The organism is Oryzifoliimicrobium ureilyticum (genome assembly GCF_037199735.1).
GTDB lineage: Bacteria > Pseudomonadota > Alphaproteobacteria > Rhizobiales > Rhizobiaceae > Rhizobium > Rhizobium ureilyticus.
Genome location: NZ_JBBBVQ010000008.1, coordinates 1 through 115,343, shown reverse-complemented (window position 1 = coordinate 115,343; position 115,343 = coordinate 1). Strand labels below are relative to the sequence as shown.

Below are 115,343 nucleotides of genomic sequence, written 5' to 3'. Positions count from 1 at the left end.
AAATCGCTATAACTTCCCCCAAAATAGCATTCGATACGTCAATCCCACCGTAAGCTTTGGGCACAGTGATCGCCAACAGGCCCGATCGTGCCAGCTCATTCATCTCTTCGTAAGGCAGTACTCTTTCTCGATCCCGGCGAGCGGCGTCCTCGGCAAAGCGCGCCGAAAGCCTATGTGCCGTTTCAATGGCTTCGGACTCGTTTGTGATCCGGTAAGCGGTGCGTTCGGCCTTTGCCTGCAAACTTTGGCTTGTCATCTATGCTCTCCCAAGCTGCTATCAGGCTGCTGCGGACGCGCTGCTAGTGATTTTAGTAGATGGTACGGCTGCGCTTGGGGCTTCGCCTATGCGCCATTGGTATGGTGGCATCGTGCCATTGACGGCGTAATCACCAACAATCCGATCTTTGTAGATACGTGGATTGTGGGAGGTTAACGTCCTCGCATTTCGCCAATGCCGGTCAAGGGCAGAGCCGCTCTTTGCGGCGGACGCTCCCAAAGTATCGAAAAGGATCGTCGAGGCCTCGAGAATGAGATTGCTGACGACGCCGAGGGCCTGCGACGTTTCAATTTCCGCTATGGCGTTCGCATGCTCTTCGGCCCCGGCATCTGTTTTGAAATGCGCGTCGTAGGCACGCTCCAATGCTGCAGCAACCTGCAACACGATGGCAGATGCCGCATAAGCGTTCGACCGAATGCGCCCGACCACTTGTAAAACCTGCGGATCTTGGTTTGCCGTTGGACCTGCGCCGTTCGAAAAATGGCGTGTGCGCGCTGAAACGGCCTTTGCTGTTTCCTTGGCAATAGCACGGCCAATGCCTGCGAGCGTCGCCAAGTGAACGGTCTGGTAAAACGCGGCGCCATAACGATACCGATCATCATCGTTAATGATGTCGAGGGGATCTACTTTGGCGTTATTAAATGTCGTGGTCCCACTTGCGGTTAACTTCTGGCCGAACCCATCCCAATCGTCAATGACGTTGACGCCAGGGTCCCTACGGCTCACGACAACCGTGACGCCCTCACCATCGACACCCGTTGCACCAACGTCAATCCAATCCGCAAAGAGGGAACCTGTCGCGTAATATTTGGTGCCATTAAGGACATAGGATCCTTCTCTTCTGCCAACCCTGGTCGAGAAGGCTGCTTGGCTTGCAGGCCCTATCTCCGTCCAAGCATTTCCAACAAGTTGCCCATTGGTGACCCTTTCAACCCAGCGCAGGCGGAAAGGACCAGGTTGTGTGTTGGCAACATGCTCGACGAAGCCAAAATGCGCGCGCAATGCCTGGGTAACATTGGGATCCGCCGCAGAGAGTTCGACCAATAAATTGAAGAGTTCGGGCAAAGTCGCGCCGATACCGCCTTCACTTTTGGGGATGCGCAAGGCGCCGAAATTCGCCTTTGCTAGAGCTGCGATCTCGTCATGCGGCAAAATTCGGCCGAGTTCCCGGGAAACTGCACCCGTTTCAATCTCGGCAAAGATTGGTCTGAATCGCTTGGCCAATTCTTCATAACGTGCGCTTGGTCCTGCTCCCCACGCTTGATCGATCTGTGACATGTTCCACCTTTGTGTTGTTGGTTGCCAGCAGTTAGGCGACAGCGGTCCGGGTTTGGCCGTCATGTTGTTCCGCTTCGAGCCGTTTGACCGCCTCGATGTCGCGATAGCGCGCGGCTGGATGCTCTTCGGGAAGATACGCACCGGCGCCAAAAAGCTTTTCTCTTAGCGTGCCTTCACGGTACGCGGTTGGGTAAACGCCGCGTTTTTGAAGTTCCGGTACGATGTGGTTGACGATGTCCTCGAAGCTTCCTGGAGTGACAGCATAGGCAATGTTGAAACCATCGACGTCGGTGTCCGTAACCCATTCCTGCAATATGTCTGCAACGCGTTCCGGTGAGCCGACGAAGACGGGGCCGAGTCCACCAATGCCCCCAAACTTGGCAAGCTCGTCAATCGTCCAGGATTTGTCGCCGCCTGCTATATGTTCGACGAAAGAATGAATCGCGTTGGTTTCGACTTTTTGAATGACATCGGTCGGCGCATACTGACCAAAGTCGATACCGCTCCATCCAGACATGAAGACAAGCGATCCGTCATAGGAAACAAAGCTCTTATAATCTTCGAATTTGGCTTGCGCCTTCTCCTCGCTCTCGTCCGTGATGATGGTAATCAACGTGTAGATGAACACGTTCTTTGGATCGCGTCCCGCTTTCGCAATGCGTTCGCGGATATCAGTCACGTAGGATTTGAGAACCGATTTGGTGGGAGCTGCAACAAAGATGCATTCGGCGTGCTCTGCGGCGAACGCCTTTCCGGGTCCGGAGGCACCGGCCTGATAGAGCACGGGCGTACGTTGGGGTGATGGCTCGGTGAGCTGATAGCCAGGGACGTCGAAATACTTGCCTTTGTGCCCGATTTCGTGAACCTTCGAAGGATCGGTGAAGATGCGTCGTTCACGATCGCGTAGAACAGCGCCGTCCTCCCACGAGCCCTCGAGCAACTTGTAAAGGACCTCGACAAATTCGCCGGCAACCTCGTAACGATTGTCATGCCTCTTAAGTCCGGCTTGCCCGACATTCTTTGCGCCGCTTTCGAGATAAGAGGTCACGATGTTCCAGCCAACGCGGCCTTTTGAATGGTGATCGGCCGTGGCGAGCCTGCGTGCGAATGTGTAAGGATGCTCGAAGGATGTGGACGCCGTTATACCAATGCCAAGATGGGTGGTGGCCAGCGCTATCGGTGCCGCTAACTGGAGCGGATCATTGACGGGGATCTGAGCAGCCTGCTCGATCGCATGATAGTTAGATCCCTTGTAGACGTCGTAATATCCGATGACATCGGCGATGAAGATGCCATCAAAAACGCCCCGTTCAAGTGTTCGAGCAAGATCCTGCCAATACTCCAGATCCTTATAGCGCCACGAACGATCACTAGGATGAGCCCAAAGACCGGGAGACTGATGCCCGACGCAGTTCATGTCGAAGGCGTTAAAGCGGATCTGTCGTGTCATGGCTCACCTCTCGTTCGAGCCAGACGGTATTCACAACACTCCAAATAAGTAAGTTAATCCATCTTTTTAGTGTACTAATAAGTAGAATATTTTTCTCATCGGTAGTCTTGTCGTGACGTTTGCGGATTACGCATCTGACAGCGTGCCAGGCCCCTAAGCAGTATCGCTGCGATCATCGCGCTTGGCTTGGTGGCTTACCATTTGAGAGATTAAGCGATAAGTTGTGCACAGAGAAGTTGAAACGCTGACAATCTGCTCATTCGCAGTGCTGGTCCGTCGAATACGCCGGAGGGAAGGTTTCAGCTGCAGCAATTGTCTAATTTAACTGCTGTCACAAGATAATAGAGGAGCCGAACAGTTCGGTTGATAGTTTGGGCAATGTAACCTTCCTGTTGGCGATCAACGCCTCGATCGGCATTGCCTTCGCAGCCATGTTTGTCGGCTTGTCGATGAAATACGATCTTCCGATGGGGAGGTGGTGCGCTGCAGGCTTTATTTGCGCGGCGTTTTTTGTCGCCTTAGAGGCGATCGTGCCCGCGTCCTTTGCTCCTTTAAAGCTTTCTTTGATAACCTTCGCAGGGTTGCTTGCAGCACTCGGCTTGATTTCCGTTGGTGTTCAGCGGCGCTATCAGCCCGCGGCGCAGATCTGGCCGGTGGCGATTTTGTTCTTCATCCTCGTGTTATCGCACATTCTCTTCATTGCGTATTCTGTGCGCGATTCCCTAATCCATGCGTTTGGTTATCAGCTCCCGTATTTCGCTTTAGGTGCCGTTGGAGCGTTGTGTATCTTCAGATCAAACCGACGTCGTCCTGCAGATTGGTTTTTATTCGCCGTTCTCCTCGTTATGGCGCTCCAGTTTGTCGCTAAAGCGGTTCTTGCGCGCCGGCTTAACACGGGGGCTGATTTTGGATCTTACATCGTCAGTCAATACGCCCATTACTCACAGTCGATCGGTGCGGTTCTGGCAATTCTATTGGGACTTAGCCTGCTGATGGTGATGGCTGAAGATGTCATGAAGCAAGTGCGTGACTCTCTACAGAGGGACCATTTATCTGGTCTGTGGAATCGCGGCGCGTTTGTCGAACGTGCAAATCATATCCTTGAAAAACATGAAGCAGGTGCCGTCGTCGTTTTATGCGACCTCGACCATTTTAAAGTCATCAACGACACCTTTGGCCATGACGTGGGTGACGAGGTGATTTCAGCCTTCTCTCGTAGTTTGAAGGACGGTGGAGGGGAATTGTGCGGGCGGATCGGCGGAGAGGAGTTCGCAGTCCTGTTTGCCAATGGAAGCGTTGCTGAACTGAGGCAGTTCGTAGATAGGGTGGGATTTCTGTTCAGTAACGTTGAGTTTGGAATTGCTTCGTTAAAACCTACTGCAAGCTTTGGCATCGCTTTCGCAACGGAGAATGATCGTCTCGAAGACCTCCTCAAAAGGGCAGATGCTGCCCTTTACGATGCCAAACGTGCCGGTCGAAACACGTTTCGGTTCGCTCCGGCCCCGGATCTTGAAGGCCAGGTAGCGAAAATTGCTAACGGGGACGAGCTCTGATTTGCTGGAATCTACCTCGGACCAAAGGCACGACCGTTGTCACGCACGGCGATTGTATTCCGAGCCGATCATCAGTGGCTTTTTGTCGAGCCCTTTCTTCATGAGCACTCCGGTATCCGGACCGAACATCGTGTAAATTGGCATCAGACTGGCGCCTAACGCTGAACCGCGGGCGCCGAGGCCGCCGGCTGAAATCACAGGAGGAACCAGGCCGGCCGGCATCATCGCAGCAAAGCATTGTTTAACGCGCTCGACAGTATCCATGAGCAGTGGCTTGGGAAGCAGCCCGTCGATGATGACAGCTTCAATATCAACGACAGCAATGCCGCCAATCAGAGCCTGCGCCAAGGCATCGGCGCAATCATCCTGCCACTCACGAACCAGTGCTTGCGCAGAAGCAGGCATGGGATCGAGATCGCGCACTCTCGTGATCTCAAATCCGTTGAACCTTAGATGGTGCACAAGTGTAAAAATCGAGGCACGGTGCAACAGTACATCGAATTTTCCTGATGGTTTGGGGACGGAATTCAGCCTCGAATGCGTCACCGGGAACGGACCAAAAGCTGCCGTATTGCCATTGGGACCCGTTTGTAGCGTGCCATCAAGTACCAACCCGGCTCCCACGAATGTACTAAGTGATATATGCAGGAAGTCAGAATGCTTTTTGCCTGTGCCTTGAACAAGTTCGGCAATCGCCGCAGCGGAGGCGTCGTTTTCAATCATGACCGGTAGGTCGTGCTTGTTGGCAAAATAAGCTCTAAGATCAAACGTCCGCCATTCCATCTGGACCTCGGAGGGAAAACCTAGTTCCGCATCCCAACCCCCGATAAAGTAAGGTGCGGAAATCCCCAGGCCAATGAGCCTTTTGCGCTCTTCTTTGCTGAGCCTGTCACGAAATCGACCAATTGCCTCGTCGCCAAGCCGCCTGACACGAAGGGGATCCGGATGATCGTAATCGTATGTCTCGAATACAACTGTTTCACCCGCAAAATCAGTCAAGATGGCATCGAGTGCTCGCCGACCAACATGCACGCCGATCGAAAAGGCTCCATCATTGGCAAGGCGATACATTGCGGACGGCTGACCCTTTCCGCCAAACCTTTTGCCGTTTTCGACCAGATATCCGCCGTCAACAAGAGCGTCCACAATGCCTGCTACGGCGGGAGGCGTTAGGTGTGCATATCTTGCAATCTCCGCTTTAGATGCTTGGCCTGAGCGTCTGACTGCGTCGAGAACGACACGCTCATTATAGTAGCGCAACTGCATCGAATTGCTGCCCTTGCCGGCCATGTTTATCTGCCTCCAGACTGATAATCGGCTTACGCTTTTTGCGCTCCCATTGCCAATTGTCAAAGACCTATACGACGGCTCTTGACGATCTTCAAACGCAATTATAGTAATTTGCTTTAATTAAGCACCAAGGGGAGTTGGTGTTGTTCAGTTTGGCGAGGATCCAGTGAATTTTCCTAAGAAACGGATCGGCAGTCAGCCTCCAGAAAGCGGTGGTGGGCATAATGCTTGATGCAAACGCAAAATCCGCCTCCGCCACGGACGACGCCGCAGCGCTACCTGCCTGCCTTGTCGGTGTTACAAAGACATTTGGTGGCACGGTTGCTGTCTCGGACGTCAGCCTTGAACTACGGTCAGGTGAAGTTCTGGCTTTGCTGGGAGAGAACGGTGCGGGCAAGAGCACATGTGTGAAGCTGCTTGCCGGTGTTCATCGACCGGACAGCGGCTCTGTCTTGATCTCCGGCCAGGCACACAGATTTGGCTCTCCTCTGGAGGCACAGAAAGCTGGCATTGCCGTGATGCACCAGCATCCCGGGCTATTTCCTGACCTGTCGATCGCAGAAAACCTCTTCATCGGTCAGACAGGCACCGTATGGCATATTGACCATGAAAAAATGGAAGCTGATGCGCAGCGTTTGCTCAGCGTCGTCGGTCTCGATGTTGATGTGTCCAATCGGCTCGGTAAGCTTAGAACGTCCGAACAGCAGCTTGTTGAAGTCGCGCGGGCCCTATCATTGAATGCTCGCGTCCTGATTATGGACGAACCAACCGCAGCGCTATCGCAGCGCGAAGTCGAAAGGCTCTTTGCTGTGGTCGCCTCGCTGCGAAAGCGTGGCGTCGCCATGATGTTCGTCGGCCATCGCATGGACGAAATCTATCGTGTTTCCGACCGTATCGCAGTTCTGCGTGACGGTCGGCTCATTGGGACCGAGCTTGTTGCCGATCTATCCCGAGAGAAGGCCATTCAAATGATGGTTGGTCGCGCGCTGGACGGTCTTTACCCGCGTCATGCCTCCTCGCCAGGAAACGTTCTGCTGGATGTCAAGGAACTGTCCCGCCAAGGTGCCTTTGATGATGTTTCTTTTGAGCTTCGAGCACGGGAGATACTCGGCTTTGGTGGTTTGGTAGGGAGTGGGCGTACTGAAATTGCTCGGGTGCTGTTCGGGATTGATAGACCAACGGCAGGTTCGATTATCCTTAACGGGCGGCCTGCCAACTTTTCGTCTGCAAACGATGCGATGGAGCAGGGCATCGCATATGTTTCGGAAGATCGCATCGGTCAAAGCCTCGTTATGGACTTCTCAATCCTTAGTAACGCATCCCTGACAGTTCTCGAGGAGGCGACCAAAGGAAGAATGATGTCGCGGTCGAAAGAATTGAGGCTGGCTATGCCCTTCCTCGATCGACTGCGATTGCGCTTTAGCTCCTATGATCAGCCGGTCAGCTCCTTGTCAGGCGGAAACCAGCAGAAAGTTGTCTTATCAAAGTGGCTGGCCACGAAGCCGCGCATTCTCATTCTCGACGAGCCAACCCAGGGCATTGATGTCCAGGCCAAGGCGGACGTTCATGCAATGATGGCCGATCTGGCCAGTCAAGGTATGGCGATTATTTTGATTTCCTCTGAGCTCCCGGAACTTCTGGGAATGTCAGATCGGATGATTGTCTTGCGCGAGGGTCGCATATCCGGTCGTTTCACCCGGGATGAGGCAAGCCAAGAGAAGGTCATCGCCGCTGCGACAGATGCGATTGTGGAAAATATCGACCGCCAAGTCGTGGCAGTGCCGGCTTATTCCGAGGAGCAGCATACGTCTCCCGGCACGCAAAGCGGACGGGGAGGGCGCATCTTCGCGCGCCGAGAATTTGGATTGTTCGCGGCTATGCTTGCCGTGATCCTTCCGATTTCGTTCCTTAACATTCGCATGCTGAGCGGCTCCAATTTGTCCGCTCTTGCTATGGATGCGGGCCTGCTCATGATCGTCGCGATCGCCCAGATGTTGGTGTTGGTCACCCGTAACATAGATCTTTCCGTCGCAGCCGTAATCGGACTTGCTGCCTATGGTGCAGCATCGACACTTCATGTTCATCCCGGGATCGGGGTTTTGGGCGGCGTGTTGCTCGCGAGTGGGCTAGGCTTGTTTGCGGGGCTGGTCAACGGATTGATCGTCACCTACGGCCGGGTGCCGGCCATCGTCGTCACGCTCGGAACGATGTCAGTATTTCGTGGTCTCAACAGCATCTGGGCCGGCGGTACGCAGGTGAGCGCCGATCAGGTACCCCAAGCATGGTTGGACTTGACCAGCGCCAGCGTCTTCGGCGTTCCAGCTATCATTCTAATCGCGATACTAACCTTGCTGGCTGCTGGTTATGTTCTCCGCTATACTTCATTTGGACGCGAACTTTACGCCATCGGATCAAACCCTGACGGCGCGCGTTTGATTGGTATACCTACAAAATCTCGGATCCTGGCAGCATTTACCGCGGCAGGCTTGCTTGCCGGGTTTGATGGTGCGCTATGGGCCTCACGTTACGCAACGGTCGATGCACGCGTTGCCTATGGTTTTGAGTTGACGGTCATTGCTGCAGCCGTTGTTGGCGGCGTTGCGGTTCGCGGCGGATCCGGGACGGTTCTTGGTGTTGCAGCCGGCGCGTTACTTCTTCTCGTCATCAACAATGGATTAACTTTGGTCCGCGTCGATCCACTCTGGCTGCAGGGGGTCTATGGTCTGGTGATTCTCGCTGCGATCGCAATAGATGCCTACGTGGCGCGCCGAGCCTCGCGCACCGGAGCGCCTTCATGAGCGATCGCGTGGACAACAAAACGAGCATCGTGGCGCGTATCGGCAACTGGGACAACTTCCTCGCTGCAATCACGGTTGCTGTCCTTTTCTATGCGGTCCTCGAGGTGCCAAACTTTGCATCGGCGTTCAACATCTCGCAGGCCGTTGCAGGGATTTCCGAGCGGGCTCTGATCGTGCTGCCCATGGTGCTCCTGATTCTGGTGCGCGAGATCGACCTATCGGTCGGGAGTATCCTTGCCCTGACGAGCGTGATCTTCGGTTCAATGGTGCAGGCTCCGTTTCCCCTCTATGTCGCAATTCCTGCAACTCTGATCGCAGGCGCCATCTGCGGTGCGTTCAACGGCCTCCTCGTTTCAAAGCTGGGTTTTCCCTCTCTTGTTGTGACCCTTGGCACGATGGCTCTGTTCCGCGGCATCGGGTATATTTTGCTTGGAACCGGTTCGATCAATGACTTTCCCGATAGCTTTCTCGACTTTGGCATCGATAGCGTCGGACCAACTCCTATTCCTTGGACTATTGTACCGTTCCTCGTCCTTGCGCCGCTATTTACAATAGCCTTGCAAAAGATGCCTCTGGGTCGGCGGATCTACGCCATCGGCGGTAATCCTGAGGCTGCACGCTATTCGGGCATTCGCCTTGCTCGAACAGTTCTTTGTCTGTTCATCACTTCGGGAGTCATCTGCGCCGCAGGTGGGATGGTGTATGCCGCGCGCCTGGCCAATGCTCGCGCCAACAACGCGCTGGGGATCGAGCTTGATGTCATTACCATTGCGCTTCTTGGAGGCGTCAGTGTTTTCGGTGGTAAGGGCAGGTTGACGGGTGTTTTTTGGGCCCTCCTTCTCTTTGCCACCATCAGGAATGTACTCGGTCTGCTGCAAATTGGCGGTGATGCACAGGGCACAGTCATCGGCCTCCTGCTGATCGTATCGCTGCTCGCCAGCAATGCAGCAGAGCGCATCTTTGCCAGTGTGAAGGTTTATCAGTCGAAATCAAAAACACGCGAGTAGCATCCGGTGGCTCGCATGTTCTCTCAAGCCGGATCTTCGGAGGAGGAAACAAATGAAATTGAAACTCGTAAAGTCCATGGTTCTTGCAAGTACGCTGCTCTTGGTCGTCAGTTCGGCCAGCGCAGCTGATTGTTCCAAGGCACCGGTGACTGTGGGCTTTTTGCCCAAACTCGACACAGATCCATACTTCCAAGTTGCACAGACAGGCGCCGAAGAAGCAGCAGGCGAGCTCGGCGGAAAAGCCATCAAACAGGCGCCCTCGCAAGCAACGGCCGAAGCGCAGATCGACTTTATCAACAATCTGGTTTCGCAAAAGGTCGGCGTCATCGCGATTTCTGCCAATGATGCCAATGCAGTGGCACCGGCGCTTCGCCGCGCCGAAAAGCAAGGCGTTAAGGTTGTATCCTACGACTCCGATGTCGCTGCCAATGCTCGAACGCTCTTCCTCAATCAAGCGGCGGGCGACAGCCTGGCCGAGATGATGCTGGAATCAATGGGGCAGTTAATCAATTACGAGGGCGACTTCGCCATCCTCTCATCGACGCCAACAGCCACCAACCAAAATGCGTGGATCGACTTCATGAAGAAGAAGATGGCTGGCGATACGAAATATCAGAAAATGAAGCTGGTGCAGGTTGCTTACGGTCAGGAAAGCGAGCAGGTCAATCAGCAACAGGCTTTAGGGCTGGCACAAGCATTCCCCAATCTCAAGGGTATTATCATCCCAGCTGGGATAGGGCTGCCCGCAGCCGCCCGCGCCATGGAGCAGGCAGGCTTGCTTGGAAAGATCAAACTTACCGGTCTAGCGCCCGCAACCCTCATCAAGAAGTACATTCAAGACGGTTCGGTTCAGGACATCTGGTGGAACGTCAAAGATCTCGGCTACCTGACATATTATGCCGCGCAGGCCGTTGCCGAGTGTAAGGTAACCGGTAAAGAAGGTGAGACATTCGCAGCCGGTCGACTAGGAACCTACAAAGTCGGTGCAAAAGGTGAGGTCCTGCTGGGACCTGCCAAGATCGTCACGCCGGCAAACGTCGAAGAATTTAAATTCTGAGGTCGAGCGGGCAGCGTTGCAAACAGCGCTGCCCCTTTCGCCAATTTTGCAACGAGGTTCCATGATGAAGCCAGTTCTGCTCGCGGGTGAGATTTTTCACATTACCACTTTGGCTTCGACTGGCCTCGAAACTGGGGCCTCTTCACGTTATTCCAACGGAGCGACGCGGTACATTCAAGCATTGATGAATTCCCAGATCGATGTCGTTCAGATTGGGGGTGATCGCTGTGAACACGAATTTCCCACCACTATGGATGAGCTCGATCGCTATTCCGTTGTCGTAATCTCCGATGTTGGCGCACTATCGTTGCTCTACACGCCGGAAACAAGATTGGGAAAGCGCTCCGTTAATCGCCTCGAACTTATTCGTCGTTGGGTGGAGCAAGGCGGAGCCTTGATGATGGCGGGCGGATACACGGGCTTCCAGGGTATGTATGGAGCTGCCATGTTCCATGGCACCGCTATCGAGCGGGCCCTGCCGGTCGAAATCAGTGCTCTTCCGGATGGCCTCGAAGCGCCTGAAGGACTTGATCCCGTCATCGCCAGCAGCGACCACGCCATCTTATCAGGGATGACGGCACCAGTTCCCTTTATTCTAGGGCTCAACCGCGTCATTGCGCGGGTTCAGTCGGACACGAGAACCCTTATGTGCTGCAAACATGGAGGCAGCGATCTTCCGTTGCTTTCGGTGCGAGAGTACGGTTCTGGTCGCTCGCTGTCATGGACCACAGATATCGGGCCTCACTGGCTTTCGGCAGATTTCATGCAGTGGTCGGGATTTGATCGATTGATGGCGAACATGGTTCGGTGGCTTGCACGGGAAATCTAGCAAGCGACGGCATGTGCCCGTCATCGAGCCAACCCCTCGTGAACATAAGCGTTTTTCAGCCTTTAACGGTGTTTCATATTGATCAAAAATTTTCTTGAGAAAATTGATTCTGTGTTACCAGTTTGCCGAGTTGGAGGAACACTATGAGCCGGAATGTTATTCTCGTCGATCCTTTACCGCGCACGGTCGATCTGATCATGGAGCGGAGCGTGAAGGAGCGTCTTCACGCTCTTGGCGAGGTCGTGATTTGTGAAGATCGTCAGATGCCGGCTGAGCAAATCGATGAACTGTTGCCCGACACAGTCTTGATTTTCGGTCAGACCGACATGCCCAGGGAGCGACTTGACCGCGCGCAAAAACTGAAGGCCATCATCAACGTCGAATCCAACTTTATACCCAATATCGATTATCAGGCATGCGTGGAACGCGGCATCTGGGTCTTGGCGCCGGCATCTGCCTTTGCTGCACCCGTGGCCGAGGCATCGCTTGCGATGGCGATCGATCTTGCGCGCGGCATTACGCAGGCAGATCGAGAGTTTAGGCTGGGCATTGAGCAATACGGCCTCGCAGGCAATGAGACGACGTTTCGTTTCGCTGGAGCTTCAGTTGGGATCATCGGGTTTGGAGATTTGGGCCGGCAGCTCCGCGAGCTGATCCGGCCATTTCGCAATCATGTGCGCGTGTTCGATCCTTGGCTTCCAAGCGAAATCATCGAGCGGGCAGACTGCGCTCCTGCCATCCTTGATGAACTTCTTTCCGAAAGCCAGGTGATCTTCGTTTTCGCCAGCGTGACGAGCGAGAATGAAGGCTTCATTGGTGCGCGCGAATTTGCAATGATGAAGCCTGGCGCGGCCTTCCTGCTCATGAGCCGAGCGGCTGTTGTTGATTTCCCGGCAATGGTCGAAGCCGCTGCCTCTGGACGGATTCGGGTTGCAACGGATGTCTTTCCAGAAGAGCCGGTTGCGGCGGATGATCCGATCCGGTCTGTGCCTGGCATTCTTTTTTCCGCGCACCGGACTGGCGGGACGCGCGATGCACTTTACGCCTTGGGTTCTATGGCAGTGGCCGATGCGGAGCTCATCATGAAGGGACTGCCGCCACAGCTTTGTCGTCGAGCCGATCCGGCGACCGCGGCGCGCCTGAAGTCAAAGCCTGTCTCCGTCACCTGAAGAAATGACGGTGAAAGCTGCTGAGTATTAGAGGGCTTTTTACAGCCTGACCGCACGAATGCACCGGCGTCTATCGTCAGACGCCGTGTCGTCCATTGCCAGCGTCAACGCGTCACGTCCTATGTATCATCCTACGCGCCGCCTTGCCTGCGCGCCGCAGTGCTGCGCGCGCCTCTTCCAGTTCATTGGTATTCTGGAGAAATCCGTGAATAACGCCGGGCACGATGTCGAGATCATCTCTACGTCCAAGGTTTTGCAGCCGCTCGTGCAGCATAAGTGTATCCGAGTAAAGCGGATCTACACCTGCCGCCATGAGATAGAGCTGCGGCATCCGCAAAAGTGTGTCGTCGCTTGCAACAAGTGGACAGGCAAGTGGATCTCCACTGATGTCGCGGTCGCCGGCATACCATTGCCAATACCGTTCCATCTTTGCGATCGTAAGACCCGGGCCGTTGTCAAAACGAGCATAAGAAGCGCCTGTCAGATCGGCTGAAAAATTTCCATAAAACAGCAGTGCCCCGTTTGGAAGGGATTGGGCGTCGGTCTGCTCGTGGAGCATGCTCGCGAGCGCAAGGTTGGCGCCGGCAGAGTCTCCCGCTATTAGGAGAGGCTTCGCTGAAATTCCCTCGATACGGCCGTTAAGAAGCGCTCGCAGGCAGGCAACGACATCGCGCAGGCCAGAGGGGAACGGGTGTTCTGGAGCCAACCTGTAATCTGGCATTGCAACAGCCATACCGGCTTCAATGGCAAGGACGCGCGCGCACCGCTCATGTGTTTCAGGGCTGCAAAATGCGAAGCCGCCACCATGAACGAAGAGAATTGTGCCGGATCCTGCATTTTCGGGTGTGAGGATACGCATCCGGCACGGTGCCGAACCCAGTGTGGTATCAGCTGGGACCCAAACTTCGGCTTCCGACATCATAGCCGGCAGGTTCACGTTCCGCTTTTCGTTGAGACGAGCGGAAAGAGCGCGTCCTTCTGCCGGCGGCAGGAGAGTGGCATCTGGTAAAGGGCCAAACTCGGCCGCCATCTTTTCCATCAGAGCCCGCATAGGCGGCGAAAGCAAGCTGGGATCCGGCCGTTCTTCATTCACTGTTTGTGTCTCCTCGGTAATCGACATCCACTTGGCTTCGAGAAGTCAGAACTCTACACAGTGCCATTAGAAATGCAGCCGCTCACAGCATATCGATGATGCCGTGGTGTCGAAGTATCCTCAGGTCATAGCGCTTCCAACCCTGTATCATCTTAGGGCCATAGTTTGGACCAGGCACCACGCATGATTAGGCTGAAGGCTCAGGGGACAGCGTGCCACTCTTCATTGTCTTCTCCGATTGCCTCTGACGTGAAGCGCATATCCTTGGTTGTTCGGGGTTAACAGAGCCTGCAGGCATGACTCTCTCAAACCGCTGGGCCGGGATCACTTCGAAGTTCGCTTTCGCTTTCGTGCATAGCTCTTACTGCCACTTTGACATCCCGAGCCCGTTTGGAGGGACCGTGACTCCGTTGCACGCGACGCGACCGATGCAATGCAGCCTTGGATTTTTTTCTGGGTTTACAAAAAACATATTGTAGTAGACAAATGTCAATACAGAGGGACGACATATGACGGGTCTTGTTTGTCATATGTAGATTCTCTCTTGAGGAAGAGGAAAAGCCTGCTTTGTCGTGCACGGCGTTAAGTTGGCCTATTTGATGTGTTGGACTGAGCTGGAGGTCGACAGACAGACACGTCGAAAGGTTCTATTGACAAGCGCTACATGTGTCTGACAAATGTCAAAGCATGTTGATCGGTTTCGTTTAAGCAGTGTCATCGACACTTTTGCTTGAGCGAGGCTCTGAGGGAGGAGGATCGACTGTGAGTTTGCGATTGGATCGGCAAGCTGTTTTTTTAGCGGCCATCAATGGCGCGGTGCTTGTAGCGGGAGCCGTTCTGGTTGGGAGCGGCTTCCTCGATATCTATAATCTTCAGTCGATGGCCTCGCAGGTTCCTGAGCTTGGTCTTCTTGCGCTTGGCGTGATGTTGGCGATGATCTCCGGCAACGGCGGGATTGATCTCTCCGGAATTGCGCTTGCCAACCTTGCGGGCATCGTCGCCTTTGCTGCCGCGAGCGCTCTGGTGCCGGTTGCCGATAGCCCATTTCTATTTTCATGGGTTTTTGCAGGCCTAGCACTTGCCATCGGTTTTGCTGGCGGGCTGCTGAACGGCATGATCATTGCCTACGCCCGGCTAACGCCGCTGATCGCCACCTTAGGCACCCAGCTGGTTTTTACGGGCCTTGCCATTTCCCTTACCAATGGATCTGCCATCGGGATGGGTTTCATTGAACCACTCGACGATTTTGGCAACTCGCCAGTCCTTGGCGTGCCGCTTTGCTTTGCGCTTTTTCTGGCAATCGCCGCAATTCTTGCTTTCGTTCTTTTGTACACCCGTTTTGGCGTCCAGCTGATGCTGCTGGGCAGCAATGCAAAGGCCGCGCGCTATGGCGGAATTAACGAGAAGCGCATGCTGCTCGTCACCTACACGATTTGTGGAGTGCTTGCCTCAGTTGCCGGCATCATTATTGCCTCTCGAAACTCGTCGGTGAAATGGGATTATGGCAGTTCCTATGTGCTGATCGCCATTCTGATTGCGGTTTTGGGGGGGGTGAAGCCTGAGGGAGGGCATGGCAAAGTGATGTGCGTCTTGCTCGCATCCACCGCGTTGCAGATGCTCTCCAGTCTATTCAACTTTATGAATATTTCGAACTTTTTCAGAGACTTGGCCTGGGGTCTTCTTCTTCTACTGCTTTTGGCATCGGCACGCGTCAATTTTGGGGTCTGGTTGAAATCCGGACGATAGCTGCAGCCAAGCGTCCGACCAATAGGCGGGCGTGAAATATTCTACGGCCGAAATCGCCATGGGCGTTGCCGGTCGCCAGACGTCGAATTGCTCAATCTAATGGAGGAGACATATGAGCATGATATCGAAACTGATAGCCGGCACCATGTTGGCAGGACTTATAGCAGTGGGCGGAGCGGCGCGTGCCGAAGACAAGCCCACGATCGTGACGGTCGTGAAGGTGACCGGCGAGAACTGGTTTATCCGGATGAATGAAGGCGTTACAGCGTTCGGCAAAGACAATCCTGGTGTTGATGCCAGCCAAATCGGCCCGGCAAAAGCCGATGCTGCGCAACAAACGCGCATTATCGAGGACCTCGTTGCAAAGAAGGTCTCTGCTATTGCAGTCGTTCCGATGGACCCGTCGGCGCTGGAAGGTGTTCTGCGCCGTGCTGCTCAACGCGGCATCAAGGTGATCACGCATGAAGGCGACAGCCTGGTCAACACCAGCGTGGACATCGAAGCTTTTGATAACAAGGCGTTCGGCGCGCGCATCAATGAAAAGATGGCCGAATGCATGGGCAAGTCCGGAAAGTGGACGAGCTTTGTCGGCTCGCTCGGCAGCTTGACGCATAACCAGTGGGTCGATGCGGGCGCAGAGAACGCCAAGAAGTATCCCGGCATGGAATTGGTCGCCGCGAAGAATGAGTCATTCAACGACGCCAACCGCGCTTACGAAAAAGCCAAAGAAATCCTGCGTAAGTACCCGGATATAAAGGGCTTTCAGGGCTCATCCGCGATCGACGTGATCGGCATCGGCCGGGCCGTTGAAGAAGCTGGGCTGCAAGGTAAGACCTGCGTTTATGGCCTTGGTCTGCCCAAGGATACAGGACCTTACCTCGAATCCGGCGCCGTCAAGCAGATCTTCTTCTGGGATCCTAAAGATGCGGGTTACGTGATGAACAAGGTCGCCGACATGGTCCTCAAGGGTGAGGAGATGAGGGACGGCATGGATCTTGGAGTGCCTGGTTACAACAAGATGACCGTGAAGAAGGGCCCTGGCAAGGGGGTCGTCATTCAGGGGCAGGCCTGGGTAGATGTCGATAAGACGAACTACAAGAACTATCCGTTCTAAGAGAATGCTACGGCGCGGCGGCTGAATTTGCCGCCGCGCTTGTTCACTGTTGTTTTGATATGAAGTCGTTCAGGATGCCTCGATGAATGCCGTCGTCACGCCATCAGCACCGGCCGAAAAACCGCCTTTTTTGGAAATACGCCATGTGAGCAAGTCTTTTGGCGGCGTGCGTGCGCTCAAGGACGTCAGCCTGGTGATCGAAGCCGGTAAGATCTACCATCTCATGGGTGAGAATGGCTGCGGAAAGAGTACGCTGATCAAAATTCTGTCTGGTGCTCAGCCTGCCGACGAGGGCGAAATCCTGATCGACGGACAAGAGACGGGCACTGTTACAGGCAATCTCAAAGCCATCGGCGCTTTGGCCGCTGGCATTGAAACTGTCTATCAGGATCTCTCTCTCCTCCCGAATTTATCCGTTGCAGAAAATGTCGCATTTACAGAGCAGCTCGTTGCCTCGTCCGGCAAACTTGCGCGACGCCTTGACCTCAACATGCTGCATCAAACGGCGCGCCGGGCATTGGCAGAAGTGCGTCTACCGACCGACCGCAACTTCCTGACGCGACGGACAGACACATTGCCGCTCGCCACTCGGCAGCTCGTGGCGATTGCTCGTGCTATCGCTTCTGATGCGCGACTGGTGATCATGGATGAACCGACGACGTCGCTGACCAGGCAAGAGGTGGAAAATCTCATCAAGGTCGTCACACGCCTCCAAGAGCGTGGGGTGGCGGTTCTTTTCGTCACGCATAAATTGGATGAGTGCAAACAGATTGGCGGACGAGCCGTCATCATGCGCGACGGCATGAAAGTGACAGAACTCGACGTTGCCAGTCATAGCAAGGCTGAGTTCAGCCATTGGATGACCGGCCGCGAAATTAGCGAGACGCGCTATCGGACGGATCCTAAGCTCGGGGATGTCATGCTGACTGTTGAGGGCCTTACAAAAGCGCCGGCTTTCGTCGACGTTAATTTCTCTGTTCGGCGTGGCGAGATCGTCGGCATCACCGGGCTCCTTGACTCCGGTCGCAATGAACTTGCACTTTCTCTTGCGGGCGTGTCTGCCGCTTCCGCTGGCTCCCTCAGTCTGAACGGAGATCTCGTCGCACCGCAATCAGCGGCCGACGCTATCAGATACGGAATCGGCTATGTTCCGGAAGATCGATTGACCGAAGGCCTGTTCCTTGAAAAGACGATACAAGACAACATTACGCTTCCGATCCTCGATCAATTGAAGAACGCTTTCGGTCTTATCAGTGGCGGCAAAGCGCGGCGTGCGGCAGAAGACAGTGTCCGCGATCTGCAGATCGTGGCGCCGGATGTATCTGCTCCCGTATTGTCTTTATCTGGCGGCAACCAGCAGCGGGTGTTGATTGGCCGCTGGCTGACCATCAATCCACGGCTGCTGATCCTGCACGGACCGACGGTCGGCGTCGACGTCGGGTCCAAGGATACGATCTTTCGCATCATCCAGAAACTCGCGGACGACGGAATGTCGGTGATCATCATCAGCGATGATCTATTGGAGCTTCTTCAGAACTGCGATCGCATTTTGATTATGCGGCAGGGCCGGATCGTCTCCGACAGCAGCGCGACCTCTCTGACAGAGGACAGCATCTATCGCACCATGGCCGGATATACGAAGGATAGCCTGTAATGAGTGACGCAACCTTACCCGCCGCCAAAAGCGATCGGCAAGTGGGCATCTTCCGGCGCTTGTGGGATTTGCTCGGGGCACATCCGGAGCTCTTCACCTTGATGCTCGTGGTGATGACCTGTCTCGTCGTCATGATCGCCAATCCTGAATTTCTGCAAATGAGCAACCTTGTGGACATTCTGCGCGCCTCTGTGGTCCGCGGCTTGTTCGCGATGGGTGTGCTGGTCGTGCTCGCAGCGGGTGGGATCGACGTCTCGTTCACCGCGATCGCAGCTTTTGTAATGTATGTCTTGACGATGCTCGTCATCGATGTCGCACCTTCGATGCCTCTGGCGGTCATCTTTCTTCTCGCCGCCGGTGGCGGCGCGTTCCTCGGCGCGGTCAATGGTCTTCTTGTCCATAAACTCAAGGCGCCCTCGCTGATCGTGACGATCGGTACACAATATGTCTATCGCAGCTTCCTGCTGACCTTCGTCGGCACCGCACTCTTCATGAATATTCCCGCAGCGATGGACAATCTGGGTAAGGCCTCGATTTATACGCATATTTCGTCCAACGGTGTTGCGTCCGCCTTGCCCGCAACGGTACTGGTTCTTGCCGTCGCAGCGCTCATGACGTGGTTCATTCTCGAGCGGACTTTGATGGGGCGCGCAATCTTCGCGGTCGGCGGCAATCCACAGATCGCGGAGCGTCTCGGCATCAAGCTATTTACCGTTCGGATCTTTGTGTTCGCCTATGCCGGCCTTCTGGCGGGCGTCGCTGGCGTTGTCCACGTTGCCAGCAACAGGCTCGCCAATCCCTTCGATCTTGCCGGTATGGAGCTGGAAATCATTGCGGCCGTTGTTTTGGGTGGGGCGCGCATTACGGGTGGTTCCGGCTCTGTGATCGGCACGTTGTTGGGCGTTCTGCTGATCACGCTTGTCAGTAACGTTCTCATTTTTGTGGGTATCCCCAGCACATTGCAGCTCTTTATCGTCGGTCTGTTCATCTTGATTGCCGGTACGATCTTCACGCTGCGCAATCGCGGATAAAAAAGCATCGGGCCGGCAGTCGAAGAGGATTAGCCGCTGGCAGGATGGGTAGAGATCAAAACAAAAAGCGCGTCTGTCTTCGACCTCGGCGGGTAAAGACGCGTGCGAAAAAGGGAGGCTTTCGTGGCTCATGATGTTTCCGTCGTCGGACTTTATATTCTTGACGTGCTCGGACGACCGGTCGATGCAATACCGCAAGGTGGGAACGTGGAGTTCATCGACGAGATACGTCTCACAGTTGCTGGCACGGCCGGCGGAACCGTGGTCGATCTCGCGAAGCTTGGCCTTCAATGCCTGGCTGTTGGCGCGGTCGGTGACGACGAGAAGGCCGACTTTGTCGTCGCGACGCTTGAAAGATTTGGCGTCGATACCGCTCAGATGCAACGCCTTAAAGGGATACCGACCTCTGCAACAATCTTAAATATTCGTCGCAATGGTGATCGCCCCGCCCTTCATGCGCGCGGAGCATCCGATCACTTCGACGTTCCCGCGGACCGACTTGACGCTGTTCTTGCCTCACCGATCGTGCATCTCGGCGGTACCGGTCTTCTTGCGAAGCTCGATGGAGAGCCGAGCCGAAAGCTATTGGCTGCCGCCAAGGCGCGCGGCCGCACAACGACCTTTGATCTTCTTGGTGCGAATGACGGCACGCTTAGTCTCATCGAGCCATTGCTGCCCTATATCGACTATTTCATGCCTTCCATTGAGGAGGCCAAACATATTTCCGGTGCGGACGATGTTGAAGGTGCAGGGCGCTTCTTTCTGGATCGTGGAGTGGGACACTGTGTCTTTACGCTCGGCGGCGATGGCGTCTGTTTCATGGGGGCGGACGGCACGGTCATGCACGAGCGAGCCTTCCAGATTGACGTTGTCGACACGACAGGGTGCGGCGATGCCTTTGATGCCGGCTACATCACCGCGCTTCACCACAGGATGGATCTGAAGACGGCATTGAATTTTGCACAGGCAAGCGCCGCTCTTGTTGCGACTGGGCTTGGGTCGGATGCAGGTATTCGCTCTTTTGACGAGACGCTTGCGTTCATGAACAGTGCGCCGCGTAGAGCTTCATGAAAGCCAGCGTGAGCGATGGGCTTTGCCGTCTAACGCTTCATCAGTCTCCGCTTTCATGCGATTGATGAGAGCTGTCCGTTTGGCATGTTCTAATCTTGAAGAAGATGCTGTGCACAAACCATGTCTGTCACGAGATGAGTTGCATAGCCGCCCTTCAGGACGGCGCGGATAGCCTCGGTTTTATGCGCGCCGCCGGCCACGCAAAGGCGGCGCGGCAGTTTGCGAAGATCATCGAGTTCAATACCGATGACCCGACTGTCGAAGTCGCGGATGATCTGCTGGCCCGCACTGTCAAGAAAGCGGCAAATCAGCACCGCAGCAGCGCCTTGGGCGGCATATTCATCGATTTCGGCATTATCGGTCACCTCGGCAATACGCATCGTGCTGTCAGGTCCGAGAGCGCCGACACCGAACACGATAAGGTCCGCCTGGCTTATGCGTTCGAACTGACGACGCAAGACCGGTTCTGCCATCAGCGCGTCCCGCAGCTGAGCAGAGCTCAATACCGCTGGAGCAACCATATTAACGCTCACCGCCCCTAGATTGCGCGCCATGATGGCGGTGCAGAATTCTGCCGAAAATGCTTCGTTGCCGGTCGAAGATCCCGTAACCTGGACGACGCTCAGTCCGTCGAGCGGGCGGGGCAGGTTGAGCGCCTCGGCTACTGCGAGTACTGTTTGCCCCCAGGAAACGCAAATCGTATCGCCAGGCTTGGTCAGCCGCTCGATGAGGCGAGCGCCGCCTGCGCCAAGCGCCTTTAAAGTTGCCTTGGGCGTGTCGTCGTCGGTGGCTGGTAGCACCATAGCCTGCTCCAGGCCGTACTTCCCGGCAAGCTGCCGGGAAATGCCGGTGCGAGTCGCTACTTCCGAGTTCATCAGGATGCGAACAATGCCCCGCTTGCGGGCTTCCTGCAGGTAGTTGACGATCGTTGCGCGCGAAACACCGAGCAGCTTGGCAATCTCGTTCTGGGTCAGCTGGTCCTCGTAATAGAGCCACGTCGCCCAAACGACGGCATCATCGAACTCGGCAGGCGTGGGCTGTCCTATCGGCGCGAGGTTGTCCTGTCTCATGAAATGCTTCCGCTGAACCTTGGCGATTGACTGGCATGATTTTTGGTTCGAATCAACTGCGTCACTTAGGGTGTTGACTAATGTCATGACATAATGGCATTTGCCACTCAGTATTGTTTTCAGCCGACGCTACTGCGGGCGGGCAGGGAGAGGGGACGCCCAGGTCGTCCTTGAGGAGTGATGATGCAATCGAAATGGTCCCAGGCAGAGTTTGACGCGGTGGTCGAAGCTTACGTGAAGAGTGGCGTAAACCGAGACGTTGCAATTCGAACCTATACGACAAGGCTGCTGGGTTCCGTGCCGCAACTGGTGCTGCATGGCGGTGGCAACACATCAGTCAAGACGACGCTCAAGGACCATGACGGTTCTTCGGTTGAAGCGCTCTGCGTCAAGGGCAGTGGATGGGACATGGGAAAGATTGAGCCTGCCGGTCTTCCAGCCCTTCGCCTCGAACCACTAAGGGCGATGGTCGATTACGATAGCTTGAGCGACGACGATATGGTCATGCTTCAGCGGCGGCTCTTGCTCGATCCTGCCGCTCCCAATCCCTCCGTCGAGGCAATTTTGCATGCCATTCTGCCGTTCAAGCATGTCGACCATACTCATGCGAACGCAATTGTCGCTTTAACGAACCAGCCGCAGGGCGAAGCGATCATCCGCGAACTGTTTCCCGAAATGATCATCGTGCCATACGTGATGCCGGGCTTTGATCTTTCCAAAGCCTGCAAAGCCGCCTTTTCCAGAAGACCCAACGCCCCCGGCATGATCTTGCTGAAGCACGGCATATTTACATGGTCAGATGATCCGCGTGAAGCTTACGAGAACATGATCGCAGCAATTACGCGAGCCGAGCGGCGAATTGCCGAAGGTAATCCTTCGCCGTTCGGGCACTTTGTGCCAAAACCAGAGCCGCTGGCGTCGGTGGCAGAGATCGCCCCGATCCTGCGAGGTGCTCTTGCGCTGCCGGGCAAGGAAGAGGGTCGATTCCGCCGCCTGGTTCTTGAACACCGCACAAACGACCTGATCCTAGATTTTTGCGGTGCACCTGATGTTGCCGATCTCGTGCGACGGGGGAATGCGACACCTGAACATGTCATCCATATCAAGCGGTTTGGAATTGCACTTCCCGCTCCGCAGCAGAACAATCTCAAAGGCTGGAGCCTGGCAGTCCAAAAAGCGGTTGCCGATTATGTCGCCGATTACAAGTCTTACTTCGAGCGTAATAATCTACGCAACGGTGGAGGAAAGACGATGCTAGATCCGATGCCACGCGTCTTTTACGTCGAAGGTATCGGATTGTTTGCTGCCGGTCCAACCCAGAAGGCAGCGCGTGTCTGTGCCGATGTTGCCGAGGCAACCATCGACGTCATACGCGGTGCGGAGGGAATTGATCGTTTCGAGGCGCTTTCGGAGGACGACCTGTTCGATATTGAATATTGGTCATTGGAACAGGTGAAGCTTGCCAAACAGGTCGAGAAGCCGCTGACCCGTCAGATTGCCGCTGTGACAGGCGGTGCGGGCGGTCTTGGCCTTGCGATTGCCGAAGTCCTTCAGGCGCAGGGAGCCGAGGTCGTCTTGATTGATCTGGATGCCGAACGTGTTGCCATCGAAGCAAAGCGCCTTGGATGCCTTTCGATCGCGTGTGATCTGACGGCTGATGGAGCGGCCGGCGAGGCAATTGCCAAAGTCGTCGAAACCCATGGCGGGATAGACATTCTGGTTTCCAATGCCGGAGCGGCGTTCCAAGGCTCGCTTCTTGACGTCGATGACAAGACGTTCAAGGCGGCTTTCGATCTCAACTTCTGGAGCCACCACTACATTGCTCGTGCTGCTGTCACGGTCATGCGTCAACAGAACACAGGCGGCGCGATTATTTTCAATGTCAGCAAACAGGCCGTCAATCCGGGCGCAGATTTCGGACCCTACGGCACGTCGAAAGCCGCCTTGATGGCCCTCATGCGGCAATATGCTCTGGAGCATGCAACGGACGGAATTACCGTCAATGCGGTCAACCCGGACCGGATTCGAACGCGCCTTATGACAGACGCGATGGTAGAAGAGCGCGCACGCGCACGCGGTGTGACGCCGGATGTTTATATGCGCGGAAACCTGCTCGGGCGTGAAGTCACCGCCAATGATGTGGCCACTGCAGTCCTGCATCTCGCCACGGTGCGCGCTTCGACAGGATCGGTCATTACGGTCGATGGTGGCAACGTGGCCGCGATGATGCGGTAGTGTGACCTTCTTGCGCAGGCGACCTGTTGATGGTGTCTCTCAAGCGCCGGTATGCTGGACATCATTCAACAGCAATCAAAACTTGCGCTCCAGGCGGCGCACAGATTGAGCAGCCGTTGCAAGAAAGGCCGTTACCAAGGGAGTGTAATCGCAGGCGCGGCTCGCAAGAGCGATAGGGGCTTGAGGCGCCGGACCAGAGATAAATTTGAAAATGGCGCCTTCGTTCCTGATCGAGCTGACGGAGTGCGGCACAATTGATACCCCAAAACCTGCTGCCACGAGCGGAATGATCGAAGCAATCTGCGACGCCTCTTGCCCAAGGTGCGGGGTAAATCCTGCCTGGCGACACGCAGAGACGATGCTGTCGTAAAGTCCGGGGCCAATCTCGCGCGGAAACAGAATGAGAGTTTCACCTGCGATTGCAGTGAGCGGAACCCGCTTTTCTTTGCGCAGAGGATGATCCGCCGGCAGGACAATAACCATATCCTCGTCAAGGCAGGAGCGCACGGTCAGGCGCTCGTCGTCGTCTGCCGAAGGGCGGATGAACGCGACATCAAGCCTTCCCTCACGCAAATCCGATAGAAGCGCGGGCGTATTGCTCTGTTCGGGCGAAAGGACAACGCCCGGATGTGCGTTGCGATACGCGTGAATGATCTGCGGAACCGTAGGATGAAAATAGGTCGCGCCGGCAAAGCCTAGCCGAAGGCGCCCGGCCTGTCCCGCTGCGTGGCGACGGGTCTGTACAATACAATCGTCAAAGCGTGCGACGATGTCGATGGCAGCAGCACGAAATTCAAGACCGGCGGCCGTTAGTTCCACGCCCCGCGCTTGGCGCAGGAACAGTTTCGCTCCGATCGTTTCTTCGAGCTGACGGATCTGCATGCTCAGCGGGGGCTGGCGAATCCCTATGCGCTCCGCCGCCCGGGTAAAATGCAGCTCCTCCGCGACAATGAAAAAATACCGCAGGCGCCGAAGGTCAATGTCATCAAGGTTCATATATGGACATTCCCTTTTCCATATATTGGAAGATAGAGCGGAGGTGATCTATGTCTCAAGAGGAACAGCGAAAATACCAGTCGAAGGAGTAATGTGATGGGAACCACCGTAGCCGATCTACTTGCTGTCACCCTAGCTGACGCCGGGGTAGAACGAATCTGGGGCGTCACGGGAGACAGTCTGAACGGCCTCAACGACAGCCTGCGACGGCTCGGGCGCATTGATTGGATGCATGTGCGCCATGAAGAGACCGCCGCTTTCGCAGCCGGTGCCGAAGCCGCCTTGACCGGCAAGCTCGCGGTCTGCGCAGGAAGCTGTGGGCCCGGAAACCTCCACCTCATCAACGGCCTCTTCGACTGCAAGCGCAATCACGTTCCTGTTCTGGCAATCGCTGCGCATATTCCTTCTTCCGAAATTGGCCTGGGTTACTTTCAAGAGACGCATCCTCAGGAGCTGTTCCGAGAATGCGCCGATTTTGTCGAGCTTGTTTCGAATCCAGCACAGATGCCCGGCGTGCTCAGTCGAGCGCTGAACACTGCAATCGGTCGCAACGGGGTCGCCGTCTTGGTGATCCCGGGCGATGTCGCCCTTGCTGCAGCGCCTGTGGACAAAGTGCCTGCAACAGCGCTTCCTGCGACACCGCGCATAGTGCCACGCGAGGCTGAAATCGAGCGATTGGTCACCTTGCTGGATGAGGGGAAGTCAATCACCATTCTCGCCGGCAGCGGCTGTGCGGGCCACCACGATGCCGTTGTTACCCTCGCCAATCATTTGAAGGCGCCGGTCGTTCATGCGCTGCGCGGCAAGGAGCACGTCGAATGGGACAATCCATTCGACGTCGGAATGACGGGACTGATCGGCTTTTCTTCCGGTTATCATGCTATGGAGAATGCCGACACGATTCTGATGCTTGGGACGGATTTCCCTTATCGGGCGTTTTACCCTGCCAAGGCCCGCATTATTCAAATCGACCGAGATCCGAGCGCGTTGGGCCGGCGTGCCGCTTTGACACAAGGCATCGTGGGTGATGTTGGCGAAATGATTGCGGCTCTTCTTCCACGCTTGCAGCCTCGAAAGGAGAGAGGTTTTCTTGACGCAGCTTTGACCCATTATCGAAAGGCACGCGAGGGGTTAGACGAACTGGCTGTACCATCTGCGGCAGGGCGTGCCATTCATCCTCAATATCTCGCGCAACGCGTAAGCGAAATAGCCGCAGAGGATGCGATTTTTACCGCCGATGTCGGCACGCCGACGGTCTGGGCGGCACGATATCTCGCGATGAACGGCAAGCGCCGGTTGCTCGGTTCGTTTAATCACGGATCGATGGCAAATGCGATGCTTCAAGCGATTGGCGCGCAGGCAGCAGCCCCTGGACGCCAGGTCGTCTCGCTCTCCGGCGATGGCGGCTTCACGATGATGATGGGCGACTTCATCAGCCTCTCGCAATTGGGGCTTCCAGTAAAGATCGTGGTGTTCAACAACGGATCACTCGGTTTCGTGGCGATGGAAATGAAGGCAGGTGGCTATCTCGATACGGGTACGGATCTTCAAAACCCAAATTTTGCTGCCATGGCCAATGCCATGGGCGTAAAAGGGATACGCGTTGAGGATTCGAAGGATGTCGACGAAGCTTTGCAGACGGCTTTCGCACATCCTGGACCTGCTCTCGTTGACGTGGTGACGGCAAAGCAAGAGCTGGTCATGCCTCCCAAGATCCAGCTCGAGCAGGCCAAGGGCTTCAGCCTCTACATGCTGAAAGCCATCATTAATGGACGTGGCGACGAGGTGGTTGAACTGGCGCGAACAAACCTGCTGAGGTGATGGGAGAACAGTTTGATAACCGAAACTCAAACGCGTGACATCGCCTTCGTTCTGCGCTGCTCTGGCGCGGCAACGGTTGGTTACCTCGTGGCTCAAACCGCCGGACTGCCGCACCCTGTTTGGGCGGCGATGTCCGGCATCATTGTCAGTCAGGAGAAGCTGGGCGATACGAGGCAGGCGACAATCGGTCGGTTCATAGGCACATTGCTCGGTGTGTCCATCGCCGTGATGATTGGTACGTTGTTTGACAGGATCGGTACCGATGTTGCTGTCGATATTGCAGTCGCGGTCGCGCTTGCCGCGGTCGCCGCTCGGCGGTATCCGTGGATCAGGGTTTGCATGTGGACCTGCCCAATTGTTTTCCTGACGGCGACCCCTGGCGTGCCGCTATGGGAGGTCGGCGCCTCGCGCGGCGCTGAAGTTCTTCTGGGCGGAATTGTTGGAGCGGTGCTTCATTTTGTAGCTGAGTGCGTCGTTGGTTGGATCCATCCGCGAGGCCAATGGTAAACGCGCACGCAAGAGCTTTGAAATAGTGAGACGAGCTATTCCGAACTGCTCTTATGGTGGTCGCGAAAGCTCTAAGAACGCCCCATATTCGCGCCGTCAAAGTAGCTTAGGTTCCTGAAATACATGCGCAGAGCTCTGGCTGCAGGACCAAGCTCTGTTCCCTTGCGCCAAGCAAGTCCAATATTCATAGCAGGCACGGGATCGCGGACATTGATGGTCTCGATTCTGCGTCCTTCAAGCGACCATGGGCGATGCACCATGTCCGAAAGGATGGCAACGCCCAGCCCGTTTGCAACCATGGAGCGGACCGCTTCAATGGAGGATGTCCTCAAGATGACCCGTGGCTGGTAGGACGACGCATTCCAGTATTTCAGCGCCGAATGTGCGGCTTCGTCAACCGTCAGCATGATATAGGGCTCTTCTGCGATTTCTTTCAGCCCTACATCTTCGCTTTGAAGCAGAGGATGTTGTGCCGGCACCCAAAGCCGGCGCGCCGAACTCATCAGGGTTTCGGTTGCGAGCTGCGGGTCGAGAACGTTGGAGGTCAGCAGGACAGACATATCATAGCGATTGGTCAGAAGTCCCTCTTCGATCGACTCTCGGTTTTGTTCAAACAGTTGAATTTCCAGCTTGGGAAACAGCCGTCGCAGCCTCTCAATGTGAACAGGCAGGAAGTAGCCTATGACCGTGTAAGTCGCAGCAATGGTCAAAACCCCCTCGACGTCGCTCGACACAAGATCGAGACGCATGGCCTCATCCACCTTGTTAAGAATGTCGTAGGCATGGGCGAGAAACTGTCGGCCGGATTCTGTCAAATTCATCCCATGCGGCGTTCGCAGGAAGAGACTAATCCCCAAAATTTGCTCCAGCTCTTTGATTGCCGTGGTGATGGCCGATTGCGAGATCGAGAGTTCAACAGCCGCCTGCGAAATCTGTCCCAGTTCCGCCGTGGCAACGAAGTAGCGCAGTTGACGTAAGCTAAATGACATCCGCCCCTCAATAAAATAGATTTCAACCATTAAAATTTCAGATTTTCTGCCCGTTCATCAAGCAGGCGGCTGCCCAGTTAGAAGGCAACGCACCGATCAACCCATAAAACTGGGGCCTTCGTAGAACTCCAATTGCCCTACGCAATTCTGATTTTCAGATAATACATAGCGAAAAATTGAATTTCTCAAAAGGCGGATTTTCTCCTAGCCTTTCTTTACGGACGATCAATGCGTGGAGAGGACCTGGGCTTGCTCGATGTTGTCGACATCAACTGCGATATGGGTGAGGCATTTGGGCGCTGGCACGTCGGCGATGCAGATGATACCGCCCTCATGACCCTCATCAGTTCCGCCAACGTTGCCACCGGATTCCATGCAGGCGACCCTAATTTGATGAATGAGACGGTGGAACTTGCCGTACGCCATGGTGTCGAACTCGGCGCTCATCCGGGTTACAACGATTTACAAGGCTTTGGTCGGCGCAAAATCAATGGAACGGCCAAGGAACTCGTTAACGACATCGTCTATCAGGTCGGAGCCCTTAGAGAGTTTGCTCGCCGTCACGGTGTTCGCCTTCAGCATGTTAAACCGCATGGAGCGCTTTACATGGAGATGGCAGTGAACCCCGAACTGGCCCAGATCTTTGTGACCTATATGCGTGCTGCGGCGCCCGATGCTTTCATCTTTTGCATGGGCAATTCAGCAACGCATCGAGCGGCTCTCGAGGCGGGACATCCTGTGGTGCGCGAGTTTTACGCAGACCGCGATTATGACGATACGGGATCGATTGTTTTTACGCGAGATGCAGGGCGGCCCGATCCGGCGGCAATTGCGCGTAAGGTGGTGCGAGCCTGCAAAGACGGCCGCGTTAAGACTGTGAGTGGCGGAGACATCGAAATTCAGTTTGAATCGATCTGCTTCCATTCCGACACGCTAGGGGCTTTCGATATCGCGCTTGCCATGCGCGAGTCCCTCGTGTCTGAGGGCATCCGCATCGCGCCAGTGTCTAAGATCCTGAAACCCGAGACCTTCCAATAGAATATTGAAAGCGGAGACCGTTATGAGCACGATCGAGATCAAGTCGCCATTGCCCGGAACGTTCTACCGGGCGTCTTCGCCGGATACGCCGCCGTTCAAAGCCGATGGAGATACTGTAAAGGAGAGCGACACGATCGGGCTCATCGAAGTGATGAAGACCTTTCAAGAGGTGCCGGCTGGGGTTGCAGGCAGCAAGATCCGTTTTCTTGTCGACAACGAGGAGCCAGTGATGGCTGGTCAGGTCATCGCCGAGGTCGAGGCATGAGCATCCGCAGTCTGCTCGTTGCTAACAGGGGCGAGATTGCCGTGCGGATCATCCAGGCGGCAAAGGCCCTCGGCATTCGCACGGTGCAGGTTTACAGCGCCGCCGATGCCGATATGCTTGCCGTTCGCCTTGCGGACGAGGCAATCAACATCGGCCCTCCCGCGGCAAAAAAGAGCTATTTGAACATTGAGGCAGTTATCGACGCCGCCAAGACTGCCGGTGTGGATGCTGTGCACCCCGGCTACGGCTTTCTCTCTGAAAATGGCGATTTCGCCGACGCGGTGCACGCGGCCGGCCTTATTTTTATCGGCCCATCCGGCGATGCGATCCGCCTGCTCGGCGACAAGGTGGCGGCGCGTGCGGTTGCCGCGAAGGCTGGCGTGCCTACAGTTCCGGGCAGTGCAGGAAGAATTGACGACCTGTTGGAAGCAAGGACAATAGCTGGCCAAACTGGTTTTCCCGTCATGATCAAAGCAGCGGCGGGCGGTGGCGGACGGGGCATACGCATCATCGAAAATATTGATGAACTCGATACACAGTTTCCGCAGGCGTCCGCGGAAGCGGCTGCAGCCTTTGGTGATGGCGGACTGTACCTCGAAAAGGTGATCACCAAGGCACGTCACGTCGAGGTGCAGATCCTTGGTGATGGCGAAAATTTCATTCATTGCTATGAGCGTGAATGTTCGCTTCAACGCCGCCGTCAGAAAGTTTGGGAAGAAGCACCTGCTGTCGGCTTACCGGCTGATATCCGAGCCCGTCTCTGCGATAGCGCGGTGGCCCTTGCCCGCGAGGTCAAATACCGCGGTGCGGGGACAGTCGAATATCTCTATGACGAGGACGCAGGCGCCTTCTATTTCATCGAGGTCAACACCCGCATCCAGGTTGAACATCCCGTAACGGAGATGATCACCGGCATCGATCTGGTACAGGAGATGATCCGTGTGGCCGGCGGCGAGAAACTTTCCGTACGGCAGGAGGATATAAGCATCGGTGGACACGCCATTGAGTGTCGCATCAATGCTGAAGATCCGCTGCGCGGCTTTCAACCCGCACCGGGCACCATTACGGCACTCGATGTGCCGGGCGCTCCTCAAATCCGTTTCGACACGATGCTTTACGAGGGGTACACGATCCCGCCTTTTTACGATTCGTTGCTCGGCAAGCTGATCGTTCACGGCCCCGACCGCCGTGCCTGCATCGCGAACCTCAGCGATGCACTGGAAAAACTGTCGATTGGCGGTGTGAGTACCACGATCGCCTTACATCGCGCACTGACAGGTGATGCGGCCGTGCAACGCGGCGACTTTCATACCCGCTTCCTCGAGCCCTGGCTCGCGGCAGGAGGTGAGGCCAAGATTGCCGCTTTGAGCGGCCGCGAAACGGAGGGACAGAACGGATGAATGTTCGATATTCATTCGGAGGGGACGAGCACCTCTTCGTGGAATGCAGCAATGAAATGTCGCTCGAAGCCTTCTTCAAGAGCCTGTCGATGGCAAATGGCGTGAAGGAAAGTGGCATCAAGGGCGTGAGCGAGATCTGCCCGGCGAACGCTTCTTTCCAGATCAAATTCGATCCTGATATCATCAAGCCAGATGATGTGCTGACAGAGGTGCGTGCGATCGAGGGCGCGGCAGAAAGGGCAAAGCCCGTCATCAAAACGCGCATTGTCGAGATCCCAGTCTACTACAACGATCCCTGGACTCATGAGACGCTCATGCGGTTTCGTGAGCGTCATCAGGATCCCTCCGGCACCGATCTCGACTATGCTGCGCGCATCAATGATTACGGTTCCGTCGACGATTTCGTAGCCGCCCATTCGGGTTCGCCCTGGTTTGTTTCCATGGTCGGTTTCGTTGCGGGTCTACCCTTTATGTATCAGATGGTGGAGCGGCAGCGGCAGATCGAAGTCCCGAAATATCTGCGGCCACGTACCGATACGCCAAAGCTGACGGTCGGGCACGGCGGGTGCTTCGGTTGCATCTATTCGGTGCGCGGCGCCGGTGGTTACCAGATGTTCGGCATCACGCCCATGCCGATCTTCGACCCGACGCAAACCACGAGCTATCTTCGCGATTTCATGGTGTTTTTCCGTCCGGGCGATATCGTCAAATTCAAGCCCATAGATCGCGATGCTTATGATCAGGCGCTCGAAGATGTTGATAAAGGCCGGTTCTTTCCGCCGATCCGGGAAGTCAATTTCGACCTGCGCGAATTCCGAAAGGATATCAGCGGCTATAACGCGAGACTGGAGGGCATGATCAATGGCCATTAAAGTCGTGCATCATGGTCTTGCGACAAGCATCCAAGATCTCGGAAGACCGGGGTACTTCCATCTCGGCATTCCAGTCGGCGGAGCCATGGACCGGCTTGCCTTGCGCGCGGCCAATCTTCTTGTTGGTAATGACGAGAGCGCCGCAGGTCTCGAAGCAGTCTTCATGGGGCCGAAACTTCTCTTCACAGAGGACGCCGTCGTTGCCGTCACAGGCGCGGATATGCCTGCGAAGGTCGATGGCGTCGTACAGCCGGGCTGGACCTCTTTTTCAATCAAGGCCGGCCAAGAATTGAGCTTTGATTTTCTGAAATCCGGCGCACGTATTTACATCGCCGTGTCGGGCGGAATCGATGTTCCGCTCGCTTTGGGCAGCCGCTCAACCTATGCTATCGGTGCGCTTGGCGGGTACAAGGGCCGTGCTTTGGCTATAGGTGACGAATTGCCGGTCGGAGCGGCGAGAACGCCAAAACCGGGACTGAGCATCGGGGATGAATTCCGGCGGGGCCCCGCCACCCCGGCAGAGCTCCGGGTGCTGCCTGGTCTTTACTGGGATCGACTGACTGAGGACGCCAAGGAGACCTTCTTTGCCGACGATTGGAAAGTAGCACCTGAGGCTGACCGCATGGGTTACAGGTTCCGCGGCGGACGAAAGATGACCTTCGTAGATCGTCAACAGCCTTTCGGGGCAGGTTCCGATCCTTCCAACATCGTTGATAGTTGCTATCCCTATGGGTCAATCCAGATTCCTGGTGGAACCGAACCCATTATCCTTCATCGCGACGCTGTATCGGGCGGAGGATATTTTATGGTCGGCACGGTTATCTCCGCCGATATGGACCTGATAGGCCAGCTGCAGCCGCACAAGCCCGCCCACTTCGTCAAAGTGACGATGGAGGAAGCGCTTGCGGCCAGAGCTGAACGCAAGGCGCTTATCGCTCGGATGCGGGCATCACTAGCCTGATAAATTGCCTAAAGGAGAGGAGAGACGATGATGGATGTCGACAAGCTTTTCTCTCCTCCCTCACTCCTGGACACGGGTGAGATAGTCAGCAGTCTCGCCAGGACCAGGAATGATGGCGACGATCTTCATCTGCGCGATCATGCGATTGGCGGCACTATCGAGGTGCGTCTCCAGCATGGCGGCAGCGGCGCGAGGAGCGCCACGCACCAAAAGCTCCACGATAAGCCGAAGCTCAGTGATCAGCGTCGGGTCACCCGGCAGACCCAGGCGGCTCAAAAGGCGTTCCGTGGCCGTCATCGGCAAGAGGTTGTTGCGGATGAGTTCCTGAAGCTTTCCGTTGGGCGTTGCGAGAACGCACGTCTCAATGAAGCGCGCTTGGATATCTTCAACATCCGCCAGATAATCGTGAGCCTCGCGCTGTTCGAGAGCAACCAGTCGATCGAACAAGGCAGTAAGCGCCTCGCGGTTTATCTCATTTGCCCCGGCTTGAAGCGCCTGTGGCTCCAGCATCCGGCGCAGCACGAAGTGATCCTTGATAGTTTGTGCGGTCAACGGGCCGGCAATCCAATGCGAGCTCTGATTCTTCCGAACAAGACCGCGTTCACGCAGGCGCGTCAGGATATCGCGCACAATGGTACGGCTGACTTTGAAGTGGTTGGCAAGCTCGATTTCGATGATGCGGTACTGACCGAAAACCACGCAACCCGCCACATCACGCTCGACCGTATTGTAAATGTGTTCCCAAGAAGAGCGGCTTTGCAACGCCTCATCGGCATGCAGAGGGATCTCCAGTCCGATCGTCTTGATATCGGTTCGATTTGGTTCGAGCGCGACGCCCGGCCGCCCAACGAGATAGCCGCGGCCATTGAACCGTTGTACCAGCCCTTCGACTTCAAGCGCTTGAAGGGCGCGCTGAACCGGCGCGCGAGAAGTCTGAAGAATATCGGCAATCGGTCCTTCCAGAAGAACCAAACCGGAGGGAAGCACGCCCTTGGCAATATTCCGGCGCAACACGTCCTCGACAATTTCATAGCGTCGCCGTGTGCTCTGGCCGGTTTGGCTTTCGGTCATGCTGTCAGTCATCGGTTTGAACGTTCCGTAGGGAAGAGGGCGATGCGCTCCTTTTAGACAATTTACCACAGAGCTCCTAGATCAATCAAAAATGTATATTGCATACAAAGATACATGCAGCATCAGAGTTAAGATCAAGCATGGGAGCGCTTTGAAATTCATCAAAATGCCGTTCTTAGCGGCAGTCAACATCGAATTATAAGCGGATTTGAAAGCGGCTTGCTGGTTCCGCCAATGATCTCGCGCAATCCATTGCCGCCTCGTCGTTTTCGTCTTCAAATTAAACATCACTTCTCAAAAAAGTCTATTGAATACAAAAGTCATTTATGAAATGATCTTCATTAGCGCCGGAAGAAGCGCGGGAACAGACAGACAGCATTTAAACAAATTCGGACAGCATCTCAGACGCGCTACCAGCATCAGCGCGAATGGCTTTGGCTTGCGTTCAGATCGGGCGAGGACCTCCCCCGTGGATCGTCAACCGTGCCCATTGATTGCTTCCGAAAAAATTGGGCAGGGATTTCGTTGACTGCAGTGCTCCACATCCGGAACATCGTGAAGCAATATGGCGAAGCGCGCGCCCTTGATGGCGTCAGCCTGTCTTTGCCGGGCGACTCGTATATTTCGCTGCTCGGGCCGAGTGGGTCCGGGAAGACGACACTCCTGCGCGTGATTGCGGGCTTCGAACGGCCGGAGGCCGGAGAAATACATTTCCAAGGAAAGCGGATTGACACGCTGGCACCGCACGAGCGTGGCATAGGCTTTGTTTTCCAAAATTTTGCGCTGTTCCCCCATTTGTCGGTCGAACAGAACATCGGCTTCGGCCTCACCAATCGTGCGGTCGATCCGATCCTCGATGACGCTTTGGTCACCCGTCGCGTCAAGGATATGATCGCGCTCGTTGGTCTGAAGGGACTGGAAGGGCGTGCCATCTCCCAAATCTCGGGAGGTCAGAAGCAGCGAGTGGCGCTTGCGCGGACCCTCGTCACTGAACCGAAGATGGTTCTGCTTGATGAGCCCCTAGGCGCGCTCGATGCAAATTTGCGCACCAGTATGCGTTCCGAGCTGCGCCGCATACGCGAGCGCTGCGGTGTGACCTTCTTGCATGTGACCGGCAGCGAGACGGAAGCACTGGCCATGGGTGATACGGTGCTGGTGCTCGAACGTGCCCGCATCGCCCAGCATGGCGACGCTGACACGATCTACAATCGGCCTTGTTCTCCCGCCGTGGCGCGCTTTCTCAACTGTTACAATCTCTTGTCAGGTCGCGTGGAGGGCGAAAACTTCGTGTCTCCCGTTGGAACGCTTTCCCTTGGCGGCTTGCATCAGAAGGCAGCCAATCCAGCTTACGCCATCCGTTACGACCGCGTCTCGATCCGCTCCGAAACTGCCAGTCTCGGGGAAGGGGAAACCGGTATCGAGGCTACTTTCATCACGAGTGAATACACGGGTTCGGCCGTCAATGCCTTTTTCATGCTCGCTGATGGCAGTGTCTTTGAGGTCGAGCAACATCTCAGTCACACGCCTCCCTCCACCTTTGAGCCGCAGGCGCGCTATCGCCTTGCCTGGAAGCGGGAGGACGCACTTGTCTATGCCTGATGACAAGATCGAGATAACGACCGCAGGCACTTATGCCACCGACCGTTTCGCTCGCACTGCACACACGGCGATCTGCATTCGGAGATCCGCACCATGACCATGCCACACCTTGTCGAAGAAGCGACCCCCACTGTCGTCAACGTGCCGAAAGCCAGACCCGCCAATCTTTGGCTGGTCGCGCCCGGTGCGCTCTGGATGGTGCTCTTTCTCGTCCTACCGATCGCTATGATGGTCTATGTATCCTTCTGGACCCAGACGACATTCAAAATCGAACCGAAACTGACATTTCAGAGCTGGATCACGTTTTTCTCCAGCGACACCTATCTCGGTGCACTCTGGACGACCATTCGCATCTGGCTGATCGTTCTTGCCTCCACACTGGTGGTTGGATATCCCGCAGCGCTTTTTGTTGGTTTGTTCGTCAAAAACAAAACGCTCCAGACGGTCCTCCTGGTGCTCTGTGTCATTCCGTTCTGGACATCTTTCCTTATCCGCGTGTTGGCCTGGCGCCCGATGCTCGGCAAGGAGGGCGCGATCAATCTGATCCTGATGAAGCTTGGTGTCGTCAGCCAGCCCATAGAGGTTCTGCTGTTTTCCGACCTCTCAGTCATTATCGGCATGACCCAGATCTATTGTGTGTTCATGGTTGGACCGATTGCCTTTATGCTAGGGCGCATCGATCCTTCGATCATAGAGGCCGCACAGGATCTTGGTGCAGGCTTCTGGCGGATCTTTCGGACGATCATCCTGCCGCTGTCGATGCCCGGCGTGGTCGTCGGGGCGATCTTCGTGTCTGTCATGGTGCTTGGTGAATTCGCCACCTCGGCCGCCCTTTCGGGACGAAAGGTCAATCTGCTCGGAAATATAATCGTCACACAGGTCGGATCCCTGAAATGGGCCTTCGCAGCCGTTGCGGGCGTCGTTCTGACGGTCATCATGGGGGCGGTCGTTGCGGTTCTGCTGCGTGTCGTCGATCTCAGGAAGGAGCTCTGAGAAATGAACGCCAACGGCATCAAACTTGGACTCGCTTTTTACACGACGCTCTTTATCATCTTTCTGTACGGTCCTCTGGTGGTGCTGGCCATTCTGTCCTTCCAAACAGGGCCAGAGGGTGGGCCGCAATTTCCGATCATCGAATGGTCGACTTACTGGTACAAGCATCTTTTTGGCCTGACGCCGCCCTCGCGCATTGCGCCGCTGCCGATTGAGGAAGGTCTCGTACGCTCCTTGGTCCTCGCGGTCATGACCATGATTGTCTCCACCGTGCTCGGCGTGACCTCTGCTCAAGCCTTCCGGACTCACTTCAAGGGTTCAGGCGTCGTCTTCTACCTGATCGTGCTTGGTATGATGGTTCCTGGCGTGCTGGTCGGTCTCGGGATGGCGCTGGTCGCCAACGCTGTTGGCATCGATCGTCATTGGTGGGGTACCACGTTCGTGCTGCACGTCGTCTATACCTATCCCTTCGCTTTCTTGGTGATGTTGGCGATCTTCAATCGCTTCGATCCTTCCGTGGAGGAAGCCGCCTGGTCGCTTGGTGTGACGCCAGCTCGCACCTTCCGCAAGATCACCTTTCCGCTCATCTTCCCTGGTGTGCTCTCGGCCATGCTGTTCTCGTTCACGCTGTCCTACGATGAGTTCTCGCGCACACTTTTTGCCTCTGGTCGTGATCTGACTTTGCCGCTTGCGATTTACGGAACGTTCTCGGTCGAAGTTCATCCGAACGTCTTTGCTTTCGGCGTGCTGACGACGCTCTTTTCCTTCGCGCTGCTCGGCACCTATGCCGTGCTGATGTCGCTCTCAGTGCGACGCGCCCGCCGCGTTGCCGTACAGGAAGATGTTTGATGGCTGCTGTTTCCGCTCTCGTCACCGGTGCCGGCTCCGGTATAGGCCGCGCCATCGCACTCAGACTTGCCGCCGATGGCTACAGTGTGTTCGTCAATGATCTCTCAGCCGATCGTGCCAAGGCAGTTGTCGATGAGATCCAGGCAAGCGGAGGCACGGCTGCATTTGGCGCGGGTGACGTCGGGGATGAGACAGATGTTCTCCGCTTGCACGGGCAAGCGGTTTCCGCTCATGGTACCGTTGGTCTTCTCGTCAACAACGCCGGCATCGCGCACCAGTCGCTCTTCGAAAACCTTTCTGTTACTGATTTCGACCGAATGTTTCGGGTGCATGTGCGCGGCACTTTTCTCATGACGAAAGCGGTCCTGCCGGGGATGCTGAACGCTGGCAAAGGCGTCATCGTCAATATTGCGTCCCAGCTTGGCCAGATCGGCGGTGTCGAGCTTGTGCACTATTCCGGCGCAAAGGGTGCGATCATCGGAATGACCAAGGCCCTCGCGCGGGAGGTTTCCGCCCGCGGTGTTCGCGTCAACGCCGTTGCACCGGGACCGATCAATACACCTCTGGTGATGGATCTTTCCGAGGACTGGCGGGCAGCCAAGAAGGCGGAACTGCCGCTTGGCCGGTTCGGAGAACCTGCGGAAGTCGCCGCCACTGTCGCATTTTTGGCCTCGGACGAGGCCTCGCTTTTCGTCGGGCAGACGCTTGGACCGAATTCTGGCGATGTGATGCTGTAAGGAAGGATGAGACCATGAGGGAAGCCGAAAAGCGTGTCGTCATCGTCACTGGCGCTGGCATAGGTATCGGGGCCGCGACCGCGCGCGCCTTCGCTGCGGCCGGCGATCACGTGGTCGTCACGGATGTATTGGAAACCGAAGGCGCACAGATCGCAGCCGCGATCCATGAGGCCGGCGGTTCGGCCGAATTTCATCCATATGACGTGCGTTCCACAGAAACGACAGAGCGTCTCGTCGCAGATGTTCTTTCCCGCCACGGCAAGATCGACGTAGTAGTTGCCAATGCCGGCATCGCCCACCGAACCAAACTCGCCGAACTCACCGACGAGAAATGGGACATGACGTTCGACATCGATCTCAAGGGTATTTTCCGGTTGGCGCGCGCCGCTGCACCGTCCATGCGGGCCCGCAAACATGGTTCGATCATCGCGCTCTCCTCGATCATGGGCGTTGCCTATGGCTGGGACGAGCATGTGCACTACTCGGCCGCCAAATCAGGCGTCGTCGGCTTGGTGCGTGGGCTCGCTGTCGAGCTTGCCGCCGATGGCGTGCGCGTGAACGGGGTCGCTCCAGGCTATATCCGCACGGCGCAACTTCTGTCTGAAGAAAATTCGCTTGGACCGGAAGGCGCCGAAAAAGCTGCTGCCTTCATTCCCATGGGCCGTCTTGGCACGCCGGAAGACATTGCTGATGTGATCGCGTTTCTGGCGTCGAACGGTGCGCGATACCTGACCGGCCAAGTGCTGGTCGTGGACGGAGGCCTCCTCGTGGGCCGCTACTGACACTTACGATCCACCGCGCAGGCAGGTATCGCGATGGCAAGACTGATGACGAAGGGACGCTGGCGCAACACCTTCGCTTGGGGAACTTAAAAAACGGAGAGAAGAGAATGTCGAAATTTGAAGTTAATCGCCGCTCGCTCCTGAAGCGGTCCGCCGGAATGATGGCCCTTGCTATGGGCGGGGGCACGCCCTTCCTGACTTCGCAGAATGCTTATGCCCAAGCAGCCAATATTGCTGGCCAGCAACTGCGGACCATCGGCCTGTCTGTGACCGTACAGGAGCGCATTCTCGAACAGTTCAAAAAGGCCTCAGGCGTTGGCACAACGTCCGGTACGGCGGCCACTTTTCCGGATGCACAGACGAAGATCCTATCAGGTTCGAAGGATTACGACTGCTGGGAAATCATTGCAGAACGTCTCCCATCCATCGTGATGACCAACAATGTCGAGACGATACCGGCCGCTTCCTTGAAGAACTGGGCCAATATCCGTGAAACCTTCACGACGCCATCCGACAAATGGAATGCAAAGGCGCAAATTACTGGCCAGATCTGGGCCGATGAAGGCAAGACCATGCTGAACATGGTGCCGGCCGTCTATAACTACGATTCTATCGGCTACAACCCAGATGTCGTCTCGGCGGAAGAGGCCAATACCTGGGCCGCCATCTTCGATCCAAAATGGAAGGGCAAGTCGGGCCTTAACACCGATCCGCTGATCGCATTCGGCCAGGCCATCATGGCCATGAACTCCCTCGGTTTGTCAAAGGTCGCCAATCCGGGCAACCCGTCGGCTGCCGAAATCGATGAAGCGGCCGCCTTTCTCGTCTCGAAGAAGAAGGAGGGTCAGTTCCGTGCCCTTTGGGGCGACTTTGGCGAACTCGTCAATCTCATGGCCTCTGGCGAAATGGTGGTCTGCGATGCCTGGCAGCCGGCTGTCATGGCGGTCAAGGCGCAGGGCAAGCCGTGCAAATATGCTGTTCCGAAAGAGGGCTATCGCGGCTGGGCAATTGGGCCGGCAATGATCGCGGGAACTGCCAACAAAGAGGCCGTCATCGCCTATGCCGACTACTGGCTATCGGGAGAACCGGGGATCACCGTTTCGGAGCAGGGTTATTATTCGCCCTCCACGAACATCAAGAACGTCATGTCTCCTGAAAAATATGCCTTCTGGTACGAGGGCAAGCCGTGGGCTGGCGCTCCCGAACGCGGTATCAAGGAAGGCGACCTGCGCGATGGCGGTTCGTTGGAAGAGCGCGCAAAGAACGTAGCCTATTGGCATCAATGGCCGGATGAATACGATCACCTCATTCAGAAGTGGGATGAATTCCTGAACGCTTGACCGATCAGTGGCCGGGCTCACCGTAGTAGCCCGGCCTCCCATTCGCCTGGAGACGTGCTTTAGATGATTTACGACCTCGAACTGATCAATGTCGGCAAGGTCTACGACAACGGCGCGACAGCCGTCAGCAATTTTGACCTCGCTGTCAATAAAGGAGAGTTCATCGCTTTCCTTGGCCCGTCAGGCTGCGGAAAGACGACGACTTTGCGCCTGATCGCGGGGTTTGAAAGCATTACCTCGGGCGACATGATGATAAAGGGCGTCAGGATCAATGATATCCGACCCGAACGGCGCCCCACATCGACGATCTTCCAGAACTACGCGCTCTTCCCGCATATGAGCGTCCGTTGCAATGTGAGCTATGGGCTAGACGTGAAGGGCATTGCGAAGGCAGAACGCGATGCAAAGGTCGACCGCATCATTGCCACACTCGGACTTGAAGATATTGCCGACCGTAAGCCGGAAAAGCTCTCCGGTGGGCAGCGCCAGCGAATTGCACTCGCACGTGGTCTTGTTGTCGAGCCAGACATTCTGCTTCTCGATGAGCCGCTCGGCGCACTCGACGCCAATCTGCGCAAGGCGATCCAGAATGAGTTGAAGCTTCTGCAAAAAACGCTCGGCGTGACCTTCATCTTTGTCACCCATGCTCAGTCTGAGGCTCTTGCCTTGTCGGATCGCATTGTGGTGATGAATCAAGGTCGTGTCGAACAGATCAGCTCGCCGCATCAGCTTTATACCAGACCCAATACGCCCTTCGTGGCGCAATTTATCGGCCGCAATACGATCTTCTCAGGTGCAGTTGAAACACAGGCTAACGATGTGGCGCGTATTTCGACATCGGTCGGTATGCTTTCGGGCCAGTGGAACAGCAAAGCAGGAGGCAGTGTTCGGGGAGCGAAGGCAAATCTGGTCGTGCCGGCCGAAGCGATTGAAGTGCATGCCGGCGAGGGCGCAGCGCGCCAAGAGATTGCTGGTGAATACGACGGTAACCTCATCGACGCGAAACTGACCGGTTTTGATGTTGTTGGCCACGTCTCTCACCTGACGGCAACACTCGCGGACGGGCGGCAGGTTTCGCTGGAGGCGCATGTCGACAAATACCGGCCGGGTCGCTTCGCAATCGGGTCCGACATTTTGCTGTCGTGGAGGCCGTCGGAAGCGACGGTCATCCCGGCGGTCTGATCACCCATATACAAAAGGAGGCCTATACAATGGCAAAGGAAATTTTCTGCAGTTTCGGCATCGACGTCGACGCCGTCGCCGGCTGGCTCGGTTCCTACGGCGGGGAGGATTCGCCCGATGATATTTCGCGCGGCTTGTTTGCCGGCGAAGTTGGTAGCCCGCGGCTATTGAAGCTGTTCGAGCGCTTCGGTATCAAGACGACGTGGTTTATCCCTGGCCACTCAATTGAAACCTTCCCCGAGCAGATGCAGGCGGTGGCCGATGCCGGTCACGAAATCGGTATCCATGGCTATACCCACGAAAATCCGATTGCCATGACGCGGGAGCAGGAAACCGAGGTGCTAGACAAGTGCATCGATCTGGTCACCAAACTCTCAGGTAAGCGCCCGACGGGCTATGTCGCGCCGTGGTGGGAATTTTCGAACGTCACCAACGAGCTGTTGCTCGAACGTGGCATCAAGTATGACCACTCGTTAATGCATAACGACTTCACGCCCTATCGGGTGCGTGTCGGCGATAGCTGGACCAAGATCGATTACTCCAAGAAGCCATCCGACTGGATGGTGCCGCTGAAGCGGGGTCAGGAAACCGATCTCATTGAAATTCCAGCCTCCTGGTATCTCGATGACTTGCCGCCGATGATGTTCATCAAGAAGGCTCCCAACAGCCACGGCTTTGTCAATCCGCATGACATCGAGCAGATGTGGCGCGATCAATTTGATTGGGTCTATCGCGAAATGGACTATGCCGTCTTCCCGATCACAATTCACCCCGATGTTGCCGGTCGCCCGCAAGTTCTGATGATGCTGGAACGACTTTACGCCTATATGATCAAGCATCCTGGCGTGAAGTTTGTGACGATGAACGAGATCGCAGACGACTTCAACAAGCGCTTTCCGCGCAAGTAATTTTCAATCGAAGGGCGGCGGAGAGCGATCTGCCGCCCTTACGAAGCGATAAGAGGCATTGAACGAGGATGTGTTCCCTTTGCGGTATCTTGGGCGGCAACGAACACTGGACCGATGCGGTTGCAAGGCCGGGCGTTTTCACACGCAACCACGAGCGTGCCGACCGGCGCCGGGAGCGCGCGCGCCGCGTAAGTGCCGCCAACACCATCTTATCCGCCTTTGCCCTGCAGCTTTCCGACTGGCAGGGCTCGTCCTTTCTCCTGTCATCGCGAACCGGCAAGACGGAGGTTGTCGAGGATCTCGGCCATCTCTGGTCTGCGGCTGAAGGAATGATCGGACGCGGCTGCGATCCGCTCGACGAGGCGATCATCGCGCGCATGGAGCGCGAGCGTCATGGATGAGCAAAGGGCAATCCCTGATTTCACGCCCATCACCTTGTTGACCGGATTTCTTGGATCCGGGAAAACCACGCTTCTGTCGCGGCTCCTGAAAGATCCCGCGCTCAGCGATGCGGCTGTTTTGATCAATGAATTTGGTGAGGCGGGTCTCGACCATCACCTCGTTGAGCAGCTTGATACGGATATGGTCCTGCTGAAATCAGGTTGCCTTTGCTGCACGGTACGCGGCGAACTGGCCGAGGCGATCCGCGATCTGCATGCCCGTCGGGACCGCGGCGAAATTCCCCCATTCCGTCGGGTCATTATCGAAAGCACCGGCCTTGCAGATCCGTTTCCGGTCCTATCCACGGTCAAGGCTGATCCCGTGCTACGTCACCATTTTCGGGTTGGCAAGGTGATCACCACAGTTGATGCGGTGAACGGGCTCCGCCAGCTCGACACCTATCTCGAATCCAACCGACAGGCGGCGATCGCTGACTGCCTTGTCATAACCAAAAGGGATCTCGCTTCTGACGAAGATGCCTCGACGCTGATGAAGCGTCTGCTCATCCTCAATCCAGATGCCGAAATTCTCGACGCGTCGGATCGCGGTCTTGACTTTGCGAGCCTCATTTTCGATCAGGCTCCACCCCGTGTCTCTGGCTTGCAGTCTCCCTCGGGCTTTTACTGCGATGCCCCGCAGCAGCTCGTCGATGCCGATGGCGTTTCTCACAGCGCAGCGTTCAGCTCTCTTGTCATCACCATTGATCAGCCGGTTGATTGGACAGCCTTCGGATTGTGGATGACGATGCTGCTCAATCGCCATGGCGAACGCGTCATTCGTGTCAAGGGCATCCTCAACATTGCGGGAGAGGATAGACCCGTCGCCGTTCATGGCGTGCAGCATCTGGTCCACCCGCCTGTTCACATGCATGCCTGGCCCAGCGACGATCGCCGATCCCGCATCGTTTTTATCGTTGACGGGATCGATGGCAATCTGCTGAAACGCTCTTTCGAAGCTTTCGTAACGGTTTCCCAGATGAGCGCCGTCGCGTGATCTTTCGGCCGACCCTCAAGGCTTGCAACTGCCCCCAGGAAGCGTGACGCACCGATGAATAAGCATGCCCGCCTCGATCTTGCCGCGCCAGCGCTGAATACCCAGGGGCGGCCCACCCTACGAGTACTTGGCACTGCCATTTCTCTTTTGGAGGCGTTGCGTCATCGTGCAGAAGCCGATCTAGGCATCAATGTCGTCTTCGACAATAATGACTTCCTGACCACCCAGCATAAAGCGGCACAAGAGCCTGCCACCTACGATATTTACGATCAATGTTTCCATAATCTCGATATTGTCTGGTACTGGCGCGCGGTTCAGCCGATCGACCTCAAGCGTATTACGCTCTGGAGCGAGGTCAATGAGTTGACGAAGCTCGGACATATTGGTCCCAATCCGCGGTTTGGCCAAGGCGACGCGCCGGTCAAGAAGCTCTACGTTCAGTCCAATCTTGCTCTCGGTGACCAACCGAGCGGTCTCATCTCGATGCTGCCGACGACGCATAATTTCGACAGCTTCGCCTATCGCACGGATGTCGGAAGCGCAGGGGCGAACATGGCGAGCTGGGCGGCGCTTCTTGACGAGAGGTGGACTGGACGTGTTGCGTTGGTGGATGAGCCGGCAATCGGTATCTTCGATGCGGCGCTGGCGGCACGTGCTGCGGGCCTGATGAACTTCGACAATATCGGCAATATGACGGTGGACGAGATCGACCGGCTGATCGACATTCTCGAGGAACGCAAGCGCGCCGGCTTTTTCCGCAGCTTTTGGCGCACGGCCGAGGATGCAGCAAGCCTGATGGTTGACGGCAAGACCGATATTCAAAGCATGTGGTCGACCGGGATCAACATTCTCTCCGGCCGTGGCGTGCCCGTCGAACAATCTGTGCCGGTTGAGGGCTACCGCGCCTGGCATGGCGGTCTGTGCCTGTCCCGCCAGCTTCATGGGCGCATGCTGGATGTCGCCTACGAGTATCTCAACTGGTGGATCTCGGGGTGGCCAGGCGCGGTCGTTGCGCGCCAAGGTTATTACATTTCGACCCCCGAGCGCTCTCGCGCTTATTTGACGGCGGAGGAGTGGGACTACTGGTACGGAGGCCTGCCGGCACGCAGCGAGTTGCCCGGGCCGGACGGCTCGGCATGTATCCGTAAGGGCTCAGTTCGCAGTGGAGGCTCCTACTGGCAGCGCGCCAACAACATCGCGGTCTGGAATACGACCATGGATGAGCATAATTATCTCGTTCGCCGCTGGATGCAGTTCGTCGGACGAGCTTGAAGGAGAAGATCATGTCCACCGAAATCCGCGGTCGCTCGATCGCTTCCCTTGCCGTCCTCCTGCAATCTGGTGCGTTGGACGCCGTTCAACTGGCTGAGGAAACCTTTGCTGTCATCCGCGAGCATGGAGATAGCGCCATCTTCACACGTTTGACGGAAGAGCGTGCGATGCGCGAAGCACAGGCTGCCTCCCAGCGCCTCAAAGCAGGGCGTTCGCGCGGCCTGCTCGACGGTATACCGATCGGCTGGAAAGATCTTTTCGATATGGAGGGTGAAGTCACAACGGCTGGTTCGGTGGTGCTCGCTACGGAGCAGCCCGCACCGCGCGATGCCAATGTTGTTGCTGCGTTGGCGGCCGCCGGCATGGTATCAGTGGGTCGGCTCAATATGAGCGAGTTTGCCTTTTCCGGTCTGGGTATCAATCCCCATTACGGCACCCCGAAAAACCCCGTAAGCACTGATACTCACCGTGTGCCAGGCGGGTCTTCATCAGGATCTGGCGTCGCCGTTGCGGCTGGTCTTTTGCCCGTTGCAATCGGAACAGATACCGGAGGGTCGATCCGCATTCCCGCAGCTTTCAACGGTGTGGTCGGCTACAAGGCAAGTCGGGGCCGATACAAGATGGACGGCGTCTTTCCGCTGGCGACAAGTCTCGATTCCCTTGGCCCGCTTTGCCGCACTGTTCAGGATGCCATCTGGGTGGACGCCGCCATGCGCGGTCTGACGATGCCTTCGGTCGAAACAGTCGGTCTTCAAGACTTGCGCTTCGTTATTCCGGAAACCGTCTTCTTTGACGATGCGGAGCCTGAGGTTGTTGCCGCATTCGAGGCTGCTGTCACTTTGTTGTCGAAAGCCGGGGCCTCCATTCGTCGGCAGGCTTTCCCGCAGTTCACCGCTTTGTTCAGGCTGATGGCCGAACGTGGTGCGCTGGTGACGGCTGAAGCCTATGCATTTCACGAAGGGCGATTGAAGGGCGAAGCTGCAGCCCGTATGGATCATCGCGTGGTGGCTCGCGCGCGACTGGGTGAAAAAATCTCGATGCCTGATTACGTTGCGATTTGCGCCGCACGTCGCAGAATGATTGGAGAAGTTGAGCAGGCGATTCAACCTGGCGAACTCCTGCTGTCACCAACCCTGCCGCATGTAGCCCCGCCCGTCGCGCCACTCCTTGGCGATGACGAGGCATTCGTTGCTACCAATGCCAAGACACTGCGCAATACGCTGATCGGCAATTTTTTCGATTGGTGCGGGGTCTCCTTGCCCAATGGTACCGGCACTGCCGACATGCCAGTCGGCATCTTGATCTCTGGGCTCCGGCATCAGGACGAGGCTGTTCTTTCTGCTGCACTCGCCATCGAATCTCGACTGTGAGCCGGTCATTGAGCGAGTGCCCACGCAAGCCGTTAGACTGCAGGGGGTCGCCGACCGAAATGCTGAAACGCTTTAGGAACGCAAAATGGAAAAGAGCGAACGCGCAAAGATGGCCGCGGGAGAGTGGTACTGCTGCCTCGACCCTGAACTTGACGCGCTGAGGATGTCGGCAAGGCGAGCGGTCCATGCCCACAATACCATGCCGCCCGACAAGCGAGGAAAGATGGCGCCTGAACTGCACGCGCTGTTTGCCCATGTGGGGGAAGCATTCGTCGAAGCACCCTTCCATTGTGCCTATGGCATGAATATCAGCCTCGGACACGGCGTCTATCTGAACTCTGGCTGCGTCATTCTCGATACCGCTCGTGTCACGATCGGTGACGGCACGATGCTGGGTCCGTCCGTTCAGATCTTCTGTCCAGAACATCATCGCGATGTCGCGCTGCGGAAGGCAGGTCTGGAGATTGCGCGGCCAGTCACGATTGGAAAAGACGTCTGGGTCGGTGGAGGGGCGATCATCCTCGGCGGCTTGACGATCGGAGACGGGGCCATCGTTGGGGCAGGCGCCGTAGTCACGCGAAGCGTCGAAGCCGGCGCTACTGTCGTTGGCAATCCGGCACGCATGATCCGCCAGCGGTCCTGAGCGAGATATAGTGGCCGCACTTCTATTGGGCGGCTCTATGAACTCCCCTCTACAAGGAGCGCGGCGGTACCCGTGCGTTGAAGCTTTGTTGGCTGCTGGCGCAGTTTGCATGGGCCTACGCCGAAAAATTTGCTTCGAGATGCTTTAGGAAGGAACGAACAGCAGGGTTGGTGCGGCGGCTGTCGGGCCACAGCGCCGTTATATTGCTGCGCTCGACCGCGTAGTCGTGAAGCACGGGAATGAGTTCCCCTCGTTTGACGTAAGGAGCCGCCATGATCGTGGCGATCATGCCGATGCCGCCTCCTGCGGCGACCGTTGCTATGACCGCATCACTTGAATCGACGATAATTTGAGCCGCGGGAAGCACTTCGACCACGTGATTTTTTACCTGAAACGGCCAGCGAAACAGCTGTCCGCTGCTCTGGTAGCGCAAGTTCACGGTGTCGTGGCCTGTGAGGTCGCTTGGTTGAGAAGGAATACCGTGCGCGTCGATATAGGCTGGTGAGGCATAAGCACACAGACGCAACGAGGACAATCGCTTGGACAAGAGACTTGAATCGGGCAGTTCCCCAATGCGAATGGCGATATCTATTCCTTCCTCAATGAGATCCACGATCTGATCACTTAAACGCAGATCTATCGACACATTGGGGAACTGCTGCCGAAAGCTCGGAAGAACCGGCGCGATGATGTGGATGCCGATCGGTAAGGACGTTGCTATGCGCAGGGTGCCCGCAGGCTCCGATCTTGCGGCAATAGCAGTCTGCTCGATTGCTTCGGCATCCAGAAGAAGCTTCAGCGCCCGCTCATGTAAAGCTCGTCCCTCTGGCGTCATGACGAGCGAACGCGTTGTGCGCGTGAACAGCGTCACTCCGAGGCGTTGTTCCAACCGTTGGATACTCTTGCTGATCGCTGATGGCGAGACAGCAAGTGCTCTCGCAGCGGCAGTGAAACTACCGAGAGAGCCCGCACGCGCGAACGCGATCAGCCCCGTTAGTCGTTCAAGCGCAATTTGTTCCTTCATGGAACTATAGAAGCGCCTTTCACGCTTATTATCAATGCATGTCGCGTGAAATATCTTTGGCCGACAACAAACGCCAAGGAGGCTTCTATGACAGGCTTGATGAAGGCAGTGAAATTCTATCGCTTCGGCGGACCCGACGTTCTTCAATATGAAGATGCAGCCAAGCCGGAGATTACTGCAAACGACGTTTTGGTGCGGGTACATGCGGTCGGTCTTAATCCGCCAGATTGGTACTTGCGTGAAGGCTTCAAGGCACTGACGCCCGCCTGGCGGCCAGAGGTCGCATTTCCGGCAATCCCGGGCACGGATATTTCCGGTGTCGTTGAAGCCGTCGGCGAAGAGGTGTCCGGTTTTGCTGTCGGAGAGGAAGTTTACGCTATGGTGCGGTTTCCAAGCGGATTTGCCGGAAAAAGTCGTGCCTACGCGGAATATGTCAGCGTGTCCCAATCAGAGCTTGCTCATAAACCGAAAGGTGTCGATCACATCCATGCCGCTGGCGCACCGATGTCCTTATTGACTGCCTGGCAGTTCCTCATCGATGTCGGTCATGATGAACAGAATCCGCTGCAGCCTCACAAGCATGAGCCCATTGCTCTGACCGGAAAGACGGTTCTTGTGAACGGCGCTGCCGGAGGGGTCGGTCATTTCGCTCTGCAATTAGCAAAGTGGAAGGGTGCTCATGTCATTGCCGTTGCATCTGGAAAGAACGAGGCTGTGCTTCGCGAACTGGGAGCCGACGAATTCATAGACTATACGCAGCGCGCCCCTGAAGATTTCGTACGCGGCGTTGACCTTGTCGTGGACAGCGTCGGAGGACCGAAATCGGCGCGGTTTCTTCGCACCCTGAAGCGCGGCGGAAGCCTGTTTCCCGTCTTCTCTCTTGGCTTTGATGGCGCTGAAGAAGCTCAGGCAAATGGGATTACAGTTTCTACCACCCAAGTCAGGTCCAGCGGCGCGCAGCTTGAAGAAATTGCACCTCTCCTTAGCGACGGCACGATCAGGGTCGTGATCGACAGTACCTATCCGTTGGCCGAGGCGGCAAAGGCTCATAAGCGCGCCGAAGAAGGCCATATCCAGGGAAAGATCGTCTTGATTGCAGCGTAAGCGCCTTCAGCTCACTGGTAAGACGTTTATCTGTGGCTGAAGAGCCAGTAAAAGGGAAGGCTTGTTCGATATGGATGCAAGGATCAGCCAAGGAACCGAAGCCTGGTTTCGAATGATCGGCACGTTGATGTGTGAGGCCGCGGAGTTGGCCAATCTACCGCCGGATCTTACAGTTTCCCTGGTCGAGCGTTATTTCGACGGGCAGATCCTTGCCAATGACGATGTTCAGGGTATTCGCTTTGATATCGTCAATGGCAAGCCTTCCTTTCGCTACGGTGTTCAAGGAGACGAACGTGGGGATGTCACGATCGAAATCAGCAGATCCGCTGCCCGTCGCCTAAATCTTTTGATGACTTCGGATCCAAGCTACGGAGCCGCGCTCGATGCTGCCATAAAGGCTGGGGAACTTCGGATTGAAGGCGATCCAAGCCGTTTGGGGAGCTGGCTGAGGCTGGTTCACGATCCGATCGTCGAGCGAACTAAATAAGAAGTTCGCAGAGCATGCCGTCTTTGCCATCGTAAAAGACGTCTAGAGACTTTCGGAAGATCCGCCAGGGAGCCACTCAGGCGGGCTGGCGGAAAAGGCATGGCTGACGCCGACGCTGCGTGTTTGGTTGGGGAAGCGCAGGCCGCCGCAACACAGCAGCCAGCCCAGCCCGCATCAGTCTCCGCATCAGTCCTTGAGTGGATCGTGCCCCCAATTCATGAGGGAATAGCGCCACGGCGAATGATCTTTGTCCTTCTTTGGGCCGCCCTGTTTCAGGTGGCGGTGAACGTAACCCACGACCTTTTGCATGTGGTCGTAGTCTGCCGCTGTTAGGTCGGCCTTCTTCTTGTGTTTAATATCGAGGATGCGACGGCCGGAGTGGTGGCCGACAGTTTCCTTTCGGTCGTTTTCGCTGAAACCACTCTCTTGGCTCTCAGGTGTCTTAAGCCATTTTTCGAGCGCCGAAGGGGTCATGTTCACAGCGTCTTTAAAGTCTCGCCAAATTTGCTCGCGGTCTTGATCTTCTGGCATCGGAACCTCTCAGTTTTGAGAAGAAACTTTGTTGAGCGTGATCAGTCCCGCGCTCTTCGGCATCGACACGACGCTTGATTTTCATCGCCAGGATTTGGTCCTCATCCCTTCCAGCTGAAGAGAGGCATTGCGTGTTCCCAAAACTGAGTGCGGGCAAGGGGACATCTTGTACGATTGCCGACACTGAGTTGCTCCCGCAACATTTTACCTTGATCATCTCTAATAATTAGGTAAGTTACCTAACGAAAGGAAACAAGATGATTGCAGGGGTCGATATCGGCGGGACTAAAACCCATCTGGTGGCGCTAGATGGTAATGGCAGCCAACGGGAAAGGATCGTAGCCACTGCCGACTGGCGTGGTCGGGAGGATGCAGCAATCGACGCTTCCTCTCTGATCAATCTCCTTACGCAGATTGCCGACGGCCATCCTGATGTCGTTGTCATTGGGGCGCATGGCTGCGATACCGATGAGGACCGCGACAAGCTCCAGAGCCTGTTGGCCGGACATGTTAATGGCACGCTGCTGGTGCTCAACGATTCCGAGCTTCTTCTTCCCGCAGCCGATAAGCGGGCCGGGGTCTCCGTGATCGCCGGGACCGGCTCCATTGCTGTGTCGCGAAATGAAAATCGCAAAATGATGGCCGCGGGCGGTTGGGGCTGGTTTTTGGGGGACGAGGGCAGCGCCAGCGGTCTGGTACGCGACGCGGCACGTGCGGTCCGGTTTTATTTGGACAAGACGGAGCGACTAGATCCATTGGGGGAAGCCCTAATGGAAGCTCTCGGCATCAACGGGCCTGTTGAGCTTGGGCGAGCGCTCGGAGAGCGTGGCTCTGCTGCCAGCATCGGCAATCTCGCTCCGCTTGTCTTCGAGGCCGCAAGACATGGGTCGGAACTTGCGAGCAATGTGATTGCTCGCGGAGGGGATGCCCTTGCTAGCTTGGTTGAGCAACTCGTTGCGCGGGGCGCACGCGGGGTCGATGTCGTTGCCGGTGGAGGTGTGATCTGCGGTCAAGCGACGCTCTTTCACGCGTTCGAAGCGGCGCTTGCGAGGCGGGTGCCTGAAGCATTGGCGACCCTTTTGACTGAGCCACCTGTGATTGGCGCCTTGCGTCTTGCTCGAGAGCTCGCCGCTGGCCAGCGCCGGCCTGCGCTGCCGCTTCCACATACAGCCGGCAGACAGGAAAGCGAAGACAACGGGAGGGCAGCATGAGCGCCGTGAAAATTATTCCAGCTCGCCACTGGGGCCAACGCGTCATAGCCGCGGTGCTCATCGGACTGGTGGCCTTCGCGATCTACATGGTTGCAACCAGCCGTCACATCAGCTGGTCGACCATTCCGCAATACATCTTCGATGAAACCATTCTGGACGGCATCCAGCTGACGGTTCTCTTCACGGTGCTGTCCATGGTCATCAGCATCATTGTCGGCGCAATCCTTGCAACGATGCGTCTTGCCTCGAACCCGATTTTGTCCGGCTTTGCCAGTCTCTATATATGGTTCTTCCGCGGAACGCCGCTTCTGGTTCAGATCATCTTTTGGTTCAATATCCAGCTGTTTGTGCCGACGATCGACATCGGCTTTTTCCAAGTAGATACGAATGTGATCGTGACGGCTTTCGTGGCGGCGCTTCTGGCCCTCAGCCTCAACGAGGCAGCGTATATGGCAGAAATCATGAGAGGCGGACTTCTGGCCATTGACGAGGGTCAGAACGAGGCGGCCAAGGCGCTTGGTTATACGCCTGCCGATGCCATGATCCGCATTATCTTTCCACAGGCGCTACGGGTCATCATTCCGCCGATCGGCAATCAAACGATCTCAATGTTGAAGACAACGTCTCTGGTGTCCGTGGTGGCGGCGCAAGATCTTCTGACACGGGCACAGAACATCTACGCCCGCAACTTCCTGATCATCGAACTCTTGATCGTCGCCAGTCTCTGGTACCTGGTGATGACCACCGTCGCTTCCGGATTTCAGTATCTCATTGAGCAACGTATCGGCCGATCCAGCAATGATCCAATGGGGCCCTGGCGTGCGTTCCTGCGCGTAGTAAGAGCAGAAGGGACAAAAGGATGAGTGGACACCGCGACCATTCTTCGCCCATCGTCGTTGAAGCGATCGATGTATATAAATCCTTCGGACCGTTGGAGGTCCTAAAGGGGATAAACCTTTCTGTTCGACGGGGCGAAGTGGTTTGTCTTCTCGGGCCTTCAGGCAGTGGCAAGTCTACTTTTCTGCGTTGCATCAACCATCTTGAGCGAATGACGCAGGGCCGCATCTTGGTTGATGGCCAGTTGATCGGCTACCACGAGCGTGGCGGCGCGCTGCATGAGATGAGCGGTCGGGAGCTCGCGGTCCAGCGTCGTGATATCGGGATGGTCTTTCAGCGCTTCAACTTGTTTGCGCATCAGAACGTACTGACGAACATTTCCCAAGCGCCGATCCTCAATCGGCGACAACCGAAGCAAATTGCCGCCGCCCGAGCCAGAGAACTCATCAAAATGGTGGATTTAGAGGGGCGCGAGCGAGCGTATCCCAGCCAGCTCTCTGGTGGTCAGCAGCAACGTGTCGCAATCGCACGAGCCCTGGCCATGGACCCGAAGCTGATGCTGTTCGACGAACCGACGTCAGCGCTTGATCCTGAACTCGTGGGCGAAGTCCTTGGCGTCATGCGCAAACTCGCTGCCGATGGGATGACGATGATCGTCGTCACCCATGAAATGACCTTTGCTCGCGACGTCGCCGACCGGGTCGTCTTTATGGATCAGGGAGTCATCATCGAAGAAGGCCCAGCCCGTGAGGTTATCGACAACCCGCAGCACGAAAGAACTCGAGCGTTTCTGAAGCGCATGCACTGAGGAAGATGCAGGCGTGAATGAGGAAGGCGGCACGTCCTTTACGTGCAATCTAAGAAAAGGGGAATAACATGAACGAGAAGATTGCAGTGTTTATGGTGGCAGCGGCCGCCTCGCTGGTCGCCGGACAGACTTATGCTTCTGGGCTGGACCAGAAGCTGCACGACATGCTGCCAGACAAGATCAAGTCGGCTGGACAAGTGCGTGTCGGGACGGAGCCACAGACGCCGCCTTATGACTTCTATGCGGAAGACAACAAAACCATCACGGGACTTGAAAAAGATCTCCGCGATGAGATGGGTGTTCGCCTGGGTGTCAAGTTCACGGATATGCCGGCTCAGTTCGCAAGCATCATTCCAGGGATCCAGGCGGGTCGTTTCGACCTCGGCATGTCCGCTATGGGAGATTTCGCCGAGCGCGAGAAGATTGTCGATGTCGTCAACTACATGCTCGAAGGAACGAGTATCATTGTTCTTGAGATTAACCCGAAGGGCATCCAGAAGTTGAAGGACACCTGCGGCCTGAAAGCGGGTGCCGTTCAAGGCTCAATCCCGCTTCAGCTTCTCGACAAGCAAAAGACCCTTTGCCCTGCCGATAAACCGCTGACCGTCATGCAGTTTCCCTCGAACGACCAGATCAAGATCGCTCTGCAGAGCGGGCGCGTCGATGCGTCCATGGATACGACGGGTGTTGCCGCCTATAGCCTCAAGCATCAGCCGCAAGGCAACAAAAAGCTCGAGCTGATTAGTGGTGCCCAATATGCCGTTGGTTATCAGGCGATGATTGTCAGCAAGGAAAACCCACAGCTTCGTGATGCCCTGGCGGCAACGATGCAATCGATGATCGACGACGGCACCTACGCGAAGATCTTCGACAAATGGGGTCTGGGCGAAAACAAGCTGGACAAGGTCACCATCAATGATGCCGCTCGATTTGCCGATTACCTCAAGCTCGATTGAGCAGCACTTACCAACCCGCGACCGGACAAGGCGTCCGGTCGCATTTCTTCTCAATGATCGGAAATGACCATGAATGACAGAGAGCCCTATCGCACGGCTATAGGACTGCAGCCTGCCGCGCTTCAATCCTGCATCGATGCGGTTACGAAGCGACTGGAGACGCTGGACGTCCAACCCATCCACGATGGTCCGGTTGTTCTGGCGGGCATTGGCGCGAGCCTTTACGCAGCGGTGGTCGCAGCCGCCCAGATGCGCAGTCAGGGTCTGAGAGCCTTCGCCCTGGCAGGGACTGATCTTTACGATCCCGAAATAGATGCCGGGAACGCCTATATTGCCTTTTCGGCTTCGGGGCGCAGTGAAGAGCCGGCGCGAGCGATGGAGCTTCGCCCACTTGCCCACACCTACGGAATTGCCAAGTCCGACGGAACGCCGATTTCGCGTGTGGTCAAGCAGATGATTGCTACGCATAGCGGCGCTGATAGCGGCCCCAACACGACGAGCTACCTTGGATCTTTGATGACAGCCGCCTTGTTGGCTGACAAGGCCGGCACACCCTCCGGCGCCGACTGGCACCTGTTGCCAAAGCTTGTCGAGCAGGTGCTCGAAGAAACGCGCCCAGCCGCTGACCGTGCCGCTCGGCTTCTGTCCGGAAAAAAGTCGATTGATTGCGTCGGTGCGGGCTGCGCTTACGGAACGGCCGGATATGCGTCCCTTCTCATCCGTGAAGCCGCAAGGATCGCTGCTCAGGACTGGGATACCCTGAATTTTCTGCATGGTCCGATGGAGCCGAATGACGCTGACAGCGGCGTGCTGCTTTTCGGAGATGGCCGTGAGGTGAAGCTCGCTGCCGATCTCGCCGATTTCGGAATTCCCTCCGTCATCATCACGACCCGTCAAGATATTGAGGAAAAGCCCAACCTGGTTGTCATTCCAGTGCCGCGTTTTTCCACCTCGATTGGCGAGGCAATTCTGCAAGCCATCCCAGCCCAGCTACTGATCGCAACCTTGTCGGAAGAGGCAGGCCTTCCGGTTTGCAATTTCCGATATCGTCAGACTGATACCAAGCGGGACAACTGATCACCCTCATGAAGGAAGGAGGCCTTGGCTTCTTCTCCAAGCAATCTTGCCAGGCTGAAATCCCTGGCAAGACGCACAGCTCCGAGCGCGGTGGCGTGATTTAACAGTTCACTGCTGACGATCTCGACTGGCCAGCACAGGCGTTCGACCGTCTCGCGGATCTCGGTGATTAGTACTTGATTTTGCCCGACGCCACCTCCGACGACAATAAGTTCGGGATCCAGCAGGCTAACACAGGCTGCCGCCAGGTTACCAATGTCGCACGCGTGCCTCTTAATGATTTCGCGCGCCATTCCACCTTCTTCAGCAAGAGAGAAGAGCTGGTTGGTGCTTTTCGGAGCCGGTCCCTCGTTCGCTGGCCAGGCCGCTATGGCGCGCTCCAGAAGTGCGGCCGAGCCGAGATAAGCTTCGACTTGTGACGGCCTTGGCTGCTCATGTTCCGACCAAGGGAAGGGAAGATGTCCGATTTCTCCCGCTCCGCCTCTGAAGCCGCGAAAGAGCTTGCCATCGATGACGATGCCAACCCCTACTTTTACCCCGATCTGCATGTAGATTGTGAAAGAATGGCTTCTTGCAGCACCATGATGATATTCTGCAAGTGCGGCGCAATTGACGTTGTTCTCCAGCAGAATCGGCACACCATACGTCTTGCCGATGCTATCGAGAACCGGCAGAAGCAGATCGCTACCTGGAAGCCGATCGAATGCAGGTGATATAATGTTCGGCAAGGCAATCACAATGGCCCTCAAGAAACGCGACTCAGAGGGGCACTGCTGCAAAAGCTCGGCGATCAGACGCTCCAGCGCCTCGAAACGCTCGTCCTTCATTGCGGCCGGCGCGGTATTTTCAACTTCGGCTATCCTTCTTCCGTCAATTCCGCACGCAATTCCGTGGATCTGTGTCGTGCCGAAGTCGACGCCGATCACAAGACCAGCCTCCGGGGCCACTGAATAGGTGACAGACGTGCGGCCCACACCACCTCGGTTGACGCCTGCCGGCGCAACAAGCCCATGCCGCTCCAGCTCACTAACCGCTGCCGACATTGTTGGCTTGGAGAAGTTCAGGGCTGAGCTCAGCTGGGGACGTGTAGAGGGCCCCGAGATTGCAACGGTTTTTAGAACTGCACGCGCACTTTCGGTCAGTTCAGGGACCCTTAGGAGATCCCATGGCAGAGTTGAGGCACGACCCACCGATCAGAGTTCCCTTCAATAGTTAGGTCGCTTTACCATTGACTGCGAAAGAAGACAATTTCTAACGCTATCTATTAGGTGGCAACTCAAGGCAACAAAGACATTTTGATGCTGTGCTCGAACTCTGCTCCGCTACAAAGACATAACGATGCAACGCGTTTCCCGTTGTCTGCCGCTCTCTCCATCGCAGCATGAGCAGGCCTTCTTGGCTCACAGAAGCGAGAAATTGAAGGCGCAGCGAGTGCCCACACCCAAGAAGCGTCTTACAATCTTGCCTTGCCGGATTTTGTACTATTTAGCTCATGGATTTCGCCTGGCTCTCTGTTAGCATAGCGAAACTGCAAGAATGCCCGCTTCGTTTGTCCGGGTGTTAAGGCTTCAGTCGTACGATAAGAGTTTGAGAAAATGGGCGAGATCTACAACCTTGAAGATGCGCGAAATCGCAAGCGTCGTGCGTTCTTAATTGAGAAAGAATTGTCTCTCCCAGATCAAAAGGACGCAAAAGCCTCACGACGCACCGGTAGGCAATTGCCTGCCGCCGACACTCCGACGCAAAGGATCAGACCGCCAGTCCTTGCTATTTTGGTCCTTGCCGCCGCGGCCGTTTGCTATGTTCTTGTTGGGTACAGGGCAAGCAGTCAATACAGATATTCGGCGCGTGCTAATCTTCTTCCTTCCATAAACCTTGGATTGAATTAGCTTGTCCGTCCATAGATTGCGACCCCGACGGGGTGCTTCGCATTTTTCTCCAAAGCGATAGCGCATGGAGACGCCACCTCAAGATGAGAGTGGATATGGCCCTTGTCGCGATCTTTTAAAAACGTCGCCGCCGCTTTTTGCTGATGTAATCCAGCCCGGGACACATGTTGCGTCGACTAGCAGCCTGCTGCCCAGGCAACAGCGAGTGACGTTGTTCGGTACAACACGGCAGACTCGACGGCAGCGGACACGATATCGCGGGCGACGCAATAGTACACTTGCACTAGTTTCCCCTAGCGCCGTATGCTACTACAACTCACATATTGACTTTGAATGCTTAACTTAAAGATTCTCCTTTAGATTGTCCAAAATTCGGGGCGCTGACAGTTTCGAGGATATCAATGGATTATCTCTTTATAAACACCTGTACTGAAACCAGCTCATTTCTCATGAAGTGCCATCTTCATCAGGTAAGTTTCAAAGAACACTTTCTCGCCGCGGGTAGACCATCGCTCGTCTTCATTTGCGCCAACAGATACTAAATGGTGTTTCCTTGAGACCTGAGTGTATTATCATTGCAGACGATCATCCCGTTTTCCGTGACGGCTTAGCTTCGCTTATTGGACGGCTGGTGCCGGATGCCGTCATCCATACGGCCGACACCTATGAAGAGGCTGTTGCTATCGCGAAAGCCTCGCCTTTTCCGCCAAGCATGTTCGTTTTGGACCTTTTCTTCTCGCGTACGAAGATCTGCGGCGAGCTTGAATCCTTGCGTTGTGATTTCCCGCAATCTTCAATTGTGGTTTTAACAATGGCAGATGATCGCGGAACCGTTCAAGCGGTGCTCGGTCATGGGGTCAATGGCTTTATCAACAAAGCGGTATCTCCTGACGAACTTTCTGCGGCTTTGATGGCGGTGCGACAGGGAGAAATCGTTGTCCGTCTACCCGAAGAGCAAGGCTCTCCTGAAAGCAACGCCATCCAATTGAGCGAGCGGCAGACGGAGGTTCTCAAGCTTGTTGCCGCAGGCAAGACAAACAAGGAAATTGCAGCCGCTTTGGCTATATCGCCATTCACGGTGCGAATACACGTGTCGGCCATGCTGCGGGCGTTGGGTGTTCCGTCACGGTCCGCTGCGGTTACCAAGGGCATCAGCGAGGGGCTTGTACGTCTTGATGAGTCGATTGGTCAAGGCGCCGGAGAGCGTGACCGATCGGAGCAGCCTGTCTAGTCGGTGATCTTGCATTAGTCTCTCACCGGCTCACCCAGCGTATGCATCAGCCGGTTTGCCCATCCGAAAATGGCGGACGATAAGACAAGATCAAGGCATTCTAAATCGGACAAACCTACATCCGCCAAGGCCTGCGCGTCCTCTTGGCTTGCTTGTGGAGGCGTTGGAGATAGTCGAGCAGCAAAATCGAAGACTGCTCCCAAATGCTCTTCCAGTTCTGCATCCAACCCATCTTGAAAGATCGCGTCGATGACATCAGTTCGTTTCGTGTAGTTGATGAACCGAGACGAATGCACCGCTGCGCAATAGACACATCGATTGACGATCGAGGCTGCGGTTGCTCCAAGTTCACGCTCTCCGAGCGAAAGACCGTCTTTGCCATACATGATCAGGTTGAACAATGGCGAGCGAACCGCCAGGGATTCAGGATCATGCGCCAGTGTCAGAACATAGGGGGAAATCCCCTTGTTCGAAGGCGTAACCTGCATTGCCTCGCGTTGTTCGGCGCTCGCTGTCTCCAGATCCACCGGAACGACATAGGGCTGCCAGCGAGGGACCGTGGTGGTGAACTCGTGGACGACTTCGCTCATGGCCTTGCTCCAATCAGTTTCAAACCTGCAATGACGCGGGCTTGGTAGTTGACGAACGCGGCAAGTTCAGAAAGCCGGACGATATCGGCGTCGCTGACACCTGCCGTCCGCAGTTTTTCGATGTTGCCTCGCGTCGCCTCACGCGGTGCCAGTGTTAAAAGATCAGCATGGCTGACGATGGCGCCAATGCGTTCGTCATTTAAACTGGTGCCTGGCTCTGACAGGATGGCAACACGGTCATCGCCGGCGCGTTTGATCAGCGTTTCATAATGCGCGGCAAGCTCGGTATTTTCATTATGGCGTGCCATGCGTGCCGCAAGAGCCGCCCTGAGGCCGTAAGACAAGCCACCGGGATTGCTGGGAATAAGCACGGCATCATGTGCCGCCTGGCTCAGACGAAGGATTTCCGAACGCTGCTTGACTGCGTCAGCAAGAGCAGACCCAGGTTTCACACCGGCAAGAGCTTCAATGAGTGTCACAACTAGCTCCTTTACCATTTCCCGCGAGGGGAGCAGATACGAACATTATGTCCATACATCTTTAACATGACAGTCGAGATACTATGCGAAAAAATTATCTCTTGTCTCTTGGTAATATAGAAAAGGCATGCTTTAAAAACATAAGGCGCGGTGGTTGATGTTATCCATGCATAAAAACGCATTCGATATTCGACAGCTTGAAGCATTTTCTGCGGTGATGTCCGCTGGAAGCATAACCGGCGCTGCGCGCTTGCTTGGGCGCTCACAGCCAGCGGTCTCCCGCCTTATACAGGATCTCGAAGCCGAACTCGGCTATGCGTTGCTTTACCGAACCAGTGGGCGAATCCAGCCAACCTCACGCGGCCTGCGCTTCCATGCCGAAGTTGAACGCCATCTTGCAAGTCTGGTCCATATCCGCGAGAGGGCCGAGGCAATCGGCAATGATGAGCCTGCAACGCTGACGGTCGCGGCAACGCCGTCTCTTGCGGCAGGGCTCTTGCCCCCGGCGCTTGTTGCTCTCGCGCCAGAACTTTTGTCTCGTCATCTTCATGTTCAGGCCCTCGCAGCTGAAAACGTTGTTCAGGCCGTACTGGCACGGTCAGCGGATCTTGGCATATCAAGTCTGCCGTTGGAGCATCCTGGCCTCGACATCCATTGGATTGCCGAAGCGCCCTGTGTTGTCGCTATGGCCGCCAATGATCCGTTTGCATCACAGGATGTCGTGCGTCTGTCCGACCTCGGGAACGGCCGCATCATTACGCTTGCCAACCCTTATCGTCTGCGTCACCGGATCAATGAAGTCTTTGCCAGGGCGGGCGTGGTTCCCGAACGCATGATCGATGTGAATGCATCGCTCACGGCTCTTAGCCTCGTTCGGTCCGGGCTGGGCTTCGCGATCATCGAGCCCGCCACTGCATTTGGCGTGCCGCTCGATGGAATTGTCCTGCGAAAGCTCGATCAGCATATTCCATTCCTCTTCGGAGCGATTTCCGCTGCAGTTGTTCCGCAGTCTCCGACGGTGACGGCATTGATTGAAACGGTTCGCGTGCAAGCGCTCGACATACCGGGCTGTCGTCTTGTGGAAGCGAACGCGGTCGATGGATTGGATAATGCTGTTTATGGCAAAAGCATTGCCCAGAAGGAAACGCCCTATGAGTGATCTAGCAGCCCATCCAAATGAGCTGGCGGCTCTCGAAGATCGCCTTCGGCAGGATCTTTCATGGTTGGAGCTTCCAGCAAAATCCTGGGTGCCAAAGCGTGAGGTTGAGGGCAATCCCGTTCTTGACGTCGTCATCATCGGCGGTGGGATGGCAGGTCTCGTTGCGTCGGGGATGCTGAAGCGGCTGGGCGTTGCAAATCATTTGGTTGTCGACAAAGCGACGGCCGGGCAGGAGGGTCCTTGGGTCACCTTTGCCAGAATGCGAACGCTTCGCTCGCCGAAGCAGCTCACCGGGCCCGCGATGGGATTGCCCGCTTTGACGTTTCGCGCCTATTACGAAGCACTGTTTGGACGCGAAGCCTGGGCGCTGCTCGACCGTGCTCCTCGTGAGATCTGGATGGACTATCTCATCTGGTACCGCAAGGTGCTCGAGCTGCCCGTGCGAAATGGCGTGAGCGTCGAGCGAATCCTTCCGAGATCGGACGGAATGCTCGATCTCGATATCAAAGAGGACGGGCGCGCCAAGAGATTGGTTGCCCGTCATGTGGTCCTTGCAACCGGCCGCGATGGCCTTGGTGGTCCTTATGTTCCACCCTTTGCAAACACAGTCGATCGAAAATTCTGGGCTCATACAGCTGACGATATTAACTTTTCATCCTTGTGCGGCAAGCGCGTCGGTGTCATCGGTGCAGGTGCTTCAGCTATGGACAATGCCGCGACAGCGCTTGAGGCGGGTGCCGCCAGACTGGATATGTTCGTTCGCCGCAAGGAGCTGCCACGAATTAACAAGTTCACAGGCATTGGCAGTCAGGGCGTTGTGCACGGATTTGCCGGGCTTCCAGATGAATGGAAATGGCGTTTCCTGGATTATGCGATGACTGAGCAGACCCCGCCGCCGCGGCCAAGCGTTCTTCGCGTCAGCTCGTTCGACCAGGCGCATCTTCATCTTGAAAGCCCAATCGAGGAGCTGCAGGAAGAGGGGGATCACCTGATCCTGACCACGCCGAAAGGTCGATACGAACTCGACTTCCTGATCTTCGCCACTGGGTTTAAAATCGATCTCGGTAACCGGTGCGAGCTTGCAGCCTTCGAACCATCCATAAGATTGTGGCGCGATCGTTTTCCAACACCTCCGGGTATGGCAAATCCCGAACTTGAAGGCTCGCCAGATCTTGGAGAAGCCTTTGAGTTTCTCGAAAAAACGCCAGGGTCATGCCCCGTCCTTTCGAAGATCCATTGCTTCAATTTCCCGGCTACGCTTAGCCACGGCAAACTGACGGGAGACATCCCCGCGATTAGCGAAGGCGCCGATCGGCTTGCTCGAGGAATTGTAAGATCGCTCTTCGTGGAAGATCGAGAGCGCCATTTCGAAAACCTTCAGGCCTTCGATACACCGGAGTTGCTCGGAGACGAGTGGGCTCCTGATCAAGAACCTGCCGCTATAGTTCCCGAGAGGATTTGAGATCACCGATGCTCGAAATCAAGAAACTCAAACTCGCCTATGGTGCAACGCAGATCCTCAACGGCGTTGATCTCTTGGTAAAGAGGGGCGACGTCGTGTCCATCATCGGACCCAGCGGGACGGGGAAGACAACTCTTCTCAAATGCATAAACCATCTCGTCAAACCGCAATCAGGACAGATCGAATTGGACGGCATCGCGATGGACTTTGCCAAGCCGGACAAAAGTGCCGTGCAGGCGATCCGATTGCGGACAGCCATGGTGTTCCAGCAATTTAACGTCTTCAAGAATATGACGGTCATCCAGAATGTTATGGATCCGCTTGTCGTCGTGCAGGGAAAGTCCAAAGATGAGGCGCGCGCGATTGCGCTGCAGGAGCTTGAACGTGTCGGTCTGTCGGACAAGCTTGACAATTATCCTTCGCAGCTCTCGGGCGGACAGCTTCAGCGTACCGGGATTGCGCGCGCGCTCGCCGTTAAGCCTGACGTGATACTTTTTGACGAGCCGACCTCTTCCTTGGACCCTGAACTGGTCAACGAGGTGTTAAAAGTAATCAAGGATGTCACCTCGTCCGGAATTACTTCGTTGCTCGTTACGCACGAGATGCAGTTCGCCAAGAACATCTCCAACCGAATTGTCTTCATGGATCGCGGCGTGGTCGCGGCCGACGGCAGCCCGAATGAGATCTTCGACAATCCCGCCAACCCCCGCCTCGCACAGTTTCTCAACAGCGAACGTGCGGTTTAACAAGAAAGGATGCCTGACATGACTTCGATGAGTTTTCTCTCGCGCCGCAGTCTCGGTTTCGCCATCGCAGGCGTCACGATCGCGCTGGCGACGAGCTCCTTCGCAGACGATGTGCGTACCATCAAAATTGCGACTTCGGCGGAATCGAAGCCCCTGTCCTGGGGTGCCATCGGTGTGGAGCCGCAGGGTTATGAGCCTGATGTTCTGAAAGCCATCAATGCCAAGCTGCCGCAGTATAAGTTCGTGATGGAAGGCGCAGCCGATATTGCGCAGGAGACAGGCCTTGCCACCGGAAAATACGACATGGCGACGGGTGGATATTATCGTGCCCCTGCGCGCGAAAAGCAGTTCCTCATTCCTGATGCTCCGATCGGAGCAAGCCTAATTAAGATCTACAGCCGCAAGGATAGCGGGATCAAGGAGATGAAGGATCTCGTCGGCAAGAAGATCGTCCCGGTGACCGCAGGCGGCGGCATCTACAAATTCGCGATGGCGTGGCAGGAGAAGAACCCGGATTACAAGATCCAGGTGACGGCATCGAGCGCTGGTATTCCTTATCCTGACCGTCTTAAAGAGGTGGAAAACGGCAAGTATGATGCTCTGGTTCTGCCCTCGAACCTTGGCGAGCAGACGGTCATCGACCAGCAGAAGCTTAATGTTCAGGCCAGCGAGCCTGTTGCGATCAACGAGACCTTCGTTTTGATCCATCGCTCTGAAGAAAACAAAGCCCTTTCTGCTGACGTCGAGAAGGCTCTGAAAGAGCTGAAAACTGACGGCACACTCGCCAAGCTATCTCAGAAGTGGTTCGGCGAGGACATCACCACTTACATGAAGTAACGCCAATCAGCGCTGTCGGCGCCCAAGCCACACCGGATAGAAGGAGTCCAAGGTGGACCTATCGATCATGATTCCCGAGCTGCTGGCGGCATTGCCGTTGACGCTTGCGATCACGTTTACGGCTATGGGCGCCGGCTTCTTGCTGGCATTGATCGCGACCGTGTTCCGCGTAAGGAGAGTACCGGTCGTCAGCCAGCTGGCAGATCTTTACGTTTCCTATGCCCGGAGCGTTCCGGTTGTGCTGCAGTTGTTCGTCGCTTTCTACGGACTGCCTATTCTTGTTGGCATTTTCGGCGTTGACGATTTCGTTTCCCCAAACTTCGCAGCAATGCTTGGGCTCAGCCTTTATCATGGTGGTTATCTATCGGAGGTCATGCGGCCAGCTTACCTCGCGGTGGAAAGGGGACAGCATGACGCTGCCGACAGCCTTGGTTATACGTTCCGACAGAAACTGTTGCGGGTGATCGCGCCTCAGGCCGTCCACATCGGGCTTCCCGGCTATGGAAATTCCATCATTTATCTCATCCATAACGTTGCGCTCGTGATGTATATCGGCGCAGCTGACGTGATGGCGACTGCACACCTCGTTATGGAGCGCGATTATAATCAGTATCAGTTCGAGACTTATCTCGTTCTCGCCGTGCTCTACTCGATCCTTTGCGTCATCGCCTGGGCTATCGTGCGGATCTTCGAACGCCGATCCGGCAAATATGTGCCTGGTGCAAAGACAGTTCGCGCGCCCTTAATGGCGAGCGTCTGAACGGAGAAAACCGATGTTTGACAGTGAAGTTCTTCTCCCGGACCTCTATGAAATCCTCGGCGCCGTTCCGCTGACGCTCGGTATGGCGCTTATCATTTTTTTGCTCTCGACTGTTGTCGGAAGCTTGTTTGCGATGATCGAATACCGGCGTATTCCGGTTTTGAGCCAGTTTGTCGTCGCTTACAAGGTCGCCTTCAAGGGCGTGCCGATGGTGATTGTGATCTTCCTCGCCTATTATGGATTGCCTTCGACACTGAAGTTTCTCGCTTCGCTTGTCGGTGTCGACTACAATGGGCACTCAACGCCAAATTGGGTGACGTTGATCGTTGCCTTGACCGCGTGCGTTGCGGCGTTTCAGGCTGAAGTGGTCAAAGGTGCATTGAATTCCTTCGATACCGGGCAAGCCGATGCCGCTTATTCTTTTGGGTATACGAAGAGTCAGCTTTTTCGGCGTGTCATGCTTCCTCAGGTCATCGTTGCTGCAATTCCGGATCTCGCCAATTCGTTCATGGTGATCATGAAGGCGCTCTCACTTGGCTTTGCCATCGAGGTCGTCGATATCTTTGCGCAGTCGCAGCTGACAGCTGCATTGAATTTCTACTACCTCGAAGCGTTCCTTGTCGCCGTGGTCATCTACATGGTCATTGCCTATGCGGTCACGCAGATTGCCGACCGAACCGAAAAGGCCCTGCGGGTTCGAACCTGATAAAGATCAAGTCGTAAGGGTGAGACGAGTGAATGCTTGGCAAGCGGCAGATGACCATCGTTTCTTCGGCTATTTTCTTTGCCAGGTCTTCTTCATCTCCTGACAAAACTGCTGCTTTTGGGTTGCCGACATGCCCGCAATCTTCACCCGTGAGGCTTCATAGTTTTCGTTGAATGCCTTGTCATAGGCTGCGGCGGTCATTCCCATAGAGGCGGTGAAGGCCTTTTCTTTCTGTTTCTGGCGATCTAGCTCCTCTACGCTAAAGCCACCACAAGCCTCCGCCGCCGCACGCATCTGGCTGCCGATCCCAATGATCGCATCGACTTGCTCCTGCCGAAGATCAGACTGTGCCAAACTCTGGCTGGAGGCAAGTACGGGCAGCGAAAGCGCTATGAGAGCGAGCTTCCCAATTGTGAGATGCAATGTCTTATCCTTCCGAAAGTCTTCTGAACCGAGCGCTCGTCGGTTCAGAACTATATTGCGTTCTGCCGCCGTGCCTATTTCGGCTTGGTGAGTGCGATTGTGCGGTCCAAAGCTTCCTTGAAGCCCTGCAAAGATATCGAAAACGGTATTTCCTTATCGCCGTCATTTGAAACGGCGACGACCTTCAAAGCCTTGCCGTCACGAAGAGACTTGACGGTCTTATCGACGAAAATGAGCGGGACGACGCAGCCGATTGGCAGGCAGGTCCTGAAACGGGCAGGGGCACCAGGCGGAAGGTCGTCGACGGCAAAGGTGGCGCCTCTTTCCAGCCTGAGGCCAAAAGGCAGCACGAGATTGCCTTTGAGGCCGCCCTCTTCAGTCGGACGAACTTCGATGGTCAATATCCGTTGGCCGTTACCGTTTGCCTGAGACTGAGAGAACGCACAATCTTGCTTTGCGTCCTGGTTTGCGCAGTTGACGGTCCAATCCTTGTAAACCTCAGAAAGGGCGGTCGGCGCGGCCTGGCCGGGATTTTGGGCAAGGGCTGGAACTGCGGCCAAGAGAGCCGCAGTATATAAAGCAAACTTCCTGAAACGCATCAGAAGCGCACATTCAGCTTGGCATCGACGCCGTTGACCGTCTCGTCGCTGCTGAAGGCTCCGTTATAGGAGACGCCGATGGTGGCCATGCTCGTAAGGTCCATCGAGACACCGAACTGCACAAGCATCGCATCCGTCGTAATGGGCGCTCCGCGGATGACGTAGCTATCGCTAGACGCAAAGGCGAGGCGCGAGGTCGGATCCGTATCGCCAAAAGCATGGCGCCAGCCGACCATGCCGGTCGCGACGGCCTTTTGGCCTCCAAGATCGAAGTCGGAGGACAGGCGTGCGCCGACCGTGCTGAATGTCGTATTCAGCGTATCGCCGCTCGACGTCAGCGCCGAAATGCCGCCACGTTCCGTGAAGCCGTCTGTGTGGAGTGTCACATTGGCCAAATTCAGGAAGGGTTCGAACGCTCCAAAGCCAGTCTTTATCTTATAGCCGAGTTCGCCATAGGCCTGGAAGGACCCCGCGTTGTAGTCCGCCTTGAGGTTATCTGATAGTCCCGCAAAGTCGACCGAGCGGCGGCCTGAGATTTCGTGGAACGTGTAGGAAATGCCTGTGCGCAATGACACAGCATCCCACTGCGTGCCGCCATAAACACCTACATGGTAGTTATCGCTATCCGTAGAGGTGCTTCGGCTGCCTGAATCTGCTCCCGTGCGGCTGTACCCTGCGAAAACGCCGAGACGCGTGTCACCATCGATCAAAGTATCGATACCGGTGATGATACCGCCTGTGGCAACGCCGACACCCGCCACGCCACTGTGACCGTCAATATCGCTCCACGACCCGAAGGCCTGCCCCCAGATGGACCATAGCGGCTGGGCTGGTTGCTTGATGACGGCAGACATCGGATCTTCCTTACCCCAACGACCATCGTCCCAGAAATTCATGACGGGAACGGGCTTTGCCACCGCATCTCCCGTTCCTGCACGAAGGCGGTCGTTTGTGGCATCACGGACAAGGCCGGACCCGACAATGATCGCCGACTTTGCGGCGGCATGGCCTTCGCCTGACAACTGGTCGAAAGCGCCGCGTGCCTCGTTCGCGTCAAGAACGAGAAGCTTGTTGTAGAGAGAGAGGCTGTCTCCGCTCTGCTGCAGTGTGTTCAAGGAACGTGCAACCGAGATCTGGTTCGTTGTCTCCGCTACGCTGTCAAAAAGACCGGTGCCCGAGTTGCCGGGTGGGTTCGGATTGCTCGGCTGACCCGGGTTGGTGGGATTGCCAGGGTTGGTTGGGTTTCCTGGATTGGTCGGATTACCCGGGTTTGTGGGGCCACCAGGAGACGTACCCGTATCCTTCACAGCGATCGTTAGGTCGATCTGCTTTTGCTGTTGATCCAACGCTACGTCAAGGAACGCAGATTTTGACACGGCTTGTGCGAAGCTGCCCTGAATTCCGCCGGCTGACTTTAGAATGGTATAGGTCTGGCCCGTTTTGTAGCTTGTGGCGGCATCAAGAGCAGTGACTTGAACTGTGGCGTTTTTGCCAATCAGCGTTGTTCCGCCGCCATCTACAGTCTGCCAGACGCCATTTACAATGTTTCCGTTCGGCGTCTTAAGCGTCTCCACGGACACGCTGTCGCTTTGACCATTGCCAGCGACATCAACAGCATAAATAGAACCGTCATTGAAAGCGAGCTGACCCTTGACCACAATTGCGCCAAGCCGATTATTGCTGTCACCCGGAGAGAGCGTTGCGCCAGTGTCGACAAATGTTGTTCCCACGGTGCCATTGCCTGCTAGGGTCCCGTAAGCCCCTTTAGGAAGACCATTTGCGTCGCGGACAAAGTCACCCCACACCTGAACTCTGCTGGTGTAAAACTCCTGCCCGGTAAAATTCGCAATCGTGTTCCCGGTTTCCCCGCCAATGACAAGCGTGCCATTTTTAATAAAAATTTGATTGCTGGATGGGAGGGTGGGATCATCGGCGGCAACTTTCGTACCGAGATCGCCTTTGATGGTGAGCGTGCTGCCGCCATCAACGATGATGCCGCCAGCAACAGCATCATGCGCGCTGAAATTGGTCAGGTCGCCGGTGACAGTGGTACTGCCCGAGAGGCTGGCAATTGAACCGTTTCCGATCAGCTTGTTCGCGAACTGATAGTCGCTATTGGTGTGATTAAAGACAACCCGAGCGGTTTCCGATTTGCCGAAATCAATGACGGCTTCTGGGTTGATGCTGCCTGCCGCACGGGTATCAATGGCAACGGGATTGGCGTACAGTTTTGTATTATCGACCCGTCCGCCGAAGATCAAAAACGCATCGTTTGTCAGCTTAACGGTGTTGGCGACGTTCAGCTTGCTGCCATCAGAAACAACCAATTCTCCCTTAAGGTCAAGATTGTCGGTCACCGTCGTCGTGGTGTTAGCCCCAGTGGTCAACAATTCGCCGGTTGTATCGATATTAAGGTACTTTGTCTGAAAGTTCGCGCCTTCACTGACCGTGAGCGCTCCACCTACGGCGGCGCCGCTGCTGTTGATCCAGCTGGTTCCTGAGCCGCGAATATTCATATTCGCGACACCGTCAGTATCGGCAATACTAAAACCGGCGGATTTTGTAGCAACGGTAGCGCCGTTTTCGATGGTCAAGAATGAAGAAGGCCGAGCTGCTAACGTAGCATTGCCGTCATTATCGGCGTTCGCGGCGAAGTTGTCGGCGGAAAAGATTGTGCCTGCGCCGGAGACCGTGAGATAACCGCGTGAATTTCCCCCGGCGGCGAGACTGATGCTCTTGGCATCAACTTTTGCGCCATCGAGGACATTCAGTGTCCCGACGCCCCCGAACGGGCAAACGATCGAAAGGCAATTGCCGCCAACTGTGAGGGTGTTTCCCAAAACAGAGTTTGTCCGCACCACCGTCAGTTCTGAGCCGGCTCCGGACACAGTTACGGTGCCTTCAGAGGTATCTGAACTACCAATCATGGCATCCGATCCAACAGAGACCTTCGCGCCATCTGTGATCGTGGCGCTCACGCCCTTGTTGTTCAGTCCGATAATCATGTCGCCCGTGATAACCTGATCGGTCGTCCACTGAACGCTACCACTGTCCTGGATATAGTTGACCTGCTGAGCAAAGGCAGCCGGCGTGCTGAGTGCGACAACAGCAGACATGGTCAAAAAGCTGCCACGAAATGTCGTTAATGCGGTTGAGCTGGAAAGAAGCTTGGCGGGGATCTGTGTGATGGACAGCGGCCTCAAAGGTATCTCCTGCGTTATTTCAAAATGCGTCATGCCGGCGCTTCACACCAGCTCTCAGAAACGTGAAGAGATATCGCATTGAGCATAGTGCGGGGTCTTATTCCATTAGAACGGGTGTACTAGGCGAGGCTCGAAAGACGATGTCCGAATTGGAAACCGTGCATTGAAGCCGCTGCACTGCGGCTTTTTGCGGTGCACGTGGGCTCTGCCTGATCGCATTGTTTTCATCTGTAAGATGCCTCAACGTCTTAGCACCAATGATGTGAGCGTCCCGTGGCTTACGCAGACGCGGCAGTGCTTCCCACCAGTCACTTAGGCAAAGATGACCAAGAATCGGCTACGCAGCAGTGCATGAGGTGCCGCTGCCCCCGGCCAAATTTCGCCGCAGATGATCAGGCGGTGATACGCGGGGCAGCCTGCCGAGAGCGCGCCTTCACGGCTTGAACCAGAAGAATCGAACGAAGTTCTGCCGGCCTAACTGGTTTCGCCATGATTGGGACCTCCGCTTCCGCAAGGTCGTCGCGCACGCGGTCCTGATCATGACCGGTCATCACGACGGTCGAAACAGGCCGGCGGGCGAGCCGCTGAACCTGCTCGATGCACTCTTTTCCCGTAACCCCATTGCCGAGGTCGAAGTCAGTAATGAGAAGATCGATCTCCGAGACTTGATCTGGGGGAGCAAGCGACGTCTCCACTTTACATCCCCATTTTCGAAGCAGGTGGGCGGTCGCTGTCAGGACGGCCTCATCATCATCGACAAGCAAAACGCGCAAGCCTTGGGCCAGGTCGGTCTCAGAAATTTGGATTGGGCGCGGCGCTAGCTCTGCTTGCGCACAGATCTCCAAGTTCGAAAGCGTGACGCAGGTGCCATGCCCGAGAAGCGAACGGAGCTTGACGTCAATATCGAGCACGCCGCCGAGCCTGCGCACGATGGAAAGACCAAGCCCAACACCTTCCACGTCCTTGTCGCCGCGTGCACGCACCTGATGAAATTCGTCGAAGACCTTTGCTTGGTGTTCATAAGGGATTCCGGGCCCTCGATCGAAGACCTGTACGGCAAGAGTGTTGCCGCGTCGGCGACATCCAATCAAGATTTCCCTGCCTGGTGCATATTTGATGGCGTTGTTGACGATATTCTGGAGCATTGTTGAAAAGAGCGTGCGGTCAGTCCTCACGATTGCACTGCAGCCAATGATGCGCAGTTCACACTTGTTCCTTTGAGCTGCTTCCGAGTTCTGATGGAGCACATCATCGATGATGTCGTTGATCGTAACTGCCTCAATCGTCGGAGTGACTTTGCCACTGTCCAGCGTCGAGATATCAAGCAGCGACTTGAACAGCCGCGACACGCTTTGAAGAGAGCGATCAATACTCTCCACGAGCTTTAGCTCTTCCGCGCGTAACTTCGCGTCACGCAAACAAGCGATAAAGAGGCTGATGGCATGCACGGGCTGTCGCAGATCATGGCTCGCCTGTGCAAGGAACCGCGATTTCGATTTGTTGGCGTCTTGCTCACGTTCGTAGGCCACCTCGAGCTTCTTGTGCATCGTGTATATGTAAGCCGGGACCAAAACCATGCCGCTTACCAGCGTGACAACCATGAACGGATTTTCGTGCCAGTAATTGTTGAAGTATGTCACGACCGTGAGCGACAACAGCGCCGTTGCGGTACAGATTTTCATCGAGCTGCGGCCATAGGTCAGACCGTTGGCCACCACCAGCCGCTGCATCACAGTGTAGAGTGGTAAGAACGGCGCGCCGCCAACCGCCATCATATAGGTCATGCCGCTGATATCGAGCAGCATCATAACATAGTGACGCGGACGGCTTTCGCCGGGTCTGCGATGGATCCAAACCACCAGACCACACGATAGCATCCAATGGACCGTCACCACACAGGCGATGAACATACCGCCGGGGAGGGGATGACCGAGAAAGGTGGTCGTTAAAATGTAGAGGCAGACAACGCCGATAACCGTTGCACGGATGGTAGCGTGCCGTTTTTCGCCTCTATACCCGTCTAGTTTATTCGCCTGTTGACTCAGCACCGCCAAACTCCTTCGTTCGGACAAGCATTATCCGGTTGGCAAGGCGGAGCGACCAAGTTGGGCGCAGGGGAATGACAAGCACGAACCGTCGGGCGAATGGCAAACGCGTCCCACAGATCGCAGATATTCCCGAACGCGGGACTGCTCCATGGGAGAACCAACCATGGCTTCGACACTATCCGTCTCCCTTCCAACTCCCGGCCCGGCAAGGTGAGGAAGCGTTAGCGATATCTGCCAGCCCAGGCGTCCGCATCCTGATGATCAGGAACCAGATGCAATGCGCGGTCATAGACCGCCCATTTCGTGAGGTATTGGCAGACCTTCTAGGCGAAGACACTGTAAGGTGGGAACTAGCACAAATGTACTAGTTGTTTCTTCTACCCAAAGTGATCGCTTCCCTCGCGGTACGATCACGGGGAGGGCGTGCGTTGTTCTCGCTTGTCAGATGCCGCAAGCTTTCGTGTTGCGCTCAATCTCTTACCGCACGCGCTTGCGAATAGTGCATTTAGTCTAGTTGCCACGTCGATAGGACAACGTCTTTAAAAGGCTCCAAAAGAAAACCCGTGTCTCTCGAAAAGATCGAGCGCTGGATTACAAACCCCGGCTTTCTACCGATCTCTCAAGGGCGAATATAGAGGAGACAAATAGGCTTGCGGAAACTGAAAAACAATTGCGTCACTTCCATCATCCTCACGATCATTGTGGCTTTCCCGAACATAACCTTGGCCGAGGGTCCTTCGAAGGACGTCAAAGGCAGCAAAGACAGCGCACTCATTTCTCGGTTCAAAGGAGCGTCTATCATCGGTTATCGGCAGCAGGATTATGACTCGTTTGCCCTACCGTTTGGCCCCTACAACGCCGATCAGAAAACGCATTTCCTGAAAAGTCAGATTGTTGAAGGGCGCTTGACGAGCATAGTTTACGCTGTCCCGGAAGGAAAATCTGCGCTCGAAGTCTTTCGTAACTATGAGAGAAGCTTAGCGGCAGCCGGCTTCCAGGAGACCTTCGAGTGCGATGCAGAAACCTGCGGAGGCTATAGCTTCGCCACGACACTTGCTGATCCCGTCATCAATACGATGGGGGGCGAGTTCGTCAATCTTGCAATCGACCTTCTGAGTGCGACAAATAACAATGTCCGCTCTCTAACAGCGCATATTGACGGACCAACAGGACCGGTCGATGTGTCTTTGCTCGTTAGTCAGGATGACGGAAAACAGGTTGGCGTTTTGCTGCAGACTGTTGAAGGGCGTCCCATAGAAGCGGGACAGGTCACAGTAGATGCGAATGCCATGAGCGATGGGATCACGAAGGATGGTCATGTCGCGCTTTATGGCATTGAGTTTGAGACGGATAAGGCAAACCTTACCCCAGGCTCGGATAAGACGCTCGAGCAAATGGCGGTATTCCTAAAGCAGGATGCCACGCGAAAAGTCTATATTGTCGGTCATACCGATAGCACTGGAGATCTCAATCGAAATCTTGACCTTTCGCAAGCTCGTGCGGCCGCTGTGGTTAAAGCACTGGTAGAAAAGTTTGGCATAGCGGCGAGTCGGCTGCAGGCGAGGGGCATTGGACCTTACGCGCCAGTCGCGAGCAATGAGAACGAAACGGGACGAGCCAAAAATCGTCGTGTAGAATTGGTTCAGCGTTGACGTACAATCTCTTGAGGACGTTGCCGGCTCATTTGATGTCGCGAAGCGCGCGTCTGTATGCTAGAGAGTCGGTCGCACGGCCCCGAAAAGGTAAAACGGTCAGATAAACTTAAGAAGAAGGCTCCCGTTTTATAGCCTACCAAGATTTTTGCAGACAAAGCAGTATATCTTGTAATGTTCCCTTGGCGATTCGCAGATGTTGCCTAGATACCGCCATGCATGAGTAACTTGTCAGGCATAAATTCTACCAGCAGACTGTCGGTCTTGCGTCGAAGCGGTCTCCTTAGCCGACCTGGCAAGGAGCAATTTGGTGTGCTTACTGACCATGTTCGCACCATGCTGGACGTGCCGGTCGCGATCATTTCGATTGTCGATGCTGATCGACAGGTCTTTGCTGGACATTGCGGTCTCCCTGAGCCTTGGGCATCGCGTGGCGAGACGCCAATGACCCACTCGTTCTGTCAGCATGTCGTCGAGACCAACGATATTTTTTCGGTTTCTGACGCAACCATTCATGACCTCGTCAGAGAGAATTTGGCGATTGGCGATCTTGGTGTCGTTGCCTATCTCGGTGTTCCAGTTGCCTTGCCGACAGGAGAGATCGCCGGTGCCCTTGCGGCAATCGATACGCAGCCACGCGACTGGAGTGCTCATGATCTTGCATGCCTGAAGTCGCTTGCCAAAGTTGTGGAGCGCGAAATCTCTATTTTCCTGTCCGAAGTGCGTTATCGCAGGTTCTTCGAAGATATGCAGGAGGGTTATTATGTTGCTCGTGCGATCCGCAGCAATTCCGGGCAGCTGACTGACGTCGAATTCGAAGAAATCAATCCGGCGTTCGAGCGCCTTACCGGTTTTTCTGCAGTCGCGGTGGTCGGTACCCGATTGTCCGATCTCGTTCCGGAAGCTCTGCCGCAAATGCTTCCGCCATACGATCGTGTCCTGACGACAGGAGAGGTCGTCGAGCATGAGAATACGGTATCAGCGCTCGGCGGCCGATGGTTCGAGAACCGCATTCGTAAGCTGGACGACGATCATATTGCCGCTCTCGTGACTGACGTGACCGCGCGCAAGCGAGCGGAAATCGAGTTGCGCGAAAGCGAGATCTATTGGCGAGGCCTTTTCGAACAGATGTCCGAAGGATTTATTCTCGGCACAGCCATTCGAGACGCCGAGGGTGGGATCATCGACTGGCGATATAAGAAGGTCAATCGGGCCTGGGGTGAACTTTTAGGAATGCCAGTCAAGAACGTCGCCGGCAGGACAATCCGTGGACTATTTCCTGATATCGAGGAGGCATGGATCACGGACATTGCCAGCGTGGTGGATACCGGACGTCCTAATATCTTCGTGCGGCAAGTTGGAGCGATCGGACGGACTTATGAGGGACACGTCCATCCTCTGAACGGGGATGACTTCGTCATCTTATTTCTCGACGTCACTGAGCGACTGAGCATGGAAGCTGCACTGGAAAATCGCCAGAAGCAGCTTCAGACCGTCATCGAAAGTATGCCGGTTGGCGTCTTGCTGGCCGAAGCTCCTTCCGGCCGGATCGTGATGCAAAATCGTCGAATCGTCGCCATGCTCGGCCATGACGCGCTGATCGCGCAATCGCGCCAGGAATACGGTGCCTTCACAGCAAAGCATGCGGATGGTCGAGCTGTCCATGCCGAGGAATATCCGCTTGCAATCATAACCTCAGGTAGAGCAGACGAAGCTTATTTGGAAGTTCGCTATGTTCGGCCAGACGGCTCGGAGATCTGGATTTCGATTGACGGAGAAGCTGTCAAAGATACCGATGGTCGACTAACGGGCGCGGTTGTCGCTGTCGCCGATATCTCCGACCGCAAAGCGGAAGAAGAAATGCAGACAGTGATCAACAGGGAGATGAGCCACCGGCTCAAAAACACCCTCGCGATGGTGCAGGCGATCGCAACACAGACGCTCCGGTCTGTCACCGATCGCGAGCCGGTCGATGCTCTCATCAACCGCATCCAAGCGCTCAGCTCTGCACATGATATCCTTTTTGACAAATACTGGAACTCGGCGCCAATCGGACGGCTGATTGCCTCTACTTTGCACCGGGTTGTTTCGAGCGAGCGACTAGTCGCTGAAGGACCGGACATCACCATCGGTCCAAAAGGCGCTTTGTCGCTCTCGCTGGTGCTGCACGAACTTGCAACCAACGCCGTTAAATATGGAGCGCTTTCGAACACAACTGGACATGTAGAGCTTCGCTGGTTTGTGGGCGGAACAGAGCCTGATGCAGAATTCAAACTTGTTTGGCGGGAAATTGGCGGTCCGCCGGCTCAAGCGCCATCGAGGCAGGGCTTCGGGTCCAAGCTAATTCGTATGGGCCTGATCGGAACAGGCGGTGTTGAGACGAGTTATCATGACACCGGCTTTTGCGCCGAAATGAAAGCGAGACTGACGCAGCTACAGCATACGGAATGACAATGAACCAGTATCAGCAACCCAAGAGGAAACCGGTTCTGGTGGTGGAAGACGAACCGCTTCTCCGGATGATGGCGCTAGATCTTGTCGAGGAGGCAGGGTTCGAGCCTATCGAAGCACGCGATGCCGATGAGGCAATCACCATCCTTGAGGCTCGTACCGATATAATCGTCGTTTTCACAGACATCGATATGCCCGGTTCAATGAGCGGCTTGAAGTTGGCGGCGGCCATCCGTAATCGCTGGCCTCCCATTGAAATCATCATTACATCAGGAAAGTTTCGACTGGATGACAGCAGCATCCCAGCGCGCACGGTGTTCTTTCCAAAACCATATGATCATGGTGAGGTCGTCGCCGCGTTGAAGAGAATGTCGTCCCTGACCTAGATAAGGCACTCTTGGCAAAGCTTGGTTCCTTGGATATGAGGGCGCCAGGCACACGCGCGGAGGATTGGATCCGTCATTCACTCTCTCGGGTTTACTGGCAGTGTCTTGCGACGCTGTCTATTTGATACTACCAATTTTCCCAAAAATCCGGTCGGCTTCTCCCTGCAATAACTCCCAATACATCAAACTGTGTTTCTGAAGACTTCGAAATGATAATGACTCTACAGCGGGAGATGCCGGCTGTTGTTATAATTGGAGCGGCTTCGCACTCTTGGGCGAGCGATCCGGCTTGAATTTGTGCGAAAACTTTAATCGGACGAACCTTGAAGTATTCTAGAGTGATCCGCCTTTTTGGCATGCGTAATGATGCCGCATTTGATACCGAACGAGCGCAAGCAATCATGCGCATCATCGTTCTGTTTATTGCCATGGCTTACATACTCCCCCTGATATCGAGGGGCGCTACCCCGCCTGAAAGCAAGTATTTCTACGTACTTTTCGGCTTCTACGTTCCTTACGCTTTTGTGCTGTTGGGCTGGATTGTTGCTAAGCCTGGCGTCAACAAGCTGCGCCGCGGCATTGTTTTGGTCCTCGACTACACGTTTTGCACGATAGCGATGTCCATCGGCGGTGCTCCACTGTTCCTTATTGCGGCGCTCGTGGTTTGGCACACGGTGGTGGTCGGGTTGCGCTTTGGTCCGCGCTTTTTGTTGCCCGCCACTGCACTCGCCCTTTGCTCGCTCGCAATCAGCACGTACTTTAACGTCTACTGGCAACAAAATCCCTATGTGGTTTTGACCTTTGTGGTGATGGCAGTCCTTGCACCGTCTTACACCTTGGCATTTCTGCTGCGGTTGCAGAGCGCCTATGCAGCAGAGCAAGAGGCAAACCTCTCCAAATCGCGATTTCTGGCTCATGCAAGTCATGATCTCCGACAGCCCATTCACGCGATTAGTCTTTTTACCGCGTGCCTCAGGAATTCTGATCTGAAGCCGCATGATATTGCCATGGTCGATAATATCGATCGGTCTCTGAAGAGCGTGTCACGGTTGTTCAAGTCGCTACTGGATATATCTGCACTCGACAGTGGCAAGCTAACGCCGAAGCCCGAGACAATTCCGATCAATGAGGTTATCGGCGAGGTTGCCAGCCAAAACGAGGAGGCTATACGACGAGCCGGGTCGCAACTTACTCTCGTGCCCTGTCGACATCATGTCGTGGTCGATCGATCGCTGCTGAGCACAATCTTGCAGAATATTCTCAGCAACGCCATCAAGTATGCCGCAGGGTCCAGAATCTTGATTGGCTGCCGACGTAAGGGCGAAAACCTGGCGATCGAAATCTACGATCAGGGCCCCGGCATTGCGCTGGAGCACCAGTCGCGTGTCTTCGACGAGTTCTACAGAGTTCACAGGCGGGGAGAGAAGGACGTCGAAGGGATTGGATTAGGCTTGGCCATCGTGAAGCGCCTCATCGACGTGATGAGTTTGCGCATTGACTTGCGGTCGGTCGTCGGCTCTGGCACATCTGTCTGTATTTCCGGACTCCAAATTGCCGATCCGTCACTGGGGAGCAGAAGGCCTTCTTCAGCGCCTATAGTCTTCGGGGATCAAATTGCCGGTTTGCGAATCCTGCTCGTCGAGGATGACGAGGCCGTTCTTCTTGCGACAGCGACATTGTTGCGACAATGGGGTTTCATCGTACAGGCGGAAATAGCTATTCCGGCTTCGTTCGACCCCTGCGATCTCCTCATTACTGACTTTGATCTAGGTCGAGGACAGACGGGCAAGGAATGTATTGCTGCTGTGCGCGAGCAGGCGGGATGGAAAGTGCCCGTCGTGGTCATGACGGGTCACTCGCTGCCCAAGGTGGCAGAAGACCTAGCGGATCCCGAAATTCCGTTGCTTTCGAAACCCATCCTTCCAAGTGAGCTTCGTTCGGCGATTTGGCAACTGAACGTCGTTGCAGCGCATTGATGTCGACCCGTTAAACCTGTTTCTCAATCCAATTTCAGGCTTTCTTTCAGCGCATCGATGCGCTTTGAGGCATCGGCTTTGGTGAGATCGTCGGCGTATACGTCAGGCTGATGTGCTTGCTCGGACAATGTCTTCAAGTAAGAACGCTGCGCGCCAGTCATCGGCTCATCGCCGCTGACCCAATCGTCGGGATCCTTTTGTGTATTGGAAACCGTATCAGTCTTGGGATTGTCACTCATCACTTCCTCCTTTGTCTGTTCACTAAACGTTCTTTTGAGCATGCGGTTCCCGCGACTGCGAGCATGCGTTTGGAACACTGTTGTTGATGTCCTCGTTCGAAACGAGCGCTGGATCAGGAGAACAAACGTGCCAATTATCGCAACAGCGGGCTGGTCGATCCCCAAGAAGGTGGCAGGTCAATTCGCACATGAGGGAAGCGGCTTAGCACGATATGCTTCCGTATTTGACGGCGTTGAGATCAACTCGACCTTCTACCGCCGTCACAAGCAAGCGACCTATGCGCGCTGGGCAGAGGCCGTACCGGACAACTTTCGCTTTGCAATAAAGATCCCCAAAGACATCACTCATGCTCAGGCGATGAGGGACATCACACCTCTGTTCAAGATATTCCTAGATGATATTGCGCCACTTGAAACGAAGCGCGGGCCGCTGCTTTGTCAGCTCCCGCCGTCTCTGGCTTTTGATCCGCAACGCTTCGACGTCGCGTTCCAAGAGATGCGAAATGAAGATGACGGGCAGCTCGTGATCGAGGTCCGGCACAAGAGCTGGATGTCGTCCGAAGCGCTTGAGTTATTGAGGAAATTCAAGATCGACCGCGTTCTTGCCGATCCGGCACCGGTGTGGCCCGCGGCGGACTTTGACCGCCCGGCAAGGTATGTTCGCCTCCACGGGAAACCGAGGATGTACTACTCGAGCTATAGCGATGATGAGCTGCGTGCGAACTTGGAGCGACTTGCTCCAGATGGCTGGTGCGTTCTTGACAACACTGCCTCCGGAGCAGCCATTGAAAACGCCCTGACCATGCTTGAGATGGACCATGCTTAAAATGCGCTAAGCGCATGACACGGTATGAGGTCAAACGCGTGTGAAGGTTGTCTCACATCTCCTGTCGTGCATGTCATAGTAAGAGGTTCTCCGCGGTTTCGCGAGCCGCGGCGAGACGCCGAGCCCTTTATCCGCTTCCACTGCCGCACGCTCTCCAGGACAAGGATAGGGCGAAGCAGAAATGTGTCAGAACCTTTAACTTTGCCTTGGCCCTTTGACGTGTTTCGACGAAATAACGGCTTTAACTGAGAAGAAGCATGGGGTCCGAAAACCCCATGCCAAAGAGTTAGACCCGGGGAGCCCGCCCCGTGACGAAAAGATCTTCCTCGTCGTCGCGCTGTTTTCCGCCAAGGGCAGCAGCAACCGATGAAATGAAAGCCCCAACGAGCAAGGAGATTGCGCCGATGATAGCTGTCGTTGCCGCGACTTTGCGAGCAGCATCAGCTGCTTGCTGCGCTTTCTGCTTCGCGTCATTGATCTGATTGAGGACGTTATCAACTCTCGCCCGTGCATCGGCTTCGTTGAGACCGGTGCGGGCCGAGACGATACCTGCGATGTAGGTTTTATCTGCATCTGGAACGCCGCCGCTCGCCGCCCCATGGATAAGGATACGAGATACCTCAGCCGTCGCTGCGCCATCATCGCTTCGCGCCTGCGCCGATGCCTGCTCGGGGCGCAATAGGGCATCAGTGAAGTAGGAGGTTGATGAGTTTTCCCCACTTGTCGAAGATGCCGCTGTCTGTGTCGCCGCCATAGATGCAGTGGAGGTTGCGCTTCCTACGGCACGCGCGCTCGCCCCGGCAAGCGATGTGAGAGATGACGCGAGAAATCCAAGCACAATAATGGTCGCCAACGCCCAGCTCATAAATCCATGTGCTGTATCTCGAAAGAAAACTTCATCTGTATGGATGGCTGCCCACTTTGTGCGCAATCTACCAGTAAGATATCCACCAAGTGCTGATGATAGCCATTGAACGACCACAAGCCAGATGGCTGCCGTTACACCGATGGTTGTCGCAGAACTGCTTTCGCCTGACCACGGCGAGACCATCGTCAAGCCAAAGCCTGATCCTAAGAGCAAGAGGATCAGAGTGATACCGATCGCGGTAATAGCGCCTCCAAAGATCGGGCCCCATGAAATCGCTGGCTTCGATGACTCGATAGGGGTGACATCTGCGGGTTGAGAAAGGGACATCGACATTCCTAGCGTACAAAAATCGCGAGCAGGATGATGATTGGCAGCGGAACGCCGAGTAGCCAGAGTAGAATGCCACGACCCATTAGAATATCTCCTTCTCAATGATGACCTTGTGGGCTTGCAACCTTCTCTTGCAGCTTTTGTTCCCGAGCCATGAGAAAGATATTACTGATCGCTGCCTATGGCGTGCGGTCTAATGGATCAGGAGATGATCCATACACGCTTTCCGCTGGCCTTCCCCGCCAGCGTAAACGGCTATCCGATCTAAGAGCTGGACCTCATGACACGCTTATGCATTCAATGAAAGCAGACTAAATCCAAGCTAACGTCAGCTTTTTCAACCAGAGCCGCATAACGAGGCAGGAACTTTAACTATGCAGGATATAAGCCGGTAAGCGGCCGAGTGCTTCTTCGCTCGCCGGGCGTGAAGGCATCCCGATCCTTCCGCCAAAGACCATACATTTCAGGGCCGCGGCAACTGAACCCAAGCGAACAGCGTCCTTTACATCCAGAGCTTCAGCTAAGCCCAAAGCAAACGCACCATGAAAGGCATCGCCGGCCGCAAGACTGTCCACTGAAGCGACTGGAAGGGAAGGCTGATGATAGAGATTGCCGTCTCTTCTATCCACCCAATAGGCGCCTTGAGCGCCGAAGGTCACACAGACGAGTGCATGCTGAAAACGCGCAGCAAGCGTGCGAACGAGGTCCCCGGGCTTGGGTTGATCGCACAGTGAACGTGCGGCCGGCTCAGAAAATATGATGTAGTCTGCCGCATCTCCAAGGCGCGACAGCGTCTCTGCGGGAGCGACGTCCCCATCCAGGATGGCGGGAATGCCAAGTCGTCGCGCAACCGTCAAGACGTCGAACGCAACAACGGGCCATCGCACGTCGACCATGACCGCCTGGAAACGGCGGATCGAGTCCTCCGTGACAGGCGGCGGGTTCTCGTGAAGTCGTGGATCGTAAAACGGGACGATCAAACGATCTCCGGCCGCATCGACTAAAATTGTTGACAAGGCGCTCGGCGCACCGTCCACAATCGTCACCTCGCTGACATCAATCCCGTCACGTGCAAGATCGCTTAATATCTTCGAACCCGTCTGGTCGTTCCCAGCCGCTGCCCAGAGCGTTGCCGCGCCGCCAAGTCTGACAACGGCGAAGGCGGCGCTTGACGCCATGCCTTCAGCAACCTGCAGCATTTGCGTCGGCAAGATCTTTCCCTCTCCTCGGGGTAGTTTGTCGACCCGGAAAATTGTATCGAGCACGGCAGCTCCGACGCAAAGGACACGCTTTTGCATCGATCAAAGTCTTCGACCGGTCTGCTTGTCGAACAGATGAACCCGCGGTAGATCGATTTGGATGTGGATGGCGTCGCCAAACCGAACATCCAACCGCTCTCGAAACAAGCAGGCAATATCTTCGCCATGCGCTTCGAGACGCGTGAAGATCTCCGATCCTGTCCCTTCTATGAGCGTCGCTCTTCCTTCGATACCATCAGAAGACGCGCGAATATGTTCTGGACGTACGCCGTAAACAAGACCTCGCCCGCCTATGTCTTTTGGCAAGTCTTTTGGCAACGGCAGGATGAGCCCCTTGTTCGTCCGGAACACGCCTTCCTCCAGACGTCCTTCAATGAAGTTCATGGCTGGTGAACCGATGAAGCCCGCCACAAACATATTGGCTGGACGGTCGTAAAGCTCCAATGGCGCACCGATTTGCTCGATATGGCCGTCGTGAAGCACGACGATCTTATCGGCCATCGTCATAGCCTCGACCTGGTCATGCGTTACGTAAATTGTAGTCGTTCCGATACGTTGATGCATCGTCTTAATCTCACCGCGCATTTGCACGCGCAGTTTCGCATCCAGATTGGAAAGTGGTTCATCAAATAGGAACACCTGGGGATCTCGAACGATGGCTCTTCCCATTGCAACACGCTGGCGTTGACCGCCGGATAGCTGCTTTGGATAGCGATCCAACAGCTTTTCAAGGCCCAAAATGTTGGCGGCATGAGTGACCTTGCTGCGGATCTGCGCCTGATCGACTTTCTTGAGTTTGAGCGCGAAGCCCATGTTTTCTGCCACTGTCATGTGCGGGTAAAGAGCGTAGTTCTGAAATACCATCGCGATATCGCGGTCCCTGGCAGGCATGTTGGAGACTTCACGCGGGCCAATGCGAATTGCACCGCCGCTGACTTCTTCCAAACCTGCAATCATCCGCAGAAGCGTCGATTTCCCGCAGCCTGATGGACCGACAAGAACGACGAATTCACCCTCCGCAATATCGATGTCGATCCCATGGATGACTTTTACAGCGCCGTAATTCTTCTGGATGTTCTGGATATTGACGGTTGCCATGGAATATCTGTCCTTCGTTGGAATAAGGGGGAGGGCATTTTGCCCTCAACCGCCCTTTACAGCGCCAGCTGTCAGGCCAGCGACGATCTGCTTTTGTGCAAACATGGTCAGCAATAGTACGGGCAACGTCACGATGAGAGCTGCCGCTGCCAGCGGGCCCCAGCTGACTTGCTCGAACGAAAGCATGTTGTAGACGGCGACAGGAAGCGTTCTGGTGTCGCGATTGGCCAAGACGATGCCGAAGACAAAGTTGTTCCAAGAGAAGATCAGCGCCAGAATGAAGGAAACCACTATCCCTGGTTTGGCGATCGGCAGAGCCACGAGCCTGAACACTTGCCAAGGCGTCGCACCGTCGATGCTGGCGGCTTCTTCGAGTTCCATCGGCGTTGTTTCGAAATAGCCAATCATGATCCAGACAACGATCGGAACAGTGACGACGAGATGGATGATGATTTGTGGCCAAAGGGTACCGATGAGCCCTGCCCACTGAAAGAGCAAAAAGAGTGGGATCAGAAAAGAAAGCCCCGGCGTCATACGCGCAATCATGATCACCACAGCCGATTTCTCAGCCTTGAGTCGCGCGATGCCGTACGCGCACGGCACGCCGATCAAAAGCGCCAACAGGGTTGCCGATCCGGTCACGAGAACGGAGTTCCAAAAATACAGGAGAAAGTTGTTTTCTTCGAAGACCGTCACATAGTTTGACCATGCGAAGTTTTCCGGGATGAATATCGGGGGATAAGCGCCGTTATCGATCTCGTATTTAAGTGAAAGAGAAATCATCCAAAGGAAAAACAGGACGACCGGGGAGACCATCACGAAGGCCACAAAGAGAAGGCCGATCTGATCGAGTAGCTTTTTGCGGATGAAGCGGTTTGCCATTAGCGATCCTCCATATCCGACCATTGCGCACGCTGACGCACCATCAGAAGAATGAACGACAGTGCGATGATGATGAGGAAAAAGACGACTGCCATGGCTGAGCCATAGCCAATGTCGTAATAGGCGAACGCGGTGTTATAGAGGTAGATATTGATCGTCTCTGAAGCCGTTCCGGGCCCTCCTTGCGTCATAGCATAGATGATGTCGAAGCTCTTGATCGCATCGATGGAGCGGATGATCACCGCGATCATCAGGAAGGGCGCAATCATTGGCATGGTCAGATAGCGGAACTTTTGCCATGCATTGGCGCCGTCAATTTCAGCGCTCTCGTAGGGTTCGCGCGGAACGGCAGCGAGGCCACCGAGCACGATCAGCATAACAAGAGGTGTCCATTGCCACGTTTCTACGAGGACCAGCGATGGAATAACGGTGAACTGGTTGTAGATCCATTCCTGCGGACCAAGGCCGAGGAAAGACAGGAGATAATTTAAAACGCCGAGCTGGGGATGGAACATCATCGTCCACACCAACGCTACAGCAACCGGAGTTGCCATCATCGGCATGACAAAGACGCCGCGCAGGAAACCGCGAAACGGGAACTTTGCGTCGAACACGAGGGCTGCCAATGTGCCGAAGAACAACGGGAGGATGACGGAAAGGGCCGTATAGGTGGCAGTATGCCACAAGGACTCCCAAAACCGCATGTCCTGCGCCAGACGCACGTAATTGGCAAAGCCAATAAAGCTGCGAGGTTGGCCCAGCGTCCAGCTATTGACGCTCATCCACAATGTGAAGAGCCAGGGAAAGACAATGACCGCTGACACGACCAATAGCGAGGGCAAGACGAAAGGCCAATAGTTGGGGGCAAGCCGCGGTGGCTTACCCTGCTGTGCCGTTTCGTCGGCGACCGAGTTATCGATGCTCAACGATGCCATCATCCCTCGCTTCGTGCCAGGACCGGCTCGAATTGGGCGGTCGCGGTCTTTAGTTCAGCTTCCGGGTCGGCACCCCCGATCATATTCGTAAGTGCCACGCCGTAAATGTCGCGGAATTCAGTGACCGGGATCACAACGGGCAGGGCAAGTTTCGATACCTTACCAGAGCCTGCTACGGCATCTAGCCAGCTACCCGGCATCTTGACGCCCTCGCGGACCTTTGGATCGGCCAAGATGGACTGACGGAACGGTACGCCCGCACCGGCCTGCAGGAGGCGCGCGCCCATATCATGCGAAATTGCCCATTGGCAAAAGAGATAGGCAGCCTCTTTATTGGAGGACCCTTCCACCACACCGAGCCCATCGCCGAAAGTTCCGGCAGCTTGGGCGGCCGGACCCTTCGGTATCACGCCATAACCTGTCTTGCCGACTACGCGCGACTTCTGTGGATTTTCGATCGGAGGGGCAAATCCGACGCCATCGAACCACATTCCAATCTTGCCTTGGAGGAAGGCAGATTGCGCTTCCGCCCAGTTGAAACCGGATACGCCGGGAGGTGCCGATTTGGTCATCAACCGCTGGTAAAGCTGTGCTGCTTCCACCGCCTCCTTGGAAACAGTATTGACCTTGCCATCTGCCGTTATTGGAGCTGCACCATAACCGAGCATCAGCGAGGTCCAAACAGGCGTATTGGCGTTCTTCAGTCCGCGCGCGACAAATCCGTACGTATTAGAGGACTTGTCGGTAATGGCTTCGGCTGCGGCGACCATCTCTTCAAAGCTTGTGGGATAGGCGAGGCCTTTCTTTTCAAAAAGCTCCTTGTTCCAGTAGGTGATCCAGTAATCGACGGAAAAAGGCAGCGATCTGAGAACGCCATTCGCGTCTTTTGCAAAGAGAAGACCTGCCTCAGCGAAATCAGCTTCCGTCATAGATGCATCGGTGAGCGAGGGGTCCTTCAGGAAGCCGCTGATATCAGCAAGCCAACCGCCCTTCTCGAACTGACGCTTCTGGACGTGATAACTGAGATGCACCACATCGAAACTTGGCTTGCCGCTGCTGAGCTCAATCACGGTCTTTTGCCGCTGCTGTTGTTCCGGCGTTGCCTCTGCATTCACTTTGATGCCTGTCAGGCTTTCAAATTCAGACAGGTATTTTACAAGCGTCTCGCTGCGTGGGCTCTTGATTAGATTGACGTTGAGCGTGGTTCCGGAAAATCGCTTCCAGTCAACAGCGGCAGATGCTGGCCTGCCACCCAGGATCGCTGCGCCGGCGAACGCAGCACTTGCTGTGAGAAACGAGCGGCGTGTTGGTGTTATGATCGAGTTTGTCATAGTTCCTCCCATTTTGAACGGCCGCCTCTCCTCAGGGCGGGCCGAGAATGACGTCAGACCGCCAACGCGCGGTCCCTTGCATTGCCGAGATGAGCAACCAGGCGATGAATCGCCTCCTCGACGGACCGCTTTTGGATTGCCTCAAGAACGGCCAGATGTTCCCTCATCACCGGCGCGACGCGCCCTTCGATGCGGATCCGTTCCTGATTGATGAGGCGCATCTTGATGGCGTTAACGCGGTAGGCGTTTGATATGATTGAATTGCCCATCGCATCCACGAACGCGTTGTGCATGCCCCAGTCCGTTGCTTGAGCATGTTGTTCAAGCTCAATGGAAGGACCATCTTTTTCAATTCGCTGCAGGATCTCACGGTGCTGCTCAAACAACTTCTCTACCACCTGATCGCTCGCATTACGCGTAAAGAAGGCAACGGCCTCCTTTTCCAGCACAATTCGAAATTGGAAGGCTTCCCGTATCAGACTGAGATCGATATGGGCGATCTGCAGTCCCCGCTGGGGAACCGTTTTGATCAGTCCTTCCGTCTCCAACCTTGGTATGAGCTCGCGAATGGCGCCAAGCGTGAGACCTGTCAGTTCCACCAATTGGCGCTGGGAGATGAACTGACCAGGGCGAACATCACGTGCGAGAAGGTGGCGCGTGAAGCTTTCATACGCCTTTTCTCGCAGAGGTACCTGTTCGCCGGTGTCGTCCATAAACTTCTCCGCTGACTTGTCTTATATCGACCGCCTTCAGGCGGCCTTTACCGCGAAGGCTTGATCGAATGCCTGTGCGATCGTGTCTCGATCGTGGGAGGAAATCGTCATCAGTGGCGGCCTTACGTTTAGCCATAGGGCGTTGCCGCTGGTTCGCGCAACCAGCGCCTTGACCGATGGCGTTACCGGATAGTTCAAGATCACGTTCACGAGATCCGTCACGCGCTGATCGTCCTTCCCATCGACCGCCATAGCGCGAACTTCAGGACCGAGAAGATTGGCCATGCCAGAGATTGCGCCCTGGCCACCGAGGCGGGTGCCTTGTGCCAGATGGCGCTCATCGCCGATCATAATCGCTAGATCTCCATGCGTCCTCAGAAGGCGTTCGGTATGTGCCCAGTCGCCGCCTGAATCCTTCACGCCGATGACGATGTCGGGGAATGCTGCCCGCAGACGGGTTACAAGTTCAACGGAAATCTTCGCCATCGTTACGGACGGAATATTATACACGATGACATCACGCGCCTTTGAGCCCAGAGACTTGAAAGCCGCAGCGAACCATTCAAACAAGCCGTCGTCGGAGACATTTTTGAAGTAAGATGGGGGTGCTAGGAGAATGTTGCGTGCGCCGTTGTCGAGCGCTTCTGACATCTGTTCCACGGCATCGGGAATGGAATCAACGAGAACACCGGCAACGATGTGGTGACCCTTGATGCTGGCCGCTGTGAAGGACGAAATGACCTTCAGTCGCTCCTTGTGGCCGATTGAACTGCCTTCGCCCGTCGTTCCGAACAAGGTCACGCTGTCGCAACCGTTCCCAAGGCAAAATTTTGCGTGTTCGACCAACAGGGAAGTCTGGATCTCACCCTCATGGTCAAATGGCGTGGTCAGTGCCGCCGACAGCCCAAACTTCTTTACCAAGTGCATACTCCTCACCTTCGTTGTGGACTAATATGCATGTAACATGTTAGATGTAAACAGCTAAGTTCTCAGTCATGCAAAGGAGCATTTTGGCGTCATGATAATGCATTGGCGCTTCGCCAAGAACGACCGGCTGATGACATAGCCAGCGAGGAGTGCCCAGGTCGCTGCCAATTTGAGATAGCTCGTTCGGTTCGACTGATGACCTAACCCATAATGCGTGCCCTAATAATTGACATGTTTTAGATGGGATGTAGAAATGCCTCCAGAGATGGAGGAGAGAATGCTTGCGAAGGGCGTCATCGCGAGAACCGTCCAGGAGATGGGCCGCTCAATTGTGAGCGGGGAGTGGCAGCCGGGATCGGTGTTGCCGACCGAGATTGAGCTCGCTGCCAAATACGGCGTTGGACGGAATGCTCTTCGCGAGGCAGTTAAAGTCTTAGCGGGTAAGGGCCTGATAAAAACCGCTAGGCGCTATGGCTCACGCGTTGCTGATCGAAACCTTTGGAGTGATTTTGACGCCGATGTTATCCGCTGGCGCCTGCGCGATCGCGCGTCGCATGCGCAGTTCCGCCGGGAGGTGGCTCAGCTACGCGAGCTGATCGAACCGGGAGCTGCAGCGATGGCGGCCCGCAATGCCAGCGATGAAGAACGCCGTGAAATAGTCTCCTTGGCGCAAAGCATGACAATACAGCCGACTTTACCGGCCATTGAGCTTGATATTGCCTTCCACATGGCGGTTCTCGGCTCAACCCATAACTCCCTCCTGCAGGCTTTGCGGTCGCCAATGGAAGTTATGCTACGCAGCCTCTTCAACGCCGACCTCGAACTTTCCGAGGTCGGCCTCTCGTATGATCCTAACCCCGCCATTCACCTTGCCCTCGCAAGCGCGATCGCCGGCCAACGTCCGGAAGAGGCAAGGCACATCGCAACAGCGATCGTCATCAGGGGCGCAGAGGGCGCTGATCGACTTGAACAGCTTATCGACGCTAGCCAGGAAACGAACCATGAAGATTGAAAAGATTGAGTGCTTCACACCGCGCGTCGGTCATCGCAACCAGCTTCTTGTCAAGGTCACAACGATAGATGGGATCTATGGCTGGGGAGAGTCCGGACTGACAGGTCGCGAACATGCGGTTATCGGCGCTATCAAACATTTTGAGCAGTTCCTGATCGGTCGCGACGTTCGCCGCTGCGGCGCTCTTTGGCAGGAAATGTATCGGAGCCAGTATTTCGAGGGAGGGCGTGTCCTTACCGCCGCAATTGGCGCTCTCGATATTGCTTTTCACGATATTCGCGGCAAGGCTTTTGGTGTGCCTGTTTACGAGCTTCTCGGCGGAAAGCAGCGGGATCTCGTTCCGGCATTTGCCACAGCACCTGCAGACCCAGGGCCTGAGATGATCGAGCAGGCGAGAATCCTTTGGGACGCCGGTTGGAAGTGTATTCGGTTCGTCCCATGGGGCCAGCATTCCACTGACTTGTTCGAGCCGAGGGAATCGATCGCAAAAACCGCGCCATGGATGGTAAAAGCGCGCGCTGAGTTAGGCGATGAAGCGGTGCTGGGCATCGATTATCATCATCGGCTTTCGGTCGCAGAAGCAGCCTCTTTCTGCCAGAAGATGCCAAGCGGAACCTTGGACTTTTTGGAAGAACCAATCCGTGATGAAACGCCAGAAGCCTACGAAGCTCTTCGGCGAATGACGGACGTGCCGTTTGCCATAGGCGAGGAGTTCTCCTCGAAGTGGCAGTTTCTTCCTTATATCGAACGAGACATCCATCAGTTTAACCGGGTCGATATTTGTAATGTCGGCGGCTTCACGGAGGCAATGAAGGTCGCGGCTTGGAGTGAAGCCCACTATGTCGACCTGATGCCGCACAACCCGCTCGGTCCGATCTGCACGACGGCGACGGTGCATCTGGCTGCTGCTGTTGCAAACTTTTCCTGGCTCGAATGCCGAGCTTCGCCCGTCGAGCAACTCGGCTTTGATTCACGCGAGATCTTTCCGCAGCAAGCCGAGCTCAATGGAAGCTTCTATCATATTCCGGATGGTCCTGGACTGGGCATCGAGGTCAATGAGGAGGCCTTGCAAAACGTCGACTTTCAATACTTCGAGCCACCGCACCTGCGCCGCCAAGACGGCAGTTTCACCAACTGGTGATGAAGATTTCTGGGAGGAGATCATGGACAATATAAAACAAGCAATGAGGCCGAGCAGGACACGGTACGTGATCACCGCTCTCTTGTTCTTCACAGGCGTCATCAACTACCTCGATCGTACGAATCTTTCGATCACTGCGCCGTCTCTGACTGGCGAGCTGAACATTGATCCCATCACGATGGGATGGCTGTTTTCCGCGTTCGGCTGGACCTACACCGCCATGCAGCTTCCCGGCGGGTGGCTCGCTGATCGCGTTCACCCGCGGGTGCTCTATCCGCTGACAATCCTGGTATGGTCGATTGCAACACTAAGCCTTGGTTTTGTGGCCGGCGTGTTCAGTCTGTTCATCTTGCGGCTCGCGGTCGGCGTGTTCGAGGCGCCGAGTTACATCGTAAACAACCGTATCGTCACGACCTGGTTTCCCGAGAAGGAGCGTGCATCCACGATTGGCGTCTATATTTCGGCCCAGTATGTCGGACTTGGCTTCCTGACGCCTGTCCTTATCTGGGTCGAGGCGGCCTATGGTTGGCGCTCCGTCTTTATCCTAACCGGCGTTCTCGGAGTTATCGCGGCAATCTTATGGGCAACAGTCTATCGTGACCCTGCCAAGTTCAAGGGAACGAACGCGGCCGAACTTGACCTCATCAGGCGGGGTGGGGGTGTTCCCGAGCTGAGCACTCGTCTCCTGCAGGAACAGGCAGGCCGGAAGTCGTTTTCCCTTTCCGATCTCAAGACCGTTCTGAGCAAGAAGAAGCTTTGGGGCATCTATATTGGCCAGTTTTCTTACCTGGCATCCGCCAACTTCTTTCTCACATGGTTTCCGACATATTTGGTTCAGTACCGGCATCTCGATTTCATCAAAGCGGGGTTTTATGCCTCGGTGCCGTTCCTGGCCGGGTTCGCAGGTGTTTTAGTGTCCGGCTTTCTATCTGATTTGCTGCTGAGGAAGGGTTTTTCACTGAGCGCCTCGCGCAAGATCCCTGTGCTCACAGGCATCGGACTTTCAGTCCTGATCGTCGGCGCCCAATTTGTTGATAGTCCCGCGTTCATCATCATGTTCCTGGCCATCGCTTTCTTCGGCACAGGAATGGCTTCGATAACCTGGTCTTATGTGTCCGCGCTTGCCCCGGAGCGATTGATCGGATTGACGGGTGGGGTCTTCAATCTCTTCGGCGGCCTTTCCAGCATCGTCATCCCGATCGCCATAGGATATCTCGTCAAAGGCGGAAGCTTTGCGCCGGCTCTTATCCTGTGTTCGTCCTTGGCGATCGTTGCCGCTGCCTGCTACATCTTTCTCGTCGGGAAAATGGAGAGGGTCAAAGAATAGAATTAAAGGCTTATCCCGTTCGTACAGGTGCATACTAAATGCTGTGTTGGCATAAAAGCGACAACCTCGGTGCAAGACAGAGAATTCCAGAACTCGGATGTAAATGGGTCAGTCTTTACCGTCGGTCCCCAAAGGATCAGAAAAATTGACCCCTTACCAACTTGTCTTACATTGTCTTTCACTTGACCAGAGGGAGAAGCCATATGACCAAGTCGCAAGGATCGGAATCCGTGACTCTCCGCGTCCCCTCGGACGTCGTTGCAAGCATTGAGGCCATCGCTGAGGCCACCGACCGTTCAAGAAGCTACATCATCGTTCGCGCCCTGAAGACGTATCTCCTCAACGAAGGAGCGGACATCTTAACTGCAGCCCGTGGACGCGATCAGATCGCGGCTGGCGAGTATGAGGACATCGACGACATCATTGCTGACGTGGACAAAATCGTTGCCGGACATGCTGCATGACGCGGGTGAGAGTTTCGAAGGAAGCCGCTAGCTTCATGAGGAGCGAAGCGGCCTACCTTCGTCGTTGGAACCCGCATGCCGCACAGAGTTTCTCGGATACCATCAGACGCGCAAAGGATGTTTTGAGGACCTTCGCCAGTGCTGGGAACGCAACGCACGGACTTCAAATCGATGGCGGGCTTTACACTTGTCATCGACGCCTACCTATTCGACTACATGCGTGACGATGATGATGTGAACATCATCGCAATACGTCACGGTCGAATGCTTCAGCTAACGCCAAACGTCGAGGAAGAACTCGACGACGACTTGGAAATGGAGGGGTCTAATGATGACTTATCCCGCACCTTCAAGCCGTGAACCCCTCAGGTTCTGCATTGACCTGTCTCCCGCGTCTTGCGCCCGTGATGGGCGAACCAATCGGAAGATGTCGTAAAAAGCCTTTTGTGCATTCTGCCTGAACAGGGCCTAGCGGATGAACATAGCGGCGGATGATGCGCTCCTAGCAAGGACGCCTTGAGGGTAGCGTTGGGCGCAACGGCTTGCCGTGAAAGTCGTTGTGCCGTGCTTCCTCGCTTCGAATATCGTCGAGGGCGTCGAAGATGTCCAGCACGTTCTCAAGGGCATATTTCTTGGCACGTACGAGACGCGCTGGATCGGCCATTCCAGCACCTGGTCTTTGTGCTGATGTTTCTATTTGCGGGTGTCGCTGATGGTGCCGCGCCAGGTAATGAGCCGATCTTCTGGCCCACCAAGAGGGGCGTCTATTGACGTCTGGAAGCTGCGGCGACGGTTCCAGCGGAAAGCGAACTCGTTGCAATAGATATCGACGTCCTTCATCGGAGACGTTGGTAGGTGCCCATCGCACAGCGCTTGAAGTTGGAGAAGATGCGAGGAACCCACTTCAGCACGATAGGGGATGCTTGAGCGTTCTTTGGCGCTGAGATTATGTGCGTTTGTGTTCACATCAGGGGCGCTTGTCTGCCCTGCCCGAGGTGACGCCTTTAGCAGAGGATGTCGCTTCGTGGACTGGTGCATGCGCCGACCATGCGTCCAGAGCGAAAGGACTACTCATAGCGCCAATAGCCGCCAACATCTCCAATCCCGCGCATATGCAAGGCCAAAGATGATCTCATTCGCCTCCGGTAAAAACGGCATTAGGGAGACGACGCTAGGGCTTGCTCTAAAATCGATTTGCAAAACGTCCCTTCATGACAACGCGCCATAGCGCAGACGCGAAGGTGCCAGGCGTGCTAGGACGGTATCGGGATCTAGGGGGCGAGCAAAGAAGTATCCCTGGCATTCATCGCATCCTTCATCAGACAGGAGCGCCAATTGCTGCAGCGTCTCGACACCCTCTGCTGTGATGGTAGAGCCAAAGCTTCTGCCAAGCGCGATAATGGCGCGTACGATCGAAAGGCTATCTTGCGAGTGGGGCAGGCCTTTGACAAAGGATTGGTCTATTTTGATCTTATCGAATGGGAAACTTCTGAGGTAAGACAGGCTTGAGAAGCCGGTGCCAAAATCATCAAGCGCGATGTGGACCCCAAGCGCCTTCAGTTGCTGCAGAGTTGCGATATTCTCTTCGCTGTCCTGCAGGAAGATGCCCTCGGTTATCTCAAGTTCGAGCCGGTCCGGGAGAAGGCCCGCTCCTTCGAGGGCAGAGGTTACGTCGCTTGCAAGCTGGAAACCGCCGAACTGTAGTGGCGACAGATTGACGGCGACCTTGATATTTGCCGGCCAACTGGACGCGGCCAAGCAAGCCTCTTTCAACACCCATCTGCCGATCTCACGGATGAGACCTGTCGATTCCGCCGCAGGAATGAATTCCGCAGGCGAGATGGAGCCGATCACCGGATGTTCCCATCGGATTAGGGCTTCGCAACAGACTGCGGTTCCTGACGATGCGTCAAAGATTGGCTGATAAACGAGCCGAAACTCATTGCGTCCCAATGCACCACGCAATTCGTTTCGAAGGACACGCTCTCGTTCGGCCTTTTCTTCCATTGAGGCTTCGAATAGACAAAAGCCTCCTTCACGTTTTTCTTTGGCACGATAAAGCGAAACGTCTGCCCGACGCATAAGCACGTCGGCGGTTGTTCCGTGTTGTGGAAACAGCGCAATCCCGATGCTGCAGCCAACTGAAACATGTTGGCCGTCGAGTGCAATGGGTTCGGCAAGGTGGGCGCTTATTTTGAGTGCCAGCGCCTGAGCAGTTTCTTTCGCATGGCGCAAGGGCTTGATGATCGCGAATTCATCGCCTCCCAACCTTGCCACGATATCATTGGGCTCCTTATCGGCTAGGAGCCGTTCGGCAACTTTTCGCAGGACCTCATCGCCGGCCTGATGGCCAAGGCTATCATTGACGGCCTTAAACCGGTCAAGGTCGACAAGAAGCAAGGACAGTTCGTTTCTCTCAGCAGCGCAAGCCATCAGATGGCTGTTGAGTAGATCTTGGTAAGCAACGCGATTTGGCAGATCAGTCAGGATATCGTGACGCGACAGATGTCTGTTCTTCTGCTCCATCGCAAGTCGCTCTGTCACGTCCTCAGAGATGCCAAGCAGATAGAGAGGCTTTCCGTCAGAATCGCGCACGCCAACTTTCTGGGTGCGTAGTGAGCGGACGCCCTTCGGCGTCGAGAGGGGTTCGTTCTCGATGACCACCAATTCCTGTCCGGCGGCGACCGAGCGATCATCGGCTGCGTAACGCGCAGCATCTTCGTTCGAGAAGAAATCGAAGTCGGTTTTTCCGATGATATCAGATCGATCCATGCCGAGAAGATTTTCGCCAGCCTTGTTGATCAAAACGAAGCGACCATCCTGCACGTCTTTGACAAAAAGCATTGATGGGATGCTTTCAACCACGGCATCCAAGAATATACGCGTATTTTTGAGCTCAATTGCCGCCCGTTCGCGTTCGGTCACGTCAATCAAAGCAGCGAGAATGCACTCCTTTCCTTGGTGGGTGATACGCCGAGCATAGGGAAGAACACGGAGCCGACGCCCCATCGAATCCAGATGCGAAACAGCATCCGTCGGTTCATACACTGAGGCCATCATGTTGATATTATTGACGATGTCTGGGTGATCTTCCGGTGGCTTCAGGTCAAAGACGGATAGCTCCAGGAACCGTTCTTTGCTGTAGCCGTAAAGATCGCTGCAGGCGTTGTTGGTTTCGACGAAAAACAAGTCCTTCGCATCGAAAATCCACATTGGTATTGGATTGCACTCGAACAGCATCTTGAAAGACGCTTCGCGCTGTTTGCGCTCTGTAACGTCGCGCAGGATAATACCGATTTGCACGGCCCCGTCTGCAGACCAAACGCTCGCCGTCAACTCGATTGGCGCTTCTGAGCCGGACTTGGTTGTCAGCGTCGTCTCAAACGCTCGCAAAGCGGCGTAGTCCCGTCCGCATTTAGTGAAGCGGGTGACCGCGGCATTCACCTTCAGAACGATGTCCGGCGGCAACAGAGCGCTCATTGGCATATCGATCAGTTCTTGGCGCGAGTAGCCGAGGATCTTAGAGGCGGCAAGATTGGCATAGGTGATCGTTTCAGGCAGCGTCACGTTGATGATGCCGTCATGTGTTGCCCGGCTGAGGCAAAGTGCGGCTTTCTGTGCTTCCGTAAGACGCTTGAGCTCCAGCTGATCCATGACGAGGCTCGCGAGCGCTTTCAAGCGCTGGCAGTCAGCTTCCGAAAATCGCTCCCGTGGTTTGCCGTCTATGATGCAGAGCGTCCCGATTATATAACCTCTCGGCGTGATAAGTGGCGCGCCGGCATAGAAGCGAATATTCGGTTCACCCGTCACGAGGTCGTTTTCCACAAAACGAGGGTCCTTGGTTGCGTCAAGCACAACAAGCACATCTTCGCTCGCCAACGCATGAGAGCAGAAGGAGACACTTCGGCTTGTCTCGCAGCGGTCTAATCCGATCCTGGCGTTGAACCATTGCCGATCTTTTTCGACGAGACTGACAAGGGCAGTACTGGTTCCGAACAGATCTGCAGCGAGAGAAACGATGTGATCGCCAGAATAATTGGGCTGATTTTCGAGAAAAGCATATTGCTGGACGTCGTTGAGGCGTCTGCGTTCATAGGCTTCGGACAGTTGATAATTCTTCGGCGCGGACATCCAAACCTCGAATGAAGAAACAAATGATCATTATCGGAGCCGAATGCTCCCATCTAAAAATTGGCCTGTTCAACGAGTTGATGAAAAGAAATCGACTTGTTCAGAGCGTCGCAGTCATTGCGACGTCGGTTTGCACCGCCGCGTTGAGAAAAATATGCGCGATGAACCCTTATGAGACCTAAAGGTTCAGATCCTCTTGTTCGGATGCTTTCTCAATGTTTAAGAAGACCCTGGAAGAACTGTCCGCTGGTGATGGTCTGCCCGTCCAGCTGTCGTTGCGGCGACATTTCTTCGCATGAACTTGCTCCACCCCAAAAAACGAAGCGCTAAGGGTGCCACGGCATTACCTTTGCTCGCTTCCGCCATTGATGAACTGGTTGACGGGCGGAAGACGCGGCCCAATTGCTCAGAAGACCCCCGCTACAACCAACGGGTATATGAGGGGCATCAAGTACCGCGGCAGATTGCAATTGCAGCTTCATGACTTGTTTGCTTGTTTTTTATCTCATGGCCGCACAATACTTAAGCACATGATTTGAAAATGGTTTTTTGGGCGCGATATTTACAATAATATGTGCGTGATCCGACAATTTGATCGAGACCAAATCCCCCTAAGCTCAACCCGTCTGTTGCGTGAAAAAGCAGCGTCTAACAATGGAGCGGGAAATGAAAAGAATTGCAACTGGGGGCATTAAGACATTTCGCAGGGCATGGCTAAGCTTTGGTTTGACGGCTCATCTCTTCATAGCCGTAGTGAGCGCCGCCACGTTCACATCTTCATTGGATGCGCATGCGGCCGCACCCGAGGCATGCGCTGCCCTCCAGACGAAATACCCGTCGCTGAAGGGTAAGACGCTCATTAACGCGATCAATCCACACACTCCAGGTTACGAAACGATCGATCCCAACGATCCCTCGAAATACATCGGTTTCGATATAGATCTGGGGGAGGCGATTGGCGAGTGCCTCGGCTTCAAGGTGGAGTATAAGTCGGTCACCTTCGCAGCGCTCTTGACAACGCTCCAGGCCGGACAGGCCGACATCGTCATCTCTGATATCTACGCTACCAAGGATCGCGCTAAAGCCGCCGACTTCATCACCTATCTGAAGGTCTATGACGGTGTGCTCGTCGCAAAGGGCAATCCAAAAAAGATCGATGGCATTAACAAATCGCTGTGCGGAGCCGTTGCGGCCGAAAACACAGGTTATGTTGAAGTGCCTCTCATTCAGGCTCTGGAGAAGGAATGCAAGGCAGCCGGCTTGGCCGCACCGGAAATTCAGCTCTATGACAATAATGCCAATTGTATCCAGGCCATCCTGGCAGGCCGCGCCGACACCTACATTAATGACGTGAACACCGTTGACGGAGCGGTTAAAGCCTATCCAGAGAAGCTCGAAAAAGCGACCGCCGTGACGTTGCCCTATTCCGTCGGCATCGCAGTCCCCCGTGACAAGACCGACTTCCGCGACGCCGTCATGGCGGCCTTAACAGAAATCCAAAAGTCTGGTCAGCAGGTCGAGATGATGAAGAAATGGGGCCTTCCGTCAGAGCAGATGGAAGCGCCAAAGCTAGTGCTTGCCGACTGAATCTAGCCTCACGCAGCGGCCGGGCAGAGCAAAGCCCGGTCAATGCTCCCTAGAACGCTCAAGCGGGGCAAGATGGATCTATTTTTTCATTATCTCAGTCAGCCTTATCTGGTCACCGGCATTGTCTATACCTTGCTGATCACGTGCTATGGGCTCTTGGGCGGCGCTGCTATGGGTGTCGTACTTGCAAGTATGCAGCTCAGTCGATTCCGCGCTCTTGCCATTGTTGCTCGTGCCTATGCGATCATCTTTAGAGGCACGCCACTCATTCTGCAGATGATCTTTTGCTACAACGCCTTGCCGCTCATTGGGATTAGGCTCACTGCGATTGAGGCTGCGAGCCTGGCCCTTGCCTTAAACGAGGCGCCGTTCATTGCCGAAATCATTCGTGCCAACATCATAGCTGTCGATCGTGGACAGATTTCCGCAGGCCAGGCTCTCGGTATGCGCCCGCTTGCGATCATGCTGCGCGTTGTGGTTCCGCAGGCGGTGCGTACCATGGTTCCCGGTCTTGGCAACGAGGCCGTCAGTGCCCTGAAGAATTCATCGCTTGCATCGGTCGTGTCGGTACAGGAGCTCACGTTGCGGAGCACCCAACTTGCATCTGCTACCTTCGATTTTTTCGCGATCTTCTTCGCATCCGGTCTCATGTATCTAATTCTCACAGGAGCCATTGCGGTTATCCAACTGACGGTCGAGTCATCACTCGACCTTGAGAAGCAGAAGACTCCACGCTGGTTCGCACGTTTGCTATCCAAGAAAGCAAGGTCGAAAGTCGACGAGACCGTTCTGCCAACCGCCGGGGTCGATGCATCGCTTCCGCCGGCAACGGCGAAGGCCCTGCGGCCGATCGACAAGGAGCGGCGCTGGGCCGCGGTCAATACGAGCCGGACTGCGGTTGAAATCCGCGGTCTTCGTAAGAGCTATTCCGGTCGCACAGTCCTGGACCAGTTAGATCTTGATGTCCGTGTTGGGGAAGTCGTTGCACTACTTGGACCAAGTGGCTCGGGTAAAAGCACCCTTCTTCGCTGTATCAATCACCTTGAAACCTGGGACAGCGGTGTCATCGAAGTTCTCGGGCGCCAGATCGGGATACGTGCTGATGGCGGCATGCGTTCGCCTCGGGAGATTGCCAACGAGCGTGCGAGTGTTGGTGTCGGCATGGTGTTCCAGAATTTCAATCTCTTCGGCCATCTGACCGCAAGAGAGAATATTTCCGGTCCGCTACGCTGGGTCCAAGGGCTTTCTGTCAGCGAGGCTGACCGGAGAGCGAAGGAGTTGCTTGATCGCGTCGGTCTTTCCCATCGGGCAGATGCATTGCCTCGCCACATGTCCGGCGGCCAACAGCAGCGTGTCGCCATTGCCCGAGCGCTCGCGCCCAATCCCGCCGTATTGCTTCTCGACGAACCGACCTCTGCGCTTGATCCTGAACTTGTCAGTGAAGTGCTGGAGGTGATCCGCCGATTGGCCGTTGAAGACGGGCTGACCATGGTAATTTCTACACATCAAATCGGTTTCGCCCGCGATGTGGCGGATCGAGCGGTGTTTCTTGCTGATGGGGCGATCGTCGAGCAAGGGCCTGCAAACGAAATCCTCGTCAGACCCCAAAACGCGCGGACTGCGCAATTCCTTCAGATCATGGATGACGAGGCCGGCAAGATCGCATGACGATCCCAGCCTCGTCTTGCAATCGGAGATGCAGATGAAACACTACACATTGCCAGTTTCCCCTTCGACGGTGCATTGGGGCTATTTCAGCAAGGCGGTGGAGCCCGCTCTGGTTTTAAAGTCGGGTGACCGAGCAACGATCGAGACACTTACCCATCATGCAAATGATGATTACGAGCGGATGATCGAGGGAGACCCCGCAGCCGAAGCGATCTTTCACTGGACGAAGGAACAGAAGACGATCTCGCGTCGCGGTTCGGGCCCGACCGAAGGCCCGTTCAAGATCGGTGCGGGTGAGGGAGTGGGCGTCCATCTGCTGACCGGACCGATCGCCATTGAAGGTGCCGAGCCCGGCGATATTCTCGAGGTGCGCGTTCTTGATGTACGGCCGCGGCCAAGCTGCAGTGCCTGTTTTTCCGGCCGTTGCTTTGGCTCTAACGTGGCAGCGAATTGGGGTTTTCACTATCATGACCTCATCGAGGAGCCTAAGCCACGCGAAGTCGTCACAATCTTCGAACTCGATACCGCTGGCGAGCCCTATGCGAAGGCAGTCTACAACTACGTCTGGACGCCGCAGACCGATCCAGATGGCGTTGTTCATTCAACCATCGATTATCCGGGCGTGCGCGTGGACCATCGATTGGTCCGACGGCGGGACAATATTCTGCAAAACATACGCGTACCTGCACGGCTGCATTTTGGCACCATGGGCCTTGCTCCGGCAGAAGCGGACTTCGTCAGTTCCATTCCGCCCTCCTATACGGGCGGCAATATCGATGACTGGCGCATCGGCCGCGGCGCGCGCATGTATTATCCAGTTGCCGTCGATGGCGCCTATTTTTCGGTTGGCGATCCTCATGCGGCGCAGGGGGACAGCGAACTCGGCGGCACCGCCATAGAGACATCCTTGACCGGCGATTTTGAGTTTATCCTGCATAAGAAGGGTGATCTGGCCGGCACGGTGCTCGAAGGCTTGTCGCATCCGATGCTGGAGACGGACGATCAATGGTCGGTCTATGGCTTTACTTATCCCAACTATCTCGAAAGCCTTGGGGAGAACGCCCAGACTGAGATCGCGCAGCACTCGAGCGTTGACCGCGCCATGCGTGATGCTTTTCGCAAGCTTCGCCGGTTTCTGATGACGGCGCACAAGCTGAGCGAGGACGAGGCAATCGCCCTGATGTCGGTTGCTGCAGATTTCGGGGTTACGCAGGTTGTCGATGCCAATTGGGGCGTCCACGGATCAATCCGCAAGAACGTGTTCCGATGCTATTGAGACCAGGTCTGGCGTTTCCTCCTTCGCAGGTGCAATATAAAATTCTTGAGGCGCATAACGCTCTGCTCCGCACCACGGATGAAAGGATGAATGTCAGGCAGTTCATAGCCGAATCTTATCCGCTCGATGCTCGTGATGACATGTGGCGCGAGGTCATGGCCGAACTTCACCTTCTTCCGGCCGGCCGTGAGGGAGAGAGTGCCTGCTATTCGAGTGCTATCCTGCGTGGCGATCGCGACGGGGTAATACTGGCGAAGGTGACCGCCGGATCCCAGATTTTGTCTGCGATCCCACAGCGATCCCGTATGTTGATGGGGATGATCCCGCTTGACGCCGATGTTGAGGTTATCGGCGGAAACTTTGGACTGCAGGTCGAGGCTGGCTCTCTGGTTATTCTGCAAATGGACCGGCCATGGGAGATGAAGCTCTCCGGTCAGAACCGTATCCTCGCTTTTGGTCTTTCTGACGCTTTGCTGCAGCGACGAGGAGTGGGTTGGACGTCCGTTGCTTATCCGCGCCGGTATCTGGCGAAGGGATTGGCCTTCGTTTTTATCCGAACACTGGAAAGTGCTGCAGCGGAGCTGAAGACGTTCTCAGTGGCTGAATGGCAATCGTTCGAGCAGTTCATCGCAGACCTCTTCGTGACCATGATCGTGGAGACAGAGTCTGCAGAAATGTATTCGACGCCGAGTATCGCCGCCCTCTTCAATCGCATTACGGTAGCAATTGAAAAGCGTCTCCATGACCCGGACCTGTCGTCTGCAAAGGTGGCGCGAGTGGAAGGGATTTCGGAACGCTACTTACAGAAACTTTTCGAGCAGAATGGCGAAAGCTTCACCCATTATTTGCGTGAACGCCGCCTTCAGCGCGCACGGGCGGCACTTGTTGCCTCATCCGAAATCAGGTTGCCGGTCGCCGATGTGGCCTTCAGTTGCGGCTTCGGCGATGCGGCTAATTTCAATCGGGTGTTCAAGGAGCGGTTCGGTCTGCCGCCGGGTGCATTTCGCAATAGGCATTTCAAAAGTCAGTCCGATAACGCAAATGCTGGCCAACGCGGTTGGCCCATCAAGGCGCTATCAACCAAGAAGCCTTTACTTTCGAACAGATCCGACCCAGCACGTAAACGGAACGAGCGCGCTTCAAACAACGCTGTATCCGCTACGAGCAACCATCATAAGCTGGGCGTCAACGCTTCAAATATCCATTGGGGTTACTTTAGTCGGTCCCTCGATCCGGTCCTGCACATCAGTTCTGGCGACACCGTTGAGATCGAGACGCTTAGCCAGCACGCCTCCGACGCACCTGATCTAATGATCGCGGGCGATGATGCGGCCGAGGAGGTCTTTCATTGGACGAGCGAGCATAAGGCTGTCGATCGCCGCGGCGCAGGTCCGGTCGATGCTTCAATTTTTGGTCGCGGTGCCGGTGAGGGTTTTGGCGTGCATATCTGCACCGGACCCATTTATGTAAACAATGCTGAACCGGGAGATGTCATCGAGGTCCATATCGAGGACATGGTACCGCGGCCGAGCCGTGCGCCGGGCTACAATGGGCGTTTCTTTGGCAGCAATGTCGCGGCTTGGTGGGGCTACCATTATGACGAATTCTTGAGCGAGCCAAAGCCGCGGGAAAACATCACGATCTACGAAATTTTTCCCGAGGATGGCTTCGCGCAGGCGCTCTATTCCTACCCTTGGGATGCGCAAACGGATCCCTACGGCGTTATTCACCGCACATATGACTATCCCGGCGTTCCGGTGAAGGTGGAAACTATCGATATACACGAGCCGGCGCGCAATGACGTCCGTATCCCGCTTCGCCCGCATTTTGGCGTCATCGCCCTTGCACCTCGTGAGGTTGATCTCATCGATTCAGTGCCGCCCGCATATTTTGGCGGAAATCTTGACAATTGGCGGCTGGGTAAAGGAGCGAGCGTCTTTCTTCCGGTGTCTGTTCATGGCGGTTTGCTGTCTATCGGTGATCCGCATGCTGCGCAAGGTGATGGCGAAGTGTCAGGAACTGCAATTGAGTGCTCCATGACCGGCCGGGTGAAGATCTCGCTCCATAAACGGGATCCTCGTTTCAGTGATCTCACCTATCCAATGATTGAGACGCCGTGCGAGTGGGTACTGACCGGCTTCAGCCATCCGGACTATCTCGCCGAGTTCGGCACCAAGGGGCAGGGGGAGGTCTATGCCAAATCCTCACTCGACCTCGCGATGAAAGATGCCTTCCGTAAGGTTCGCAGGTTCTTGATGTCTGTTCAGGGACTGAGCGAGGACGAGGCGATCGCAGTCATGTCGGCTGCCGTCGATTTCGGCGTTACCCAGGTGGTCGATGGCAACTGGGGCGTCCATGCCATCATCCGTAAGGCGATATTCGAAAGTGAACAGGGATAGCGACATGCAGTTTCACATGATCTCCGGTGGCCCCAAGCCGGTTGCTCCATTCAGCCACGCAGTGGAAGCCGATGGCTTGGTGTTCGTCACAGGACAGATGCCAGACACGCCGGAAACGCCGGGCGTTTTGCCGGCCGGCATAGAAGCACAGACACACAATGTGATGGCCAACCTTAAAACTGTGCTCAGTGGGCTCGGCATGGGGCTCGAGCATGTGGTGATGGCAAGGATCTACCTGACGCGCTTTAAAGAAGACTACGACTTGATGAACGCCACCTATAGAACGTATTTCCCGTCCGATCGTTTGCCAGCCAGAACCTGCGTTGGTGTGACGGGGCTAGCGTATGACGCTCTGATCGAGATCGACCTGGTGGCCCGGCGTCCCTTTCAGTAGGTCGTCGTTTCAAACATCAGAGCGGTCGGTAGACCGAGAAACTATCTACGGCGTGCTGCACATTTTCTAAAAAATTAGCTGCCCAGGTTACGCGCCATCAGTTTCGACGTGCAATTGGCGCGGTCCAGGTTGAAGGGCATGTTTCCGTCCGCGCTGTTAAAGTGGTCGACTAATTGTCGATCATTGGTTTTTTCTCGGAAAATTTGCCCGTCCGTACAGGAAAAACGAGACAGTTGTCCTCAGCAGGGTTCGAATACCGTGTGTTCCTGAAGGCGTCGTGTATCTGTGCGATGGAGTTTTGCAAAAGTTGATCAAACGGGCGTTTCTTTCTGGCGTTGAGAGCTACTGCGATCGCTGATACACCTGAAGAAGTAGCTTGCTGCTGCATCGGGCAAGGCAAACGCCTTTCGCCATTAAGGACAATCACCTTGCGGAGAACGAATGTCTATCACCCTCTATGAACTGACGACGCCTGTCTTTCTCAAGGGCCTCCATGTTCTGTCAAACATCCTCAAAAAGGGAGAGGAATATGCGGATGCTTCCAATATCCCGCACGAGACCCTGTTGAACAAGCGGCTGGTCGAAGACATGTACCCACTTATCGGACAGGTGCAGCGCGCGAGCGATACCGCAAAGTTTGCTGCTGTTCGGCTGGGTCAGGTTGAAAACGTGCCTTTCAGCGATGACGAAGCCACCTTTGCTGACTTGCAAAAGCGAATTGAAAAAACAGTGAGCTTCCTTCAGTCCGTTCCCAAGGAAGCTTTCGCCAATCGCGAAGACGCCGAAATTGTCCGCAATACGAGTGCCGGGCCCATAACATCTTCCGGCAGTCAGTATGCACTACAGTTTGCGATACCGAATTTCTTTTTCCACGTTACGACAGCATACGATATCCTTCGGCATAGTGGTGTGCCGATCGGCAAGCGAGACTACCTAGGATAGAGTCCGGCGGGTGATCCGGTTGTTACATTCTGCGGCTGCTCTTGGCAGCCGCTCACTTCAGAAGAGCTCTCGCTCGCTGTTACATGGGCGGTATCACACCATTCAGGCCGACCACGACACGATCGGACTCGACCATATTGTCACCGGTCGCCGTCCCGTTGATAATCACGCCTGCACCTGGCTTAATATCGGCCTTTGTAGCAGGGGCAAAAGTCACGATAGGCGTTCCTTCCGGTACAGAGATCTTCCGCTCACCGCCGTTGTATTTGAGAGTCAGGGTAGGGCCGTTTACGGACGTGACAGAATTTGCGACCGTTGCATTGGTCATAGAGCTTTTGGGCTTAAGGTCCCATTCACGATCACCCTCGCCGGTTCCTTTCATTGCTGCCGGAAAGATCAGCACCTCTAGTGCTCCATTGACGCCGCTCTCTGTGGGCTGGGAAGCAATCCCCACGAAGTCCCCGACTTTGATGTCACTCATTTTGGCGGAAACAATGCCGCTGACAGCCCAGCCAGGCTTCAACATGATCATGACATCCTTACCATCGCGCGACTTGACGTTCAGCGTATCACCATCAAGGTTTTCAACGACCCCACGAACGCGTATTTTTTCCGCCGCCTCTGCAGATCCAAACGCGGTGACTGCAAGCACAAGGGCCAGACCTAGATTTTTCCAATAAGATTGGGCCAATAGTTTCTCCGATAATTGCTAAAAGTTGGGTGTAATTCGAGCTGACAACCATCTTCGAACTTATTGGAGAGCCTCACGAAAACAAGGTCTGAACCTGCACCGATCTACTACCACACGGTCAAGTGTCCGTTACTCCACTGTTGCAGACAGTCGTTGCTATAGTTGTGGTGGAGGGCTTTCGCTATCCCCCTGTTTCGCCGCGGAGGCCCCGCGCTGTTGGTGAACGTGGCTTGAGTCTTCTCAAGATCTGAGCTGCCACATGGCGTCACTCCCCTCGAAGGGTAAAGACAGTTAGCTCAGAGGGTCGTCCGAGACGGATTGCAAAGCCTGGCCAGAGAGCGGTGCCATTGTTGACGTAGAGCTTCATGTTTCCGACTTGGTACATGCCGGATACAAAGCCATCATTGGCGCGCGCCACAAGTCGGTCAAGCCCGATCACCATACCACCGTGGGTATGACCAGAGAGCTGGAGAGCAACGCCCGACTTGGCCGATCGTTTCGCCATTCCCGGCTGGTGCTCAAGCAAGATGACCGGCGCTTCGGGAGCGCCCTGGAGTGCGCGCGCTAGATCAGGGCGAGGAAACGTGGTGTTCCTGGCTGCCAAATCCGTGAGGCCGGCCAGAACAAGCGTGTCTCCCTCGCGCTCAATGGTGACATGCTCATTCAGCAACATACGGATACCAAGCCCCGCGTCATGCTTCATCCATGCGTCATAATCGAAGATGTACTCATGATTGCCAGGGATCGCGTAGACGCCGTCCGTTGCACGCAACCCAGCCAAAGGGGCAATATCCGCTCGACGGGCTTCGGTACCGCCGTCGATGAAATCTCCGGTAATCACCGTCAAATCCGTCTTCAGATCGTTCGATTGCCTCACGACCGCTTCAGCCCATCTTGCAGGGAACAGACGGCTGATGTGAAGATCCGTCAATTGTAGGATCCGATAGCCTTCAAACCCTTTGGGGAGATCGGCAATCTTGACCTCGATTTCCTTGAGCGGCGGGACCCTGATCGCTTGTCCCACGCCGTAGACGGCAAGCGCAAATGCAAGTGTGCCAACGCTGTAACGGAGCAAAATTGGCGAGATGACTGGGTCATGGCTCACCAATCGCATCACCAGGATCAGGAGATCAGCCGCAATTTGGAAGACCGCAACCAGCACCGTAAAGCCGAAGAGCAGGTTCAGGAGGATAATCAACGGTCGCGGATATTCTGGCGAAAAAACCGATCCAGAGGAGAGCCTGTTGATCAAGAGCTGCTGGGAGGAGATCAGGAGGACCAATGCGATCACGACCTTTGCCACCGGCAGCCATTGGAGAGGCATCAAAAATCTGAGAACGACGACGAGCCAGGGAAGAAGAGGGAACAGATGGAACATGAAATACTCAAGGGTGGGGAGGAGTGCGATTTCGAAGCTGTCGTTTAGTCGGCCAGGGCTGCGATTGCCTTGTCCTCGGTTGGAGAAATTTTTGAGGGGTGTTTTCACGGCGCCATTTTATTGCGCTGAATCCGAACCCTGGCGCTGTTGCAGGACAAAGGCATGACGATGAGGGGATATGGCGATCAGGTTTCCCTCATGCCATGCCTTGGAACACATTTCTTTTTGGTGGAGCAAAGAAGCCTGGAACAACGGTATTGCCCTTCGAGATCTTCTTGGCCAAGTCACCTTCATCCAAGTGTTTCTTCAAAAAGCTGAAGAAGGCGCCGCCAGTGTCGTTCAGCGCCTGCTTCGTCATAAACGCCGTCGCGGTCGGGAACGGTCCAGCCATGCTGCATGCCGACATAGCTTTCCAATGCGAAATCCGCGCCAGCCCTTCGGAAGGCGTCGGCGAACCGCGTCGATTGTTCAGAGGGAAAGCTACCGTCATCTGACGCGGTGCCGACATAGACGCGTGCCTTGATCTCAGCCGCAAGGTGATGGGGGCTATCTGGCGTGTCGCTCGCAAGCGCTGCTCCATGAAAGCTTGCCGCAGCAGCGAACTTTGCTGGAAAGCGGGCGGCGACGGTCAGTGCACGCCGCCCCGACATGCAGTAGCCCACAACGCCGTAAGGACCTTCCATGCCGTTTCGCTGGAGCACGTTCATGAAGGCCTCGGTATCGCTGGTCGTCATCTCGACACTTGTCTCGCCAATCATCTTCAATAACTGGTTGCGAGATGTCTCGTCGGCGAACGACGCGCCGCTGAACGGGCCATATTCACCGAAGCGATAGAAAAGGTCCGGCAGCAGTACGAGATAGCCGCTATCAGCGAGGCGCTGAGCCATCTCATCCATTGACGGACGTGGACCCATTGCATCCATGAAGAAGAGGATGGCAGATTTTGCAGGCTTTCCGCTATCGGGGGTGAACAATCCTGCCGGAGCTGTGCCGTCCCTTGTTGAGATGTGAATAAGCTTCTTCATAGCAAGTCTCCCATGCGCTAACGCCGTTCTGTTGTGCGCACAGGAGTATCACCGGAATAGGAGGCCGTCACTAACGGCGAAGCGTGTTCGTTATCATGAACCTCCAAGGTATCTCGGGATGCGTGGAGTTGCCTTTCGTATTATCCGCAAGACATCACTCAATATAGTGCCTTTAAGTTCATGCTGAAACCGCGACCTGCGAGTTACTCAATCTTTGGTTGGGGAGCCATCAAGGGATTGGCCTCTTATCATAGCCCTATCTTCTTCTATCCGATCTATCTGCGCGCAAATCCAAACCGCCAACCGGAGTGTCTGAACTCCTCGGAGAAGACTTGGACGCGATTGATCATCAAGCCTCCTGTTGGTGTTGTCCACACATCAGCCGCTCGTCGGTTGAGCCTCCAGCTCCTATGAATAAAACAAATGCGCTTGCCTCGATCGTCCCCAGTTGCACGAGGGTTTCGATGATCTCGTCGCCCTCTACTTTGAGATCCTCGCGACTGAAACGCCATGTCGGCTTATGGCGTCGGCGAAACTGCACCTCGACATCGTCCAGGAGCTTGCGACGGCCTATCACGGAGCCGTCGATCTGCCGATAAGCGAGATTGGGCGAGAACAGCGCGCCGTATGCGGCTATGTCCCGGTTCAGGAATGCAGCGCGGGCCACCGCGTGACGTTCATATAACTCTTGTTCAACGCTCCGCGGCGGAATCATTCTCTTTCCTAGACAGGTAATACAATCACTCCCGCGGTTAATGGGCCAAAGCGGCGTTCGGGTCGGTGTATCCTGACTTTCTACGACACCGGCTTCTTGAAACGGACGCCAACACCGCCGCCATCTTCCGGGATGAATTCGATTCCTGCACCCTCGAACGTTATCCTGATCAACTTCAAGTTCGCTGCGGTGATGGAGGGTTGTCTGTCTTCTGCTTCTGCTCGACGTATTGTCGTGACGCCAACACTTGCTGCCTTCGCGAGATCTTCTGCGGACCATCGGAGCAGCGCTCTAGCTGCTCTAATTTGCGCTCCGGTTATTCCATTCATTTTTCAATTTCTCATTGAAGACTTTACAACTAAGTGATATGAAAACACCCATAGCGGCTGAAATCGGTGTTTCCGCCACCGACTTCAGCCTGACCAAAACCAAGCTGTAAGGAGCTCGGATCATGGCTGATTCCGACAATAGCAGAACTTTGTCCAGGGTCACGCGGGGAGACCTTCATTCCTTCGTGGCGGCGTCTTTTCCCACAAATCCTGAGCGTGCAGCCCGGCTCGATAGGCCGGTGGACATCCAGAATGACGATCTAGCTCTCGTTATTCGGCATCAATGGTGTTCGGCTCAGGGCACGTCCGCCCCGCTCGGCCGAGGCGGGAATACGTCCGCTTTCACTAATCGTTGCGACTGCCGCATCCGGGCTGGGCATCGGGAAAGCTAGAGAGACACGGCCGGTCCTTTAGGAACTCAACTCGACAGACATGCGTGGTGGGATCGCTTCCGCCGCGACGGCTTCGTCTGCGCCAAAAAGCAAAAAAGGGAACGTCATGATGAACCTCAGGAACTCATTGCATCGGCTCACTCTATCCGCATCTCTGATCCTGCTCGCGATGTGGACCGTATTGGCCGGGCCGGTGCGGGCTCAGGAGCTGCGGATCGCGACCTCGTACAAGCTGATGACGCTCGATCCGCATTATGCGAACCTCAATGAGAATACGTCGCTTCTGTCGCACATCTATGAGCGGCTCGTCTACCAGGACGAGCGTCTCGATCTGAAGCCCGGTCTTGCCGTCTCCTGGCGGGCAACCTCGGATACGCAATGGGAATTCAAGCTGCGGGAGAACGTGCGTTTCCATGACGGCGCTGCCTTCACGGCGGACGATGTGGTCTACACGATCGAGCGCATTCGAGATTTCCTGAACACGCCCAATGGCGGCTTTCGCTCTTACCTGACCGGCATCAAGGCGGCCTCGGCGCCCGATCCTCTCACCCTCGTCATCGATACGGATGGCAACGTGCCCAACCTGCCGCTGGCACTCTCCTCGATCTTCGTGATGCATCGGCCAGAAGGGGAGGGGTTCCAGACCACGGAGGACCTCAATGCCGGCAATCCTCCGGATGGCACAGGTCCTTACAGGTTCGAGAACTGGCGTTCCGGCGAGATGCTGAAGCTCACGAGGAACGAGGATTACTGGGGCCGCAAACCCGCCTGGTCGACCGTGACCTTCCGGATCATCGAGAACCCGGCGGCGCGCGTGGCTGCGCTGGCGGCCGGAGATGTCGATCTTGCAGACACCATCCCGGCCCGCGACGTTGCTTCCCTGAAGCAGCGAGGGGTGAAGATCGAGAATATCAGTGCCGCGCGGATCAATTTCCTGCAATTCGACGTCGAGCGCGACACGCTTCCAGGTGTGACGGACAAGTCTGGCAAGCAGATCCCCAATCCCTTTAAAAATCCTGCGGTGCGGCGTGCGCTTGCGATGGCAACAGATCGCGCAATTCTCGCCGACAAGATACTCGCCGGTTACGGAACCGCTGCGGCGCAGATCTTTCCGGCTGGCCTGCCGGGAACATCGGCAAATCTGAGGCCTGAGGCTCCGAGCTATAAGGAAGCGAAAGAGCTCCTGGCAACAGCCGGCTTTCCAAACGGTTTCAAGGTCGTTCTCGCCGGCCCTGCAGGTCGTTATCCCGGTGACGGGGAAAGCCTTCAGGCGATCGCACAAAGCTGGGCGCGCATCGGTGTCGCCGTCCAACCTGCTGCCTTTCCGTTCTCCGTCTTCAACACCAAGCGCGCCAGCGGCGACTTTGCGGTCTGGTACGGCGGGGCGTCGGGCGAGGCGGTCGACATCATCCTCCACGCGCTCCTCGCCTCGTCGAATGCCGAACGGGGAACCGGCGCCTTGAACTTCGGGCACTACCGGAACCAGGCTTTCGACGGGATGCTTGCCAAGGCAGAAAGCATCGCGGACGGACCGGAGCGGAACAAGGCCCTTGCCGACGCGACGGAGGTCGTGATGGCCGACCAGCCGATCATCCCTCTCTATCATCTCCATCATATCGTCGGCTTCGGCTCGCGCGTCGGCTCATACGTGATGCATCCACGCGGCTGGACGACGGCGATGCAGGCCCTTCCCGTGACGGAGTAAGCGATCATGGCATTGATCTCAGCTGCATTGGGAAGACTGGGCCAGGCTCTCCTTCTCCTCATCGCCATGTCGTTGATCGGCTTTATCGGCATTCACAGCATCGGCAATCCCGTCTTCAACATCGTCAACATCGAAACCGCCACGCCGGAGGATATCCAGCGCGCAACGGTGGCGCTGGGATTGGATCAGCCGATCTGGCGCCAGTATCTGCTCTTCGTTGGCAGCGTCGTCCACGGAAACTTCGGAACGTCCTACATCTATCATCTGCCGGCCCTCCAGCTGGTCATGAGCAAGCTTCCCGCAACGCTTGAACTCGCCTGCATGGCGATGCTCATCGCGGCTCCCGCCGGGACAGGCGTGGGGCTCCTCGCCGGCCGCAGAAAGGGCACGCGCCTCGATCGCACCATCCTCAAATCGAGTGTCTTTGCGCTCAGCCTTCCCTCATTCTGGTTGAGCATGATGCTGATCCTCATCGGCGCCATCCTCACGGGTTGGTTTCCATCCGGGGGCAGGGGGGCAACGGCAAGGGTCATGGGGCAGGAATGGAGCGTCCTGACCCTGGACGGTCTGTGGCATATGGCCCTTCCGGTCCTTGCGCTCGCCATACCCAATATCGCTCTGATCGCGCGGCTCGCCAGAGCAGGTACGATCGAGGTCGAGAGCCTCGACTTCACCCGGTTCTGCCGCGCGAAAGGGCTCTCCCCGCGCAGGATCCTGCTTCGTCATACGCTGCCGAACATCAGCATGCCGATCGTGACGATCATCGGCCTGCAATTCGGCGGCATGCTTGCCTTTGCGGTGGTCGTGGAATCGATCTTCTCGTGGCCCGGTGTCGGCAAGCTCCTGATCGACTCCATCCAGCTTCTCGACCGTCCGGTGGTGATGGCGACACTGACCTTCATCTCGGTCGTCTTCGTGGCTCTGAACGCCTTTGTCGACCTCTTCCATGCCGTGCTCGACCCGCGCGTGCGCCTGCCGTCATAAAGGAACCGTCATGAAAGCTCTTATTCTGCGGGCCTTGAACAGGCGCCCGCCATTGCCGGCGCTGACCCTGTCCGGGATCATACTGGCGACCTTCGTCCTCATGGCTCTCATCGCACCGGTGGTTGCGCCGCAAAATCCCTATGACCCCTTACAAATTTACGGCTGGGAGGCATCGTCTCCTCCGGGCACGCGGGGCAGCGGCGGCTATCTCTACCTGCTTGGAACGGATGGGCTCGGCAGAGATATCGTCAGCTGTATCCTTTATGGTTTGCGCATCAGCCTGATGGTCTCAGTCACGAGCGCGGCCATCGCCGCCCTGATCGGATTGACGGCCGGCGTCAGCGCCGCCTATTTCGGAAGATGGGTGGACATCGTGATCATGCGGCTTGTCGACCTGCAACTTAGCCTCCCGACCATTCTCATTGCCCTCATCGCGATCGTCACGCTGGGGCCAGGAATAGATCGGATCATCCTCGCGCTGATCATCGCCCAATGGGCTGGTTACGCCAGATTGGCGCGCAGCGTGGCGCTGAGCGAGACGAACAAGTCCTACATGGATGCTGCGCTCCTGATGAGACTGCCGACATCGCGGATCATCTTGCGCCACCTTCTTCCAAACAGCATCGCGCCGGCCGTCACCTTGATCCCGATCGAGATCGGCCACGCCATCGCGCTGGAAGCAACCCTGTCCTTTCTTGGCCTCGGTGTTCCGATCGATAAGCCATCGCTCGGCTCCACGGTCGCGAACGGGTTCCAGTACCTTCTGACCGGCCAATACTGGATCAGCCTTTTCCCCGGCCTTGCTCTCTTTGGCCTTATCGCAAGCATCAATCTCGTCGGTGAGCACCTTCGCCGCCGCCTCGATCCAAGGAGCCGCCCGATATGACTGACGAACGTGCAACGACCCCTCTGCTTCAGGTGAAGAACCTTGGTCTTCGTTATCGCTCCGGGACCGGATCGGTGACCATCCTGAACGATGTCAGTTTCGAGCTTGGGCGCGGCGAGATCCTCGGCGTCATCGGGGAATCGGGAGCTGGAAAGTCGACACTGGGCAATGCGGTCCTTGGCTTGCTTGCCCCTGAGTTTGTGCAAGTGGCCGGGACGATCGAATTGGGCGGCAGGCTGATCGGTACGAAGGAAGACGGGAAGGGCGCCATCCGGGGGCGGAAGATATCCGCGGTTTTTCAGGATCATACCGCTTCGCTCGATCCGCTGATGAGTGTCGGTGCTCAGCTCGAGGAAACAATCCTTGCAGCGGGCAGCTCTGTCTCAAGACGCAAGGCGCGCGCCCGCGCCGTCGAACTCCTCACGCGCGTCGGCATTCCTGATCCGCAGCGTCGATACGGCCATTATCCGCACCAATTCTCCGGAGGACAAAGACAGCGGGTGGTCATTGCTATCGCCCTTGCCGGATCCCCCGATATCATCATCGCAGACGAGCCGACCTCGGCACTCGACGCCACGGTCCAGAAGCAAATTCTCACACTGCTTCGATCCCTGGTCGATGAGACGGGCGTCTCCATTCTCCTCGTCACCCACGATATGGGCGTGGTTTCTCAAATCACCGACCGGGTTCTCGTCATGAGAAAGGGGCACGTGGTGGAGCAGGACCGCACCGCGATCGTTCTCGATCGGCCAAAGAACGAGTACACGCGCAGCCTTCTTGCGGCTGTTCCACGGCTGCGGACCTCGACAACCGCAACTGCGGAAGACACGAAGAAAGACCGGAGCATCGCGACACCGGACAAGCCGGATCGCACGATCCTGCTTGCCGCCGCCGGTGTCTCGAAGAGCTTTTCGCGCCAGGATGTCCTGTGGAGCTTTGGCCGGACCAACGCGAAGTTCGCGCTGCGGGATGTCAGCATCGAGCTGACGCGTGGTTCCATCGTCGGCATTGTCGGTGAAAGCGGAAGCGGAAAGACAACGATTGGCCGGATCATCGCCGGATTGGAGACGGCCTCAGCCGGTAGAGTGACGATCGGGGCAACCGAGTTCGATGTTGCGAGAAGCGGCCATCGCACCGGTCTTCTCGGGCGCGTGCAGATGATCTTCCAGGATCCGGCGGTCTCGCTCAATCCGAGGATGACCATAGGAGAGACCTTGCGTGAAAGCATCCGGTTTGGCGCAGGCTTACAATCCGACGACGAAGCGGGGGAGGCGGCAGCGATGATGGACCGGCTTGGGCTGCCTCGAACCCTGCTCAACCGCTATCCGCATCAGCTGTCGGGCGGCCAGAAGCAGCGTGTCTGCATCGCCCGGGCACTGTTGGCAAGGCCCGATATCATCGTTGCCGATGAGCCAACCTCGGCGCTCGACGTCTCCGTACAGGCGGACATCATCAGGCTTTTGAAGGAGAGCATCGAGGCGCGCGGAATGACGATGATCTTCATCTCCCACGATCTTGCCGTCGTGCAACAGCTCTGCAGCGCGGTCTACATCTTCAGGGACGGCAGGATCGAGGACTTCGGGCCTTCGGATTTCGTTTTCTCGCAATCCCAAAACCCCTACACGCGCGCCCTCATCGACGCACGGCCCAGCCGGTTCACCTGTTGAGCCGGTCAGCCGTCGCGGCCGGTTTTGAACTCCCCCTTTCCAGATGATGGTGGCGCTTGGCCGCCACAAGAGGTGACGAATGAATGACAGATTCACATTGGCCGTTACCGGCCAATCCCTGATCAAATACGACATCCGCGCCATTTCCGCGCCCGCCTTCCAGGATGTGCAAGCCATCCTGCAGAATGCGGATCTCTCCTTTACCAACTTTGAGGGCACCATTCTTGGAAGCCATGGCGGATGGCCGCTCAAGGGATCCTTCTTTGGGTGCAGCGAGCCCGTCGTTCTGGATGCGCTCCGCGCGACTGGATTTGGGGCACTGTCGCTGTCGAACAACCATGCCTTCGATCTTGGGCCGTCCGGCGTCTTATCGACCCTCACCGAGGTTGACAAGCGCGGCTTTCTCCATGCCGGTCTCGGCCGGGATCAATCGGAGGCGTCGCGGGCGGGCACCGGGACCATTGCCGGGCGACGGATCGCGATCGTGGCAATGGACGGCGGTCCGGGGCCTGATTTCATGTATGCCGCGAATGCCGGGACAGGCCGGCCCCCGCGGCCCGGCGTCAACCGGCTGCGGCTCTCGCAGGTCATCGAAGTCGACGACACGGCATTCGGCCAGCTCCGTTCCATCAGGGAAAGTGTCGGTTACACCGCAATCGACCTTACCAATGACAGCCAGCCCGACGATCCGCCGCTTGTCGATCCGCACGAGGAGATCGGGATTGCGCGCGCAATCTTCAAACGATCCGGCAGCTTCGGAAGAAGCGTCAAGGTCGATGAAGCCGATTTTGCGCGGAACCTCGCAGCGATCGCCTCTGCTGCCGCCGATGGCTGCCTTGTCATCGCCTATCTGCATCATCACCACTGGGCATCCGACTGGTACCAGGTGCCGGAATGGGTCGGCAGCGTTGCCAAGTGCTGTATCGATGCGGGGGCCGCAATGTTCGTCAGTCACGGCGCACCGGTGCTACAGCCCGTGGAGATCTATCGTCGTCGCCCGATCTTTTACAGCCTCGGCAACTTCATCTTTCACGTCAGCTCGGAGACATCGACATGGCAGGCGCCGGAAGTCTGGGAAAGTGTTGTCGGCCTATGTTCTTACGGGCAAGACAATGATCTGAAGGACGTCAGATTTTATCCTGTCGTGATCGGCGGTGAGGACGGATTGAAGGACCGATTGCTCGAAAGCCGGATGGTTCCCCACCTTGCGAGCGAAAGCCATGCAACAAGAATCCTCCAGCGTTTCAAGGAGCAGTCAGCCGACCTCGGCGCGCACATCGAGATCGACCACGACGTCGGTATTCTTCGCGTCCAGGCGTCGGAGTGAGGCAACGGAATGGATTCGATTGAACAACAAGCAACAGCCCCGCGCGATGAGCTTGTCGCCCGGTTTTTCCGCTACGCGGCCATAGAGAGCCAGAGCAATGCGGCTTCGCCACATCTGCCCTCATCGCGAGGTCAGCTCGAGCTCGCGAGGCTCCTGGCGCAGGAACTGCGCGACCTTGGCGTCGATGAGGTCGTCGTCGACGACAACGCCATCGTGACCGGCGTGAAGCGCGGCGCTAGGCGCGGCGTGCCACGCATCGGCTTCATCGCTCACCTCGATACGGTCGATGTCGGCCTGTCGCCGGTCGTGCGACCGCAGCTCAAACGCTTTCAGGGGCAGGATCTGTGCCTCAACCCCGAAGACGATATCTGGCTCCGGGTCGCCGATCATCCGGAAATTCTTCGTTGGCAAGACGAGGACATTATTGTCAGTGACGGCACGAGCGTGCTTGGCGCCGATAACAAGGCGGCGATCGCGGTCATCATGACGCTGATGGGACGGCTTGGTTCATCCGGCGCCCATGGCGATGTCTTTGTCGCCTTCGTTCCGGACGAGGAGATCGGACTGCGCGGCGCCAAGGCTCTCGATCTGAGCCGTTTCCCATGCGACTTTGCCTATACCATCGATTGTTGCGAGCTCGGCGAAGTCGTCGTGGAGAATTTCAACGCAGCATCCGGCGAGATCGTCTTTACCGGCGTCAGCGCCCATCCCATGTCGGCCAAGGGCGTGCTGGTCAATCCGCTGCTGATGGCACTCGACTTCATTTCCCATTTCGACCGCAGCGAAACACCCGAATGCACGGAGAAACGAGAGGGGTACTTCTGGTTCAAGGATCTGGTCGCCAACGATAGCGAGGCGCGGCTTAAGGTCCTGATCCGCGATTTCGATCAGGCCGCGTTCGAGCAACGCAAGCAGCGCATCGAAGATGTCGCAATGAGGATCGCCTCGCAATACCCTTCAGGATCGGTGACGTGCAGCGTGGCCGATAGCTATCGTAACATTGGAGACTATCTTCGAAGCGACAACCGCTCGGCCGAGCTATTGTTCAACGCTCTGGACAGGCTCGGGATCGAGAAAAAGCTCACGCCAATGCGCGGAGGAACCGACGGGGC

102 protein-coding genes (1 of these 102 running past the window's edge) are annotated in these 115,343 nt (G+C 55.8%); 68 read left to right on the top strand and 34 right to left on the bottom strand.

Features of this window, described 5'->3' with window-relative positions; translation table 11 throughout:
• The 3 genes in view from VQ830_RS12770 to VQ830_RS12760 are tightly spaced (at most 31 nt apart) and all read right to left on the bottom strand, a layout consistent with a single transcriptional unit that may run on beyond the window.
• A protein-coding gene (locus VQ830_RS12770) for an SfnB family sulfur acquisition oxidoreductase (protein ID WP_337268495.1) crosses the window boundary here: on the bottom strand, positions 1-256 show its 5' end (the start). 959 nt of this gene lie to the left of the window's left edge; 256 of the gene's 1,215 nt are visible here — the first part of the coding sequence; the start codon lies at positions 254-256; its stop codon lies beyond the left edge, outside the window.
• Positions 257-277: 21 nt separating this feature from the next.
• A complete protein-coding gene (locus tag VQ830_RS12765; protein WP_337268494.1) occupies positions 278-1,555 on the bottom strand; it encodes an acyl-CoA dehydrogenase family protein in 1,278 nt (425 codons plus the stop codon).
• Between the two features lie 31 nt (positions 1,556-1,586).
• Complete coding sequence (locus VQ830_RS12760) at positions 1,587-3,005, bottom strand: LLM class flavin-dependent oxidoreductase (RefSeq protein ID WP_337268493.1); 1,419 nt, start codon at positions 3,003-3,005, stop codon at positions 1,587-1,589.
• 392 nt (positions 3,006-3,397) lie between these two features.
• Between VQ830_RS12760 and VQ830_RS12755 the strand changes: the two genes are divergently transcribed.
• Complete coding sequence (locus VQ830_RS12755) at positions 3,398-4,558, top strand: GGDEF domain-containing protein (RefSeq protein ID WP_337268492.1); 1,161 nt, start codon at positions 3,398-3,400, stop codon at positions 4,556-4,558.
• 39 nt (positions 4,559-4,597) lie between these two features.
• Here VQ830_RS12755 and VQ830_RS12750 read toward each other — a convergent pair whose 3' ends face one another.
• Positions 4,598-5,848, bottom strand: coding sequence for an ROK family transcriptional regulator (locus VQ830_RS12750; RefSeq protein ID WP_337268491.1), 1,251 nt, complete (start codon positions 5,846-5,848; stop codon positions 4,598-4,600).
• Positions 5,849-6,072: 224 nt separating this feature from the next.
• Here VQ830_RS12750 and VQ830_RS12745 point away from each other — a divergent pair, with 224 nt between their 5' ends.
• The 5 genes from VQ830_RS12745 (at position 6,073) to VQ830_RS12725 (ending at position 12,708) form a co-directional block, all read left to right on the top strand.
• Positions 6,073-8,646, top strand: coding sequence for an ATP-binding cassette domain-containing protein (locus VQ830_RS12745; protein WP_337268490.1), 2,574 nt, complete (start codon positions 6,073-6,075; stop codon positions 8,644-8,646).
• Positions 8,643-9,653, top strand: coding sequence for an ABC transporter permease (locus VQ830_RS12740; protein ID WP_337268489.1), 1,011 nt, complete (start codon positions 8,643-8,645; stop codon positions 9,651-9,653). Before VQ830_RS12745 ends, VQ830_RS12740 begins: the two co-directional genes overlap by 4 nt.
• A gap of 52 nt (positions 9,654-9,705) precedes the next feature.
• Positions 9,706-10,710: a rhamnose ABC transporter substrate-binding protein gene (locus VQ830_RS12735; protein WP_337268488.1), complete on the top strand. Its 1,005-nt coding sequence runs from the start codon at positions 9,706-9,708 to the stop codon at positions 10,708-10,710.
• 61 nt (positions 10,711-10,771) lie between these two features.
• Complete coding sequence (locus VQ830_RS12730) at positions 10,772-11,539, top strand: glutamine amidotransferase (protein WP_337268487.1); 768 nt, start codon at positions 10,772-10,774, stop codon at positions 11,537-11,539.
• Between the two features lie 143 nt (positions 11,540-11,682).
• Positions 11,683-12,708: a hydroxyacid dehydrogenase gene (locus VQ830_RS12725; protein ID WP_337268486.1), complete on the top strand. Its 1,026-nt coding sequence runs from the start codon at positions 11,683-11,685 to the stop codon at positions 12,706-12,708.
• Positions 12,709-12,820: 112 nt separating this feature from the next.
• Here the strand turns inward: VQ830_RS12725 and VQ830_RS12720 are convergent, their stop codons facing one another.
• Positions 12,821-13,801, bottom strand: a complete 981-nt coding sequence (locus VQ830_RS12720; RefSeq protein WP_337268485.1) for an alpha/beta hydrolase — start codon at positions 13,799-13,801, stop codon at positions 12,821-12,823.
• 762 nt (positions 13,802-14,563) lie between these two features.
• Here VQ830_RS12720 and VQ830_RS12715 point away from each other — a divergent pair.
• From VQ830_RS12715 to VQ830_RS12695, 5 genes are all read left to right on the top strand, one after another.
• Positions 14,564-15,547, top strand: a complete 984-nt coding sequence (locus VQ830_RS12715) for an ABC transporter permease (RefSeq protein ID WP_337268484.1) — start codon at positions 14,564-14,566, stop codon at positions 15,545-15,547.
• Between the two features lie 118 nt (positions 15,548-15,665).
• Positions 15,666-16,661 carry an autoinducer 2 ABC transporter substrate-binding protein gene (locus VQ830_RS12710; RefSeq protein ID WP_337268608.1) on the top strand — a complete coding sequence of 332 codons (996 nt, stop codon included), beginning with the start codon at positions 15,666-15,668 and terminating at the stop codon, positions 16,659-16,661.
• A gap of 82 nt (positions 16,662-16,743) precedes the next feature.
• Entirely contained in the window at positions 16,744-18,315 is a 1,572-nt protein-coding gene (locus VQ830_RS12705; protein ID WP_337268483.1) for a sugar ABC transporter ATP-binding protein, read from the top strand.
• Complete coding sequence (locus tag VQ830_RS12700) at positions 18,315-19,346, top strand: ABC transporter permease (RefSeq protein WP_337268482.1); 1,032 nt, start codon at positions 18,315-18,317, stop codon at positions 19,344-19,346. The genes VQ830_RS12705 and VQ830_RS12700 overlap by 1 nt, the downstream gene beginning before the upstream one ends.
• Positions 19,347-19,469: 123 nt before the next feature.
• Positions 19,470-20,417 (top strand): carbohydrate kinase family protein, encoded by a 948-nt coding sequence (locus tag VQ830_RS12695; protein WP_337268481.1) that lies wholly within the window; start codon positions 19,470-19,472, stop codon positions 20,415-20,417.
• A gap of 89 nt (positions 20,418-20,506) precedes the next feature.
• On the opposite strand, the gene VQ830_RS12690 is transcribed toward VQ830_RS12695, so the two are convergent.
• Positions 20,507-21,487: a sugar-binding transcriptional regulator gene (locus VQ830_RS12690; RefSeq protein WP_337268480.1), complete on the bottom strand. Its 981-nt coding sequence runs from the start codon at positions 21,485-21,487 to the stop codon at positions 20,507-20,509.
• Positions 21,488-21,670: 183 nt separating this feature from the next.
• Between VQ830_RS12690 and VQ830_RS12685 the strand changes: the two genes are divergently transcribed.
• Entirely contained in the window at positions 21,671-23,722 is a 2,052-nt protein-coding gene (locus VQ830_RS12685) for a bifunctional aldolase/short-chain dehydrogenase (protein ID WP_337268479.1), read from the top strand.
• Between the two features lie 75 nt (positions 23,723-23,797).
• Here VQ830_RS12685 and VQ830_RS12680 read toward each other — a convergent pair whose 3' ends face one another.
• On the bottom strand, positions 23,798-24,718 hold the full coding sequence (locus VQ830_RS12680) for a LysR family transcriptional regulator (protein WP_337268478.1): 921 nt from the start codon (positions 24,716-24,718) through the stop codon (positions 23,798-23,800).
• A 96-nt stretch (positions 24,719-24,814) separates the two neighbouring features.
• Here VQ830_RS12680 and poxB point away from each other — a divergent pair, with 96 nt between their 5' ends.
• Together poxB and VQ830_RS12670 are read left to right on the top strand one after the other, a co-directional pair.
• Positions 24,815-26,539: a ubiquinone-dependent pyruvate dehydrogenase gene (gene poxB / locus VQ830_RS12675; RefSeq protein ID WP_337268477.1), complete on the top strand. Its 1,725-nt coding sequence runs from the start codon at positions 24,815-24,817 to the stop codon at positions 26,537-26,539.
• A 12-nt stretch (positions 26,540-26,551) separates the two neighbouring features.
• Positions 26,552-27,046: an FUSC family protein gene (locus VQ830_RS12670; protein WP_337268476.1), complete on the top strand. Its 495-nt coding sequence runs from the start codon at positions 26,552-26,554 to the stop codon at positions 27,044-27,046.
• Between the two features lie 71 nt (positions 27,047-27,117).
• Here VQ830_RS12670 and VQ830_RS12665 read toward each other — a convergent pair whose 3' ends face one another.
• Complete coding sequence (locus tag VQ830_RS12665) at positions 27,118-28,035, bottom strand: LysR family transcriptional regulator (RefSeq protein ID WP_337268475.1); 918 nt, start codon at positions 28,033-28,035, stop codon at positions 27,118-27,120.
• 228 nt (positions 28,036-28,263) lie between these two features.
• Between VQ830_RS12665 and VQ830_RS12660 the strand changes: the two genes are divergently transcribed.
• Genes VQ830_RS12660 through VQ830_RS12640 form a run of 5 tightly spaced genes read left to right on the top strand, consistent with a single transcriptional unit; the run spans position 28,264 to position 32,571 of the window.
• The gene (locus tag VQ830_RS12660; RefSeq protein ID WP_438617816.1) at positions 28,264-29,073 is read left to right on the top strand and encodes a 5-oxoprolinase subunit PxpA; all 810 of its coding nucleotides are present in this window, start codon (positions 28,264-28,266) and stop codon (positions 29,071-29,073) included.
• 22 nt (positions 29,074-29,095) lie between these two features.
• Complete coding sequence (locus tag VQ830_RS12655) at positions 29,096-29,338, top strand: acetyl-CoA carboxylase (RefSeq protein WP_337268474.1); 243 nt, start codon at positions 29,096-29,098, stop codon at positions 29,336-29,338.
• Positions 29,335-30,738: an acetyl-CoA carboxylase biotin carboxylase subunit gene (locus VQ830_RS12650; RefSeq protein WP_337268473.1), complete on the top strand. Its 1,404-nt coding sequence runs from the start codon at positions 29,335-29,337 to the stop codon at positions 30,736-30,738. Before VQ830_RS12655 ends, VQ830_RS12650 begins: the two co-directional genes overlap by 4 nt.
• The gene (locus VQ830_RS12645) at positions 30,735-31,610 is read left to right on the top strand and encodes a 5-oxoprolinase subunit B family protein (protein ID WP_337268472.1); all 876 of its coding nucleotides are present in this window, start codon (positions 30,735-30,737) and stop codon (positions 31,608-31,610) included. Before VQ830_RS12650 ends, VQ830_RS12645 begins: the two co-directional genes overlap by 4 nt.
• Positions 31,600-32,571: a 5-oxoprolinase subunit C family protein gene (locus VQ830_RS12640; RefSeq protein WP_337268471.1), complete on the top strand. Its 972-nt coding sequence runs from the start codon at positions 31,600-31,602 to the stop codon at positions 32,569-32,571. Before VQ830_RS12645 ends, VQ830_RS12640 begins: the two co-directional genes overlap by 11 nt.
• Before the next feature lie 60 nt (positions 32,572-32,631).
• Here VQ830_RS12640 and VQ830_RS12635 read toward each other — a convergent pair whose 3' ends face one another.
• A complete protein-coding gene (locus VQ830_RS12635; RefSeq protein ID WP_337268606.1) occupies positions 32,632-33,642 on the bottom strand; it encodes a GntR family transcriptional regulator in 1,011 nt (336 codons plus the stop codon).
• 525 nt (positions 33,643-34,167) lie between these two features.
• On the opposite strand from VQ830_RS12635, the gene VQ830_RS12630 reads away from it, so the two are divergent.
• The 13 genes from VQ830_RS12630 (at position 34,168) to VQ830_RS12570 (ending at position 46,751) form a co-directional block, all read left to right on the top strand.
• On the top strand, positions 34,168-35,241 hold the full coding sequence (locus tag VQ830_RS12630) for an ABC transporter ATP-binding protein (RefSeq protein ID WP_337268470.1): 1,074 nt from the start codon (positions 34,168-34,170) through the stop codon (positions 35,239-35,241).
• Between the two features lie 93 nt (positions 35,242-35,334).
• On the top strand, positions 35,335-36,234 hold the full coding sequence (locus VQ830_RS12625) for an ABC transporter permease (protein ID WP_337268469.1): 900 nt from the start codon (positions 35,335-35,337) through the stop codon (positions 36,232-36,234).
• Between the two features lie 3 nt (positions 36,235-36,237).
• The gene (locus tag VQ830_RS12620) at positions 36,238-37,083 is read left to right on the top strand and encodes an ABC transporter permease (protein ID WP_337268468.1); all 846 of its coding nucleotides are present in this window, start codon (positions 36,238-36,240) and stop codon (positions 37,081-37,083) included.
• Positions 37,083-37,820, top strand: coding sequence for an SDR family NAD(P)-dependent oxidoreductase (locus VQ830_RS12615; protein WP_337268467.1), 738 nt, complete (start codon positions 37,083-37,085; stop codon positions 37,818-37,820). Before VQ830_RS12620 ends, VQ830_RS12615 begins: the two co-directional genes overlap by 1 nt.
• Before the next feature lie 14 nt (positions 37,821-37,834).
• Positions 37,835-38,602: an SDR family NAD(P)-dependent oxidoreductase gene (locus VQ830_RS12610; RefSeq protein WP_337268466.1), complete on the top strand. Its 768-nt coding sequence runs from the start codon at positions 37,835-37,837 to the stop codon at positions 38,600-38,602.
• A 107-nt stretch (positions 38,603-38,709) separates the two neighbouring features.
• Positions 38,710-39,942: an ABC transporter substrate-binding protein gene (locus tag VQ830_RS12605; RefSeq protein WP_337268465.1), complete on the top strand. Its 1,233-nt coding sequence runs from the start codon at positions 38,710-38,712 to the stop codon at positions 39,940-39,942.
• Positions 39,943-40,005: 63 nt separating this feature from the next.
• The gene (locus tag VQ830_RS12600; RefSeq protein WP_337268464.1) at positions 40,006-41,124 is read left to right on the top strand and encodes an ABC transporter ATP-binding protein; all 1,119 of its coding nucleotides are present in this window, start codon (positions 40,006-40,008) and stop codon (positions 41,122-41,124) included.
• 29 nt (positions 41,125-41,153) lie between these two features.
• Entirely contained in the window at positions 41,154-42,032 is an 879-nt protein-coding gene (locus VQ830_RS12595) for a polysaccharide deacetylase family protein (RefSeq protein ID WP_337268463.1), read from the top strand.
• Between the two features lie 68 nt (positions 42,033-42,100).
• Positions 42,101-42,433 (top strand): hypothetical protein, encoded by a 333-nt coding sequence (locus tag VQ830_RS12590; RefSeq protein ID WP_337268462.1) that lies wholly within the window; start codon positions 42,101-42,103, stop codon positions 42,431-42,433.
• Positions 42,426-43,466 (top strand): CobW family GTP-binding protein, encoded by a 1,041-nt coding sequence (locus VQ830_RS12585; protein WP_337268461.1) that lies wholly within the window; start codon positions 42,426-42,428, stop codon positions 43,464-43,466. The genes VQ830_RS12590 and VQ830_RS12585 overlap by 8 nt, the downstream gene beginning before the upstream one ends.
• 54 nt (positions 43,467-43,520) lie before the next feature.
• A complete protein-coding gene (locus VQ830_RS12580) occupies positions 43,521-44,738 on the top strand; it encodes an ABC transporter substrate-binding protein (protein WP_337268460.1) in 1,218 nt (405 codons plus the stop codon).
• Between the two features lie 11 nt (positions 44,739-44,749).
• Complete coding sequence (locus tag VQ830_RS12575) at positions 44,750-46,108, top strand: amidase (RefSeq protein ID WP_337268459.1); 1,359 nt, start codon at positions 44,750-44,752, stop codon at positions 46,106-46,108.
• A gap of 85 nt (positions 46,109-46,193) precedes the next feature.
• Complete coding sequence (locus VQ830_RS12570; RefSeq protein WP_337268458.1) at positions 46,194-46,751, top strand: sugar O-acetyltransferase; 558 nt, start codon at positions 46,194-46,196, stop codon at positions 46,749-46,751.
• A gap of 115 nt (positions 46,752-46,866) precedes the next feature.
• Here the strand turns inward: VQ830_RS12570 and VQ830_RS12565 are convergent, their stop codons facing one another.
• The gene (locus VQ830_RS12565) at positions 46,867-47,775 is read right to left on the bottom strand and encodes a LysR family transcriptional regulator (RefSeq protein WP_337268457.1); all 909 of its coding nucleotides are present in this window, start codon (positions 47,773-47,775) and stop codon (positions 46,867-46,869) included.
• A gap of 87 nt (positions 47,776-47,862) precedes the next feature.
• On the opposite strand from VQ830_RS12565, the gene VQ830_RS12560 reads away from it, so the two are divergent.
• Both VQ830_RS12560 and VQ830_RS12555 read left to right on the top strand, forming a co-directional pair.
• Positions 47,863-48,879, top strand: coding sequence for an NADP-dependent oxidoreductase (locus VQ830_RS12560; protein WP_337268456.1), 1,017 nt, complete (start codon positions 47,863-47,865; stop codon positions 48,877-48,879).
• Between the two features lie 70 nt (positions 48,880-48,949).
• Positions 48,950-49,366 (top strand): hypothetical protein, encoded by a 417-nt coding sequence (locus VQ830_RS12555; protein ID WP_337268455.1) that lies wholly within the window; start codon positions 48,950-48,952, stop codon positions 49,364-49,366.
• A 186-nt stretch (positions 49,367-49,552) separates the two neighbouring features.
• Here the strand turns inward: VQ830_RS12555 and VQ830_RS12550 are convergent, their stop codons facing one another.
• Positions 49,553-49,897 carry a DUF3140 domain-containing protein gene (locus tag VQ830_RS12550; protein ID WP_337268454.1) on the bottom strand — a complete coding sequence of 115 codons (345 nt, stop codon included), beginning with the start codon at positions 49,895-49,897 and terminating at the stop codon, positions 49,553-49,555.
• A 257-nt stretch (positions 49,898-50,154) separates the two neighbouring features.
• Here VQ830_RS12550 and VQ830_RS12545 point away from each other — a divergent pair, with 257 nt between their 5' ends.
• From VQ830_RS12545 to VQ830_RS12525, 5 genes are all read left to right on the top strand, one after another.
• A complete protein-coding gene (locus VQ830_RS12545; RefSeq protein WP_337268453.1) occupies positions 50,155-51,108 on the top strand; it encodes a BadF/BadG/BcrA/BcrD ATPase family protein in 954 nt (317 codons plus the stop codon).
• Entirely contained in the window at positions 51,105-51,971 is an 867-nt protein-coding gene (locus VQ830_RS12540) for an amino acid ABC transporter permease (RefSeq protein WP_337268452.1), read from the top strand. Before VQ830_RS12545 ends, VQ830_RS12540 begins: the two co-directional genes overlap by 4 nt.
• Complete coding sequence (locus tag VQ830_RS12535; RefSeq protein ID WP_337268451.1) at positions 51,968-52,753, top strand: amino acid ABC transporter ATP-binding protein; 786 nt, start codon at positions 51,968-51,970, stop codon at positions 52,751-52,753. The genes VQ830_RS12540 and VQ830_RS12535 overlap by 4 nt, the downstream gene beginning before the upstream one ends.
• A gap of 68 nt (positions 52,754-52,821) precedes the next feature.
• A complete protein-coding gene (locus VQ830_RS12530) occupies positions 52,822-53,709 on the top strand; it encodes an ABC transporter substrate-binding protein (RefSeq protein WP_337268450.1) in 888 nt (295 codons plus the stop codon).
• A 69-nt stretch (positions 53,710-53,778) separates the two neighbouring features.
• Positions 53,779-54,786, top strand: coding sequence for an SIS domain-containing protein (locus VQ830_RS12525; RefSeq protein ID WP_337268449.1), 1,008 nt, complete (start codon positions 53,779-53,781; stop codon positions 54,784-54,786).
• Here VQ830_RS12525 and VQ830_RS12520 read toward each other — a convergent pair.
• Positions 54,759-55,829, bottom strand: coding sequence for an ROK family protein (locus tag VQ830_RS12520; protein WP_337268448.1), 1,071 nt, complete (start codon positions 55,827-55,829; stop codon positions 54,759-54,761). The genes VQ830_RS12525 and VQ830_RS12520 overlap by 28 nt on opposite strands.
• A 1,399-nt stretch (positions 55,830-57,228) precedes the next feature.
• Here VQ830_RS12520 and VQ830_RS12515 point away from each other — a divergent pair.
• The gene (locus tag VQ830_RS12515; RefSeq protein WP_337268447.1) at positions 57,229-57,906 is read left to right on the top strand and encodes a LuxR C-terminal-related transcriptional regulator; all 678 of its coding nucleotides are present in this window, start codon (positions 57,229-57,231) and stop codon (positions 57,904-57,906) included.
• A 14-nt stretch (positions 57,907-57,920) separates the two neighbouring features.
• On the opposite strand, the gene VQ830_RS12510 is transcribed toward VQ830_RS12515, so the two are convergent.
• Both VQ830_RS12510 and VQ830_RS12505 read right to left on the bottom strand, forming a co-directional pair.
• Positions 57,921-58,496 carry a peroxidase-related enzyme gene (locus tag VQ830_RS12510; RefSeq protein WP_337268446.1) on the bottom strand — a complete coding sequence of 192 codons (576 nt, stop codon included), beginning with the start codon at positions 58,494-58,496 and terminating at the stop codon, positions 57,921-57,923.
• Positions 58,493-58,975, bottom strand: a complete 483-nt coding sequence (locus tag VQ830_RS12505) for a CMD domain-containing protein (protein WP_337268445.1) — start codon at positions 58,973-58,975, stop codon at positions 58,493-58,495. The genes VQ830_RS12510 and VQ830_RS12505 overlap by 4 nt, the downstream gene beginning before the upstream one ends.
• A 157-nt stretch (positions 58,976-59,132) precedes the next feature.
• Between VQ830_RS12505 and VQ830_RS12500 the strand changes: the two genes are divergently transcribed.
• From VQ830_RS12500 to VQ830_RS12475, 6 genes are read left to right on the top strand one after another with little or no spacing between them, the layout of a single operon-like run.
• Positions 59,133-60,134, top strand: a complete 1,002-nt coding sequence (locus VQ830_RS12500) for a LysR family transcriptional regulator (RefSeq protein WP_337268444.1) — start codon at positions 59,133-59,135, stop codon at positions 60,132-60,134.
• Positions 60,127-61,596 (top strand): NAD(P)-binding domain-containing protein, encoded by a 1,470-nt coding sequence (locus tag VQ830_RS12495; protein ID WP_337268443.1) that lies wholly within the window; start codon positions 60,127-60,129, stop codon positions 61,594-61,596. The genes VQ830_RS12500 and VQ830_RS12495 overlap by 8 nt, the downstream gene beginning before the upstream one ends.
• 8 nt (positions 61,597-61,604) lie before the next feature.
• Positions 61,605-62,342 (top strand): amino acid ABC transporter ATP-binding protein, encoded by a 738-nt coding sequence (locus VQ830_RS12490; protein WP_337268442.1) that lies wholly within the window; start codon positions 61,605-61,607, stop codon positions 62,340-62,342.
• 18 nt (positions 62,343-62,360) lie between these two features.
• Positions 62,361-63,179 (top strand): amino acid ABC transporter substrate-binding protein, encoded by an 819-nt coding sequence (locus tag VQ830_RS12485; protein ID WP_337268441.1) that lies wholly within the window; start codon positions 62,361-62,363, stop codon positions 63,177-63,179.
• 52 nt (positions 63,180-63,231) lie between these two features.
• Positions 63,232-63,939: an amino acid ABC transporter permease gene (locus tag VQ830_RS12480; protein WP_337268440.1), complete on the top strand. Its 708-nt coding sequence runs from the start codon at positions 63,232-63,234 to the stop codon at positions 63,937-63,939.
• Positions 63,940-63,952: 13 nt separating this feature from the next.
• Positions 63,953-64,645, top strand: a complete 693-nt coding sequence (locus VQ830_RS12475; protein ID WP_337268439.1) for an amino acid ABC transporter permease — start codon at positions 63,953-63,955, stop codon at positions 64,643-64,645.
• 69 nt (positions 64,646-64,714) lie between these two features.
• Here the strand turns inward: VQ830_RS12475 and VQ830_RS12470 are convergent, their stop codons facing one another.
• From VQ830_RS12470 to VQ830_RS12455, 4 genes are all read right to left on the bottom strand, one after another.
• Positions 64,715-65,068 carry a hypothetical protein gene (locus VQ830_RS12470; protein WP_337268438.1) on the bottom strand — a complete coding sequence of 118 codons (354 nt, stop codon included), beginning with the start codon at positions 65,066-65,068 and terminating at the stop codon, positions 64,715-64,717.
• Between the two features lie 74 nt (positions 65,069-65,142).
• A complete protein-coding gene (locus tag VQ830_RS12465) occupies positions 65,143-65,667 on the bottom strand; it encodes an invasion associated locus B family protein (RefSeq protein WP_337268437.1) in 525 nt (174 codons plus the stop codon).
• On the bottom strand, positions 65,667-68,903 hold the full coding sequence (locus tag VQ830_RS12460) for an autotransporter domain-containing protein (RefSeq protein WP_337268436.1): 3,237 nt from the start codon (positions 68,901-68,903) through the stop codon (positions 65,667-65,669). Before VQ830_RS12460 ends, VQ830_RS12465 begins: the two co-directional genes overlap by 1 nt.
• Before the next feature lie 359 nt (positions 68,904-69,262).
• Complete coding sequence (locus VQ830_RS12455) at positions 69,263-70,918, bottom strand: ATP-binding protein (RefSeq protein WP_337268435.1); 1,656 nt, start codon at positions 70,916-70,918, stop codon at positions 69,263-69,265.
• 650 nt (positions 70,919-71,568) lie between these two features.
• Here VQ830_RS12455 and VQ830_RS12450 point away from each other — a divergent pair.
• The 4 genes from VQ830_RS12450 (at position 71,569) to VQ830_RS12435 (ending at position 77,383) form a co-directional block, all read left to right on the top strand.
• Positions 71,569-72,570, top strand: a complete 1,002-nt coding sequence (locus tag VQ830_RS12450) for an OmpA family protein (RefSeq protein ID WP_337268434.1) — start codon at positions 71,569-71,571, stop codon at positions 72,568-72,570.
• Positions 72,571-72,882: 312 nt separating this feature from the next.
• A complete protein-coding gene (locus tag VQ830_RS12445; protein WP_337268433.1) occupies positions 72,883-75,021 on the top strand; it encodes a PAS domain S-box protein in 2,139 nt (712 codons plus the stop codon).
• Between the two features lie 2 nt (positions 75,022-75,023).
• Complete coding sequence (locus VQ830_RS12440) at positions 75,024-75,407, top strand: response regulator (RefSeq protein WP_438617867.1); 384 nt, start codon at positions 75,024-75,026, stop codon at positions 75,405-75,407.
• Between the two features lie 323 nt (positions 75,408-75,730).
• Positions 75,731-77,383, top strand: coding sequence for a hybrid sensor histidine kinase/response regulator (locus VQ830_RS12435; protein ID WP_337268431.1), 1,653 nt, complete (start codon positions 75,731-75,733; stop codon positions 77,381-77,383).
• 23 nt (positions 77,384-77,406) lie between these two features.
• Here the strand turns inward: VQ830_RS12435 and VQ830_RS12430 are convergent, their stop codons facing one another.
• Positions 77,407-77,622, bottom strand: a complete 216-nt coding sequence (locus tag VQ830_RS12430) for a DUF3072 domain-containing protein (RefSeq protein WP_337268430.1) — start codon at positions 77,620-77,622, stop codon at positions 77,407-77,409.
• A gap of 127 nt (positions 77,623-77,749) precedes the next feature.
• On the opposite strand from VQ830_RS12430, the gene VQ830_RS12425 reads away from it, so the two are divergent.
• Positions 77,750-78,448, top strand: coding sequence for a DUF72 domain-containing protein (locus VQ830_RS12425; RefSeq protein ID WP_337268429.1), 699 nt, complete (start codon positions 77,750-77,752; stop codon positions 78,446-78,448).
• A gap of 286 nt (positions 78,449-78,734) precedes the next feature.
• Here VQ830_RS12425 and VQ830_RS12420 read toward each other — a convergent pair whose 3' ends face one another.
• The 8 genes from VQ830_RS12420 to VQ830_RS12385 form a co-directional block, all read right to left on the bottom strand.
• Positions 78,735-79,649, bottom strand: coding sequence for a hypothetical protein (locus VQ830_RS12420; RefSeq protein ID WP_337268428.1), 915 nt, complete (start codon positions 79,647-79,649; stop codon positions 78,735-78,737).
• A 365-nt stretch (positions 79,650-80,014) separates the two neighbouring features.
• Positions 80,015-80,944 carry a sugar kinase gene (locus tag VQ830_RS12415; RefSeq protein ID WP_337268427.1) on the bottom strand — a complete coding sequence of 310 codons (930 nt, stop codon included), beginning with the start codon at positions 80,942-80,944 and terminating at the stop codon, positions 80,015-80,017.
• Positions 80,945-80,947: 3 nt separating this feature from the next.
• Positions 80,948-82,003 carry an ABC transporter ATP-binding protein gene (locus VQ830_RS12410; protein WP_337268426.1) on the bottom strand — a complete coding sequence of 352 codons (1,056 nt, stop codon included), beginning with the start codon at positions 82,001-82,003 and terminating at the stop codon, positions 80,948-80,950.
• A gap of 45 nt (positions 82,004-82,048) precedes the next feature.
• Positions 82,049-82,870, bottom strand: coding sequence for a carbohydrate ABC transporter permease (locus VQ830_RS12405; RefSeq protein ID WP_337268605.1), 822 nt, complete (start codon positions 82,868-82,870; stop codon positions 82,049-82,051).
• Positions 82,871-82,884: 14 nt separating this feature from the next.
• Positions 82,885-83,820: a carbohydrate ABC transporter permease gene (locus tag VQ830_RS12400; RefSeq protein WP_337268604.1), complete on the bottom strand. Its 936-nt coding sequence runs from the start codon at positions 83,818-83,820 to the stop codon at positions 82,885-82,887.
• A complete protein-coding gene (locus VQ830_RS12395; RefSeq protein ID WP_337268425.1) occupies positions 83,820-85,151 on the bottom strand; it encodes an ABC transporter substrate-binding protein in 1,332 nt (443 codons plus the stop codon). The genes VQ830_RS12400 and VQ830_RS12395 overlap by 1 nt, the downstream gene beginning before the upstream one ends.
• Positions 85,152-85,204: 53 nt before the next feature.
• Positions 85,205-85,864: a GntR family transcriptional regulator gene (locus tag VQ830_RS12390; protein ID WP_337268424.1), complete on the bottom strand. Its 660-nt coding sequence runs from the start codon at positions 85,862-85,864 to the stop codon at positions 85,205-85,207.
• 36 nt (positions 85,865-85,900) lie between these two features.
• Positions 85,901-86,785: a dihydrodipicolinate synthase family protein gene (locus VQ830_RS12385; protein WP_337268423.1), complete on the bottom strand. Its 885-nt coding sequence runs from the start codon at positions 86,783-86,785 to the stop codon at positions 85,901-85,903.
• Positions 86,786-87,068: 283 nt separating this feature from the next.
• Between VQ830_RS12385 and VQ830_RS12380 the strand changes: the two genes are divergently transcribed.
• The 5 genes from VQ830_RS12380 to VQ830_RS12360 all read left to right on the top strand — a co-directional run bounded on the left by VQ830_RS12380 (position 87,069) and on the right by VQ830_RS12360 (position 91,095).
• Entirely contained in the window at positions 87,069-87,803 is a 735-nt protein-coding gene (locus VQ830_RS12380; protein ID WP_337268422.1) for a FadR/GntR family transcriptional regulator, read from the top strand.
• On the top strand, positions 87,793-88,944 hold the full coding sequence (locus VQ830_RS12375) for a mandelate racemase/muconate lactonizing enzyme family protein (RefSeq protein ID WP_337268421.1): 1,152 nt from the start codon (positions 87,793-87,795) through the stop codon (positions 88,942-88,944). The genes VQ830_RS12380 and VQ830_RS12375 overlap by 11 nt, the downstream gene beginning before the upstream one ends.
• Positions 88,945-88,966: 22 nt before the next feature.
• Positions 88,967-90,271, top strand: coding sequence for an MFS transporter (locus VQ830_RS12370; RefSeq protein WP_337268420.1), 1,305 nt, complete (start codon positions 88,967-88,969; stop codon positions 90,269-90,271).
• A gap of 203 nt (positions 90,272-90,474) precedes the next feature.
• Entirely contained in the window at positions 90,475-90,735 is a 261-nt protein-coding gene (locus tag VQ830_RS12365; protein ID WP_337268419.1) for a CopG family ribbon-helix-helix protein, read from the top strand.
• 138 nt (positions 90,736-90,873) lie between these two features.
• A complete protein-coding gene (locus VQ830_RS12360; RefSeq protein ID WP_337268418.1) occupies positions 90,874-91,095 on the top strand; it encodes a hypothetical protein in 222 nt (73 codons plus the stop codon).
• Positions 91,096-91,237: 142 nt separating this feature from the next.
• On the opposite strand, the gene VQ830_RS12355 is transcribed toward VQ830_RS12360, so the two are convergent.
• Both VQ830_RS12355 and VQ830_RS12350 read right to left on the bottom strand, forming a co-directional pair.
• Positions 91,238-91,399, bottom strand: a complete 162-nt coding sequence (locus tag VQ830_RS12355; RefSeq protein WP_337268417.1) for a hypothetical protein — start codon at positions 91,397-91,399, stop codon at positions 91,238-91,240.
• Between the two features lie 545 nt (positions 91,400-91,944).
• Complete coding sequence (locus VQ830_RS12350; RefSeq protein ID WP_337268416.1) at positions 91,945-94,866, bottom strand: bifunctional diguanylate cyclase/phosphodiesterase; 2,922 nt, start codon at positions 94,864-94,866, stop codon at positions 91,945-91,947.
• Between the two features lie 654 nt (positions 94,867-95,520).
• Between VQ830_RS12350 and VQ830_RS12345 the strand changes: the two genes are divergently transcribed.
• From VQ830_RS12345 to VQ830_RS12320, 6 genes are all read left to right on the top strand, one after another.
• Positions 95,521-96,453, top strand: coding sequence for an ABC transporter substrate-binding protein (locus VQ830_RS12345; RefSeq protein WP_438617796.1), 933 nt, complete (start codon positions 95,521-95,523; stop codon positions 96,451-96,453).
• Between the two features lie 72 nt (positions 96,454-96,525).
• Positions 96,526-98,121: an amino acid ABC transporter permease/ATP-binding protein gene (locus VQ830_RS12340; RefSeq protein ID WP_337268414.1), complete on the top strand. Its 1,596-nt coding sequence runs from the start codon at positions 96,526-96,528 to the stop codon at positions 98,119-98,121.
• 34 nt (positions 98,122-98,155) lie between these two features.
• Complete coding sequence (locus VQ830_RS12335) at positions 98,156-99,397, top strand: acetamidase/formamidase family protein (protein ID WP_337268413.1); 1,242 nt, start codon at positions 98,156-98,158, stop codon at positions 99,395-99,397.
• 86 nt (positions 99,398-99,483) lie between these two features.
• Positions 99,484-101,796, top strand: a complete 2,313-nt coding sequence (locus tag VQ830_RS12330; RefSeq protein WP_438617864.1) for an acetamidase/formamidase family protein — start codon at positions 99,484-99,486, stop codon at positions 101,794-101,796.
• A 4-nt stretch (positions 101,797-101,800) separates the two neighbouring features.
• On the top strand, positions 101,801-102,190 hold the full coding sequence (locus VQ830_RS12325) for a RidA family protein (RefSeq protein ID WP_337268411.1): 390 nt from the start codon (positions 101,801-101,803) through the stop codon (positions 102,188-102,190).
• A gap of 441 nt (positions 102,191-102,631) precedes the next feature.
• Positions 102,632-103,132, top strand: a complete 501-nt coding sequence (locus VQ830_RS12320) for a DUF1993 domain-containing protein (RefSeq protein ID WP_337268410.1) — start codon at positions 102,632-102,634, stop codon at positions 103,130-103,132.
• A gap of 79 nt (positions 103,133-103,211) precedes the next feature.
• On the opposite strand, the gene VQ830_RS12315 is transcribed toward VQ830_RS12320, so the two are convergent.
• From VQ830_RS12315 to VQ830_RS12295, 5 genes are all read right to left on the bottom strand, one after another.
• On the bottom strand, positions 103,212-103,823 hold the full coding sequence (locus tag VQ830_RS12315; RefSeq protein WP_438617793.1) for a hypothetical protein: 612 nt from the start codon (positions 103,821-103,823) through the stop codon (positions 103,212-103,214).
• Positions 103,824-104,088: 265 nt separating this feature from the next.
• A complete protein-coding gene (locus VQ830_RS12310) occupies positions 104,089-105,201 on the bottom strand; it encodes a metallophosphoesterase (protein ID WP_337268409.1) in 1,113 nt (370 codons plus the stop codon).
• 290 nt (positions 105,202-105,491) lie between these two features.
• Complete coding sequence (locus VQ830_RS12305) at positions 105,492-106,226, bottom strand: dienelactone hydrolase family protein (protein ID WP_337268408.1); 735 nt, start codon at positions 106,224-106,226, stop codon at positions 105,492-105,494.
• Between the two features lie 349 nt (positions 106,227-106,575).
• Positions 106,576-106,941: a nuclear transport factor 2 family protein gene (locus VQ830_RS12300; protein ID WP_337268407.1), complete on the bottom strand. Its 366-nt coding sequence runs from the start codon at positions 106,939-106,941 to the stop codon at positions 106,576-106,578.
• 80 nt (positions 106,942-107,021) lie between these two features.
• The gene (locus tag VQ830_RS12295) at positions 107,022-107,270 is read right to left on the bottom strand and encodes a helix-turn-helix transcriptional regulator (protein WP_337268406.1); all 249 of its coding nucleotides are present in this window, start codon (positions 107,268-107,270) and stop codon (positions 107,022-107,024) included.
• Positions 107,271-107,771: 501 nt separating this feature from the next.
• Between VQ830_RS12295 and VQ830_RS12290 the strand changes: the two genes are divergently transcribed.
• From VQ830_RS12290 to VQ830_RS12265, 6 genes are all read left to right on the top strand, one after another.
• A complete protein-coding gene (locus tag VQ830_RS12290; protein ID WP_337268602.1) occupies positions 107,772-109,367 on the top strand; it encodes an ABC transporter substrate-binding protein in 1,596 nt (531 codons plus the stop codon).
• 6 nt (positions 109,368-109,373) lie between these two features.
• Complete coding sequence (locus VQ830_RS12285) at positions 109,374-110,351, top strand: ABC transporter permease (protein ID WP_337268405.1); 978 nt, start codon at positions 109,374-109,376, stop codon at positions 110,349-110,351.
• Between the two features lie 10 nt (positions 110,352-110,361).
• On the top strand, positions 110,362-111,237 hold the full coding sequence (locus VQ830_RS12280) for an ABC transporter permease (protein WP_337268404.1): 876 nt from the start codon (positions 110,362-110,364) through the stop codon (positions 111,235-111,237).
• Entirely contained in the window at positions 111,234-112,904 is a 1,671-nt protein-coding gene (locus VQ830_RS12275; protein ID WP_337268403.1) for a dipeptide ABC transporter ATP-binding protein, read from the top strand. The genes VQ830_RS12280 and VQ830_RS12275 overlap by 4 nt, the downstream gene beginning before the upstream one ends.
• A 79-nt stretch (positions 112,905-112,983) precedes the next feature.
• Positions 112,984-114,231 (top strand): CapA family protein, encoded by a 1,248-nt coding sequence (locus VQ830_RS12270; protein WP_337268402.1) that lies wholly within the window; start codon positions 112,984-112,986, stop codon positions 114,229-114,231.
• Positions 114,232-114,240: 9 nt separating this feature from the next.
• Positions 114,241-115,343: peptidase T (locus VQ830_RS12265; RefSeq protein WP_337268401.1), on the top strand; the 1,103-nt coding region annotated here is incomplete at its 3' end.

What these genes read in the sequence shown, in the direction of transcription:
- VQ830_RS12765 (WP_337268494.1), bottom strand. Translation starts at nt 1,555, where the DNA reads ATGTCACAGATCGATCAAGCGTGGGGAGCAGGACCAAGCGCACGTTAT.
- VQ830_RS12760 (WP_337268493.1), bottom strand. Translation starts at nt 3,005, where the DNA reads ATGACACGACAGATCCGCTTTAACGCCTTCGACATGAACTGCGTCGGG.
- VQ830_RS12750 (WP_337268491.1), bottom strand. Translation starts at nt 5,848, where the DNA reads ATGGCCGGCAAGGGCAGCAATTCGATGCAGTTGCGCTACTATAATGAG.
- VQ830_RS12745 (WP_337268490.1), top strand. Translation starts at nt 6,073, where the DNA reads ATGCTTGATGCAAACGCAAAATCCGCCTCCGCCACGGACGACGCCGCA.
- VQ830_RS12740 (WP_337268489.1), top strand. Translation starts at nt 8,643, where the DNA reads ATGAGCGATCGCGTGGACAACAAAACGAGCATCGTGGCGCGTATCGGC.
- VQ830_RS12735 (WP_337268488.1), top strand. Translation starts at nt 9,706, where the DNA reads ATGAAATTGAAACTCGTAAAGTCCATGGTTCTTGCAAGTACGCTGCTC.
- VQ830_RS12730 (WP_337268487.1), top strand. Translation starts at nt 10,772, where the DNA reads ATGATGAAGCCAGTTCTGCTCGCGGGTGAGATTTTTCACATTACCACT.
- VQ830_RS12725 (WP_337268486.1), top strand. Translation starts at nt 11,683, where the DNA reads ATGAGCCGGAATGTTATTCTCGTCGATCCTTTACCGCGCACGGTCGAT.
- VQ830_RS12710 (WP_337268608.1), top strand. Translation starts at nt 15,666, where the DNA reads ATGATATCGAAACTGATAGCCGGCACCATGTTGGCAGGACTTATAGCA.
- VQ830_RS12705 (WP_337268483.1), top strand. Translation starts at nt 16,744, where the DNA reads ATGAATGCCGTCGTCACGCCATCAGCACCGGCCGAAAAACCGCCTTTT.
- VQ830_RS12700 (WP_337268482.1), top strand. Translation starts at nt 18,315, where the DNA reads ATGAGTGACGCAACCTTACCCGCCGCCAAAAGCGATCGGCAAGTGGGC.
- VQ830_RS12690 (WP_337268480.1), bottom strand. Translation starts at nt 21,487, where the DNA reads ATGAGACAGGACAACCTCGCGCCGATAGGACAGCCCACGCCTGCCGAG.
- VQ830_RS12685 (WP_337268479.1), top strand. Translation starts at nt 21,671, where the DNA reads ATGCAATCGAAATGGTCCCAGGCAGAGTTTGACGCGGTGGTCGAAGCT.
- VQ830_RS12680 (WP_337268478.1), bottom strand. Translation starts at nt 24,718, where the DNA reads ATGAACCTTGATGACATTGACCTTCGGCGCCTGCGGTATTTTTTCATT.
- poxB (WP_337268477.1), top strand. Translation starts at nt 24,815, where the DNA reads ATGGGAACCACCGTAGCCGATCTACTTGCTGTCACCCTAGCTGACGCC.
- VQ830_RS12665 (WP_337268475.1), bottom strand. Translation starts at nt 28,035, where the DNA reads ATGTCATTTAGCTTACGTCAACTGCGCTACTTCGTTGCCACGGCGGAA.
- VQ830_RS12660 (WP_438617816.1), top strand. Translation starts at nt 28,264, where the DNA reads ATGCGTGGAGAGGACCTGGGCTTGCTCGATGTTGTCGACATCAACTGC.
- VQ830_RS12655 (WP_337268474.1), top strand. Translation starts at nt 29,096, where the DNA reads ATGAGCACGATCGAGATCAAGTCGCCATTGCCCGGAACGTTCTACCGG.
- VQ830_RS12650 (WP_337268473.1), top strand. Translation starts at nt 29,335, where the DNA reads ATGAGCATCCGCAGTCTGCTCGTTGCTAACAGGGGCGAGATTGCCGTG.
- VQ830_RS12645 (WP_337268472.1), top strand. Translation starts at nt 30,735, where the DNA reads ATGAATGTTCGATATTCATTCGGAGGGGACGAGCACCTCTTCGTGGAA.
- VQ830_RS12640 (WP_337268471.1), top strand. Translation starts at nt 31,600, where the DNA reads ATGGCCATTAAAGTCGTGCATCATGGTCTTGCGACAAGCATCCAAGAT.
- VQ830_RS12635 (WP_337268606.1), bottom strand. Translation starts at nt 33,642, where the DNA reads ATGACCGAAAGCCAAACCGGCCAGAGCACACGGCGACGCTATGAAATT.
- VQ830_RS12625 (WP_337268469.1), top strand. Translation starts at nt 35,335, where the DNA reads ATGACCATGCCACACCTTGTCGAAGAAGCGACCCCCACTGTCGTCAAC.
- VQ830_RS12620 (WP_337268468.1), top strand. Translation starts at nt 36,238, where the DNA reads ATGAACGCCAACGGCATCAAACTTGGACTCGCTTTTTACACGACGCTC.
- VQ830_RS12615 (WP_337268467.1), top strand. Translation starts at nt 37,083, where the DNA reads ATGGCTGCTGTTTCCGCTCTCGTCACCGGTGCCGGCTCCGGTATAGGC.
- VQ830_RS12610 (WP_337268466.1), top strand. Translation starts at nt 37,835, where the DNA reads ATGAGGGAAGCCGAAAAGCGTGTCGTCATCGTCACTGGCGCTGGCATA.
- VQ830_RS12605 (WP_337268465.1), top strand. Translation starts at nt 38,710, where the DNA reads ATGTCGAAATTTGAAGTTAATCGCCGCTCGCTCCTGAAGCGGTCCGCC.
- VQ830_RS12600 (WP_337268464.1), top strand. Translation starts at nt 40,006, where the DNA reads ATGATTTACGACCTCGAACTGATCAATGTCGGCAAGGTCTACGACAAC.
- VQ830_RS12595 (WP_337268463.1), top strand. Translation starts at nt 41,154, where the DNA reads ATGGCAAAGGAAATTTTCTGCAGTTTCGGCATCGACGTCGACGCCGTC.
- VQ830_RS12590 (WP_337268462.1), top strand. Translation starts at nt 42,101, where the DNA reads ATGTGTTCCCTTTGCGGTATCTTGGGCGGCAACGAACACTGGACCGAT.
- VQ830_RS12585 (WP_337268461.1), top strand. Translation starts at nt 42,426, where the DNA reads ATGGATGAGCAAAGGGCAATCCCTGATTTCACGCCCATCACCTTGTTG.
- VQ830_RS12580 (WP_337268460.1), top strand. Translation starts at nt 43,521, where the DNA reads ATGAATAAGCATGCCCGCCTCGATCTTGCCGCGCCAGCGCTGAATACC.
- VQ830_RS12575 (WP_337268459.1), top strand. Translation starts at nt 44,750, where the DNA reads ATGTCCACCGAAATCCGCGGTCGCTCGATCGCTTCCCTTGCCGTCCTC.
- VQ830_RS12570 (WP_337268458.1), top strand. Translation starts at nt 46,194, where the DNA reads ATGGAAAAGAGCGAACGCGCAAAGATGGCCGCGGGAGAGTGGTACTGC.
- VQ830_RS12565 (WP_337268457.1), bottom strand. Translation starts at nt 47,775, where the DNA reads ATGAAGGAACAAATTGCGCTTGAACGACTAACGGGGCTGATCGCGTTC.
- VQ830_RS12560 (WP_337268456.1), top strand. Translation starts at nt 47,863, where the DNA reads ATGACAGGCTTGATGAAGGCAGTGAAATTCTATCGCTTCGGCGGACCC.
- VQ830_RS12555 (WP_337268455.1), top strand. Translation starts at nt 48,950, where the DNA reads ATGGATGCAAGGATCAGCCAAGGAACCGAAGCCTGGTTTCGAATGATC.
- VQ830_RS12550 (WP_337268454.1), bottom strand. Translation starts at nt 49,897, where the DNA reads ATGCCAGAAGATCAAGACCGCGAGCAAATTTGGCGAGACTTTAAAGAC.
- VQ830_RS12545 (WP_337268453.1), top strand. Translation starts at nt 50,155, where the DNA reads ATGATTGCAGGGGTCGATATCGGCGGGACTAAAACCCATCTGGTGGCG.
- VQ830_RS12540 (WP_337268452.1), top strand. Translation starts at nt 51,105, where the DNA reads ATGAGCGCCGTGAAAATTATTCCAGCTCGCCACTGGGGCCAACGCGTC.
- VQ830_RS12535 (WP_337268451.1), top strand. Translation starts at nt 51,968, where the DNA reads ATGAGTGGACACCGCGACCATTCTTCGCCCATCGTCGTTGAAGCGATC.
- VQ830_RS12530 (WP_337268450.1), top strand. Translation starts at nt 52,822, where the DNA reads ATGAACGAGAAGATTGCAGTGTTTATGGTGGCAGCGGCCGCCTCGCTG.
- VQ830_RS12525 (WP_337268449.1), top strand. Translation starts at nt 53,779, where the DNA reads ATGAATGACAGAGAGCCCTATCGCACGGCTATAGGACTGCAGCCTGCC.
- VQ830_RS12520 (WP_337268448.1), bottom strand. Translation starts at nt 55,829, where the DNA reads ATGTCGGCAGCGGTTAGTGAGCTGGAGCGGCATGGGCTTGTTGCGCCG.
- VQ830_RS12510 (WP_337268446.1), bottom strand. Translation starts at nt 58,496, where the DNA reads ATGAGCGAAGTCGTCCACGAGTTCACCACCACGGTCCCTCGCTGGCAG.
- VQ830_RS12500 (WP_337268444.1), top strand. Translation starts at nt 59,133, where the DNA reads ATGTTATCCATGCATAAAAACGCATTCGATATTCGACAGCTTGAAGCA.
- VQ830_RS12495 (WP_337268443.1), top strand. Translation starts at nt 60,127, where the DNA reads ATGAGTGATCTAGCAGCCCATCCAAATGAGCTGGCGGCTCTCGAAGAT.
- VQ830_RS12490 (WP_337268442.1), top strand. Translation starts at nt 61,605, where the DNA reads ATGCTCGAAATCAAGAAACTCAAACTCGCCTATGGTGCAACGCAGATC.
- VQ830_RS12485 (WP_337268441.1), top strand. Translation starts at nt 62,361, where the DNA reads ATGACTTCGATGAGTTTTCTCTCGCGCCGCAGTCTCGGTTTCGCCATC.
- VQ830_RS12475 (WP_337268439.1), top strand. Translation starts at nt 63,953, where the DNA reads ATGTTTGACAGTGAAGTTCTTCTCCCGGACCTCTATGAAATCCTCGGC.
- VQ830_RS12465 (WP_337268437.1), bottom strand. Translation starts at nt 65,667, where the DNA reads ATGCGTTTCAGGAAGTTTGCTTTATATACTGCGGCTCTCTTGGCCGCA.
- VQ830_RS12460 (WP_337268436.1), bottom strand. Translation starts at nt 68,903, where the DNA reads ATGACGCATTTTGAAATAACGCAGGAGATACCTTTGAGGCCGCTGTCC.
- VQ830_RS12440 (WP_438617867.1), top strand. Translation starts at nt 75,024, where the DNA reads ATGAACCAGTATCAGCAACCCAAGAGGAAACCGGTTCTGGTGGTGGAA.
- VQ830_RS12430 (WP_337268430.1), bottom strand. Translation starts at nt 77,622, where the DNA reads ATGAGTGACAATCCCAAGACTGATACGGTTTCCAATACACAAAAGGAT.
- VQ830_RS12420 (WP_337268428.1), bottom strand. Translation starts at nt 79,649, where the DNA reads ATGTCGATGTCCCTTTCTCAACCCGCAGATGTCACCCCTATCGAGTCA.
- VQ830_RS12415 (WP_337268427.1), bottom strand. Translation starts at nt 80,944, where the DNA reads ATGCAAAAGCGTGTCCTTTGCGTCGGAGCTGCCGTGCTCGATACAATT.
- VQ830_RS12410 (WP_337268426.1), bottom strand. Translation starts at nt 82,003, where the DNA reads ATGGCAACCGTCAATATCCAGAACATCCAGAAGAATTACGGCGCTGTA.
- VQ830_RS12400 (WP_337268604.1), bottom strand. Translation starts at nt 83,820, where the DNA reads ATGGCATCGTTGAGCATCGATAACTCGGTCGCCGACGAAACGGCACAG.
- VQ830_RS12395 (WP_337268425.1), bottom strand. Translation starts at nt 85,151, where the DNA reads ATGACAAACTCGATCATAACACCAACACGCCGCTCGTTTCTCACAGCA.
- VQ830_RS12390 (WP_337268424.1), bottom strand. Translation starts at nt 85,864, where the DNA reads ATGGACGACACCGGCGAACAGGTACCTCTGCGAGAAAAGGCGTATGAA.
- VQ830_RS12380 (WP_337268422.1), top strand. Translation starts at nt 87,069, where the DNA reads ATGCTTGCGAAGGGCGTCATCGCGAGAACCGTCCAGGAGATGGGCCGC.
- VQ830_RS12375 (WP_337268421.1), top strand. Translation starts at nt 87,793, where the DNA reads ATGAAGATTGAAAAGATTGAGTGCTTCACACCGCGCGTCGGTCATCGC.
- VQ830_RS12370 (WP_337268420.1), top strand. Translation starts at nt 88,967, where the DNA reads ATGGACAATATAAAACAAGCAATGAGGCCGAGCAGGACACGGTACGTG.
- VQ830_RS12365 (WP_337268419.1), top strand. Translation starts at nt 90,475, where the DNA reads ATGACCAAGTCGCAAGGATCGGAATCCGTGACTCTCCGCGTCCCCTCG.
- VQ830_RS12355 (WP_337268417.1), bottom strand. Translation starts at nt 91,399, where the DNA reads ATGGCCGATCCAGCGCGTCTCGTACGTGCCAAGAAATATGCCCTTGAG.
- VQ830_RS12350 (WP_337268416.1), bottom strand. Translation starts at nt 94,866, where the DNA reads ATGTCCGCGCCGAAGAATTATCAACTGTCCGAAGCCTATGAACGCAGA.
- VQ830_RS12345 (WP_438617796.1), top strand. Translation starts at nt 95,521, where the DNA reads ATGGAGCGGGAAATGAAAAGAATTGCAACTGGGGGCATTAAGACATTT.
- VQ830_RS12340 (WP_337268414.1), top strand. Translation starts at nt 96,526, where the DNA reads ATGGATCTATTTTTTCATTATCTCAGTCAGCCTTATCTGGTCACCGGC.
- VQ830_RS12335 (WP_337268413.1), top strand. Translation starts at nt 98,156, where the DNA reads ATGAAACACTACACATTGCCAGTTTCCCCTTCGACGGTGCATTGGGGC.
- VQ830_RS12330 (WP_438617864.1), top strand. Translation starts at nt 99,484, where the DNA reads ATGAATGTCAGGCAGTTCATAGCCGAATCTTATCCGCTCGATGCTCGT.
- VQ830_RS12325 (WP_337268411.1), top strand. Translation starts at nt 101,801, where the DNA reads ATGCAGTTTCACATGATCTCCGGTGGCCCCAAGCCGGTTGCTCCATTC.
- VQ830_RS12320 (WP_337268410.1), top strand. Translation starts at nt 102,632, where the DNA reads ATGTCTATCACCCTCTATGAACTGACGACGCCTGTCTTTCTCAAGGGC.
- VQ830_RS12310 (WP_337268409.1), bottom strand. Translation starts at nt 105,201, where the DNA reads ATGTTCCATCTGTTCCCTCTTCTTCCCTGGCTCGTCGTCGTTCTCAGA.
- VQ830_RS12305 (WP_337268408.1), bottom strand. Translation starts at nt 106,226, where the DNA reads ATGAAGAAGCTTATTCACATCTCAACAAGGGACGGCACAGCTCCGGCA.
- VQ830_RS12300 (WP_337268407.1), bottom strand. Translation starts at nt 106,941, where the DNA reads ATGATTCCGCCGCGGAGCGTTGAACAAGAGTTATATGAACGTCACGCG.
- VQ830_RS12295 (WP_337268406.1), bottom strand. Translation starts at nt 107,270, where the DNA reads ATGAATGGAATAACCGGAGCGCAAATTAGAGCAGCTAGAGCGCTGCTC.
- VQ830_RS12290 (WP_337268602.1), top strand. Translation starts at nt 107,772, where the DNA reads ATGAACCTCAGGAACTCATTGCATCGGCTCACTCTATCCGCATCTCTG.
- VQ830_RS12285 (WP_337268405.1), top strand. Translation starts at nt 109,374, where the DNA reads ATGGCATTGATCTCAGCTGCATTGGGAAGACTGGGCCAGGCTCTCCTT.
- VQ830_RS12280 (WP_337268404.1), top strand. Translation starts at nt 110,362, where the DNA reads ATGAAAGCTCTTATTCTGCGGGCCTTGAACAGGCGCCCGCCATTGCCG.
- VQ830_RS12275 (WP_337268403.1), top strand. Translation starts at nt 111,234, where the DNA reads ATGACTGACGAACGTGCAACGACCCCTCTGCTTCAGGTGAAGAACCTT.
- VQ830_RS12270 (WP_337268402.1), top strand. Translation starts at nt 112,984, where the DNA reads ATGAATGACAGATTCACATTGGCCGTTACCGGCCAATCCCTGATCAAA.